The organism is Amycolatopsis sp. NPDC051372 (genome assembly GCF_040682095.1).
GTDB lineage: Bacteria > Actinomycetota > Actinomycetes > Mycobacteriales > Pseudonocardiaceae > Amycolatopsis.
In genome coordinates this window covers 1-112,375 of sequence record NZ_JBFBAF010000030.1, presented here as the reverse complement: position 1 = coordinate 112,375, position 112,375 = coordinate 1, and the positions used below count along the sequence as shown (strand labels likewise).

Below are 112,375 nucleotides of genomic sequence, written 5' to 3'. Positions count from 1 at the left end.
GTTGCGCCGAGCCGGTAACGCCGCGCTGAACGGGTTGACCAATGCCCTGTACCACACGAGCTTCACCGATCTCTGTTACGGCTACAACGCGTTCTGGCGAGACATCGTGCCTCAGCTCAAGTTGCCGCCGACCACCGTGCCCGCCCTCGCCTCGGGAGGCTTCTGGGGTGACGGGTTCGAGATCGAGACCGTGCTGAACTGCCGAGTGGTCGCAGCGGGGCTGAAGGTCGCCGAGGTACCCAGCTTCGAACGGACCCGGATCTTCGGCGAGACCAACTTGCGTACGTTTGCCGACGGCATCCGGATCCTTCGCACCATCTTCGCGGAACACCGGCGATACCGAGCTCGGAAGAAATCGGGCCTGTCCGGTACCGGCGACATCACGGCGCAGGAGATCGCGTGATGGCCGTTTCGGGGGAAACCCGCGAGCGCGCACTGGCGACTTCGGTCGTTGTCTGTGCTTACACGACTGCGCGGTGGCACACGATCCGCGCCGCGCTTGCCTCAGCCGCCGGGCAAACCCCGGCTCCGCTGGAAGTGCTGCTGGTGGTCGACCACAACCCGGACCTCGCGCACCGCGCCCGCGCCGAACTGTCGGGAATCAGAGTTCTCGACAACGAAGGCGCGCGCGGCCTGTCCGGTGCCCGGAACACCGGGATCGACCACAGCGTCGGAGACGTCATCGCCTTCCTCGACGACGACGCCGCAGCGCTGCCCGGCTGGCTGGCACACCTGCTGGCGCCCTACGCGGATCCCGACGTTGTCGCTGTGGGTGGCGCGGCTCGTCCACAGTGGGCGGCCGGGTCCGGCCGTCCCGCCTGGCTTCCGGCCACTGGAGTGCTGGACTGGGTGGTGGGCTGCACCTACACCGGCTTGCCCACCACGCTCGCCGAGGTGCGCAACGTCATGGGCTGCACCATGTCCTTTCGCCGCACCGTGCTCGACACGATCGGCGGCTTCTCCACCCGGGTGGGCCGGGTGGGCGCGCTTCCCCTCGGATGCGAGGAAACAGAGTTGTGCATCCGCGCCCGCCGGCGGTTGCCCCGGGCGCGCATCCTCTTCGAACCGCGCGCGACCGTGACCCACCAAGTCAGCGTGGACCGGCTGACCTGGTCCTATTTGCGCCGCCGCAGCTGGTCCGAAGGGGTATCCAAAGCCGCGGTGAGCCGGCTGGCCGGTACCGGACCCGCGCTCGCCGACGAGCGCCGATATGTCGCGCGCGTGCTGCCGGCCGCCGTGGGACACGAGCTGGTCCAGGCCGCACTGGGACGACCGGCGAACGCGGGCAAGGCGATCATCGCGATCGCCACCGCACTCCTGGCCACGGCCGGCGGTTACTTGCGCGAGTCGGGGCGGCGACGAACCGGTCCGGCGCCTGCCGCCGCCGAAGCCGCCGGCACCGCGCCCGCGACGGCGGTCACCGAACTCGACATACGCCGCGGGCCGGCGGCACTGCCGGTTCCCGCAAACCCTGGGATCGTCTATCGCGACGCGCAGGTGCTCGTGCGTGACGGGCGCTGGACGGTGGACCTGCTCCGGTTGCCCGTCACCGGTAGGCGCGTGAACCCCGGGGACCTTCGCCTCGCCGCTCCACCGGCGCGGCCCGAACCGAGCTCGTGGACCCCGAAAGTGAGCGTCGTGGTACCGACGGCCGACCGCGCCGACACGGTTCGCCGGTGCGTGAAATCGTTGCTGGCGACCGACTACCCGGACCTGGAAGTCCTGCTGGTCGACAATAGGCCGCACGCGGCCGAAGCCGCCGCGCTGGTCGAACTCGCCTCGGGCGACCCGCGGACCCGCTACCTCGCCGAAGCCGAGCCCGGTGTCAGCCGAGCCCGCAACACCGGTCTGGCCGAGGCGAGCGGGCCGCTGGTCGCCTTCGTCGACGACGACATCGAGGTCGACCGGTGGTGGCTCGTCAACCTGGTGGCCGAACTCGCCGACGAGGCCGTCGACTGCGCGACCAGCCTGGTTCTGCCGACCTCACTGGACACTCCGGCCCAGCGGAAGTTCGAGCAGCTGAAGGGTTTCGGCCGAGGCGTGCGCCGCCAGGTGTTCGGTCCGGACCTCTCCGGCGGCGGCTCGCAGAACCCGTTCACCCCCGGGCAGTTCGGTCCCGGCGGTTGCGCGCTCTGGCGCCGCTCCACCCTGGCCGGCCTCGGCGGGTTCGACCCACTGCTCGGCCCGGGTACTCCCACCCGCGCCGGCGAAGACCTCGAACTGTTCCTGCGGCTCGCGCGCGCCGGTGGCTCCATCGTCTACACGCCGCACGCGGTGGCGTGGCACGAGCACGCCGCGGAATGGGCGGAGCTGCGCGATCGCTTGCACGCCTACAGCATCGGGTTGTCGGCGATGTTCGTCCGCCACCTGCTGCAGCGGCCTGGGGACGCCGGGGCGGTCGCTGCGGTGGTGCCGAGCCGTGCCCGCCGGATCCTGCTCGCGCGATCCTCGCCACGGGAGGGCGGCTCGGCCCGACCGGGTGCGCGGCTGCTGCTGGAGCAGCTTACCGGCCTGGCGTGGGGGCCGGCAGCGCTCGCGCGCAGCGCCTGGCGCGCGCCGTCCAGGTGGTCACGATGCCCCTGAACGAGCGGCGAGCGGTGGCCGCGGTCCTGCTCGGCCTGACCGCGACCGTGCTGCTGCTGGCTGCCTTTCGCGTGACCAGCGAAGTGCGGCTCTACTTGGACGTCGCGTTCGTGCTCCTGGCACCGGGGTGGGCGGTGGCCGTCCACGTGCGCCTCGCCACCCACGCCCTGGAGTGGATCACCGCGATCGCGATCGGCGTGTCGGGGACGTTGCTCCTCGCGCAGGTCATGGTCTCGACCCACTGGTGGCACCCGACGGTGGGGTTCGTCGTGATCGCGGCGGCCACGTTTTTGGCGCTGCTGTGGCAGCTCATCGCGCCCCGCGCCGCGGGGGCGGCGCGGTGACGAGACTTGCCCTGGCATTTCCTGGGTTCCGGCGGTCCAGAGCCGACCTCGAAACGCCGACGCAGGTTTCCGTCCCAGGCAGTCCCGGCTGGCAGTGGCGCGACGCACTGAGTCCCCTGCTGGCCCTCCTCGCCGCACTGCTGTGGCTGCTGGGGCTGCGTCCGGTGCTGCCGACGCAGCTCGGCAGCACCGGTTTGATCACCGTGCTGTCGCCGGTGCTGCTGGCGTCCTACCCCGTACTCGTCGCCGCGGTGGTGCTCGAACTGGTCCGGCGGCGTCCGCGGCCGCGGGTGCTGGCGTGCGTCACCACGCTGGGCGTGGTGCTCGTCTACGGCCTGCAGCCGGCGACCGAACAGACGGCCCGGCTGACGGTTTCCTGGCTGCACACAGGTTTCGCGCGCTACATCGCCGAGAACGGGCACGCGCTGGACGGCTACGACGCGCGGTTCTCGTGGCCAGGGTTCTTCTCCTTGACCGCGTTCCTGACCGAGGCGAGCGGCCAACCGGACGCGTCCCCGCTCCTGCAGTGGGCGCCGACGTTCTTCGCCGGTGCCGCCGTGCTGGGGATGCGAGCACTCGCCGCCGCAGTCTTCGGCAACGGGCGCGCCGGGTGGCTTGCGACCTGGATCTTCCTGCTGGCCGAGTGGACCGAGCAGGACTACCTGTCGCCCCAGGCCGCCGGCTACCTGATCATGCTCGCCGCGCTGGCGCTGACCGTCCGGTACCTGGTGCGCCCCGGCCTTGCCCATCCGGTGCGGTCGCGGCCGGGCCGCCGCCTGCCGCCGACGAACCTGCCACGCGAACGCTTGGCCGCACACGGGCTGATCCTGATCTTCGCCCTGGCGCTCGCACCCACTCACCAGCTGACTCCTTTCGTGCTGGCGGGGCTGCTCCTCGTCATGGCGCTGACCCGGCGGCTCTGGCCAGGCTGGCTACCGTGGCTGGTCCTGGTACCCGCGCTGGTGTGGTTCTCCCTGGGCGCCAAGGATTTCTGGCAGGGCCAGCTGCACATGGTGATCGGCGACATCGGGCAAGTGACTTCCTCGGTCGACCAGGGCATCACCGGCCGGTTCACCGGCGACGCGGGACGGACGGCCATCCTGATTGTGCGCGTGGCTCTGACCGGGGCCGTCAGCGCGTTGGCGCTCGGCGGGTGGTGGGTGCGGCACCGCCGGGGTCTGCACTCTCTGCCCCTGGTGGTGCTCGCGGCCGCTCCACTGGCGATGGCAGTGTTCCAGTCCTACGGCGGCGAGGTCTTCGTCCGCTGCTACCTGTTCGCACTACCGTTCGCCGCCCTGCTCGCCGCGGGGGGACTCAACGCGGCGCTCGGCGCGCGAGCTGCCCCGGGAGCGCTGGCCACGACGACGCGGGTGACTCACCGGTTCCCCCAGGCCGGGCCCGTTGTCGTCGGGCTCGTGCTGACGTCGCTGGGCCTGGCGACGATCACCGCCCGAGGTGGCGGCGACGCCTACCTCAGCTACACCCGCAGCGACGTCGCCGCGGTGGCGGACGCCTACCGACTGGCCAAGCCCGGACAGACGATCAGTGGCCTCAGCGCCGACGCCACACCGCTGGGCTTCGACAAGATCGGGGTGGTGTCGCAGACCTCGATCGAAGACACCTGCCCGCGCTACGTCCAGGTGACCGACTGCGTACAGGAAACGGCGCCGGACTACCTCGTGGTCATTCCCTCGCAGGACAACTACGGGCAGATCTACTACGGGCTCCGCGCCGGCTGGACCGACAGACTCGTCGCGGATCTCGTCCGCTCCGGGAAGTACCGCGTGGTATTCGACGAAGGTGGGAGCCGGCTGCTGGCCCACACGGGAGGAGAAGGGCGATGAACGACGCGTTGCTGGCCCTGCTCACCGTTGCGCTGGCAGCCGCATTTGGTGCGATCGTGTTCGCGCGCACGGTGCTGACGGAACGGGCCGTAGGAAGGCACGGCAGGCCACACGCCCGAACACCGCTCGTGCGCCGGCTCGACCGGGCCGGCGTGGTCGTCACCGCGCTCGTCATCGCCGCGGTCGTGTTCCGCGTCGTCAACACGGTGCTGTGAACGAGTGGGCTATACTTGCGGTCAACCCAGGCTCTCTGGAGGGTCGCCATTAGTATCCCCGCAGAGCGCGACCAGTGCCGTTGCGGTCACCATCGCGATGCGCACACTCATCTGCGCGGCGGAACCGAATGTGCACTCTGTCCGCCTGGCGGGTGCCGCCGCTTCCGCACGCCGGGCCTCCTGGCGAAAATTCTTCACCGCCTCCGCCCCCGCGGCTGACGTCTCCGGACGCCTGAGCCGCAACTAGATCGACCCACGGCCACTCACGAGCGCCCGTGATGGACGCAATCGAGCCGTACCGCCACACCGGCAGAGTCGTGGCGCCGAGCTGCGAGTCCTGCAGGTGACAACCGGCCGTGCAGCAAGTCACCGAGCCTCGCTCGTCTGGCCAGCATCGGTGCAAATGGGGGTCGATGAATTGCAGAATTTTTGTATTCGAAATAACTAGCCGATGGCCCAGGCCGTCGACGACCTACCGCTCCTGCCGTTCGACTGTTCCTGGAGCCGATACAGCCTCGTGGATGTGCCACGACTGGCAGCGGTTGCACCAGGCGAAGCCGGGGGCGGCACTAGGATCGGCTGCCAGGTCGTCGAGGGTGTTCTTATCTGCGTCGGTGATCGGACTGCGGTGACCGCATTGCAGCATGCAGTTCGCCACGTTCCTTCTTCGCCGCGTCCATGACGGCCGGTCCTATGACCCCGTTCGTGATCGCTGACAAGATGGTCGACGTGCTCAAGCCACAGGACCGGCCGATGACATCGGACGCACTACCAAGATCCACTCGCCAGCGACGGTCACGGGCGACCGCTATCGGTGGTCCTCACAGCGGTGACATCAACGACTGCACGATGTTCACCCAGGTCCCTAACCGGAATCGAGCTCTGTCGGCGGGTCGCGGCCGCCGACCCGGCCGGGCAGGGTGCGGGCGGACAAGGGCTATTCCAGCCGCGCGATCCGTCCCTACCTGCACCGACGGCACATCCCGGTGACAATCCCCGAACGCCGTGACCGGTAGGCCAACCGCCTGCGCCGAGGCCAGGCCGGTGGCCGCCCACCGGTCTTCGACCGCGTCGCCTGCAAACGCCGAAACATCGTCGAACGCGGCTTCGACCGCCTCAAGCAATCACGCGCCATCGCCACCCGGTTCGACAACAAGACCGCCATCTCCTACCAAGGGCTCGACCTGGCCACCCTGCTCATCTGGCTTTTGAGGACACGCCCTGGCTACTAAGCCGAAGATTCCTCAAGGCCGTACAGATACAGGTCGGAGCGAACCAGAGACCGCTGCTCTAAGGGATGTCTCGTAACCCGGTGTGGGTCTGGTTGCCTAGATAGTTGATCATGGTGTGGTGCAGGTGATCTCGGCGTTGCGGTCGGAGTGGATTGCCCCGTTCACGGGGTTGGAACCGGGTCAGTTCCGCAAGTTGGTACGGATCGTGGCGAAACGTGGCGGTGACGAGATCGCCGATGGCCGACCTGGTCGTCAGTGGCGCCTTGACCTGGCCGATCGTGTGCTGCTGGTCGCGACGTACTGGCGGACGAACCTGACGATGCGCCAGATCGGGCCGCTGTTCGGAGTGTCGCATTCGGCGGCGCATCGAGTGATCGACACGATCGGGCCGCTGCTGGCGCTGGGCCCGGTCCGCACACGGCGGGTCGACGCGATCGCGATCGTGGACGGCACCCTGGTGCCGACGCGGGATCACCGGCTGGCAGCACCGTCGAAGAACTACCGGTACTCGGGCGAACGTGCAGGTCGCGATCGATGCCGACACCCGGTTGGTGATCGCCACCGGCGACGCGCATCCGGGCAACGCAGGCGACTGCACCGTCTAGGGCGCCTGCGGCATCGAGCAGAAGTTGGCGGGGCGTTCGGTGATGGCCGACGGTGGCTACCAAGGCAACCCGGCCGTGATCATGCCCTATCGCAAACCTCGTGACCGCAGCGATCTGGCGGACTGGCAGGAAGACCTCAACGCCGACCATCGCAAGATCCGGGCCCGTGTCGAGCACGCGCTGGCGCGGATGAAGTGCTGGAAGATCCTGCGCGACTACCGCCGCGCCGCCAGCACGCTGAACGACACGGTCTCCGGCATCGCGCATCTGCACAACATCCTCCTCGCAGACTGATCCGCAACACCAGTCCCACCAACCACAAGATCAGTTACGAGACATCCCTTAGCGGAGGTCACCCAGCGGGTCATGAGGCGATCGGCGTCACGAGCGCGCTCGGCCCCTGACGATTTTGCGAGGAATCTGCTGAGGTGGTGTGGCTACTGGTGCTGGTCGCGCGGGCGCACCGGGAGCGGCAGGGCTCGCGACCGGCACGGGCCTACCGCGTGGCGACGTCCCGGCATCCGGCTCTTCCGCTCTGACCCGCTGTCAGGGCCGGTAGCCGAGCTCGCTGCCGGGCCGGGCGGTTTGGCCGGTGCCACCCGGGGAAACCGGCGGGTGCCGACGAGCGAGGTGAACCACATGAACGCACCACGCCAGGTGGCCGTCGGGGTACTGGCCGACGAAGGGCTACCGGAGCAGGTGATCGCCGCGATCGCCGACGATCTGCCCGGGATCTTCGCCGCCCGGGTGAGCGGGAAGACGCGGTGGCGGGTGGAGCACCAGGTGGCGCAGCTGCCGCTGGACGGAGACGGTGACATCCCGATGCGCACGTTGTCGCAGCAGCACCGGCAGAACCAGGGCTGGGACCTGCTGGTCCTGATCACCGATCTGCCCCGGCGCGCAGGGACGAAACCCGTCGTCGCAGGAATCGACGTCGAGCACGCAGTCGCGATGATCTCGCTGCCCGCGCTCGGCGCCGTCCTGGTGCGTCACCGGGCACGGGCGTTGCTCATCCGCGTGGTGCGGCAGCTGGTGTCGCGGCTCGGAATCGACGCGGATCACGGCCGACGGGGAGCGGTGGCACGGTTGCGTGAGGCGCTGGCCCCGACGCAGCGGATGTCCGGCGGACACCAGTCCGCCGCGACCCACCTTGCTCTGGTCGGGCTGCGTGGCCAGCTACGACTGATGGCGGGGATGGTGCGGGACAACCGTCCGTGGCAGCTCGTCCCGCACCTGGCGGGCGCCACCGCTGCGGCGGCCGGGACTGCCGCCTACGGAGTCATCACCAGTTCGTTCTGGAAGCTCGCGGCCGCGCTGTCCCCACTGCGGCTGGCGGGGATCACGGTGGTCACCGTCCTGGTCATGGCGGTGTGGTTGATGGTGTACAACCACCTGTGGGACCGGCCTTCCGAGGCCATCGAGCGACGCAAAGCCCTGATATACAACGTTTCCACGGCGACCACGCTGGCGGTCGGGGTGGGGTGCATGTACGCGATCCTGTTCGTGCTCGCGCTGCTCGCGGCCGTCGTCCTGATCGACAGCGGCTATCTCGCGCAAACGCTGGGGCACCCCGTCGGCGTGGGTTCGTACTTGAACCTGGTGTGGCTGTGCAGTTCGGTCGGGATCGTCGCCGGTGCGCTCGGGTCGAGCCTGGAGGACGAGGAGACCGTCCGCAAGGCGACCTACAGCCGCCGCGAGCGGGAACGCCAAGAGCGAAACCGGCGCCGACGGGAAGACCGGACGTCCCCTGGCAGGGAATGTCCCACGCAGACCGCGCGAAGCGACGAGTGACCGACGGCGTTGCAAGCAGATCACCCCCCCGGTGGCCGGCCGCAAGGTCGAGAGCGACGTCGGTGATCATGTCTTCTTGGCCGCCGACCATGCCGCGGCGGCCGACTTCCACGAGGATCGCTCGGGTGCCGAGGCCGTACCACGTCGCGGCCACCTCCGCGTGGCGCACAGGAAACTCGAGTAGACACCGGCGTAGCCGAGGCTGAGTGTTTCCCGGTCCACGCGGCCCCCTCGATCCTGCAACGGACGGACGAGGTCGTCGGCAGCGTCCATCAGCGGAAAGAGGTTGCAGCCGTGCTCGTGGCCCATCAACTCGGCGACCGCGATGAAGGCTCGAGGGGTCAGTTCCCGGCGCCCGCGCCCTGCCCGGCCGGGGACGCGTCCACCCGGGTCGCGCCGTTCTCCACCGCGACGACGCTGTTGGCGACATCGAGAACGAGGTTCTGGTGGGCGTGGATCCCCAGTTCCGTGGAGGGACGTCACGCTAGGCGCGGAAGCGGTCGCACACGCCGTCCATGGTCAGCCGCCCGCCGGAATCGGTGACATGCACAATACTAGTTGGCCAGACGCCAATAGGCCTTCAAGATCAACTTGAGTTTTCCCCAGGTCAACCGCATGATCGGGAGATGCAAAGTGGGCCGGGTCGGGCTCGAACCGACGGCCAAGGGATTATGAGTCCCCTGCTCTAACCAACTGAGCTACCGGCCCCTCGCTGACGCCCAGTTTGCATTAGCACATGAGCCCCAGTTCGCTCCAAAATATCACAGGGCCGCGGGCGCGCCGGTGGAGTAGGTCGAACAGGTTGTCGTTGTGCCGTGGAGTGGGACTCGTCGTTAGGTTGCAGGGACGTCGCCGCCACGACCTCGGCCTGGAGGGTTGAGCAGTGGGTGCCGCACGACGTCCGCCGGGGTCGTGGATGGTTCGGCTGGCGCTGGTGGACGCGTCGGCCGCGCTGAGTGCACAGCCGAGCTGAAGCAGCCAGGTCAGCTGCCACCGCCCGCACTGGTCGGGTGACTGTGCGTACCACGTGACCGTCCGTGACGCACTGGGCTTCGGCGGCCCGCCCGAGCAGGGCCGGCGATGCGCCCGCCGCGATTCTTCTGCCTGCCCCGGCGAACTCCCTTCGTGAGGAGCAGAACCGGTACGTCGCCGCTCCGCCACAGAATGTCAGTCGGGGCCCGCGAAGCTCACCCGTGCGCCGCCTCGGGTGAAAAAGCCGTGCCGCCGGGAAAATCACGGGACTTGGTGCATGGAAACCACGTCGAGGCCGAGGACGCGGAACAGGCTCAGCAAGCGGTGCAAACGTTCCTCGTCGGTGACGTGGCAGTAGATGATCGTTTCCGGTGGGGCCGCGGCGACTTCCAGCTCGCCGAAGTCCACGACGGCATGGGCGGCGCGGTCGGACAGGCGGCCGGAGACGCGGAACACATAGCTGGACTGCGACACTTGAGCCTCCCGTCTGGCCCTTCGAGCGCCCCTCGCCGCCACCGTCGCGCGTGCGCGGGTGGGCGTCCTCGCCCGTGCCGGATGAGCTCGTGTTCGGGCGGTGGGCGTGCGACAGTGGGTGACGGCGGGTCGGAGGGAGAAGAGGGTGTCCCACAACGAAAAGCCGCGCGTGCCGCGGCGCAAGAGGAGTGTGCCCGAACTTCCGGAGGGGTTCGTGTCCCGGCCGCGGCTGTTGAAGGCGCTCGATCGCGCGGCGCCGGAAGCCGCAACGATGGTGTGTGCGCCCGCGGGGTCGGGCAAGACGTTGGTTCTCGCGGAATGGCTGCGCGGCGGCGGACTCGGTTCCGCGGCCTGGCTTTCGCTCGACGCCGCCGACAACGACGGGCACCGGTTCCGCTCCGGTCTCCTCGACGCGCTCACCCCGGCGGCGCCCGGCCTGCACGACTTCGACGCGGGCAGCCCGAGTTTCCTGGCCGACCTCGTCGACGCCCTCGACACCCTGCCCGCGCCGCTGCGCCTCGTCCTCGACGACGTGCACGAGCTCGTGGCGACGGAACCGTTGCACGACGTGGAACAGCTGCTTCGCCTGCGCCCACGCGGGTTGCGACTTGTGCTGTCGACGCGCTGGGACCCACCGCTGCCCCTCGCACGCCTGCGGTTGTCCGGCCGGCTCGCCGACCTGCGCTCCGATCACCTGCAATTCCGCCCGGACGAAGCCGCGGCACTACTGGCGTCCGAAGGCGTCACCATCAGTCCGGAACAAGTCGACCGGCTCGTCACGCGCACGGAAGGCTGGGCCAGCGGGCTGCGCCTGGCAGCCGAATCCCTCAAGGGCGGCGCGGAGTTCACCGGCACCGACCCGACGGTGAGCGCCTACCTCGTCGACGAGGTCCTCGCGCCACTGTCCGAAGAGGAGCGTCAGTTCCTGCGCGAGATCAGCGTCTGCGAAAGAGTTTCCGCCTCGCTCGCCACCGCGCTCTCCGGTCGCGCCGACGCCGGCGAGCTGCTGGCCCGGCTGGAACACCGCACGGCGATGCTGTTCCGCGCCGGCGCCGGGCGCCGGATCTACCGCCTGCACACGCTGTTGCGCGCCCACCTGCTCGCCGACCTCATGCTGCGCACCCCCCGCCGGGTGCCCGCGCTGCACCGCCGCGCCGCCGAGTGGCTGCGTGAGCGCCACCAGGCCGGTGACGCCGTGTCGCACGCGCTGGAGGCCGGCGACGCCGCGCTCGTCGCGGACCTCCTGCGCCGCCACGCCCTCGACCTGCTGCTCGCCGGCGAACACGACGTACTGCGCCGGGCTCGCGCCGCGCTCAGCGACGATGTGGTCGGCGACGACCCGTGGCTCGCCCTCACCGGCGCCCTCGAGCATCTCGACGCCGCCCGCCCCGGCGCCGCGCGCGCCCAGGTCACGCTCGCCGAACGCGCGTGGCCCCGCGAGCCCTCGCCCGAACTTCACGCGCTGCGCGGGCTCGTCGACTCCCGCTTCGCCCACGCCACGGGCTCCCTCGAAGGCGACATCGACGCCCTCGCCCAGCAGGGTTCCGCGCTGAGCGCCATGACGCTGCTGGAGTCCGGCCAGGCGCTGCTCACCGCGGGCCGCGCCGTCGAGGCCCGCCGGCCCGTGGAGTCGGCGCTGGCCTTCGCTCGCGCACACGGTCACGGGCACCTGGAACAGCAGTGCCTCACCGTGCTGGCCGGCGTCGCCGCGGCCACGGGTGACTTCCGCGCCATGACCGCCCTCGCCCGCGACGCCGACGAGCTTGCCGAAACCCACGGCTGGCGCGAGACCGTGGCCGGCGCGAAAACCTCGCTGCTCCTGGCCTGCGGAGCGCTGCTTCGTGCCGATGCCTCCGCCTGCCTGGGCCAGGTCGACCGCGTCGCGGGCGTGCTCGCCACCACCGAAAGCCTCGGCCACGGCGGCCTCACGCTGCTGACGGCGACGCTCGAAGGAACCGCGCGCTTCGACGGCGGTCAGCGCTCGGCCGGGCTGCGCCGCATGAACGACGCCCGCGTCGCCGAGGGCCCCGCTCCCCTGCCCGACGGCATCGTCGCCCTCGCCGCCGTGTGCGAGCACGACGCCGCCAGGCGCCTCGGCCGCGGCGAAACCGCCCGTGACGTGCTGGCCTGGGCGCGCGAACGGATCCCCTCGGCCGCCGAGATCCTCCTGGTCCGCGCGAGCACGCAGGTCGTGCTCGGCCGCGACGGCCACGCCCGCAACCTGCTGCGTCCGCTGCTCGACGGCGCGGTCGACCCGGTGCTGCCGTGGACGCCGGTCACGGCCTGGCTGCTCGAAGCGGAGATCGCCCTGCGCTGCGGCGAGGACGCCCGCGCGCGGCGCGCCGTCGCGAAGGCGCTCGGCCCGGCCGAACGGCTCGGCGTGCTCCGCCCGCTCGTCACCGCCGCTCCGGAGGTGCTCGACCTGGCGCTGCTCGACGTGCCGGGCGGCCGCCGCTTCACCACCGACCTGCGCCAGGCCCGCGCCGTCCGCGGGAGGCAGCCCGACGCCGTCGCGCTCACCGAGCGTGAGCGGACCGTACTGCGCCTCCTGCCGACGGTCCGCTCGCTCGACGAGATCGCCGGAGACCTCATGGTGTCGCCCAACACCGTCAAAACACACGTTCGGGCTCTGTACCGGAAGCTCGGCGTCGGCTCGCGACGGGAGGCCGTGCGCTCGGCCGTCCGGCGCGGTCTCGTGGACAGTTAGTTGGGACGTTCGGCCCTTACCTGGGCACAGCGACGTCCTACGGTCGAAGGCGTGGGTGGAGTCGGCCGGTCGGGGACCAACCGGTGGCGGGTACCGGGCGCGAAGGTGACAATGCCCTTGCTGCCACCGGATTTCGTGACGCGCCCACGACTGCTCGACGCCCTCGACGCGGCCGCCGGCAGCCCCGTCACGGCCGTCTGCGCGCCCGCCGGCTTCGGCAAGACCGCGCTGCTGGCCGAGTGGGCCACGACCCGCCCCGTCGCGTGGGTCTCGCTCGACACGGAGGACAACGACCCGCGCCGCTTCTGGTCCGCGATCCTCTGCGCGCTCGACAAAACCGTGCCCGCCGACAGCCGGGTGCACAGCGTCGCGGCGCCGGAAGGCGACAGCCGCGCCGATTTCCTCGCCGAGCTCGTCGACGCCCTCGACGCGTTGCCCGCCCCGGCACGCCTGGTGCTCGACGACTTCCAGGAAATCGTGGCCGCCGGCCCGCTGCACGACATGACCACGCTCATCCGCACTCCGCCCGCCGGGCTGCGCCTCGCGCTCTCGGCGCGCGCCGATCCCCGGCTGCAGCTCGCGCGCCTGCAGGTGCAGGGCGACCTCGTCCGCATCGGCGCGGACGACCTCCGCTTCACCACCGCGGAGACCGCCCAGCTGCTGCGGGTCACGGGCGTGCGCTGCGGCGAGGACGACGTCCGCCGGCTGGTCGAACGCACGGCGGGCTGGACCGCCGCCGTGCACTGGGCCGCAGTGTCGCTGCGGACCGTGGCCGACGTCGACGCCTTTCTCACCCAGCTCGACGGCGACGACCGCTCCGTGGCCGGGTTCCTGGCCGACGAGGTGCTCGCCCGCCTGCCGGAAGGCGCGCCCGAGCTGCTGCGCCGCATCAGCGTGTGCGACTCCGTGCCGGCCGCGCTGGCCCGCGAGCTGGCCGCGCGCGAAGACGCGGGCGCGGTGCTCGCCGAGCTGGAGCGGCGCACGTTCCTGGTCGCGCGCATCGACGACCCCAGCGCCTCCTACCGCGTGCAGCCGCTGCTGCGCTCCTACCTGCGCGCCGACCTCGATCTGCGCTACCCCGGCCTCGCGAGCGAGCTGCACGCCACGGCCGCGCGCTGGTTCGCGAACGAGGACCACATCGGTGAAGCCCTCGAACACGCCGTCGCCGGCCTCGACCGCGACGGCATCGTCGACCTCCTCCACGCCCACGCCGTCCCGTGCCTGCTGGCCGGCGACGACGATGCCGTCCGCGAAACCCTGGCGCACCTGGGTGACGACGTCGATCCCGGCCTGCGCGCGGCCCGCACGCTCGCCGCCATCCAGAGCGGCGACCCGGTCGAAACGCCCGACGATCCCCTGCTCGCCCGCCACCACGCGCTGGCAGAGGGCCGCCGTCCGGACGGGCCCGGACCGACCGAGCCGGGCACCTGGGCGGACCTCGACCGCGCCTGGTCCTCGCTCTACCGCGGCGCCTGGCACGACGCCGCCACGCGCGTCCGCGACGCCCTCGACACCGCGCGCGGCGACGGCCAGGACTACCTCGTGCTCCACGGCCTGGCTGCGCTCGCCGTGGCCGGCGCCTTCGGCGGCAACCAGGACGCCGCCCGCGCGGCCTGCCAGGAAGCCGTCGAACTCGCCGCCCGGCACGGCTGGCCGCGGTCGCCGTGGCTGGCCGTCGGCCGGCTCGTGCTCGCGTGCGACCACCTGCTGCGGCTCGACCCGGCGGCCGCCGCCCGCGACGCGCGCGACGCGGCCACGCCGCTGGGCGCGTTCCTCGAGGGCGCGGCGCAGTTCGACGGCGAGGACCGCCGCAACGGCCTCGAGACCATGCGCCGCGCCCGCCACGACCTCGGCGAGCTCGCCGCCGGCCCGGCCGCGCTCGTCGCCGTGCTGGAGCACCACGCGGCCGTGTTTCTCGGAGAACCCTTGCACGCCAACGAAGTGCTGCTGTGGGCCCGCGACCACCTCCCCCACACGCGCGAGCTGGACCTCATGCAGGCGTGGACCCACCTTGCCGCCGGCCGGCTCGACGAGGCCGCGGCCGCGGCGCGCACCCGCCGCGCGGCACTGCTGCCGACCACTCCGGTCCACGTCGAGCTCATCGAAGCCGCGCTCGCCCTGCGCGCCGGGCGCCGCACCGAGGCGCTGCGGACGCTGGAACACGCGCTGGACCTGGCAGCAGGCGGTGATTTCGCGCGGCCGTTCGCGCTGACCGAGCCGGCCGTGCAGCACCTGCTCGTGGACCACTCGGGCGGCTTCGGCCGGCTCGACGGCTTCGCCGCTTCGGTCCGCGACCGGTTGCGCCGCTTCGACCCCGCCCCCGTGGACGACCGCCTCACCGAGCGCGAGCAGGTCGTGCTGCAGCGGCTGCCGTCGCAACGCTCACTCGACGAGATCGCGGCGGACCTGACCGTGTCCGTGAACACCGTCAAGACCCATGTGCGGGCGATCTACGTGAAGCTCGGCGTGACCAACCGCCGCGACGCCGTGCTCATCGCCCGCGAGCACGGTCTCGCGTGAGGCTTCATCCGCGACAGATGAGGCCGGACCCGCGCCGGCGTCCGACGCTTTCCGCAAGCCCGGCACGGGCACGGATCCCGCGGACACGAGAGGACTCTCACCATGACCGACACGGGAGCACGAGCGCCGCACACCGAGGCCGGCGGAACCACCGGCCGCCACCCTGACTCTCAGCCGGTAATGAGCGGCTGGACCGGCTGGGTCGCCTTCGCCGCGACCATGATGATGCTGCTGGGCGCGTTCCAGGTGATCGAAGGGCTCGTCGCACTGCTCAACACCCGCTACTACGTGGTCGACGAGACCGGTCTCGTCGTCTCGGTCAACTACACCACGTGGGGCTGGGTGCACCTCGCGCTCGGCGCGCTGCTCATCCTCGTCGGCGTCGGCGTGTACATGGGCAACCGCGCGGCGCAGATCACCGGCATCGTCCTCGCGGGCCTGAGCGCGATCGTCAACCTCGCGTTCCTGCCGGCGTACCCGCTGTGGTCGATCATCATCATCGCCGTCGACGTGCTCGTGATCTACGCGCTCGCGGTGCACGGCAAGGAGATGAAGAGGATCTGACGGGGCGGTCAGGCCGGTGCGGGCCCCGGTTCCGCGGGGTCCGCGCCGGTGTCCGCGCGGGTTTTCCCCGGTGCTTCGGTCTCCTCGGCCGCCTCTTCTCCAGGCGCCGGACCGTCGGGGCCCCTGGCGACCATGCGGATGAGCGCGTCGGCCGAGCCCGCCGTCGGGTCGATGTCCACGAACAGCGCCTTGATCAGCAGTGTCGCCGGCACGGCGAGGATCGCGCCCAGCGGGCCGAGCAGCCACGTCCAGAACACCAGGGAGAGCACGGTCACCAGCGTCGACAGCCCGACCGAACCGCCCACGAAGCGTGGCTGGATGAGCGACTGCACCACGAAGTTCAGCGCGCAGTAGACCGCGACGACGACGACCATCTTCTCCCAGCCGCCGTCGAGCAGGCCCAGCAGCGCCGGCGGGATTACGCCGAGCACGAACCCCACGTTGGGGACGTAGTTGGTGACGAACGCCAGCAACGCCCACAGGATCGGCACGGGGATGCCGATGATCGCCAGCGCCGCCCCGTCGAGCACCGCCACGATGAAGCCGAACACGGTGGTCACGAGGATGTAGCTGCGGGTACCCGCGGCGAAGCGGTGGAACGCGGCGGTGAGCCACGGCCGGTCGGTGTCGATGGCGTCCAGCCGCTTGTCCGCCCAGGTGGCCTCGGTGCTGAGGAACAGCAGCAGCGCCAGCAGGAACACGAGGTTGGTGAGCACGCCGCCGATGCCGGAGAGCAGAGAGCCGACGACGTTCGCGAGTTTGCCGAGATCCAGTGAAGACACCATGTCCCGCAGCTGCTGCGGTCCCACGCCGAACTGGGCGAGTTTGTCGGTGGCGGACTGCAGCAGCTCGCTGGCCTTCGACGCGTAGGTCGGCAGCAACGTCGCGAGCTGCGCCAGCGACACGATCACCACGAACACCAGGCTCACGATCACCAGGTAGACCACCGTGACGAGCACGACCGTCGTGAGCCAGCGCGGCCAGCCCTTGCGCCGCAGCCAGGACTGCACGGGGCTCGCGGTGACCACGATGACCATCGCCAGGAACACGGGCCCGACGATGAACGCGATCGCCCGGAGGCCGGCCAGCGTGATGACCACCGAAGCGGCACCGACCATGATCACGAGCACCCGCGGCAGCATGCTCCCGGGCGGGAAAGTCGGCGCGACGGGCACAGGGCCGGATCGCTTGCGCTTCGTGGCACCGGTTCGTCCGCGCAGCTTCACGAGACCACCTCACCCTCGTCCGGGTTGGGGTGCTGCGGCGGTGCCCCGCGTCGACGGGCGACGCCCCCATGTCACTCCGGTGTGGCCGGACCTGCGCGGCGGCTCCGGCCGGTGGGTCCCGGGGATACGGTCACCGTGCGCACACGGCTCGCGCCTCACCCGTGCCGGATGAGACCTGGGCCGGCGCGTCGGGAGGGCCGGCGACGGGCTTGTGCGGGCGAGTTCGCGGGGCCGCGACGCGCGGGGCGCGGTGGCCGCGATGTCACTCGCGGCGGGTCAGTCCACAGGGGACCGTTGCGGCCTCAGCCGGCCAGCTCGCCGGATCCGCCGACGCAGGTGCGCTGGTCACCCGTCCGCCCGGGCCGGGGACACCGGCCGAGGCAAGGGATCTGCGCCCACACCGTCTTGCGCCCGAACCCGGTCTCGGGCAGCACACCCCACGTCACCGACAGGCGGTCGACGAGCAGCAGCCCGCGGCCGCGCGGGCCGGGCAGGCGGGACAAGCCCATGGTCGGCTGCACGAGGTTGCGGTCGGCCACCTCGACCCGCACGGTGCACGGGCGCAGGCTGTGCCACAACTGCAGGTGGCGCGGCCCGTCGCCGTGGTCGTGGGCGTTGGCCAGCAGTTCGGTGGCGACGAGGAGCACGTCGTCGCGGTGCTCGTCACCCAGCGTGCTCAGGTGCTGTGACACCCATCTGCGCATCGTCCGCACCGTCGCAGCCGTGGTGCCGTGCAGCGGCAGCACCCACGTGCCCGGACGGCCTGCACTTCGGGCCCCGGTCAACGGCACCACCTCCCCGATTCGCGGTAAGCGCACTTCCGACTTACCCGATCGGGTCACGAATGAATCACCGGAAGTGGCCCGGTCACGGACCGGCCCTGGTCCACAGTGGATCCGAAACTCAGCTCGCCGGCACGTTTTCCCTGGCCAGGAGCTCGTCGACCGCCTCCGCGGTACCCGTTCCAGGGCGGGGAACGAACGTGAAAGGTTCTGTCGGCCGGCGCCTCGCGAGGCCAGGTACTCAACGTAGAAGTTCAGCTCGCCCGCGCCCGGGTGGAACATCCGCTTCGTCGAACGCGGGGTCGCCTCCACGCGGTGGTCGGCCCACACGCGGCGGAACAGCGGGCTGGTCGCCGACAGTTCGGCCACCAGACGCCGGGCCCGCAGGTCCTCGGGGTCGCGGCCGACCGCGAGGCGCAGCATGCCGATCATCTCCTCGACGATGCCCTCCCAGCCGTCGTGGAGGGCACGGGCGGACTCGTCGCACAGCAGCCACCGTACGACCACGCGGTCACGCGCGGGCATGCCGGGGAAGTCCGCGAACACCAGCCGCGCGACCCGGTTCGCGGCGAGCACCTCGGTGGAGCGGCCGAGCAGGATCGCGGGCACGCGGCGCAGCTCGTCGAGCAGGCTGCGCATGCCGGGCCCGACGCCGCGCGCGACCTCGTCCGGCGGACCGCTGCGGCGCGCGGACAGGCGGCGCAGGTGGGCGCGCTCGGCCTCGTCGAGGCTGAACACCCGCGCCAGGGCATCGAGGACCTCGTGCGACGCCGTGAGCTGGCGGCCCTGCTCCAGGCGCGCCTAGTAGCCGGCGCTGAGCCCGGCCAGGGCCGCGACCTCTTCGCGGCGCAGCCCGGGCCCGCGGCGGCGGGCCGTCGGCGGCAGGCCGACCTGGGCGACGTCGACGCGGGCGCGCCTCGTCCTCAGGAACTCGCCGAGCTCGGAGCCCCTCATCGCCACCCGTCCTTTCGCCTGGTCACAGCCTGCGTCGGCCGGGGACCGGGCCCGTCCGTCGTGGACCGCCCGTACCCGCGGAGCTGCCCCGGCCGGTCGCTCGTGTGACGCCGATCCTGGGAACGGCAAGTCCTGGCTGAGCCCTCTTTCACCCGCCGGGGTCTGGCTTCATGGGCCGTGGGCACCCCGGGATGTCCGTCGAGGAGGGACACCCAAGAGATGAAGTACGACTACGTGGTCGTGGGCGGGGACGGCCGGTTCGGTCCTCGCCGCGCGGCGGAGCGAAGACGCGGCGGCGACCGTCCTGCTGCTGGAGGCCGGTCGCGCGACCGGGCCGGACGTGATGGGGGTGCCGCCCGCGTGGCCGGCGCTGCTGGGCAGCTCGGTCGACCGGAACTTCCACACCACCCCGCAGCCGGGCCTGCACGGCGTGGAGCTGCCGTACCCGCGCGGGCGCACGCTCGGCGGTCGAGCTCGATCAACGCCATGGCACACCTTCGCGGCCACCGCGCCGGCTACGACGCCTGGGGCGTCGACGGCCGGCGCTACGACGACCTGCTGCCCTACTTCCGCCGCAGCGAGACCGCGCGGCCCGGCAGCGACCCGAAGTACCGCGGCACCGACGGCCCCATGCGGGTCGGGCCGCCGCCCGTCCGGCACCCGCCGGCCCACGCCGCGCTGGCCGCCGTGCGGGAGCGCGGGTTCCCCGAATCGCCCGACCTCAACGGCGCCGAGCCGGAGGGCGCGACCTGGCTGGAGATGAACATCGTCGACGGCGCGCGCCAGTCGCCCGCCGCCGCCTACCTGCGCCCGGTGCTGAACCGGCCGAACCTGACCGTGGTGACCGGCGCGCCCGTGACCCGGCTCGTGCTCGCGGGCAGCCACCGCACCGGCGTCGAGTACCGCTTCGGCGATTCGTCGGCCTCCGCCGAGGCCGAACGGTCCGTGGTGCTGTCCGCCGGCGCGATCGGCTCGCCGCACCTGCTGATGCTCTCCGGCATCGGCGACCCGGCCGCGCTGGAGCAGGCCGGAGTCACGCCGCGGGTCGCACTGCCGGGCGTCGGGGCGAACCTGCAGGACCACCCGCTGACCGGCGTCGTGTACTCGAACGCCCGCCCCCTGCCCGACGGCGCCAACAACCACAGCGACCTCGTCGCCGACGTGCGCAGCAGCGCCGATCTCGAAGCGCCCGACGTGCAGCTGCTGTTCCTGGACATCCCGTACTTCCGGCCGCCCCTGCCCGGCCCGGCGACCGGGTTCACCATCGGCTTCAACTACCTGTACCCGCATTCCCGCGGCTCGGTCACGCTGGCATCGGCCGACCCGGCCGTCGCGCCCATCGTGGACCCCGCGTTGCTCCGCGACCCGCGCGACCTCGCCGGCATGCTGGCCGGCCTGCGCCTCGCCCGGCACGTCGGCACCGCCCCGGCGCTGAATCCGTGGCGCGACAAGGAAGTCCTGCCCGGCCCGGCTTCGATGAACCCTGCCGCGGAAGAGGACTTCCTGCGCCAGAGCACGGGCAGCTACTTCCACGCCTGTGGTACCTGCGCCCTCGGCACCGTGGTGGACCCCGCGCTGAACGTCCACGGCGTCACCGGCCTCCGCATCGCCGAGGCGTCCGTCCTCCCCACCCTGATCGGCGCGAACACCAACGCGACGGTGCTGGCGGTGACCCGAACGGGCGGCGGATGTGCTGCTGGGTCGGGAAGCCGCTCGGTAACGGCCTGCCCCTGGTGCAACGGCGGCTCCTGGAGCGAGTCCGAAATGCGAAATGGCCCGGCACCGAGAGGTACCAGGCCATTCCCCGGGCCGCCGTTACCGGTTCCGGGCCGCCACCAGCTCCCTGAGCCGGTAGTGCTGGATCTTCCCGCTCGGGGTCTTCGGCAGCTCCGTCACGAAGTCGATCGCGCGCGGGTACTTGTACGGCGCGATCGCCTGTTTGACGAAAGCCTGCAGAGCGGCGGCGTCCTCGGCGGCGCCGGGTCGCAAGTGGACGAAGGCGTGCACGATGGTGCCGCGGGCAGGATCCGGGGCGGCGACCACGGCGGCCTCCAGCACGTCCGGGTGGGACAGCAGGGCCTGCTCCACCTCGGGGCCTGCGATGTTGTAGCCGGAGGAGACGATCATGTCGTCGTTGCGGGCCTGGTACCAGAAGTAGCCGTCGGCGTCGCGGAGGTACGTGTCGCCGGTGAGGTTCCAGCCGTTGTCGACATAGTTCTTCTGGCGGCTGTCGGCGACGTAGCGGCAGCCGGTGGGCCCCTTCACGGCGAGGCGGCCGGGCGTGCCGTCGGGGACGGGCCGGCCGGCGTCGTCGAGGACGGTGGCTTCGAAGCCGGGGACGGCGCGGCCCGTGGAGCCCGGGCGGATGTCGTCGTCGGCCGCGGACACGAAGATGTGGAGCATCTCCGTGCCGCCGATGCCGTTGATGATCTTGATTCCGGTGGCGGCGTGAAAATCCTCCCACGTGGACACGGGCAGGTGTTCGCCCGCGGACACGCAGCGTCGGAGTTTCGACAGCGTCGCCGCGTTGCCCGAGGACAGCAGGGCCTTGTACGCGGTGGGAGCGGTGAAGAGCACCGTGACGTGGTGGCGTTCGACCGCGTCGGCGAGTTCTTCCGGGGACGCCTTTTCCAGCAACAGCGTCGAAGAGCCGAAGCGGAGGGGGAACAGGACCAGGCCGCCGAGGCCGAAGGTGAAGCCGATCGGCGGGGTGCCCGTGAAGACGTCGTCCGGCACGGGCTTGAGGACGTGCCGGGCGAAGGTGTCGGTGGCGGCCAGGACGTCGCGGTGGAAGTGCATGGTGGCTTTGGGCTTGCCCGTGGTCCCCGACGTCGGGGCAAGCAGGGCGACGTCGTCGGCAGCGGTGTCCACGGCGGCGAAACCCTCCCGGACGCCGCGAGCCCGAGCCACCAAGTCGTCGGGACCGTCGGCGCCGTAAGTGAGCACCGGCAACGAGACCTCGGACAAATCAGCGGCGAACCGATGGTCGGTGACGATCAGGCGAGGCCGCGTGAGCTCCACGAGGTCGTCGACCTCACGGGCCCGCAGCAGCGGCATCGTCGTGACGGGCACCGCACCCGCCTTCAGCACCGCGAACCACGCCGCCACCAGCCACGGGTTGTTCGGCCCTCGCAGCAGCACGCGATTGCCGGGTACCACCCCGAAGTCCCGCGCGAGCACGTGGGCGGCCTGGTCGCTGCGCCGGTCGAGGTCGGCGTAGCTCCAGGTCTCCGTGTCCGTGCGGAGGCACGGCCGGTCCGGGCCGAAGCGGTCGATGCTCCCGCGCAGCAGCTCGACGGCGCAGTTCAGCCGCGGCGGGTAGGCGAGCTCCGGCAGTGTGAACCGGAACTCGGGCTGGTCCGCCGGTGCGGGGAGGTTGTCGCGGCAGAACGAGTCGACGTGGGCCGATGGGGTGAGCTCCATCTGCGGCCTTCCTGGGAGTCCGTCAGCCGACGGCGGGCGGGACGGGATAAGGGGATTCGGCGTAGCGGCCGGACAGCAGAGCGCCGGCGCCGGGCGCGACGGCGGGCAGGCCGAGCGCGCGCATCATCTGGTGAGCGGTGGCGATCGACGCCGAGAGCACGGGTTTGCCGAGCTCGTTCTCGACGATGTCGATCGACGCGAGTGAGGGCATCTGCACGCACGCGGACAGCACCACGGCATCGGCGCCTTCGTGCTCGAGGTCGCGCGCCAGCGGCACGAGCCTGCGCGGGTCGTGGGCGGCGACCTCGAGGTTGTCGGGGATCTCCAGCGCCATGTAGTCAGTCACCTCGACGCCCTCGTAGCGGATGTAGTCCACGACGGTCTCGGTCAACGGCTTGAGGTACGGGCAGATCACGGCGATCGACTTCGCGCCCAGCACGTCGAGCGCGTTCACCAGAGCTCCCGCGCTCGTGACGACCGGGGCCGGCGCGTCGTTCTCCTCGGTGATCCGCGCGAGCGTCGACTCCGACGTGCGGTGGTAACCGTGGCCCAGGCTCATGATGGCGACGAGACACGCATACCCGAGCACGTCGACGTGCGCGTCCGAAAGCTCGGCTGCGCACCGGCCGGAGTCGGCGTCCATCGCCGCGAGCTCTTCCTTGCGCACGTGTTTCATCCGCATGCGGCTGGAGTGGAACGTGAACCGCTCTGGCGCGACGGTTTCGCGCGCGCGGAAGATCGCCGGGATCTCGGTCTCCATCGTGACGTTGGAGCTCGGCACGATCTGGCCGATGCGGTAGGTCCGCGCGGTCATCGGGCGTCCACCACGGGGTTGCGCAGCGTGCCGATGTCCTGAATGGACGCTTCCACGACGTCGCCGGGGTTGAGAAACTGTTGCGGGGTGAAGCTCGCGCCCACGCCCGCCGGCGAACCGGTCGCGATCACGTCGCCCGGCTCCAGTGTCATGCCGGAACTGATGTCGGCGATCAGCTCGGCGATGCGGAACAGCATGTACTTCGTGCTCGACTTCTGCTTCACGTCCCCGTTCACGCGCAGCGACAGCTCCAGCGCATACGGGTCGGCCACGTCGTCCGCGGTCCGGATCGCCGGGCCGAACGGCGCGTAGGAGTCCTGGCCCTTGGAGAAGAACCACTGCCCCGAACGCCGCTGGTCGCGCGCGCTGATGTCGTTGACGATGCTGTAGCCGAAGACGTGGTCCATCGCATCTTCTTTCGACACGCCCTTCGCCGTTTTCCCGATCACCACGGCGAGCTCGCACTCCCAGTCCAGCTGCGCGGTGAGGTCGCCGTTGTGCCGGATGGGCTCCCCCGGACCGACGACGGCGGTGGCCGGCTTGCTGAACAGCACCGGGCGCTGTGGCAGCTCTTTGTCGGTGTCGAGCGTCCGCGCGGACTCCGCGACGTGCTCGGTGTAGTTGAGCCCGACACCCACGATCTTGCCCGGCCGCAGGGGCGCGCGCAGGGTCACCGTCTCCAGTGGACTGCGCACGGGGGAATCCACGAGGGACTCCAGCGCCGCCGTGCCGGCGTGGATCACCTCGAGCATCGACGCGGGGGCGGTGGTTCCGCAGTCGGTCGCCGCGGCCCGGACGTCGACGACGTCGGTGCCGTCCTGGATCCCGAGCCGGTCCTGGCCGTCGGGACCGGCGAACGTGACGAGCAGCATGGAAGAACTCCGTTCGAAGTGGACAGTGAGCTCAGGCGAGCGGCTGGTGACCGTCGTTGTCCGAATAGGCCTCTTCGCGGAAGAAGCCGAGCGAACGCATCACCGGGAAGTCGTTGAACGAGAACAGGCACGCGTCGTCGGAGCGGCTTGCGTTGGCGTGCTCGTGCCACGCCCACGACGGGACGCAGAAGATGTCGCCTTCGGACCAGTCGATCCGCTTGCCCGCGACGATCGAGGTGCCGCTGCCCTTGGCCGCGGTGTAGATCTTCGACCCGACCTGGCGGTGGGCGAGCGTGGACTCACCGGCGCGCAGCAGCTGCATGTGCGCGCTCATGGTCGGCATCACCGAACCGCCGGTGAGCGGGTTGCTGTACTCCATGATGATGCCGTCGTACGGCGAACCGTCGCTCGCCTTCGCCGCGTTGAGCAGCGCTTCATACGTCGGTTCCCACGGGTAGGCCAGCAGCGGTGAGTGGTTCTTGTGCCACGTGTCACCGAAGGGACGCAGCTGCCCGGCACCGTAGGTCAGCAGCGAGGAGTTCACGACCCCGTCCTGTTTCTGATAGACGTCCGGGTGCACCTCGTAGAACGGCGCGTCGAGCGCGTTGACCAGCGGGATGTCGAGCCCGTCCTGCCAGATGACCGGGCCGTCGACGCCTTCGAGGCCCTCGTTGCCGTGCTCGTGCCAGGTCCAGTTCGGGGTGATGGCGAAGTCGCGCGGGCCGACCTTGAGCTTCTGCCCGTCGACGATCGTCCACGCGCCGGTGCCCTCCAGCACGAACCGCAGCGCGGCGGCCTGGTGCCGGTGCGCCGTCATCGACTCCCCGGGACCCATCACCTGCAGGCCGGTGTACAGGAGCCCCACCGTGGCCGCGATGTCGCGCCGCAGCGGGTTGTACAGCGCCACCACGCGGCGGCCGGCGTCGTCACCGCTGACCAGGTTGAGCGCTTCGAGCACCAGTGGGCGCAGCTGCTCGTAGCTCCACTTGATCGGTACGGACTGCGGTTGCGGGTACCACGGCTCGATCTTGTTCGCGATCGTCCACAGTGCACCGGCGTCGAGCTGTTCCAGTTTCTCGTAGTACGCCCGCAGATCTTCGTTGTCCGTCACCCGTGCGCGGCCCAGCTGGTCATCGCTGTGTGTGGTCATCGCGCCTTCCCGTCCGTATGTCGTTTTCTTGACGACAGTCATAGTTCAGCTATACCGTTCGTGATGTCAAGGGCGCCAGGAGGAAAACTCATGCCGACATCCCCTTCCGCGGGTTCTCCCCCGCTCGCCGGTCTCGAGACCACGATCGAGCGACGGGTCGAATGGCACGACACCGATGCGTCGGGCCACCAGCACAACTCCGTGGTCCTGCGCTGGGCCGAAGAGGCCGAAGCAGACCTGTTGCGGGGCAAGGACCTCGCGTGGCTGTTCGGCCGCACCCCCCGGGTACGCCACGAGGTGAACTACCGGGGCCGGCTGTGGTTCGGCGACTCCGTGCGCATCATGTTCCGCGTTGCGCAACTCGGGCGTACGTCACTCACGTTCGCCTTCGAGGTCCACGGCCCGAACGGGATCGCCGCCGACGGTTCCGTCGTCGTGGTCCACGCCGAACCCGACAAGCCGGCCGCCACGCCGTGGCCCGAAGCGGTGCGGACCGCGCTCACGAAGGAGGTGCCGGCGTGATGAGGATCGCCATCGTGGGCGGCGGGCCCGGCGGGCTCTACTTCGCCGCGCTCGCCAAGCAGCTCGACCCCAGCCGCGAGGTCACCGTCTGGGAACGCAACGCCGCCGACGACACGTTCGGCTTCGGCGTCGTCTTCTCCGACGAGACGCTCGAAGGCATCACCAACGCCGACCCGAGTGTGTTCTCCTCGATGGAGCGGGAGTTCGCCCGGTGGAGTGACATCGACGTGCACTACCGCGGCACCACGCAGACTTCGAGCGGCCACGGCTTCGCCGCCATCGCGCGCAAACGCTTGCTGGAGATCCTGCAACGGCGCTGTCACGACCTCGGCGTCGACGTCCGCTTCCGCACCGAGGCACCCGACGTCGAGCGGCTCGCCGCCGACTACGACCTCGTGATCGCGGCCGACGGGGTGAACTCCGCCATCCGCAAACGCTTCGAACAGGTCTTCCGCCCCTCGCTCGACGTGCGCCAGTGCCACTACATGTGGCTGGCCACCGACCGCGTGCTGGAGGCGTTCACGTTCCTGGTCGAGGAGACCGAGTTCGGCCCGGTGCAGGTGCACGCCTACCCCTTCAGCGCCGACCGCAGCACGTTCATCGTCGAGCTGAACGACCACACCTGGCGCGCCGCCGGGTTCACCGACGGCACCTTCGGTCCCGGCGTCAGCGACACAGCGAGCGTCGAACGCTGCCGCGAGCTGCTGCACGGTTTCCTCGGCGACGCGGAACTGCTCACCAACAACTCGAAGTGGCTGCGCTTCACCACCGTGCGCAACAAGACGTGGCGCCACGGCAACGTCGTGCTGCTCGGCGATGCCGCCCACACCGCGCACTTCTCCATCGGCTCGGGCACCAAGCTGGCCATGGAGGACGCGCTGGCGCTCGCCGCCGCGCTGGAGGCCACGCCCGGCGACCTCGCCGCGGCGCTGGAACACTACGAGACCGAACGCCGGCCCGTCGTCGAGTCCACTCAGCGCGCGGCGCAGGCAAGCCTCGAGTGGTTCGAGACGATCGACCACGTCGTGGGCCAGGAGCCGCCGCAGTTCGCGTTCAACCTCCTCACGCGCAGCCGTCGCGTCACCTACGACAACCTGCGCCTGCGCGACCCGGCCTACATCCGCACCGTCGACCGCTGGTTCAGCACCCACAGCCCCGGCGGCCGCGACGACGGCACTCCCCCGCTGTTCCAGCCGCTCGTCCTGGCGGGCCGGCATCTGCGCAACCGCATCGTCGCCGCGCCGATCTCGACGTACAGCGCGGTCGACGGGATTCCCGGCGAAGCGGAGCTGCTGCACCTTTCGGGCAAGGCCCTCGGCGGCGCCGGGCTGGTGCTCACCGGGATGACCGCCGTGACCGCGCACGGTCGCGTCACCCCCGCGTGCCCCGGCCTGTACACCGACGAGCAGGCCACGGCATGGCGCCGCATCACGAACGCCGTGCACGCGCACACCGGAGCCCTGATCGGCGTGCAGCTCAGCCACTCCGGACGCAAGGGCTCCACGTCCGTGCCGGACGCGGCATCGCTGGGCCCGGCGCTGGCCGCCAACGGCTGGCGGACCGTCGCCCCCTCGGCGCTGGCGTACGGCGACCTGCCTGTGCCGCACGAGCTCGCGGAAACCGAGCTGCAGGCGTTGATCGAGGACTTCGCCGCGGCCGCTCGCCGGGCCGACGAGGCGGGCTTCGACGTCCTCGAACTGCAGGCCGGACACGGGTTCCTGCTCTCGACGTTCCTGTCGCCGCTCACGCACCACCGCACCGACGGCTACGGCGGGAGCCTGCAGAACCGCCTGCGTTTCCCGCTCGCCGTCGTGGCCGCGGTGCGCGCCGTCTGGCCGCACTACAAACCGCTGCTCGTGCGGCTCTCGGCCGTCGACTGGGCCGAGGGCGGCACGACGATCGAGGACAGCGTGCGGATCGCCGCCGCGCTGGCCGAACTCGGGGTGGACGCGATCGACGTGTCCAGCGGCGAGGTCGTCGCGCACGAACGACCGGCGTTCGGCCGCAGCTACCAGACGCCGTTCGCCGAACGGATCCGCGCCGACGTCGGCGTCCCGACGATCGCCGTCGGCGGCATCTCCACCTGCGACGACGCGAACTCGATCGTGCTCGCCGGCCGCGCGGACCTTGTCGGCATCGGCCGAGCGCAGCTGCACGACCCGTCGTGGGCGCTGCACGCGGCGGCCGAGCTCGGCTACTCCGGGCCCGGCGCGTACTGGCCGCCCATCCAGGCCGGCGGCGAAGCCAAACCCCCCAGCGGCGGCCGCGCCCGGCCGTTGCTCACCCTGCGCGCGGACGAACCCTCGCCGGCCCGTTCGCGCTGGACCCCCGTACCCGCCGGAACCCCGAACAGGAGCGTCTGAGCCGTGGAAGACTTCCCCCGCTTCACCGCCGCCGCCGTGCAGGCCGCGCCCGTGTACCTCGACACCGCCGCGACGGTCGCCAAGGCCGTCTCGCTCATCACCGAAGCCGCTTCGCACGGCGCCTCCCTCATCGCGTTCCCCGAGGTCTTCGTGCCCGGCTACCCGTACTGGAACTGGACGATGAACCCGGTGCAGGGCTCGCCGTGGTACGAGCGCCTCTACCGCACCGCCATCGACATCCCCGGCCCGCACCTCGACGCCCTGCGCGCGGCCGCCGCGGCAACGAAGACCACGGTGGTCATCGGCGTCAACGAACGCAGCCGGCACAGCCTCGGGCTGATCTACAACAGCGTCGTCACGATCGGCCCCGACGGTTCGGTCCTCAACGTCCACCGCAAGCTCGTGCCGACGTGGGCCGAGAAACTCACCTGGGGCGGCGGCGACGGCAGCACCGTGCGCGTGCTCGACTCCGCCGTCGGGCCGCTCGGCGCGCTCGCGTGCGGCGAGAACACGAACACGCTCGCGCGGTTCTCCCTGCTGGCACAAGGGGAACTGGTCCACGTCGCCAGCTACATCTCGCTGCCCGTCGCGCCCGCCGACTACGACATGGCCCAGGCGATCGCCGTCCGCAGCGCCGCGCACGCCTTCGAGGGCAAGCTGTTCTCCGTGGTCGCCTGCTCCACCATCACCGACGAGATGATCGAGATCGCCGCCGGCGACGACGCGGGCATCGCCGAGCTCATGCGCCGCCCGAACAGCGCACTGTCGGGCATCTTCGGTCCCGACGGCAACCCCGTCGTCGAACCACTCATCGACGAAGAGGGCATCGTCTACGCGGAGATCGACCTGGCTCGCTGCATCCAGCCCAAGCAGATGCACGACATCGTCGGTGCCTACAACCGCTTCGACGTCTTCCAGCTCCACCACGACACCACGCCGCGCCCGCCGGTCGTGTTCGGTGACCGGCCGGCGGGCGAGGCGTTCACCTCAGCGGGACCCGTCCTCGGCCCCTGGGACCCGGACGAGAGCGCGGCGCGCAGCGCGTGAGCCGGCCGGCCGGTCCGGCGCGAACCAAACCGCGACGAAGGAGATCCCGCAGACGGCGATCGCGTACAGCGCGATGGAGCCCGACCAGTTCGTGCCGGCCAGCAGGGCGGTCGCGATGATCGGGGCGAACGCGCCGCCGAGCACGGAGCCGATCTGGTAGCCGAGTGAGATGCCGGTGTAGCGGACGCGTTCGCCGAACAGCTCGGCGAACAGGGCGGGCGCCGGGCCGTAGGTCATCGCGAAGAACACCTGGCCGACCACGAGCCCGAGCCCGACGAGCACGGGTGAGCCCGTCTCGACGAGCCGGATGAGGGGGAACGCCCACAGCGCGAAGAGAACCGCGCCCGCCAGGAAGATCCGGCGCCGGCCGACCACGTCGGACCACGCCGCGAACGCGGGCATCGCGACCACGCACACGGCGGCCGAGACCAGCACTCCGATGAGGACGGTGCCGCGCGGCTGGTGCAGGTGGTCGGTGGCGTAGGAAACGAGGTACACCGCCAGCAGGTAGTAGCTGGTGCCACCGACCATCGTCGCGCCGGCCGCGAGCACGATCTGGCGCGGGTAGCGGCGCAGGATCTCGAGCAGTGGAGCGCGGCCGCCGCCGCGGGGTGCGGCGGGCGCGTGCTCCGCGACCCGGCTCTGCGCGTACAACGCGACGACGACGAGGAGAACGCTGAGCAGGAACGGAATCCGCCAGCCCCAGGTGAGGAAGGCGTCCTCGGGCAACGCCGTTGAGGCCACGAGGAACACGACGTTCGCGAGGATCAACGCGATCGGCACGCCCAGCTGCGCGAAACTGCCGTAGAACCCACGCCGGGCCGGCGGCGCGTTCTCGGTCACGAGCAGCACGGCGCCACCCCACTGACCGCCGAGCGCGAGGCCCTGCACCAGCCGGAGGACCACGAGAAGAACCGGTGCGGCGGCGCCGATCGACGCGTACGGCGGCACGAGCCCGACCGCGGTGGTGGCGAGCCCCATGGTGAGCATCGCCGTGACGAGAGCAGGTTTGCGGCCGACGCGGTCGCCGAAGTGGCCGAACAGCGCGGCGCCCACGGGCCGGACGACGAAGCCGACCGCGAAGGTGCTGAACGCGAGGAGGGTGCCGGCGAGCGGATCACTCGCAGGGAAGAAGATCTTGCCGAACACGAGTGCGGTCGCCGAGGCGTAAACGAAGAAGTCGTACCACTCGATGGCGGAGCCGGCGAGGCTGACGAGGACGGATCTGCGCAGCGTGGAAGCCGCGGCGGTGCGGGACATGGACACTCCGGTGGGTCGCATGGGCGCGAAGGGGACGGGGAAACGAGGGGGCACCCGGCCGAGGCCGAGTGCCCCCGGGTGCGAATCAGCTTTCGAGCTCCTTGACCGGGTCGGTGCCGGCGACGTAGGGCGGGTCGTAGATCACGACGAACTCGAGGTCCACGTCGCCGGTGTTGGAGAACCCGTGCGGCAGCCCGGCGGGGATCTTCACGACACTGCCCGGCTCCACGTCCCAGCTGTCCTTGCCGATGCGGACCGAACCGGTGCCGGCGGTGACGTAGAAGGCGTGGTTGTACGGGTCGCGGTGCAGCTTCGACTTCCCGCCCGGCCCGATCTTCGAGAGCTGGACACTGTAGACGGACGTGTAGTCGTCGTCGACCACGCTTTCGCTGAACTGGAAACCGATGCCGGGGAACCCGGGCTTCTCGAGGCGGTGCCAGGCGATGTCGCTCGGGTTGAGGACGTAGTTCACGGCGGCTCCTTTCACTGGGTCTTCGCGGACAGGTGCTGCAGTTCTTCACAGAGCTCGGCGAACGGCTTCGCGGCCGCCAGCGCGCGCCGGCAGCCGACGAGTGCTTTCGGCCAGTTGACGACCACGGCGCCCGCCGGCCGGCCGCCGGTGCCGAAGACCATCGCGAACGCGTCGCCGGAGCGTTCGAACAGCCGGGTTTCGGTGCCGGCCCGGGCATCGCCGACGAGCTGCACCTTCCAGTCGTACTGGTCGGTCCAGACGTATTCGGCGGGTTCGTGCGGGCGGGGATCACCCGGGTGCACGAGGGTGTGCGCGACACACGCGGCCTGTTCGACCGCGTTGGTCCAGTGCTCGAACCGCACCGCGCGGCCGTGGCGGGCGGTCTGCCAGCGGGAGACGTCGCCGACCGCGAACACGTGCGGCGCGGCACGGCCGAGCGGATCGCAGACGACGCCGTCGTCGACCTTCAGCCCGGAGCCGGTCACCCACGTGTCGTTCGGCACGGCCCCGATGCCGACGACCACGGTGGCGGCGTCCACTTCGGACCCGTCGTCGAGCCGGATCCGCAGCCGGCCGCCGATCCGCTCCACGGTCGCGACGCGGGCGCCGAGCCGCACCCGCACTCCGTGCCGCCGGTGCAGGTCCGCGAGCCGGTCGCCGAACACTTCCGGCGCCGCGCGGGACAGCAACGCCGGCGTGGCGTCGAGCACGGTCACGTCGGACAGGCCGAGCCGGGTCGCGGTGGCCGCCACCTCCGAGCCGATGAAGCCGCCGCCGATCACGGCCACCGGGCCGCCGCGGTCCAGGTCCTCCCGCAGCGCCCGGGCGTCGGCGGCCGTGCGCAGCGAGTGGACGCCTTCGAGGTGCTCCCAGCCGGCGGGCCGCGCGCTCGCGCCGGTGGCGATCACCAGGTCGTCGAAGTCGAGGGCCGACCCGTCGGCCAGGTGCACGCGGGAACCGGGCAGGTCGAGCCGGGTCGCGGCCTGACCGAGCTCGAGCTCGATCTCCGCGTCGGCCGCTTCGCGTTCGGTGAGCAGCCGGACGTCGTCGAGCACGGCCGAGCCGGCGAGCACTCCCTTGGACAGCGGCGGTTTGTCGTACGGGAGCTCGTCCTCCCGGCCGACCAGCACGACGCGGCCCTCGTAGCCGTGCGACCGCAGTGCCTGGGCCACACGCACCCCGGCGACGGACGCACCGACGACGACCGTGCGCGGCCTCATGCCCCGTCCACCGCCAGCGCCGCCTCGGGGCACCGGCGCGCGACCTCGCCGACGCGCCCGACCTCGTCCGGTCCGATGGCCTCGCGCAGCAGCGTGACGACGCCGTCGTCGTCGATGTCGAACACGTCGTCGGCACCGGCCACGCAATTGGCCCAGCCCCGGCACTTCCCCCGATCCGCGTGAACGATGGCCATTCCGTCCTCCTCTTCTATGTCGCCTCCGTGACGACCGCAATAGAAAGAATAGTATTCTGCACAGCAGAATGACAACACCCTTCGCCGGCTCTCCCTCGGTCAGGTGAGGCCGGCCGGCCGCGTCCAAGGTGCGAAAAACGGCGGTGACCTGGGCATTTGACCCAGGTCACCGCCGTTCGGAAAAGACGGGGCTCAGCTGTGCAGCAGCGGCGTCGCCTCCCGCACGATCGCCTGGAGCGCCTTCGCGACGACGAGCTGCTGCGACTCGGGCATGCGGCTCGCGGGCACGGCGACGTTGAACGAGATGCGGCCGGCCCCCACCGTCACCGGGAAGGCGACCGCCACCGACGACACCCCGGCCTCGCTCTCCTCGGCACTGGTGGCGTAGCCGCGCTCGCGGACCCGCCCGAGCTCGGCTTCGAGGTCACCGCGGGTGCGGATGCTGCGGTCGGTGAGCCCGCTGATCCGTTCGTCCGGGTAGAGCACCCGCAGCTGGTCGGTGCTGAGGCCGGCCAGCATCGCCTTCCCCGACGAGGTCGAGCTCGCCGGCAGTGAGCTGCCCAGCCGCGACCCGACCCGGACCGCTTGCGGGCTCTCGATCGCATCGACGAACCGCACGCTCGTGCCGTCGAGCACGCCGAGGTGCACGGTCTCGCGCAGCTCGGCGTTGAGACGTTCGAGGTAGGGCCGCAGCACCTGGCGGAAGTCGAACCGCTCGAGGATCGAGAACGCCACGCCGGTCAGCGCCGTACCCGGCTCGTACGCCTTCGTCGCCGGGTTCTGCCGCACGAACCCGCGGTAGAGCAGCATCGCCATCAGCCGGTGCGCCGTGGACGAGGCGACGCCCAGGTACTCGCTCACCTCCGCCAGCCGCACCTCCGACCGCTCGCCGAACAGCAGCAGCAGCTTGAGCGCGTTGTCGACGGATTCGATCGGGTATTGAGGCGGGTTGACGCCCGCCACGCCCTCACTTCTGCTCATGTGGAGGACTGTATTCCGCTCGGCGCGGGCGCCGCGAATCTCCCGGTTGCCCGGGTGTCGAAGGACTCTCCGGACGTCAGCTCGCCGGCAGGTGCCGGGTCGACGGCGGTTCCAGCGAGAGCTCCGCGGCCGCGCGGTAGAGACCGGCGTCCTGGCCGGTGATGCGTTCGTGGTGCTGGCGCGGGCGTTCCGCCCAGGTCGCGACCTCGACGTGACGGTCCGGCGCGCTGAGGTCGCGGTAGGCCTCACCGGCGCGCGCCCGTGCGCTGCCGCGAGACCCCGGCGCGCGCCCGTGCGCTGCCAGGAACTCGGCCGAGCGTTCGGCCGGGACATCGTAGGAGACCTCGATCCGCACCGGTCCCGCCGCGGCGGCGAGGGCTTCCTGGTCGCCGGTGACCACGGCGTTCTCGGGTTCTGGCCACGGCCTGACGATCGTGCGGTCCAGCTCGCCCGTGCGCGCGTGGATCGGGAGCACGAGCAGCGACGCCGCGCCCAGCACGAGCAGCACACCGGAGATGGCCGGCGTCGTCGCCGCGCCCGCCGCGGCGGCGGCGACCAGCCCCCAGATGAGGGCGCCGACGCCCTGGCCGCCCAGGAAGATCATCAGGTACACCGCCAGTGCCCGCGCGCGGACCCGGCCGGGCAATGCGAGCTGCAGCGTGGTGTTCAAAGTGGACAGTCCCGCCAGCCAGCCGGCGCCGCCGAGCACGAGCAGGACCGCGACCACCACCGCGCTCGGCAGCCGACAACAACTCCGGCACCCGCATCGGCGCACCCGACGCGAACCGAGCCCGCGCCGCGCGCATCTTGGGGTCCGGCGTCAGCTCGGCGGCCCGCTCGAAAAAACGCCGCCGCCCCCACCGGCCGGCCCCGGGCCACCGCCCGGCAGGCGGACTGCTCCAGCTCGGCCGCGACCGTCTCGTCCGGCCCGGCGGTCGCGGGTGCGCGGTGCCACGCCAGCCGGTCGGGATGCCGCTCGGGGTCGATGGCGCGACCAGCGCCCGTTGCAGCCCCGAGAAGGACAGCTCCGACTCCGACTGCACCCCAACCGTCCACACGACCCGGCACGGCGGCGCCTACCCCGCGAGGTGATCGAGCAGCGCCGTCTTCCTGACGCCCGCCTCGCCGCGCACGACGAGCACCCGGCTGTGTCCCGCGCGCACGTCACGCAGCAGCTCCTCGAGCGCACCGCATTCCCGCTCGCGTCCCCGAAGAACCCCGTCCACGGCCACCTCCCCCGGCGGACGCTGCACGCGTGATCTCAGGCCGGCGAAACGCGGAACACCGGCCAGCCGATCTCCGTGCGCCACGACCGCGGATCCGGGTCGTCACGCGGGCCGCGCAAATAAGTCTCGTGCACCGGCCCGGCCACGGCGAGCGCGTGCTCCACCACCCAGTTGCCCAGCCGGCCATAGATGACGTCGATGTCGTCGTGCTCGCCGGCGTGCACCGTCACGGCGAGGTCCGTGGCCGGAAGTGTGTGCGGCACAACGCGACCGACAGCCGGCGCGTCGGACACCGGCCGGTAGACCAGGGCCGTGCCGCGGCCGGCGGTGAACAGCTCGTTGTCGTACAAGCCACCCGGCGGTGTGAAGCCTTCGTGGCCGGCCACGGCGGCGTCCAGTTCGGACATCGCCGCGTCGTACCACTCCAGCACGTCGTCGAGGTCCACTGTGGCCTCGATCGCCGCGACGGTCCGCGCGGGCACCGAGCGCAGCTCGACCGACAGCTCCTCGACGTCCGGCTTCAGCAGCTGCCGCAACGACGTGACCGCGGCGCGCGTGCGGTCCAGCCGGTCCTCCAGCCGTCGCAGGTGGCCGGCGACGAGGTCGGCGCGCGTTCGCGGATCACTCGTGGCCAGGATGTGCTTCACCTCGGCGAGCGGTACGTCGAGCTCGCGCAGCCGGTGGATCACCTGGGCGTTCGGGATCTGCTCGCGCGCGTAGTAGCGGTAGCCGGTGGCGTCGTCGACCGACGCGGGCGCCAGCAGCCCCGCCTCGTGGTAGCGGCGCAGCGTGCGCACGCTCAAGCGCGTGAGCTGGGCGAACTCGCCGATCGTCAGACCTGACCGCATGAGGCCACTGTGCACCCTCTCCCAGGGAGAGAGTCAACTCGGGTTTGACTCTCTCCCTGGGAGAGGGCCGACGGTGGGGTCGTCGTCCCGAGTCGAATCCAGGAGAGCCCCGCATGACCACCGCGCTGCCCCAGACCGTCACCGGCTACCTCGCCGCGCACGAAACCCGCGACGCCGACCGCGCGCTGCCGCACTTCACGCCCGAGGCCACCGTCGCCGACGACGGCCACACCTACCACGGCCCCGCCGAAATCCGCGCCTGGCTCGAGGGCGCCGCGACCGAATACACCTACACCAGTACGCTCATCGCCACCGAGCACGTCGACGACGAACACTACGTCGCCACGCACCACCTGGAAGGCGACTTCCCCGGTGGTCAGGTCGATCTGCACTTCCGCTTCACCCTCGACAACGGGCTGATCTCGCGGCTGGTCATCGAACCCTGAACCCGCTGCGGAAAAACCCCGCGACACCACCGGATCCGCGAGGCTAGAGTAAGCGTCAAGGTTCGAGTGTGCCCGGTGCGCAGGCAACGGTTACTTCAACTGGTGCCCACAGGTTCGATTCCTGGACACCGTCGCCGATCTTTCTCGGGCGCACCCGAACCGGACCGAAAGCTTCTTCAGGAGCAGCAGTTTCAGGTGTGCCCGGTGCGCAGGTGACGGTTACTTCCGCTGTCAACGGGCAGGTTGCGGGTTCGAATCCCGTCACCCCGACTCATCGGGGTGTAGCTCAATCCGGCAGAGCAGCTAAATGTACCGTGGCCGACTTTTTCTCGGGCACACCTGAAACTGCTGCTCCCTCCCACGACCGGACAGACAAAACATGAGGGGGTCGACCCATGGCCAAGTTCAACATCCTCGGCGCACTGCGGGCGGCCCGCTCGCCGATCTCCAGTGAGGCCGTCGCGAGCGGGCGCACGTACGAAGGCGGGGCCGGCTACGCGCGCGATGCCAAGAGCGAGCTGTTCCTTCTCGCCGTGACCAACCTGGTCGGCGAGCACACGTTCTACGAGAGCGCCGAGCAGCGCGACACCCGCTATGCCGAACTCGTGCGTGCGGCGACGCTGGCCGATCCCGAGTGGACGGTGCGCTTCCTCGCGTGGCTGCGCGGGGAGGCGAACCTGCGCACCGCGGCGCTCGTCGGCGCGGCCGAATTCGCCGCGGCGCGGCGGGAAGCCGGCCTCGAAGGCCTCTCACGCCAGGTGGTCAACAGCGTGCTGCAGCGGGCGGACGAGCCGGGTGAGCTGCTGGCCTACTGGACGAGCGTCCACGGCCGCACCCTGCCCAAGCCGGTGAAGCGCGGTGTGGCCGACGCCGCCCAGCGCCTCTACACCGAGGGCTCCTACCTCAAGTGGGACTCCGACGCGCGCGGGTTCCGGTTCGCCGACGTCCTCGGGCTGGCGCACCCCGGCCCGCGTGTCGACTGGCAGGACGCTCTGTTCGAGCACGTCCTCGACGTCCGCTTCCACGCCGACCGCGAGATCCCCGCTTCACTGCGGACTCTCGGCGCGCACCGGGAGCTGATGGCCTGGCCGATCGAACGCCGGCGCGAGCTGGTCGAGTCCGCCACGGCGCCCGAGGCGCTGCGCCGGGCCGGGATGACGTGGGAGTCGCTCGCCGGGTGGCTCCAGGGGCCGCTGACCGCGGCCGCGTGGGAGTCGATGATCCCGTCGATGGGTTACATGGCGCTGCTGCGCAACCTGCGCAACTTCGACCAGGCCGGGGTTTCCGACGAGGTGGCGCAAGCCGTCGCCACGCGGCTCGCCGACCCGGAGCAGGTCGCGCGGTCGCGGCAGCTGCCGATGCGGTTCCTCTCGGCCTACCGGGCGGCACCGTCGCTGCGGTGGGCGTGGGCGCTGGAACAGGCGATCACGCACTCGCTCGCCAACGTCGGAGTGCTGCCGGGCCGCACCCTGATCCTGGTGGACACCTCGTGGTCGATGACCTCGCGGTTCTCGAAGGACGGCACGCTGAAGCGGTGGGACGCGGCCGCGGTGTTCGGCCTCGCGCTCGGGCAGCGGTGCGAGCAGGCCGACGTCGTGTCGTTCTCCGACGACACCCGCGAGTTCCCGCTGCGGCAGCGGGAATCGCTGCTGAAGTCGGTGGACCGCTGGACCGCCGACGGCTACTTCCTCGGCAACGGCACCGACACGCACCTCGCCGTCGGAAAGCACGAGCGCGGCCACGACCGCGTCGTGATCATCACCGACGAGCAGGCCGCGCAGGGCGATGTCGGGAAGTCCGTGCCCGCGGCCACGCCGCTGTACACGTGGAACCTCGCCGGGTACGAGCGGGGCCACGCGCCCAGCGGCGGCCGCAACCGGCACACGTTCGGCGGCCTGACCGACCAGGCCTTCCGGATGATCCCGCTGCTGGAGGCCGGGCGCAACGCCGACTGGCCGTTCTGACCGTCGCGATCGGACGGTGGTCCCGGGTGACCACCGTCCGATCGCGACAGTGGGCCCGCCGGGAACCTTTTGCCAACCAACCGGTACAGGAAATCGGCCCTCGATTGGACCGGTCACACGCGCGGAAGCGGACCTAGCCTGGCCCTATGATCCTTTCACCCGGCTCACGCAGCACCTACGACAACCTGCTCACGCGCACGCCGCCGTTCGTCCCCGAGGGCGCGCACTTCATGGTCGGCACCGTTTCGATCCCGCCGGGCGACCCGGGCAGCGGCCCGCACCGCCACTCCGGTCCCGTGTTCGGCTACGTGCTCGAGGGCGAGATCCTCTTCGAGCTCGAAGGCGAGGAGCCCTACCCGATCAAGGCCGGGGAGGCGTTGTGGGAGCCCGGCGGCGAGGTTGTCCACTACCAGGCCGGCAACCTGCGCGAGGACATCGCGAGCAAGTTCGTGGTCTGCATGGTCTGCGCGCCCGACGTGCCGATGCTCACGTTCCTCGACGAGGACGAGATCCGCGAGCGCGACCACCTGCGTCATCCGAAGGCCCGTCGCTCGGCCTGAACTTCCGTCCGGCCTGCTGTCTCCGACCTGGAGGCGGCAGGCCATTTTTTTGGGCGGTGCTGCCGTCAGGCGCGGCCGTACGCCTTGCGGGCCAGCCGGGCGGCCGAAGGAGCGTGACTGTCGGCTTCGGCCCGGATGTCGGCGATCGTCTTGGCCGCCAGGGCTTTGCGCCACTGCAGCTCGGCGTGCTGCATGGCCGAGTCGACCGCGCACTTGCGGCGGAACGCGCTCTGCGGCGCCTCCTGACCCATCCCGTGCTGCCGGATCTCGGTGCATTGGAACGCGAGCTCCCGGCCCTCGATGGCGGCGACCACGTCCATCAGCGTGATGTCCTCGGGCCGGCGCGCGAGCACGAACCCGCCGCGCGCGCCCGGGAGCGAACGCAGCAGCCCCGCGCGCACGAGCGCCTGCAGCTGCTTGTTCAGGTACGCCACGGGAAGCTCGTAGCTGGCCGCGAGGGACGCGGTGGACACCGGTTCGTCGTCGTCGAGCCACGCGAGCGACAGCAGGACGTGAACGGACCACTCGACACCCTGGTTCATCCGCACGGCCGCCACCCTAGACAATCTGGACCCTGGAAGTCAAGGTTCCGGTTGCGGGCACGGGAGCGCACCTGCCACCATCGGAATCCCCTGCAGCGCACGAGGAGCGGCGAAGTGACCGAAGTGGCCGGTGGCGGAGTGACCGACGCGGTGGCGGCGTTCGAAGCCATGCGCCCGCGCCTGTTCGGCATCGCCTACCGGCTGCTGGGCACTGCGGCCGACGCCGAAGACGTGGTGCAGGACACCTGGATCCGCTGGCAGGGCACGGATCGCGGCGCGGTGCGCAACACCGAGGCCTTCCTCGTCACCGCCGCGAGCCGCCTGGCGCTGACCGCCGCGACCTCGGCCCGGGCGCGCCGCGAGCTCTACGTCGGCCCGTGGCTGCCCGAGCCGATCCCGACCGCCGACGGCGCCGACGTCACGGTGGAGCGCGGCGAGGCACTCGAGCTCGCCGTGCTGATGCTGCTCGAACGGCTGACGCCGCAGGAGCGCGCGGTGTACGTGCTGAAGGAGGCCTTCGACTACCCGTACCGCGACATCGCCGGGTTCCTCGACATCAGCGAGCAGCACGCGCGCCAGCTGGGGCACCGGGCGCGGGGCCACGTGACCCGCGAACGCGGCGCGCGCGTGAGCCCGGCCGAGCGCGACCGGTTGCTGCAAGCGTTTCTGGGAGCCGCGCAGCGGGGTGACCTCGAAGGCCTGCAGAGCCTCCTGGCCGAGCACGCCGTGGCCTACTCGGACGGTGGCGGCGTCGTCACGGCAGCGCGCAAACCGGTCTCCGGCCGCGATCGCGTGGCGCAGTACCTGCTGCGAACGGTCGGGATTCATGGGCAGCAGGTCGACACTTCCGTCGTGGCGGCGAACGGGCAGCACGTGGTCCTCGTCTCCCGCGCCGGCGAACCGCTGGCGGCGTGTTGGGTGGACGCGTCGCCGCTGGGCATCGACCAGGTCTGCTTCGTCGTGAACCCGGCGAAGCTCGCCCGGCTGGCCGCGGCGGTCGCGGGGTGAGCTCGCTCGGGATCGACCTGCACCTCGAGGCCGGCGGCGAGCCGCGGGCGCGCTCGATCGAAGCCGCGCTGCGCGAGGCCGTGACGTCCGGGCGGCTGCCGGCCGGCACGCGCCTGCCCGGCACCCGCAGCCTGGCCGACGACCTGGGGATCGCCCGCGGCACTGTCGTGGAGGCCTACGCGCAGCTCGTGGCCGAGGGCTGGCTGGTGAGCACGACCGGGTCGGGCACCCGCGTCGCCGAAACCCGGCTCCCCGTGACGAAAGCGATGTCGGAGGTCGAGCCGCGCCTGCTCGACCTGCGGCCGGGGCGGCCGGATCTGAGCCTGTTCCCGCACACGTTGTGGTCGGCCAGCGTGAAACGCACACTGTCGGCGGCGGGACCGTCCAGTTTGGACTACGGCGACCCGGCCGGCTCGCGTCTGCTGCGCGAAGCGGTGGCCACCTATGTGTCGCGGACCCGCGGTGTGCGCGCCGAGGCCGAGGCGGTCGTGATCACGAGCGGCTTCACCCACGGCCTCGCCTTGCTGGCGCGGGCGCTGCGGGAGTCGGGGATGTCCGTGATCGGCACGGAGGACCCCGGCCTCGTCCACCACCGGCGCCTCATCCACGGCGCGGGTCTCGCGACCGCACCGCTGCCCGTGGGTCCGGAGGGCGCGGATCCCGCCGCACTGGACCCGGACGTCCGCGCGGTCCTGCTCACGCCCGCGCACCAGCACCCGCGCGGCGTCGTGCTGAGCCCCGACCTGCGCACGGCGTTCCTCGACTGGGCCCGCGCCCGCGACGGCTTCGTCATCGAGGACGACTACGACGGCGAGTTCCGCTACGACAAACAGCCCGTGGGCGCGCTGCAGGCGCTGGACCCGTCGCGCGTGGTCTTCGCGGGCAGCACCAGCAAGTCCCTGGCGCCCGGCCTGCGCCTCGGCTGGCTCGTGCTGCCGCCGCGACTGCGCATCCCCGTGCTCGACGCGCTCGCCGTCACCGGCGCGTCCGTCGGCGTCCCCGACCAGCTCGCCCTCGCCGACCTGCTCCAGCGCGGCGACTACGACCGCCACGTGCGCCGCGCCCGCCAGACCTACCAGAGGCGGCGCACCGAGCTGGCCACCCGCCTCGCCACCCTCACCGACGTCCCCCTCGACGGCGTCCCTGCCGGCCTCCACGCCCTGCTCCCCCTGGCGTCGCGCCACGAGGAAAAGCGCCTCGTCGACGCCGGCCTCCACGCGGGCGTCCGCCTGCTGGGCCTGCACACCGCAGGCTACTGGCACGGCAGCGACGACCGCGCCGGCCTGGTCCTCGGCTACGCCACCCCACCGCAACACTCGTGGCGCCCGGCACTGGACACGCTGGCGCAGCTGCTGGAGGGCGCGGAGATCGCCACTTGGTGACCCGGCATTCGGCCGGCTTGGCCATTCGGCCGGCTTGGCCATTCGGCCGGCCAATTCACGCCGAGCCGCGGCCGCTGCCGCCGAGCACCGGACCACACCGGTGTGTCGCCGCGGCCGTCGGCCCAGCCCGGAGCCTTCGGGCCGCGGTCCCGCACAGCCCTTTTCACCGGGCCGCCAGGCCGCGCCGGCGGAGCCTTCTCCCAGCCGAAGCCGAGAGCGAACCAGGCCACGCCCTGCGCTGCCCGGCCCCGGCCCAGGTGCAGCCCTTTGGGCACGCCGACCCGGGACCACCAGAACGCCAGTGCGCGCCCTGCTCCACGCGATAACCGAGCAAAACAGGTCGCGCCTGCGCGTTGCGCCGGTGACAACCTCAGGCTGAAGCCCACCCCATCATGCACAGCCACAGCTACAGCCGCCGAGACGCCAGTGCGCCGTGCTCCACACCAGAGCCGAGGCAACCGTGTCGCACCCGCACGTTGCACCGGCGACCAACTCACGCTGAAGCCCACCCCATCACGCACAGCCACAGCCACAGCCACCGAGACGCCAGGCCACACCCTGCGCTGCCCCCACCCCGCCCGAGGGTGCAGCCCTCCGGGCGCGCCGACCTACGGCCACCGGAACGCCAGGCCACGCCAAGTGCGCCCTCCTCCACGCCAGAGCCGAGCCAACCGGGCCGCCCAGTGCGCTGAGGCCGCGGTCAGCCCAGCTCGAACCCCTCCCGCCACGAAGGCCGGCTCGGCAGCCAGCCCAGGTCCTTCCGAGCGCGTGTGTTGTCCGCTCCCCGAGCCCACGGCGTGCGCTCACCCTCGGTCCGAGCAGGAGGCGGCGCCCCGACGGAAGCGCAGAACGCCGGCACCCAGTCGTAGCCCGCCGCGGGCTCGTCGTCGCAGACGTTGACCGGGCCGGTGGGCCAGGTGAGGGCGGCGAGCGCGGCCGAGGCGGCGTCGTCGATGTGGAGGAAGCTGGTTACGTCCGCGGTGGCCGGGAGGTTGCCGGCCGCCGCGAGCTGGGCCATGAGGGCGCCGGCGGTGTACCAGGTGTCCGGGCCGTAGAGGGTGCCGTAGCGCAGGACCACCCATTCGGGCAATTCCGACACCGCCGTCTCCAGGCTGGCGACGCCCGACACCGAGCCGAGCCGGTCGGGGGCGCCGCCCAGGTCGAGTGGCGTGTCTTCCGTCGCGGGCGCGGCGCCGGGCTCGTACGCCCACGAGATGCTCTGCGCGACGATCCGCCGCACCCCGGCGGCCTTCGCCGCGTCGACGAGGTTGCGCGTGCCGACCGTGCGCACCTGGGCGTTCGCGGTGCGGTCGCCCGAGCCGAGGTCCGTCAGCTGGTGCATCACCACATCCGGCGCGGCGGCCCGGACGATCTCGGCCAGTGCGGGCGCGTCGTACACGTCGCCGAGCACGGCCGTCGCGCCGAGCGCGGTGATCCGGTCGGCCGAGGCCCCGCCGCGCGCCAGCCCGACCACCTCGTGGCCCGCCCCGAGCAGCGCCGGCACCACCTTGCGCCCGACAACGCCGGACGCGCCGGCGAGGAAGATCCGCATCTTTCCCTCTCAAACGATCTCGTGTGGACAACCCAGGTGAGTTCCAGTCAACCGGCGCCCACGCCGGACCGGTAGTCCACTTCACCCCCGCCCCACTGGACCGGTTCACGGCACCCGGAGGTGTGGATCACACACCGGCCTGTCACGTTCGCCGGACCTGCGCGGTCTGGGCAGTGATCCACACCCGAGACGAAATGAGGCAAGACCGATGCGAGTGGCTGTCGCCGGCGGGACCGGGCTGATCGGCGCGCTGGTGGTGCGGAAGCTGACCGCGGCCGGGCACGAGCCGGCGGTGCTGGCGCGTTCGAGTGGCGTCGACCTGACGACCGGCGCCGGGCTCGGCGGGAAGCTCGACGGCTGCGAAGAAGTCGTCGACGTCACCAACGTCATGGCCGTGCGCAGGAAGCCGGCGGTCGGGTTCTTCGCCGCCGCCACGCGCAACCTCCTGGACGCCGCCGCGACGGCCGGGGCGCGGCACGTGATCACGCTCTCGATCGTCGGCGTGGACGACGTCGACCTCGGCTACTACTTCGGCAAGCGCAAGCAGGAGGAGCTGGTGCGCAACGGCCCGGTGCCGTGGACGATCCTGCGGGCCACTCAGTTCCACGAGTTCCCGGAGCCCCTTGTGGACGGTGCCCGCGGGGCGTTCGTGGTGGTGCCCCAGGAGCTGTCCCAGCCGGTCTCGGCGGACGAGGTCGCGAGCGCGCTGGCCGCGCAGGTCGGGCAGAAGCCGGGCGGCTACGTGCGGCCGCTCGCCGGACCCGAGCAGCTCCAGATGGCCGACATGGCCCGCCGGCTGGTCAAGGCCCGCGGATCCCGCAAGATCGTGCTGCCGGTGCGCCTGCCGGGCGCGGTCGGCAAGGCCATGACCGGCGGCGCGCTGCTGCCGCGCGAAGACTACGCCCAGGGCGAGCGGACGTTCGCCGAGTACCTGCGCCGCGTCGCGAACCGACTGTCCTGAAAGGACTCCCATGCACACCCTCGCCATCCGGGCCGCCCTGGTGATCCCATTCCTCGACGAAGTGGTCGTCGGCGGCTGGAACCAGCTGTTCCCCGAAGGCTTCTACACCACGTTTCCCACGGTGGACCTGAACCCGCCGTTCAGCGAGCACTTCGCCCGCGACTTCGGCGGCGCGACGCTGGCCATCGCGCTGGTGCTCGGCATCGCACTGGTCAAACCGAAGACGCACTACGTCGTGCCCGCCGCGGCGGCGTTCTCGCTCTTCGCCGTGCCGCACTTCTTCTTCCACCTGTTCGACACGCACCCGCCGGTCATGTGGCAGGCCGTCGTGCTCACCACCGCCAATGCCCTGGTGGCACTCCTCGGCCTGGCTGCGATCCTCCTGGCCGTGCTGCGCGACCGGCGCGAGGCTACTGCGGATTAGCCCGGTACGGGTCGAGCGCGCCGGTCGGCCCGTTGCCGACGAAGTCGCCGGTCGCCCGCTACATCTCGCGTTCGTCCGCCGGCCGAGCGGGCAGCGTCAGCCCCATCGCGGTGCCAGCGGCGGGCGGCCGAGGTCGGCCATCGCGCAGACGGCGCCGGCCCACTCGCCCGTGGCGACCACGGCCACCCGATACCAGACGACGGCAGGCGCCCCCGCCGTCACCCACGACCGGTCCGCCCGCCCCGGCGACGAGGTCGACGGCGGCGGCCACCGCGACGAGCCCGTGGCCGTAGAGCAGGCTGACCAAGAAGTCGACTTACGTGCGCCGAACCGCGTGGCCACTACCTGCCGAAGCCTGGACCCGGCGGCTGGACACCCTGTTGACCACCGCCGGCCCACGTTGCGGAATCCTTCGACCCGAGGAGTTCGACATCGAAGCGAATCCCACCGACGGAAGGTGACCGGGCGTCGCCTCCGCGGAATCCCCGACGGTGGCGTCGGCGCGTCAGGATCACTAAATCGCGGCGAGTCCTCGTCGGGAGCGCCGGGATCCGTAGGTCCGTCGTTGTGCGACGTCGTCATCCGCCGCCCCTGTCGTTCACGCGAGCCGGTCACCATAGTGGGAAACGCCCGCGCAACCGAGGGTCGGCGCGAAATCAAGCCGGCCCCAGATCCGAGGAAAGCCAGTGTTCCGGCCGCATCGAAATCACGATGTGCTCTCCGATGTGGGTGCGCTCGAAGTCCAGGAAGGGCGCGACTTTCTCCGGCGGGAGGTACCGCGACACCATTTCCCACGTTTGCTCGTCGGCACTGGGGCCGGTACCGGTAACCGGTCCTTCCACCGAGACGTAGCGGACGGTGGGCGAGATCCGTTGCACCATCAGGGTGAAGCGCCCCGCCGCCTCGATCGCGCGGGCTTTGCGCGCGCCCGGGGGCGTGCGGATCCACAGATCACCACCCGGGGTGTACTGGTACCAGATGGGCACGACGAGCGGAGCACGGTCGGGGCGTTCGACCACCGACAACGCGCCGACGTGCGGCTCGGCCAGGAACTGTTCGCGTATTTCCGCTGTCAACACCATGACCGCGCAGGCTACGCCGTGGGTCCGACAAGAACCGTCACACTCGGCCGTAAAGTCCACTGTGGACGAATGATTCGGTACGATCGAGGCAACTCCTGTAACGCTCATGAAATCCTTTTCGATTGAACTGGGGTAACCCTTTCGCGAGACCGAGAGGAACGGGGAAATGACAGTCGCCAAAACAGATGACCGCGATCTGACGCCCGCACCGTGACCGCGTCCGGGCAGGACACCGTGCTGGTCGTGGGGGCCGGGCCGGTGGGCTTGACGGCCGCCGCCGAGCTGGTGCGCCAGGGCGCGCGCGTGCGGGTGGTGGAGCAGCTGGCCGAGCCCACCACGCAGTCCCGCGCGGTCGTCGTGCACCCGCGCACGCAGGAGCACCTGGCCGCCATGGGCGTGCTCGCGCGGCTGGAGCGCGAAGCGTCCGCCATGACCGCGCTGGAGATCTACGCCGGCCACGACCCGAAGCAGCCCACCGTGCGGCTGGACACCGAGCACCTCACCACCCGCTACCGCCGCATCCTCGACCTCCCCCAGCCACGGACCGAGGCGCTGCTCGCCGAACACGCGGCCGGCCTGGGCGTGCGGGTCGAACGCGGCGTGACACTGGAGAGCCTCGAACAGGATTCGACGGGCGTCACGGCCACCTTCACCTCGGCGGCCGGGCGCGACCGGTCCCGCTACGGCTGGGTGGTCGGCGCCGACGGCGGGCACAGCACCACGCGCACGGCCGTCGGCACGCGGATCGAGGGCGTGTTCGAAGGTCAACATTTTTTGTTCGCCGACGTCGCCGCCGAGTCCGAACGCTCACCCGACACCGTGCGAATGTTCGCGCACCCCGATGGCATCGGCGGCGTGTTCCCGATGCCCGAGGGCCGCACGCGGCTGTTGTTCGAAGTCGAACCCCCGGCGGCCGGTGCGGTCCCGACGATCGCCGAGACACAGCAGCTCGTCGACCAGCGCGCGGGCGGCGCCTGGCACGTGACGGACGCACACTGGCTCACGTACTTCGAGATCCACCACGGCCAGGTGCCCCGCTACCGGCACGGCCGGGTGCTGCTGGCCGGCGACGCCGCGCACATCCACAGCCCCGCCGGCGGTCAGGGCATGAACACCGGCATCCAGGACGCGGTGAACCTCGCGTGGAAGCTCGCCTTGGTCGCCACCGGCCGCGCCGATCCCGCGCTGCTCGATTCCTACCACGCCGAACGCCACCGGGTCGGCGCGTCCGTGGTCAAGGAGACCACGCGCATGACCGACGTCATGACCGTCAACGGCGCCGAACGCGGGCTGCGCAACCTCGCGCTGTTCCTGGTCGGACACCTCCCGCCGGTGCGCGAGGAGCTGATCTCCGGCATCGCCGAGGTCGACATCCACTACCGCGCCAGCCCCATCGTCACCGGCCGCGCGACCTCACGGCGGCACCCGCACCCGGGCGACCACGCGCCCGACCTGCCCGGCCTGCGCGCCGCCGACGGCACGCCGACCTCACTCGACGAGCTGCTCCGTCGGCCCGGCCACCTGCTCCTCACGAGCGTCCGGGACACGGCGGTCCTTGACGAGTTCCGCGCGGCCCTGGCCGGGCTCGGCACGGTCCTACCCCTCGGCCCCGGCGGACTCCAGGACCCGGACGGCTCGTTCACCGACCGCTACGGCACCGGCGACCACGGCCTCGCCCTCATCCGCCCCGACGGTTACCTCGGCCTCATCACCCGGGAGGGAACTCCCGAAAAACTGTCCGAATACGCACAACTCCTGATGCACGCCGCTCAGGCTTCGTTGCCCGGTGGTAAGTCCCGCACATTCTGAAACCCGAGCTGCGGGCCGCCACTCGTCGCGGCGGCGAACGGGCTCAGCAGGTACCCGATGTGGTCGCCCGTGTCGTGACGCGACAGGACTTCGCCGGCGAACCAGTCGGGGCACCCGTCGAGCAACGGGAGACCGCGCGGCCCGGAATGCCAGGCGCACAAGGAGAACTTGTCGACGTCGAACCCACTGCGGGAGCCGAACAGCCGGGCGAGCTCCGCCGCGTCCCGCGTCAGCCGGTGCACGGCGAGCTCCCCGACGCCCGCCGCGACCTCCGTCGTGTGGTTCTCCTTCGACAGCCACACCATGAACCGCGGCGGCGAGATGCTGCACTGCGCCGCGAAGCCCACGAGGCACCCGGCTCGTCGCTCGCCGTCGCGGCACGTCACGACGTACATCGGGTAGTCCAGCTGTCCTGCCCAGCTGTCGAACTGGTCGTCGGCCACGGCCCTCCTCACCGAACGGACCGTCAGCGCAGGGGCGCGGCGAGCCCGGCACATGTCGCGGCCAGCAGCCGGGTCAGTGTCGGGGCGAAGTCACCGGGGCCGACGATCGACAGCGACGCGTCGGCCCGGTACGCCGCGGCGAGCTCGGCCCCGGGATGGGTGACCTGCCACAGCGTGGCCGCGAGGGCGTTGGCCGCGGTGACGACGTCGATCGCCGCGGCGGCAAGGGAAGGCGTCGCAGCTCTGATGGCCGCGGTCAGGACGTCGATCGCCTGGCGGCTGCCGCGCTTGAACTCCACGACGTGCTCGACGTCGACGTCGTGTTCCAGGTGTAGCGGGACGTTGGCGAACAGGTCGCACAGCAACGGATCGGCGGCCAGGCACGCGACGAGCACCTCCGCCAGCTCCGCCGGTGAGACCGTGCGGCCGCGAAGCTCTTCGTCGACCGCATTCGCCCAGCTCGCCCAGCCGTCCGCCGCGAGCCGCAACAGCACGTGCTTGTGCGAGGGGAAGTAGCGGCGCATCGCGGAATGGTGCACGCCCACCTGGTCGGCGATCGCCGTGAGCGTGACCGACGCGACGCCCCGCCCGCGCGCGAGCGTGCGCGCCGCGTCCACCAGGGCTTCAGCACGCTGACGCTTGCTTTCGGGCGAACGCGCGCGCTGGAAAGAAGTCACCTCCGCAGCATAACGCACGATGTGTGCGTTGACAGGACGAGCGCGGCGAGGCTAGCGTCTCATTAACGCACAAGGTGTGCGCAATCAACAGGAGGCTCCCATGGCCAGCAAGGTTCTCCTCGTCACCGGCACCACGTCCGGGATGGGCCGCACGATCGCGCTCGACGCCGCCGCGGCCGGGTACACGGTCGTGGCCACCGGGCGCGACGAGCAGCGGATGGCCGAACTCGCCAAGGAGGCGAAGGCCCGCCAGGTCGAGCTCGACATCCGGTTCCTCGAGATCACCGACCACCCCGCCGTCTACGCCCTGATCGGCGCCGTGGCCCGGATCCACGGGCACCTCGACGCCGTGGTCTCGCAAGCCGGCGGCATCTTCGCCCTCGGCACGGCGGAGCAGATCACGATGGACGGCTTCCGTTTCGTCCTCGAGACGAACTTCTTCGGCAACCTCGCCGTCATCAAGGCCGCGCTGCCGCACCTGCGCGCGAGCAAGGGCAGGCTGATCGTGACGACCAGCGCCAACGGGCTGGTCGGTGCGCCGTACAACGACGCGTACGCGGCTTCGAAGTTCGCGCTCGAAGGAGCTGTCGAGTCGCTCGCTCCGGTCGTCGCGCGCTACGGCGTGCGGACCACCATCGTGGAACCCGGGCCGGTGGCCACCGAGGTGATGGCCCCGCGGCGCTTCGAGAAGCTGCTGCTCCACGACGCGGTGGAGAACAGCCCGTACCCCGAGCCGTGGGACTTCCTGTCCCGGGTCATCGGGAACACCGGCGGCGTGCAGGCGGTCGAGGAGGTCGGCCCGCAGATCCTCGACCTGCTCGCCCGCGACAACCCGCCGCTGCGGTTCCAGACCGCGCAGTGGGCCCGGGACTTCGTCGCGCCGAAGTTGTCCGCGGACTTGGACGGCAAGAAGGTCTACGAGGCTTCGGAGGCATACATCGGCCTCGCCGGCTAGTACCTACGGCAGCAGCAGCGGGATGAGCGCCCGGCGGTGGCGCGTGACGAACTGCCACACGAGAAAACCCAATGCCAGCAACAGGTAGCTGTTGCCGATCACGTGGTCCAGCGGCCCCCAGGACAGCTCGCGGAAGTCGTTGTTGGGCAACAGCGAATGCGGCGCGACTATGAAGATCGCGATCACGGCCGCCAGCCCGGCGACCGCGCGGCCGGTCGTGGCGCGGGCGGCCGCCACGATCGTCGCGGGGACGATCCAGACCCAGTGGTGCGACCACGAGATGGGTGAGCACACGAGGACCGCGGCGGCGTTGAGCAGGAAGGCGACCGGTTCGTCGGCCCGGCGCATGGCCGCCGCCGCGAGGATCAAGGCGGCCAGGGTCGCCGCGGCGACCAGGACGAGCGTGGGTGTCGCGGGGAGGCCGAAGCGGTGGACGGCGCCCTGGATGGTCTGGTTGGTGGCGAAGATCGAACCGCTCATGCCCGACGCGCCGGTCAGCCCGCCGCCGAGCCAATAGGCCGCGGAAGCCTGAGGGGCCAACACAAAACCGACCACGCCGGCGGCGACGAACGTGACGAGGGCGGTGGCGAGCGCACGGAAGTCCTTCCTCAGCAGGAAGAACAGCAGAAACCCGGCGGGCGTGATCTTCACGGCCGCGGCCAGGCCGACGAGCACCCCGCGCGGCAGTCGGGTTTTCGGCCCGAGGCAGTCGATCACGACCAGAGCCATGAGCACGAGGTTGACCTGTCCGAACCACAGCGTCTCGCGCACCGGCTCGAATGCCAGCGACGCCGCCCCGACCACGACCGCGGCCAGCACCGCGGTGCGCGTTTCGGCGCGCGGCCGCACGACGACGTAGACCGTGGCACCCAGTGCGGTCAGCGAAATCGCCAGCATCAGGACGGCGGCCACCGGCGTGGGCACCGCGGCCGGCACGAGGAACAGGACGGCGGCGAACGGCGGATAGATGAACGGCAACGTCATGCCCGACCGCGTCGGCGGCAGCGGGCCGTAGAGGTCGCGGCCGTGCGCCAGCGCCTGCGCGCCGAGCCGGTAGACCTCCAGGTCCACCGGCCACAGCGTGCACACGACCGCGAGCACGCCCGCCGCGAAGACGACCGCCGCCACCACCAACGCCACCACGACCCCCCGGCGAGCGGCCGCCTCGTCAAACAGGTGTTTCAGCACTCCGGCCGGTGTCGCGCGCCCCCCAGGGCCTCGGAACGTGATCACCCCGTGATCATCCACGGCGCGTGATCGTTTCACCGAGTCGGGGGCTGTTCGTCACGCGCTGAAGCCGCTGCGGCGGGCCCGCCGTGCCTGCGCCCAAGTAGTGACGGGCACCAGACCGGGGGTCGATCGGCGCCGGGGTCGCCCGGGCAAATCGGCTATTCGGTCCAGACCACGCACGAGTCGACAGTCGCCCGCACCCAACGCTCCGGCGGATACCAGCCCGGCTCGGCGCGGCAGTCACCCCTGCCGCACCAGGAGAATCGCTGCGGCCAGGACCTCCGCGTCAGCCCAACGCCGTCCGACCGGCCCGCCCAGGCCGGACCATCACCGGAGTCGACGGTTGCGCACCTGCGCCCAACGCACTCCGGCCGGATTCGCGATGCACACCCCCTCGTGTACCAGGCCGCTCCGTGCGCACATCTGCCGCGTCGAGTGAGTCGCCGCCTGACCAGACCTCCGCACAAGCGCGACGCCGACCGCTCGCCCCCGCCACACCGGACCACCCCACGAGCCCACGGTTGCGCACCTGCGCCCAACGCACTCCGGCCGCGTTCGCGATGCACACTCCCCCGTGGACCAGGCCCACTCCGCGCGCACACCTGCCGCGTCGAGTGAGTCGCCGCCTGACCAGACCTCCGCACAAGCCCCACGCCACCCGACCGGCCCCGCCACACCGGACCACCCCACAAGCCCACGGCTGCGCACCTGCACCCAACGCACCCCGGCCGCGTTCGCGAAGCACACTCCCCCGTGGACCAGGCCCACTGCGCGCCACCTGCCGCGACGAGTGAGTCGCCGCCAGACCAGACCCCCGCCCAAGCCCGACGCCGACCGCTCGCCCCCTCCACACCGGACCACCCCACGAACCCACGTCGCGCCCAACAGGTCCCGCCGCGTCGGCGATGCACACGCCCGCCGGCATCAGCCTCACTCGGCGCCGGCAATCGCCCCGTGGCCGCACGAGCCCGGCGCTGCTCGCGGGCTCCAGGTCCGGACCACTCCGGATCAGCGGCCCCGGCGTGCCGCAGCCGCCGACACCATCCCCAGCGCCAGATCCGCGTAGTACTCCCCCAGTTCCTCAGGCGAATCCGCCCCGTCCAGCCGGTACCACCGGACCAGGTCGACGCCCAGCGAGAGGATCGCGCGCACGACCCGGTGGGCGTCGGCGTCGGGGAAGGCACCGGTGGTGGTGCCGTGGGTGAGGGCGTCGTGGAAGACCGAGGTGGACCGGCGGCGCAGGTCGACGATCACGTCGTAGTGCGCGGGCGTCAGGGCGCCCAGTTCGTACTGGCTGACGCGCGCGGCGACGTGGTGGCGGGCGTGCCACGAGACGAAGGCGGCGACGAGGGCGCGCAGGTGCGCGGCGGGGTCGGCGTCGGGCGGGACGCGGTTCAGCACGTCGAGTGAACTTTTGTGCCCGGCGCGGGTGATCTCGAACAGCACTTCCTCCTTGGAGCTGAAGTGCACGTACAGCGCGGCGGGCGAGAGGCCGGCCGCGGCGGTGATGTCCCTGGTCGTGGTGGCGTGGAAACCCTGGGCGGCGAAGCAGCGCACGCCACCGGTGAGCAGGCCGCGCGCGGCTTTGCCGAAGCCGGCGTCCCAGAGGTCGGGCGAGTCGTCCGCCAGGTCGGGGAGCGCGGATCGCTGGGCGCTCATCGGGGTCCTTTCCGCCGGAAGGGGGCCCTTGCTCCGCCCCACGGGTGTGTGTATCGTCGCACACCACCAGCGATTATGACTATGCGCTTAGTCATTGTCCCAGGTAGATGTGTCCCAGCTAGATGTTCTTCCGCGATCCGCCGTCGATCGGGAGGAGGACACCGTGGACGTGTCCTGCGCGTTCCCCACCGCTCTGGACTCTCCGGAAAAAATCGCACTGGCCGAGCGACTCGGCTACCACCGGGCGTGGGTGTACGACACACCCCAGCAAAGCCCCGACGTCTGGATGACCCTTGCCCTCGCCGCCGACCGCACCGAGCGCATCGGCCTCGGCCCGGGCGTGCTCGTGCCCAGCCTGCGCCACCCCATGGTCAACGCCGCGGCCACGGCCACCCTCGCCGCGCTCGCCCCCGGCCGCGTGGCGGTCGCGTTCGGCACCGGCTTTTCCGGCCGCCGCGCGATGGGGTACGGCGCCGTGCGCTGGGCGTTCATGGAGTCCTACCTCCGCGCGTACCGCGGGCTGCTGCGCGGCGAAACCGTGGAGTGGGAAGGCGCGCGAATGCGGATGCTGCACCCCGACGGCCACGCTCCGGCGCGGCCCCTCGACGTGCCGATCCTCGTCGGCGCGCTCGGCCCCAAGGGCAACAAGGTCGCGAGCGAGCTCGGCGACGGCCTGTTCGCCACGCTGCAGACGCCCGAGTTCATGAAGGACCACCCCTGGGTCGCGTTCCTCGAATGGGGCACGGTGCTCGACGAGGGTGAACCCACCGACTCCGCCCACGCACGCTCGGCCGCCGGCCCGGGCTGGGCACTGTCCTTCCACGGCGCCTACGAGTTCGGCGGCCCCGACGCGGTGCGTACGTTGCCCGGCGGGGTGGAATGGCTCGAGGTGGTGGAAAAAACACACGAGGAACACCGCCACCTCACCATCCACTCAGGACACTGCGTCGACCTCAACGAAGCCGACAGCGCCGCCTGGCAAGCCGGCGGCGACTCCACGCTGCGCGAGGTGACGCTGAGCGGAACCCGCGACGAGGTCCGCCGCAAGATCGACGACTACGCCTCGCGCGGCGTCACCGAGATCGTCTTCCAGCCGTGCGGGCCCGACATCCAGGGCGAGCTCGAGCGCTTCCTCGATGCCGCCGCCGGCTGACCCGAACCCACACCGTCCACAGGGGAATCATGAGCCGCGAAACGAGCACCGTCCTAGAAGGACTGTCCTACCTGGAGTGCCCACGCTGGCACGACAACCGCATCTGGTTCGCCGATTTCTACACCTACCGAGTGTGTTCGGCCGCCGAAGACGGCACAGACCCGCGCACGGAAGCCGAGGTTCCGCAGCAGCCGTCGGGCCTCGGCTGGCTGCCCGACGGCCGGCTCCTGGTCGTGTCGATGCGCGACCGCCTGCTGCTGCGCCGCGAGCCGGACAGCACGCTCGTGCCCCACGCGGACCTCTCCGGCCACGTCAAGGGCCACCCCAACGACATGGTCGTCGATGCCCGCGGCCGCGCCTTCGTCGGCGAGTTCGGCTTCGACCTCATGGGCGGCGCCCCGCTCGAATCCGCGTCGCTGCTGCGCGCCGACCCGGACGGCACCGTCACCACCGTCGCGCGGGACCTGTGGTTCCCCAACGGAAGCGTGCTCACCGACGACGGGGTGCTCCTGGTCAACGAGACCTTCGGCAACCGTGTCACGGCGTTCGACGTCGCCGACGACGGGTCCCTGGCCAACCGCCGGATCTGGGCGCAGTTCGGTGACCTACCGACCGGCGCGGATCTCCCGGCCGCGATCGCGCAGCTGGTCGTCGGCCCCGACGGCTGCTGCCTCGACGCCGAGGGCGCGCTCTGGATCGCCGACGCCGTGGGGGCCCGCGTGATCCGCGTGCGTGAGGGCGGCGAGATCACCGACGAGATCCCCACGGGCACCGGCGTGTTCGCCTGCATGCTCGGCGGCGCCGACGGCCGCACCCTCTACCTGTGCACCGCGCCCGACTTCGACGAGAACGCCCGGAAGAACGCCTGCGAAGGCCGTCTCGCCGCGGCCCGGGTGGACGTGCCCCACGCCGGGCTTCCCTGACCCGTCAGGGTTCCAGCCGCACCGGCAGCCGCGCCTTGCCGGAGAACACGATGGTGGGCAACGGTTCCAGCGTCTCCCCCGGCTCGGCGAGCTCGAGGCGGGAGAAGCGGTCGAAGAGCGCGGTCACGGCGACCGTCGCCTCGGTGAGGCCGAGTGCCCCGGCGATGCAGAGGTGCGCGCCGTGGCCGAAGGCGAGGTGGTCTTTGTCCGGGCGGTTCACGTCGAAGGCCCCGGGCGTTTCGCCGTGGCGGCGAGGATCGCGCCCGGCCGCGCCGAAGCCCAGGAGGATGGCCTCGCCGCGGCGGATGAGAACGCCTTCGCCGAGATCGATGTCCTCGACGGCGTAGCGCAACGGCATGTGCTGCACGGGAGCGTCGGCGCGCAACGTCTCGTCGAGGACATCCGGCCACGGCGTCTGTCCGCCGAGGACGGACGCTCGCTGGTCCGGGTGAGTGGCGAGATCGAAGACCGCGTTGGTGATCAGGCCGGTCGTCGACGGGATGCCGCCGGCGATGGTCACGGCGAGGGCGAGAACACGTTCCTCTTCGGTGAGATGTCGAGTCCCAAGGCACGTCCGTTGCCGCGCGGATTCGCACACGGCGGCTGGAACGCTGCCGGCACGACCTCACCGCGCCCCAGCACCGGCACGTGCCGATCGCCGCCATCGGGCGGCGCTGGGGGTTCTCGGATGCCGCGCAATTCTCCCGCCTGTTCCGCAGTACTTATGGCCGTTCTCCGCGCGAATACCGCCACGACAGCGTGCTCGCCGAGTAACAATGCTCTGCGATGACGTACAACCACAGCGTCATCCGACGGGCGCGGTGAGCGGGTGCCGGAATCTAACTTGATCTTGTGAACGATCCCCACAACCGACGTCCGTTTCCGAACACAACGCGTGCGATCACGATCATGCTCACCACTCTTGCGGTGGGTGTTGTGACTGCGTGTTCAACGCCCACCACCCCGACCGCCGCCGCCCCCAGCCCACCGCCCCAGCCGCCGCCCGCCGCGGCCGCGACCAGCTGGTCACCGGCACCCGTGGTGCCGCTCGCCTCGCAGCCGCCGCCGGCGCTGCTCGTGGACAGTCCCCTGCCCGACCAGCTCGCCATGGGGCTGGTGGTGATCCGCTACCGCGCGGAGAACCTGCGGATCGTGCCCGTGTACGGACCCGCCGCGCTCGACGTGTCGCCGCGGATCGGCCACATCCACGTGACCGTGGACGACGCGCCGTGGCACTGGGCCGACGCGAGCGGCGAGCCGCTGATCCTCCAGAGCCTGCCGCCGGGGCCGCACAAGGTGTGGATCGGGCTGGCGGACCCGACGCACAAGATCCTCGACAGCAAGACGGTCGCCTTCACCGTCCCACCCCACGCCGGCGGCCATTAGCCGACGGCCTGCACGCCGGGCTCTAGCCGACGCCCGCACGACGAGCCCAACCGACGGCCCGCACGCTGGGCTCTAGCCGACGGCCCGCACGCTGGGCTCTAGCCGACGGCCCGCACGCCGACCTCAGCCGACAGCCCGCACACCAGGCTCAGCCGGCGAACTCCACGATCAGCCGCGCCAGCTCGTCCGGCTGGTCCTCCGGCACGAAGGCGCCCGAATCGGCGACCGTGACCAGCCGGGCGTCGGGCAGGACAGCCGCGAGGCGGGCGAAGAGCGAGGCAGGGAAGATGCGGTCGTCCGCCGCGCGGACCAGCAGCACGGGCTTGCCGAAACCGGGCAGTGCCCCGGCGGCGGCCAGCGTGTACCGGGGGTGCACGCCGAGAAGGAACCGGCGCAGGTCCCGGCGGATCTCGCCGCTGTCGTAGGCCGGGCGCAGGTAGGAATCCAGCACCTCGGCGGGGATCCCGTGCTTGGCCAACGCGCCGAACGCCGACGGCTGCCGCCGCACGATCGGCAGCCGCAGCAGCCGGCTGCCGGCCCAGGCCGCGCCGGGCAGCCGCATCAGCCGCGGCAGCGCGTCGAACGGCGCGGGGAAGAACTCCTCGAACGCGTCGCACGGCGTGAGCACAACCCGGCCGATCCGGCCCGGGTTTTCCGTCATGAGGATCTGGGTGAGTGCCCCGCCGGTGTCGTTGGCGACCACCGTCACGTCAGTGAGGTCGAGCGCGTCGAGGAACTGCCCGATCAGCCGGGCGACGCCGGACGGCGTCAGGTCCGCGTCCGCCGCCAGGGGCACGCGGTGCGCGCCGAGCGGCCAATCCGGGGCGAGACATCGAAACCCCGCGTCGGCGACGGCCGGCACGACCTTGCGCCACAGGTTCGCGTTGACGAGCAGCCCGTGTACGAACACCACCGCCGGCCCGGACCCACGCTCGGAGTACGCGACCCGGCCCCCGGGCAGGGTCACGCTCTTGCCGGTGCCGAGCATGCCGGCCTCCTCGGTGCTCGACGGTGCCGACAGTCCTTTGTGGAATACGCCGGTGCCGCCATCGTCACAGAACGCCGCGCGACCTTCAACACGCCTACCCCCATTCCAGGGTGGGCCTCAGGCCGGCTCGGGGATTTCTAAGTCGTCGAACCCGGGGATGAACATCACGACGTGGGTGATGAGCTCGCCCTCGAACGTCAGCACGTCCCACCCGGTGATGGGCTCGGTTCGCCCGGGCGTGCAGCTCGGTGATCCGCTCGTTCAGCGCCTCCCGGCCCCGCAGCACCCGATCCGGCTCGACCACCGTCACGTCCTCGGTGTACACGCGCTCGAGCGCCGCCGCCCGCTCTGGGGTGTCAGCGATCATCCAGGCAGCCAGGTGCCCCTTGACCAGTCGGTAAACAATCATGACGACCGGGCCTTCCGGGCCGACGTGCGCCGGATCACGGATCATCCCGATTGTCGCCTGATGGAAGGCTTTTCTCCGCGGGCGGCGTCGGTCTAGGATGGACGATTCTCCTGGGGGAGGAGGGTGGGCGAGGGATGTTCCAGATTCCGGTGACCGCGGACATGCGGCGGTGGACGGTCCGGCTGTGCGAGGACGTCGCGGTGTTCGCGTGCACACCGCTGGTCGAGGACCACACGGCGGCGCGCGCGCTGCCTCGGAGCTGGGACGGGCGCGGGCTCGGCCTGCCGGAGCACGACGTCGCGGGGTTCGCGGCGGCGCTGGGCGAGATCATGAAGACTCCGCTGTTCTGGCGGGCCTACCGCGGCGCCGCTCGCGGCCCGGAGCAGCTGTGGGCCGAGCCGCACCGGGACGACGAGGACGGGTTCGTGTACCTGAGCGGGCCGTGCGGCGAGACGTCCGAGGTCGTCGGCTACCGCCCCGTCTACAGCTTCACCCTCGCGCTGGCCGACCTGCGCGGGCTGCGGATCCGGCTGGCCGCGTACCTGCGCGACAGCCTCGTGCGCGCCTGATCGTCACCCCGGTTCGCCCGGGGCGGGTGGGAGGGTGAGCGACATGGACGACCAGTGGCGATCCGTGGACGACCTGGACGCCGACCCCGCGTGGTCGGTCACGCGCAGCCCGACGCACGGGCAGTGGGTCACGGCGGAATGGGCGTCGGGGCCGTGGCTGGTCGGCCTGACCCCCGTCGACTCCGGCGTGGTGGCGGCCATCCTCTGGTCCGGCGACGACGTGGTCGGCCACGCGCGTGGCAGCGAAGCGGCGATGTGTGCGACCTGCCGGACCTGGATCCACGGGCTGCGCACGCAGGACGCCGCACCGGCACCCGTCCGGCGCGACGCCGAGCTCAACGTCTGACGGTCGTCAGCGTGACACCCCGCCGGAGGGGCCGGTCACGTCAGCCGGTAGACGCGTTCGGCGTTGCCGCCGAGCACCGCGTCGAGCACGCTCGGCTCGAGCCCGAGGCCGGCCACGGCCTTGCGGTTGACGCCGATGCCGGGGGACGCGGGCCAGTCCGTGCCGAAGATCCACCTCGCCGCGATGCGGTCGAGGTCGAACCGGTCGTAGTACTGCGGCAGCTTGCGCGGCGGCAGGCCGGCGATGTCGAGCCAGACGTTCGGCCGGGCCAGCGCCATGAAGCCGGCGACCTCGTAGCTCCAGCCGCGGCCGCCGTGCGCGAGCACGACAGTGAGGTCCGGGAAGTCGCGCAGCACGTCGTCCATCAGCACCGGGTCGCCGCGGCGGCCGCTCGCGCCGGGGAACGAGCTGGGGCCGGTGTGCGTGATCACCGGGATCCCGCGTTGCTCGCACTCGGCGTACGCGGGGTAGAGCTCCCGGTCGTTCGGCGCGAAGTTCCCGTGGACCGGGTGGATCTTCAGGGCGACCGCGCCCAGGTCCAGCTGCCGGCGCAGCTCGGTCGCGACCGGGTAGTGCAGGTGCGGGTTGACGTTGGCGACCAGGCGGAACCGCGTCGGGTTGTACTCGAGGACCGGGAGCAGGTCCTCGGCCGGCTGGATGCCCGTGACCCGCGGGCTGTGCTCGGTGAACAGCAGCGCGCGATCCACCCCGCCTGCGGCGAACAGCGCGTCGATCCGCTTCGGGACGATCGCGCCGTCGGGCCCGTACATGGACTCCACTTCCGCCCGGTCGGAGGCCGGGCTGAGCCAGGTGTCCCAGCCGAGCTTCAACGTCGGGAGCCGCGCCAGGTGCACGTGAGCGTCGACGATCATCCGCGCGATCCTGCCAGTCGGGTTCCGGTGAACGGTCAGCTGGTTCTACCACGAGAAGGTTCCCGGGACGTCAGCGCCAGGTGGGCATCTGCGTGTCGATGTAGCGGGTGCCCGGGACCGCGACGACGTCGTCACCGCGGCCGGGCAAGGAGCACCGTCCTCGATGATCAAGCCGCGAGCTGCCGGACCAGCAGCGTCGTGCCGATCGCGATCATGGCTCCGCCGGAGAAGCGGGACACACCACGGGCCCAGCCGGGCCGTGTCGACAGCACCACCCGAGCGCCCAGCCCGACTCCGGCGTAGACGAGCCCGCAACTGACGGTGTGCACCAGGCCGAGCACGAGGATCTGCCCGGCCACCGGCCACGCCGCCGACGGGTCGGTGAACTGCGGCAGCAGCGCGAGGAAAAGCAGCAGCGCCTTGGGGTTCAGCCCGCTGATGCCCGCGCCTTTCGCGACCTGCCGCACCCACGAACCGGCCTCGTTGTCCGTGGCCGACCCGGGCGTTGCCGGACGGAGCAGCGCCGACACGCCCAGCCAGATCAGGTACACCGCGCCCACGGCGGTGAGCACCGTCAGCACGACCGGCGAGCCGGCCACCAGCGCGGCGACGCCCGCCGCGACCACCGCGGTCAGGGCCAGGTAGCCGACGAGCAGCCCGCCCACCGCGAGCGGGACCGAGCGTTTTCGCAGGCCCGCGTTGATCAGGTAGGCCCAGTCCGCGCCGGGTGTGAGCACCAGCAGGAACGACACGCCCCAGAACGCGAAGATGCCGCCGATCGCCATCGATGTTCCTTTCGCCAGGCCCCCACCTGGGGAAAGGCTATGGCGAAACGTCCGGCAGATGTTTCCAAAGTTCCCCGGATCCGTGGCTCATGAGGGAGAATTACGGCCATGGACGCCCTCGACCGGAAGATTCTTGCCGAGCTGCAGCGCGACGGCCGGCAGACCATCACCGAGCTGGCCGAGCGGCTACAGCTCAGCCTCTCCCCCTGCCACCGCCGGGTCCGCGCCCTCGAGAAATCCGGCACCATCGCCGGCTACCGCGCGCACGTGAACGCCCAGGCCCTGGGGCTCGGCTTCGACTGCCTGGTGTTCGTGACGATGCGCGAGTCCGACGGCGCCACCGTGGCCGCGTTCGAAGAGGCCGTCGCCGAGGTCGAGAACGTCGTTCAGGCGCAACGGCTTTTCGGTGACCCGGACTACCTGCTGCGCGTGGTCGCCCACGACCTGCCCGCGTTCCAGCAGCTCTACGACAAGCGGCTCGCGACGCTGCCCGGCGTTCAGCGCATCAGCTCGACGCTGGTGATGAAGAACGTCGTGGAGGACCGGCCGCTGCCGATGTGAACGGGCCACGACGGCGGACGAACGGGCACAATGGACACCCGCGCCCCGTCGGCTCCGGTATTCTCGCACTGTGCACAGTGGACAAATCAGCAGCTTGGGTCTGCTTCTCTCGGGCATCGCGAGCGTCGTCGCTCCGGGCAACGTCGCCGACACCCTTCGGATCACCGCCGCGGACCCGCGCGGCACCACGGATTTCCGCGCCGGGCTCGGCGGCACCTACGCGGCCCTCGGCGGCTGGGCGCTCGCCAGCCAGCAGCCGGCCGCGGACCTCGCCGTCGGCGCCACCTGGCTGGGCGCCGCCGCCGTCCGGCTCGGCTCGCTCGCCCTCGACCGGCCGAAGACCGACGCGAGTTACTGGGCGTTCCTCGGTCTGGAGGTCGGGCTCGGTTCCCTCGCACTGCTGTCCGCTCGCTCGCGCCGGCGGGCCCGGCGCCCGAACCCGGGTCAGCCGAGCCGGGCGTAGTCGATGATCGCGTCGAAGTCGCACCCGCGCAGGGTTCCGTAGCCCGGTCCCCAGCCGGAACCCAGGCGCGAGGCGACGAACGCGGCGGCGACGACCGTCGGCGCGTGCCGCACCAGTAGCGCGGCCTGCACGGCGAGCGCGAGGCGTGTGACGAGTGCTCACCTGGCCCTCGACGACGATCTGGGACCTCGTCCCCGCGATGCTCGTCATCGGCGTCGGCAACGGCCTGTCCCGACGACGCAGCAGACGTCGATGGCCCTGGGTGTCGCCGTGTTCGGCGGCGTGTTCTCCGCGCTGAGCACCGGGCCGCTCGGTTTCGGCAGCGCGTTCGCGGTGGTGTTCGGAATCTTGGCGGTGTTGCGCCTGTCCGTCGCCGTGGTTGCGCGGACGCTGCCTGACCCCCGCTGAAAGGCGCCGACCAGAACTACGCCGTGACCCCCACCAGCCGGAGCGCGAATCGGCTGTACTGCCACACCAGCGCGTCCTCGGATTGTTCGCCGTCGGCGCGGTACCAGACGGCGACGCCCATGCCCAGGTCGAGGACCGCGTACGAGGCCAGCCGAACGGAGTCCACCTGGAACACACCCGCGTCCACACCGGACTGGACGACCGCGCGGAAGCAGGCCTCGTACTCGGCGCGCAGGGCGAGCACGCGGGTGAGGTGCGGCTCGGCAAGACTGCGGATCTCGCGGGTGCCGACGAAGGCCTCCAGCCGGTGCCGGGCGTGGTAGCGGACGTGGGCCTCGGTGGCGCGACGAAGGCGCTCGACGGGGTCGGCGACACCGCCCACTGCGGCGCGGTGCGCGGTGAGCAGGTCCTCCATGGTCGTGACCATGATCGCCACCAGCAGGTCCTGCTTGGCGGCGACGTGTTTGTACAGGCTGGGGCCGCGGATCCCCACGGCCGCCCCGATGTCACCCATGGTGGTGCTCTCGAACCCCTTGCGGGTGAACAGCTCGAGCGCGGCCTCACGGATGTGGCCGGATCGGTCCACGCGACCTCCCTTCGGCTAACACAGGATAGCCGACGCGCCGCCACCAGGGTGACTGGCGCCACCGGGCTGTGACACAGCATAAGAACCCGCCTATAGTCAGCGGCTAATAGTCATTAGCCGATGGGAGAGCGCCGTGGCCGTCGACCTCGCGCCCGGGCCCGAGGTCGCCGACCTCGCCGAGCGCACCGCGAAGTTCATCCGCGACGTGGTGATCCCCGTCGAAGAAGAACACAAGGGCGTAGTGCATTCCGACGACATCCGCCGGCAGCTTCAGCAGGCCGCCAAGGATGCGGGCGTCTTCGCCCCGCACGTGAGCGACGAGTACGGCGGTCACGGTCTCGACATGCGCGGCCGTGCCGCCGTGTTCGAGGAGGCCGGTTACTCGCTGCTCGGCCCGCTCGCGCTGAACATCGCCGCGCCCGACGAGGGCAACATGCACATGCTCGAGGCGATCGCGAGCGACGAACAGAAAGAGCGCTACCTGCGGCCGCTCGCGACCGGCGAGATCCGCTCCTGCTTCGCGATGACGGAGCCCGCGCCGGGCGCCGGGTCCGACCCGGGCGCCCTGGCGACGCTGGCGGAACGCGTCGAGGACGGCTGGCGCATCACCGGCCGCAAGTGGTTCATCACCGGGGCCGAGGGCGCCGGGTTCACGATCTGCATGGCCCGCACGTCCGGCGAACCCGGCCACACCGGCGGCGCGACGATGTTCCTCGTCGACGCGGACACCCCGGGCATGAAGGTGGTCCGGCACATCGACACCCTCGACGAGAGCCTCTTCGGCGGCCACATCGAGCTCGACTTCGACGGCTGCGTCGTGCCCGAAGACGCGGTGCTCGGCGAGGTCGACGAAGGCTTCCGCTACGCGCAGGTCCGCCTCGGCCCGGCGCGGATGACCCACTGCATGCGCTGGCTCGGCATCGCCCGCCGCGCGCAGGACATCGCCGTCGCCCGCGCGGCCGAGCGCGAGCTGTTCGGCTCCCGGCTCGGCGACCTGGGCATGGTGCAGCAGATGATCGCCGACAACGAGATCGACATCGCGGCCTCGCGCGGCCTCATCCTGCAAGCGTGCTGGGAGCTCGATCGCGGCGGGCACGCGTCGCAGGAGACGGCGATCGCGAAGACGTTCTGCGCCGAGGCGATCTGGCGCGTGGTCGACCGCGCGGTGCAGATCTGCGGCTCGCTCGGCATCTCCGGCGACGTGCTGCTCGGCCGGTTCCTGCGGGAGGTCCGCCCGTTCCGCATCTACGACGGCCCGTCGGAAACCCACCGTTGGGCGATCGCACGCCGCGTGCTGCGCCGCCAGTCGAAGGCCGCGCGATGACGTCCACAGTAGACGGTCTGGACCTGAAGGCGCTCGAGGCGTTCTTCGCCGCCGAGGTCCCCGGCTTCGGCGGGCACCTCAGTGCGGAAATGCTGCAGGGCGGCCGATCCAATCTCACCTACGTGCTCACCGACGGCCGCGGCCGCTGGGTGCTGCGCCGGCCGCCGCTGGGCGGGCTCACGCCCTCGGCCCACGACATGGGCCGCGAATACCGTGTCGTGGCGGCGCTGCGCGACAGCGACGTGCCCGTCGCCCGCGCGGTGGTGCTGGGCGGCGAAGACGTGCTCGGCGTGCCGTTCTCGGTGGTGGAGCACGTCGACGGCGTCGTCATCCGGACCACGGAACAGCTGAACGCGCTGGCCGACGACGACATCCGGCGCTGTGCGGAAGGCCTCGTCGATGTGCTGGCCCGCCTGCACGCCGTCGACCCGCACGCCGTCGGGCTCGGCGACTTCGGCCGGCCCGAGGGCTACCTGGGTCGCCAGGTCCGCCGCTGGCACGACCAGTGGGCACGAGTCCGGACCCGCCCGTTGCCCGACATCGAGGCGCTGCACGCGCGCCTTGAAGAGACCTGCCCGGCCAAGAGCGGCGCGTCGATCGTGCACGGCGACTACCGCATCGACAACATCATCCTCGCCCCGGACGACCCGGCAATGGCCCGCGCGGTCGTGGACTGGGAGATGGCGACGCTGGGCGATCCGCTCGCGGACCTCGGCCTGCACCTGGTCTACTCGGACCCCGCGTTCGCGCCCGTGCTCGCCGGCGCCGCCGCGTCGACGAGCGATCGGCTGCCCGCGGTCGGTGACCTCGCGCAGCGCTACGCCGAGATCAGCGGCCGCGACCTGGGCCGGCTCGACTTCTACCTCGCGCTGGGCTACTTCAAGATCGCCGTGATCGCCGAAGGCATCCACGCGCGCTACCGGCAGGGGCTCACGCGCGGCTCGGGCTTCGAGTCCGTCGGCGGCGCCGTCGCCCCGCTTGCCGCCGCCGGGCTGCGCGCCGCCGCGCGGATCGGGCAGGTGTGACCGTGACCGGAGTGCTCGACCTGTTCCGCCTCGACGGCAAGGTCGCCGTCGTCACCGGCGCCAGCTCGGGGCTGGGCGCGGGGTTCACCCGCGCGCTGGCCGAAGCCGGCGCCGACGTCGTCCTCGCCGCCCGCCGGACCGACCGCCTGGCCGAGGTCGCCGAAAGCGTCCGCGACCTGGGCCGCCGCGCCGCCGTCGTGGCCGCCGACGTCGCCGACCCCGCTGCCTGCGACGCCCTGGTGCAGGCCGCGCTCGCCGAGTTCGGGCGCATCGACGTGCTCGTGAACAACGCCGGCGTCGGCACCGCCGTCCCGGCTCTGCGCGAGACGCCCGAGGAGTTCCGCCGGGTCGTCGACGTGAACCTCAACGGCGTCTACTGGGCCGCGCAGGCGTGCGGGCGCGTGATGGCGGCCGGGTCGAGCATCGTGAACATCAGCAGCGTGCTCGCGCTCATCAAGTCCTACGCGCCGCAGGCGGCCTACTCGGCGAGCAAGGCCGGCGTCCTCGGGCTGACCCGCGACCTCGCACAGCAGTGGTCGGGCCGCCGCGGCATCCGCGTCAACGCCATCGCGCCGGGCTACTTCGCCAGCGAGATGACCGAGGACATCCCCGAAGACGTGCTCCTGCCGTTCGTGAAGCAGCACAGCCCGCTCGGGCGGCTGGGCAAGCAGCACGAGCTGGACGCCGCCGTCGTGTTCCTGGCCGGCGACGCGTCGTCCTACATCACCGGCACGACCCTCGCGGTGGACGGGGGCATGTCCGGCCACTGAGCTCAGTTCGCGGCCCGCCGCCGGGCGAGGACGTCACGGGTGGCGGCGACGAAGGCGTGGCAGACGGGATCGGTTTCGTCGGCGTGCCAGGCCAGGGCGAGGCGGCTGGGCGGCAACCCGGTCAGGGGCACGTAGGCGACGCCCGCGCGCGGAAAGTAAGTCTCGGCCACCGCCGCGGTCAACGTGATCGCGCGACCGGCGGCGACCGCTTGCAGCTCTTCGTCGACGTCGCCGACCTCGACCAGCCGTGGCTTGAGCGCGGCCGGCCGGAAGCTTCCTCCGGACCAGAACTCGGCCCACACCGGGTCGGCCGTGCGCCGGACCGCGACGGGGTCGCCGAGCAGCTCGGTCACGTCCACTCTGTCGCGCCCGGCGAGCCGGTGCCGCGACGGCAGCCCGGCGACGCGGGGCTCGGTTCCCAGGACCAGCAGGCGCAGCCCGTGGGAACGGAACGGCGGGCGGACGAACGCGAGCGACGTCGTGCGGTCGCGCAGCCCGGCCGAGGGGTCTTCCCAGCCGTGGCGCTTGAGCTCGACCTCGACGCCGGGGCTGCGCTCCCGGAAGCGGTCGATGATCTCGGCGGTCAGGTCGCCGGCCGCGACGCCGTAGAAGCCGACCGGCAGCACCCGCCCGTACGCCGACTGCCGGGCCTCGCGTTCCGCTTCGCCCAGGAGCCCCGGGATCTCGCGGGCGTGTTCGACGAACCGCGCCCCGGCGTCCGTGCACGCGACCGAGCGGGTGGTCCGGCGGAACAACGCGACGCCGAGGTGCCGCTCGATGGCCTTGACCCGCGCGGACAACGCCGGTTGCGACACGTGCAGGTGCTCCGCGGCGCGGGAGAAGTTGAGCGTGTCCGCCACCGCGACCACGTAGCGCAGGTGCCGGGCTTCAAGATCCATAACTCGAAAGTACTCAATCCGCCGCGGCCGGTCTTTCCCCTCACGGCGTTCGGGGACCTAACCTCGAGGGTGTTCGCGATGGGAGGACGGACCCGGACGGTCGGCCCTCGCCGGAGGAGGAGGCCTGATGTCGGTGTCGGACGAGGTGGAGACCACCGCCGTGCCGTTGCGCGCGTGGCCGGTCGCGACCGTGTTCGCGCGCCTGGCGCTGGCCGCCGGCTTCCTCTCCGCGGTGGCCGACCGCTTCGGTCTCTGGGGCTCGCTGCACACCGGCAACGTGGCGTGGGGTGGCTTCGCGGCCTTCACGGCGTACACACACAGGCTCGTGCCCTATCTGCCCGACGGCCTGGCCGGTGTCGCCGCGTGGGCGGCGACCGTCGCGGAGCTCACTTTGGGTCTCACGCTGCTCGCCGGGGTCGCCGTGCGGTGGTCGGCCTGGGCGGCGACAGCCCTGCAGCTCGTGTTCGCGTTGTCCATGATGGTGTTCCTCGGCTGGGAAGCGCCGCTGAGCGCCTCGGTCTTCAGCGCTTGCGCCGCGGCTTTGCTCCTGGCCCTCGCGCCCGTCCGCACGTTCGCGTTCAGCTTCGACCGGCTCTTCGCGACCGCATCCGAAAAGAGGTAACCCGTGACTCTCCTCGACGACGACATGCGCCGCGTGGTGGCCGACGCGAAGCTGTCCTTTGTGGCCACCGTCCGACCCGACGGCGCGCCGAACCTCTCGCCCAAGGGTTCCGTGAGTGTGTACGACGACGAGCACCTGGCGTTCATGGACATGGCCTCTCCGGGCACCGTCGAGAACCTGCGGAACGATCCGCGAGTCGAGGTGAATTCGATCGACTTCTTCCGCCGCCGCGGCTACCGCTTCCGGGGCACCGCCGAGATCCTCCCGCCGGGCGACCCCGTGCACACGTGGCTCGCCGACTGGCTGCTGGCGGCCAACGGCCCGGGCTACCCGTTCCACCACGCCGTGCTCATCCACGTCGACGAGGTCCACCCGGTCCTCTCTCCCGCCTACACCTTCGGCGGTGCGACCGAGGAGGCGCTCGTCCCGGAGTGGAAAGCCCGCTACAACGCCGAGTACCCCGAATGATGCGGGCAGCCGGGATCGACCGCTTCGGCGGCGACGTCCGCCCCCTCGACCTCGACGCGCCGGCGAGCCCGGGGCCGGACGAGGTCGTGGTCTGCCGTCGCAGGTGTCGCGCTCGGTGGTGGCGGTGATGCCGTCGAGGTAGGCGGCCACGAGCAGGTCCTTGCCTGGGAATAGCTGGTAGAGCGTCCGCTTGGACACGCCGGCACGGTCGACCACCTCGGCGATGCCGGTGGTGTTGATGCCCTGGCGGTAGAACAGGTCGGTCGCCGCCGCCAGGATCCGCGATCGCGGACTCGTCGCCTCCGGTGTGCATGTCACCGCCTCTCGCCCAGGTACCGATCGGTACCTCCACCGGCACGCCGGTCCTTTTGCTGCAGCACTTCCGCGGCGGTCTCGACAACTGGGACCCGCTGCTGATCGACGGCCTGGCCACCGACCGCCCCGTGATCCTGCTGGACAGCGTCGGCGTCTCCGGCTCGGCCGGCGAAGTCCCGGTGACCTTCGAGGCCATGGCCGACTTCGCCGCCGACGTCGTGCGCGTCCTCGGCCTGGCGCTGGTCGACGTGGTCGGCTTCTCCATCGGCGGCGCCGTGGCCCAGGCCTTGACGTTCCGGCACCCCGAACTCGTGCGCCGCCTGGTGCTGCTCGGCACCATCCCGCCGGCCGGCGACATGAGCGAGGCCGAGGCGAAGGTGCTCGATGTCGTCATGCACCCCGACCTGACCCTGGACGACTACCTCTACCTTTTCTTCGGCCTCAGCGCCGCAGCCAAGCAGGCCGGCCGCGAGTTCTGGCAGCGTCGCCACCAGCGCACGACCGACTACGACCCCGAGGCCACCCCCGCCGTGGGCGAGCGCCAGCAGCAGGCCGTGGTGAGCTGGGCCCAGTGGCCCGAAGCCGACCGTGACGCCGCCCTGCAGGCCGTCACCCAGCCCACCCTGGTCGTCAACGGCGACCACGACATCATGCTGCCGACGGTCAACTCGCACCTCCTGGCGAAGCACATCCCGAACTCCCAGCTGATCATCTACCCGTACTCGGGCCACGCGTCGCAGTTCCAGTACCCGAAGGCGTTCCTGGCTCACCTGCGCCAGTTCCTCGACGCGGAGGTCGTGTTCAGCTGACCCACTGTCCGGACCGGACGGACCGTCACCGTCGGGCCGGACGGCCCGGCCGGTCAGGATCCGCGACCGTCCCCGGCGCGCCGTGGCGGTCGCGCTCCGCTGGGCTGTGACGGCGGGCACCGGAATACCGTGAACGGGCGGCCGCCCAGCCCCTACACTGTGCGCGTGTCTGCGCAGGTGATCGCCGGGCGTTATCGGCTGGAGGAGCGCCTCGGCGCCGGCGGGATGGGTGTCGTCTGGCGGGCGACGGATCTCGAATTGCGGCGGACGGTCGCGCTCAAGCGGTCGCTCGACGGCGACGGCGGGCAGATCCGGCGTGAGGCACGATTGGGCGCCTCGCTGCACCACCAGCACGTCGTGGCGGTGTTCGACTCTGTTGTCGACGGCGACGACCGGTGGCTCGTGATGGAGTACCTGCCGGCCCGAAGCCTGGAAGAGGTCGTCCGCAGCGACGGCGTCCTGAAACCGGAGCGGGCCGCGGCCGTCGGGGCGCAGATCGCGTCCGCGCTCGTCGCGATGCACGCGCGCGACATGGTGCACCGCGACATCACGCCCGGCAACGTCCTGGTCACCGACGACGGCACGGCCAAGCTCGCCGACCTCGGCATCTCCCGCTGGGACGAGGTCACGCTCACCGGCAGCGCCAGCGTCGGCGGCACCGCGGGTTACCTCGCGCCGGAGGTGGCGAACGGGTACGCCGCCGGCCCCGCCGCGGACGTTTTCTCGCTCGGCGCGACGCTGTTCGCCGCCGTCGAGGGCGTTTCCCCGTGGGGCAGCGGGGAAAACGGGCCGTTCGGGCAGCTGCGGCGCGCGGCGGAAGGCAAGGTGCAGTCCGCGCGCAACGCCGGCTCGCTCGCCCTCACGCTGGCGGTGATGCTCGACCGGCAGCCCGCGAACCGGCCCACCGCCGCAGAGGTCGAGGCCCTCCTCAGCGGCGCCCCGACCGCACAGCTGCCCCGCCGACGCCGCCCGCGACGGCTGAAGCTCGTCGCCGTCGGCGTGCTCGGCGCCGTCGTCCTTCTGGTGGCCGGTTTCCTCGTCTTCACGCGCAGCGAGGCGCCGCCCGCGAACGCGACGTCCGACCTCGTCGGCGACCCCCGCACCGCCGACCCGTGCTCGCTGCTGACGGTGAACTCGCTGGCCCCGTACGGCAAGGTGTTCCTCGAACCCAACCTCGGCACGTTCGCCCGCTGCGACCTCGACACCACCCTGGCCGACGGCAGCACGATCGTCACCAGCCTGGAGCTGACCGCGCCGGAGGAGTACCCGCAGGTGCCGCCGGTCCGCGGCCGCCTCGGCGACATCCAGCGCCCGAACGCCGACCCCGGCCGGTGCCGCCGCTACTTCGTCCTGCCCGACCTGCGGCTCGTCACCGTCAGCACCGTCCGCGCCGACGGCGGCGACTCCCCTCAGCTGTGCGCCATGTCCGACGCCGTGGTCGGCGACGCCTACGCACGCGTGGTCCGCGGCCCCATCGCCCGCCGCGCCCAGCCGTTCCCGCCGGCATCCCTGGCGCGCGTCGACGCCTGCACCCTCGTCGACGACGCGACTCTCCGCCGCGTCGCCGGCCCCGATTACCCGACCGACCGGTACTTCGCGAACTGGGCGTGTTCCTGGGGCGAGGACGCGGAGTCCGTGGACCTGTACTACGACCGTCAATGGCCCCTGGCCACCGACCCGCCCGACGGCCAGACTCCTACCACCGTCGGCGGACGCCGCGCGTACGTCGATCCGCACGACGACGACGGCGACGTTTGCGACGTCACCGTCGTCTACCGCACCTACACGCCGGCCCTGCCGACGGTGAAGGGCACGCCGGCCCAACGCGACGAGGTCGTCCTCGTGGAGCTCACGGACGAGGCCGACAAGGGGAAGCTCGACGTCATCTGCGCCACCGCGAAGTCGATCGCCGCGGTGGTCGCCGCGCGGCTGCCGTCAGCGTGAGGCCGCGCGCTCAAGAAATGCGTCGCGAGGTGCTGCGGGAGCCGCGGATACTCCGGCGGTGACCGATTCCGCGCTGCTACGACCCCGCGCCCTGAGGCCCGGAGATCTCGTCGTCATCGCCGCGCTGTCCGGGCCGCTGCAAGCCGGCTACGAGCCCGACCTCGACCAGGCGGTGGTCGTGCTCGAGCGGATGGGATTCCGCGTGCGCAGGGCACCGTTGCTCGAAGCGGGACGGCACCGGTGGTGGAGCGCGGCCGCGCCGGCGGAGATCGCCGCGGAGTTCAACGCTCTCCTGCGTGATCCCGAGGTGCGCGCGATCATCGCACACGACGGCGGCCAGACGGTGCTCGGTTACCTCGACCTGATCGACTTCGCCGCGATCACCGCTGACCCCAAGCCCATCCTCGGCTACAGCGACATCTCGCTGCTGCATCTCGTGCTCTACGCACGCACGGGCCTGGTCGGGTTCCACGCCGACCTGGCCACCCCCGGGCTCGGCGGGCACTGGCAAGCCGCCCCCGAACAGCGGAGGGCCGAGCTGGAGAAGCTCCATTCGAAGGTGCTGACCAGCACGGAAGCGATCGGTCCGCTGCCCGCCACCCCGTCCTGGGAGTGCTGGCGCGCCGGACGGGCCGAAGGCCGGCTGATCGGCGGGGTGATCAACCGCATCGTGCTGGCGCAGGCGACGCCTTTCGCGCTTCCGCTGGGCCGGTTCGACGGCGCGGTGCTGTTCTGGGAAGAGATGGGCGGCCTGGCGTCGTACGTGTGGAGTTATCTCCAGGTCCTGCGACACAGCGGCATCCTGGACCGGATCTCGGGCATGGTCGTGGGGGTCCCGCACGCGATCGACGGCCTCGCCGCGCCCCCGGAATCCCCGACGCTGCCCGAGATCGTCCTCGCCGACCGCGACATCCCGGTCCTGGGCAACGTCGAGTTCGGGCACGCCGGCCCGAACCTGCCGATGCCGGTCGGCCTTCGCGTCGGCCTCGACGCGCGGCAGCGGGCGTTGTCCTTGCTCGAACCGGCGGTATGCGCGTAGCTCAGGAGCCCAGCCGTGTGGTCAACTCCGCCACACCGTCACCACTGAGATCGGGCAGGAACACCGCACGGCCCGCCATCACCATCACCAGCGACAGCAGCGGCCGGCAGCCTCGGGCCCCGCGCCTTCGGCGAAGTCGGCGTCCGTCGCCCGCAGAGTCAGCCCCGCGGCCACAGTCTTGCTGTTCACCGCGAAGTTCTTCGTGGCGAAGAACCGGGCGACCGCGAGCAGTCCCTCGGCGTCCGGCTCGTGCTTCAGCCCCAGCGGCCGGCGAATGTCCTCGGCGTGAACGATCACCTCACCCAACCCCGCCGGAGACGGGCTTCACCGGCGTGGCGATGGGACCGACCCGGCGAAACCGCTCAAGCGTCTCCTCCGGCGTACTCCCCCGGAACTCCTCGAGCCGCCGCCGGTTGTGCACATCCCCGTCGAGCCGGGCCCCGATCATGTTGCGAAACCAGGCCCACCGCGACAGCGTCGCGGCCGCCCCGAGGTGGGCGACGACCTCCTCGACATCCCACTCGGCGCACAACGTCTCCGCCCGCCACTGTTGCGGCTCGAGCGCGCGCAGGTCTTCGACGAGCACGGCCAGCTCACGCGCCTGGAACTCCGGCAGGTCGTCCACGCCAGTGACAATAGCCGCCTCACCCGCACCGTGAGGGCTGTCCGGCGATCATCGGTGCGAGCGTCCGGATGTCGATGGGTACGCTGGATCCACGTGCCGAAGGAGGTTGCGGTCTGCATGGGTGATGGGCATGCGCCCGGACGGTCCGAGCAGGAGGACAGGCTCGGCGCCGAGTGGGAGACGCACCGGCCCGCGGTCTTCGGCGTAGCCTACCGGCTGCTGGGGAGCGTGGCCGATGCCGAGGACGTGGCCCAGGACGTGTGGCTTCGTGCGGCCGGATCCGACCTGCACGAGGTCGACGACCTTCGGGCCTGGTTGGTCACGGTCGCCGCACGACGGTCGTACGACATCCTCAAGAGCGCTCGCTCCCGCCGGGAATCCTATGTCGGGCCGTGGCTGCCGGAACCACTGCTGACCGGGCCGGACGCCTCGGAACGGGTGCTCGTCGACGAGTCGGTGAGCACGGCGATGCTGCTGATCATGGAGGAGCTGAGCCCACCGGAGCGGGTCGCCTTCGTCCTGCACGACATCTTCGGTTTCGAATTCGCCCGGATCGCGGAAGTGCTCGACGTGTCCGTACCGGCGGCCCGGCAGCTCGCCTCGCGGGCACGGCGCCGGGTGACCAAGGCGAAGCAGTCCCCTTCCCCGGCGCCGAAAGCGGAGCGCGAACGGCTGCTGGCGACCTTCCGCGCCGCCTACGAATCCGGCGACCTGGCCGGCCTGGTGCGGCTCCTGCACCCGGACGCCGTCTACGTCACCGACGGCGGCGGCAAGATCTCCGCGGCACGCAAGCTCATCCACGGTGGTGAGCGGGTGGCCGAGGTGATGGTGCGAGTGGGTCGCCAGTGGCGTCCGGACCACATCGACTTCGTCGAGGTCGGCGGCGAACCCGCCCTCGTGTTCCGCCGGCAGGGCCGCGTTTTCTCCGTCGACACGGTGCAGATCACCGACGGTCTGATCACCGCGTACCGCAGGGTCATGAACCCGGACAAACTTTCTCAGGTCTGAGCTGTCACACCCGCCGAGGCTGCCTCGTCTCCCTGCCGAGAACGCACGACGCGCCCGGACGGCGCGGCTCGGACCACACGAAGGAATCGAAGGAACTGTGACGAACACGCAGCGCGTCCGCATCGACAAGCAGCACCCGGCCGCCTACAAGGCCCTCATCGCCCTGTCGGCGGAGGCGGACAACGGCGCCGTCGCGGCCGGGCTCGACCCGCTCCTGGTCGAGCTGGTGCGGATCCGCACCTCCCAGATCAACGGCTGCGCGTTTTGTCTGCGCATGCACACCGGTGACGCCCTCAAGAAGGGCGAAAACCCCGACCGGATCGCGGTGCTGCCCGCGTGGGAGGAGACCGGCTACTTCTCGGCGACGGACCGCGCAGCCCTCCGGCTGACCGAGGCGATCACCCGCGTGCCGGACGGACACGTCAGCGACGAGGACTACAGCGCCGCCGCGGCCGAACTCACCGAAGACCAGATCTCGGCCGTCTCCTGGCTGGTCACGGTGATGAACGCTTTCAACCGCGTCGCCATCACCAGCCGCTACCAAGTCGCCGGCTGACCTCGCCCCGCCAGTCTGCCGGGCGCCGGCGGGCCGGCGGCCTCGGAGGAGGCCGCGGCCCTGGCGGCGGTGGCAGCGGGTTCGGTTCTGCTGCCGGGTGACGCGGGATACGACGACGGACGCCCTGTGTTCAACCTGAATCACGAACTGGTGCCCGTGGTGATCGTGCCGGCCCAGACCGCGGCCGATGCCCAGGCCTCGATCGCTTTCGCGGCGGAGGAGCACCGGCCGGTTCTGGTTGAGCGAATGGCCGACGCGCTGCGGGCGTGGGCCGATTGGCACCCGGGCACCCCGGAAACCATGATTTCGCCGTTCGCCGTTCGCCGTGCTGCGGCTGCCACCGCTGCCCGAACCGCTACGCGGCGCATTCATGATGTCCTTGCGGTTGGCCTACAACGGCACGGCCGAGGACGGCGAGCGCATGGTGGCTCCACTGCGGACAGTGGGCCCCGGCAATCCTCGACACCGTAAGGGACATGCCGTACAGCTCAAGAGGTCGGTCGCCGAGCTACTCGACGGCATGCGGCCCTGGCAAAGCGACCGGCGGCTGGTGAACAACCTCGCGCCGGTAGAGGCGCCCGACGCCGCCGCGATCTACGGACCGGAACGCTACACGCGCTTGGCGGCCGCCAAGTTGACCCACGACCCGGCCACCATGTTCCGGATCAACCACAACGTCGTGCCGGCCACCTGAACACGCAGATCCGCGCACTCATCCGGCCGGGTCCACAATGGACGTCACGGCGGGCGGCCACCGGAGCCGGAACGTCCCCGAACGAAAGTCAGCAGAACATGCCTCGACAGCTCGATCTGGCCCGGCGGCACGTCCACCTCGCGTGACGTGACAGCCACCTTTCGCGGAGAGTGGGAGGCCCAGCACCCCCGCGGGACGGTGATCTACCGCGATCTGACAGCCGACCCGCTCCCCCACCTCACCGACGACGTGTTCATCGCCGGGAACGAGGACCCCCTGCGTGCCACACTGGCCCGCGAGCTCGAACAGGCCGACGTCGCCTGATCGCCGCCCCGGTGTACAACCTCACGGTCCCCAGCACGCTCAAGGCCTGGATCGACTTCATCCCCGAGCTCACCTCCGCCGTGAAGCGGGCATGGGGGCCGGAAGCCGTTCGCCTGTGCGAGGCGTCTCGGGCCCGAGCACACGAGGACGCCGTCACCAAGGCCAAGGAGTTGGCGGCTCGCTTCGCCTGAGCCGCCCCGCCGACGACGTCCGAGCCGACGAGTGCTGAGCCACACCGGGCCCGCCGGGTACCGTGCGGCAGTGACCACGCTCGACGACCGCGGCGGTGCGCCGCTCAGGCGGCTGCACTGCGCGCCGCACCCGGGGCGGAAGTACCTGCCCATCGAGCTCGCCCTGCGCGACATGCGGGCCGCGCACGGGCGCGACCCCGAGACGGGTGACGGGTCCGGCACGCGGTCGTGGGTCGGGGTCTGCCTGGGCATGATCGTGCTCGACACGTTGTCGGGGACGTCCGTGCCGGCGGGGCAGCGATTCAAGCGGCTGCTGATCGAACACGACGTGGACCACGACGACGCGGTGGTGCTGTGGATCATCCGCAACTCGCTGCTGCACGGCTACGGCCTGCCACGTCCGGCCGACGTGCGGCACCGGCGCGTGGAGGTGACCGGCGAGACCGACGCGTTCGCACTCGACACCGGCGACGCACGACTGGTGCGGCTGAGCGCACCGGTGTTCTGCAGCCACCTCGTGGAACGGGTGGCGGCGTCGGTGCCGCACCGGTGGGACACGAGCCTCATCCACACGCACGACGCGCCCGCGGACGTTCGCTACGTGCCGTCCCCCGACCGCGGCGACCACATCGGGTAGGGGACTCCTGCTCGCGGATCCGCCGGCCCCGCCCGCAGCGGTTTTCAGAGCGAGCCGGTCGCCGCTTGCAGGCCGAGGCTCGTGGCCGCGACGGCGATCCACAGGACGCCGCCGAGCAGGAGCGGGCGCGGGCCGGCGCGCCGCATGTCCGCCAAACGCAGGGAAAGCCCGATGCCCGCCAGTGCGGTGGTGATGAGGAACGTGCCCACTGTGGACAGTGCGGGGTGCCAGGAGGCGGGCACGACGCCGAGGGTGTCGAGCGCCGCGGCGGCGATGAAGCCCACCAGGAACAGCGGGACGATGCGCCGCCACGGCATGGTGCGGATGCTGAACCCGGCCCCGCCCGCGTTCTGACGGGCTTCGCGGCGGGCGGTGAGGAACGCGAGCACGATCACGATGGGGATGAGCGTGAGCGTGCGGGTCAGCTTGACGACGATGCCGTACGAGCCGGCGTCGCCGCCGTAGGCGAAGGAGGCGGCGACGACCGAGGAGGTGTCGTTGATGGCCGTGCCCGCCCACAGGCCGAAGCTGTGCGAGCTCATGCCGAGCAGGTGGCCCAGCGGCGGGAACAGCAGCACGGCGGCGATGTTGAAGGTGAAGATCGTGCCGATGGCGTAGGCGACGTCCGTCTGCTTCGGCTTGATGACGGCGGTGGTGGCGGCGATCGCGGACGCGCCGCAGATGCCCGTGCCCACGCCGATCAGCGTGCGTGTGTCGCGATCGATGCCGAGCCGGCGGCCCAGCAGCCAGGCCCCGCCGAGGGCCACGGTGAGCGTGCCGAGCATGACGGGCAGCGACTGCACCCCGACGCGGACCACTTCCTGCAGCGACAGCCCGGTCCCGAGCACGACGATCGACAGCTGGAGCACCGGTTTCGAGGCCACGCCGTAGCCCGGCGCCCACCGCTGCTCGCGCAGCCCCGGCACGACCGCCGCGGCCAGCGCGCCGAGCAGGATGCCGAACACGGGTCCGCCGACGATCGGGACCAGCGAGCCCAGCGCGGTCGCGACCCCGGCGACGAGAAGCGCCACCAGCAGTCCCGGAACGGCTTCGGCGACGCGGTCCCGCGCCGGGTGCCGGTCGGCGACCCGGTCCTGGGTGGCGGTCACCGGGCGCCCGCTCGTTCGCGTGTCCCCATCGACATTCCCCTCCCGAGTCCGCCCGTGCCCAAATGTACGTACATTGAACGTAGATTATGTCCGCACATTTGGCTACCGGTAGTGTCGGGCGAGACAGCCCGGAGGAGGCCATGGCCCCACGAACGCTGAGCCGCTCCGGCTCCGAACCGCTCTGGCGCCAGCTCCAGCGCGAGCTGCTGACCAGGCTCGATGCCGGCGAGTTCACCGAACAGTTCCCGGGCGAGCTCGCGCTGGCCGAGGAGTACGGTGTCAGCCGCCACACGGTGCGCCAGGCCCTGCGCCAGCTCCGCGCCGACGGGGTGGTCGTCGCCGAGCGCGGTCGTCAGCCGCGGGTCGCCCCGCCGGCCGAGATCGCGCAGCCGCTGGGCGCGCTCTACAGCCTGTTCACGTCCGTCGAGGCGGCCGGCCTCGCGCAGCACAGCATCGTCCGCACGTTCGACGTCCGCGCCGACGCACTCGTCGCCGAGCGCCTCGACCTCGAAGCCTCGACGCCGCTGGTCTATCTGGAGCGCCTCCGCCTGGCGGGCGACGAGCCGCTGGCGATGGACCGCGTGTGGCTGCCCGCCGACGTCGCGAAACCGTTGCTGCAGGCCGACTTCACGCACACCAGCCTCTACGGCGAGCTCGCCCGCCGCACCGGCATCCGCCTCGACCAAGGCCGCGAAGAGGTGCACGCCGTCATCCCCACCGCCGCCGAACGCACCCAGCTCGCCTGCGCCCACGACGTCGCGGCCTTCGCCATCAACCGCCTGAGCCACTCCCAGGGCCGCCCGATGGAGTGGCGCCACACCCTCGTCCGCGGCGACCGCTACGCGTTGACGGCCGAGTTCTCCGCCGCCGGGTACCGGCTGGTCAGCCAGTCCTGACGCGCCACGCGGCCGCGAACCGCACCAAGTCGGAGATCACTCGCGCGTCACTCACGGGTCATCGAGTTCTTCCGGAACCGCGCGGGCGAGGTGCCCACCGCGGCGCGGAACGCCTCCACGAACGCCGATTCGGACCGGTAGCCGACCTCCCCCGCGATGCGCACCACGAATCGGTCGGAGTTCGCCAGCAGGTCGGCGGCGATCATCATGCGGACGGTGGTGAGCAGCGTCGACACGGTGCCCCCGGTGCGCGCCGTGAACCGCCGCACGAACGTGGCACGCGACATCGAGGCCGCCGCGGCCATGCGCTCGATGGTCCACGGTTCGCGGGGCCGTTCGACGACGCCGGCGATCACCTCACCCAGCACGTCGTCACCCATCGCGGTCCCCAGCGCGGGCATCCTGAGGCGTTGCTCGGGGCGGCTGCGCAGCGCCATCGCGAGCAGCGCGTCGCACACCGAGGACACGATGGCGCTCGTTCCCGGGCCGTCGAAGGCGGCTTCCGCGCGCAGGACCTCGGCCAGGGCGAGCGCCGAAGCGTTGAGCGTGACGTGCAGCAGGGACGGCAGCAGGCGGAACAGCAGCATTCCGGCGGCTGTGTCGAAGTGGAAGTGGCCGCAGAACAGGTCGTGGTCGGGCTCGGCGCCGACGGTGCGGCGAGTGGTGAACGCGGCGCCCTGTTCGTCTTCGAACGGCAGCTCCCGGCCTGAGGTCACTCTGACGTGGTGGGCGTCGCCGTGCGGGAGGACGAGCAGATGCCCGGGGGCGAGGTCGACGACGGCCGCCGCCGTGGTCACGGTGCACCTGCCTTCGAGCGCGACGTAGAACGGCATTTGCCAGGGTGCCGCCGCTTCGTGGTCCACGGAGAACCTGCCGGCCATCAGGCACCGCACGTCGATGCTGCTCTCCGGGTGCACGAGCCGGATGAGCCGGCTCAGCGCGTCCATGAGCCGATTCCGGTGAAACGTGAGCCGTTCACGCGTGGTCCCCTCCTTCGGTGCGGGCAATCATCCAAGGGCCTCGAACGTGAACGCCACCGGATCAGAGGTGGCGCAAGCGTAGTCTGCGAAGCGCAGGTTCGACGCGCTTCGCTCAGTGTCCACGCAACAGATTCACGAGGTATTCGGGAACGTCGCGAGAAACGGAGACAAAGCCATGCCGACGATCACCACCGACGACGGTGTCGAGATCTTCTTCAAGGACTGGGGCACCGGCCAGCCGATCGTGTTCAGCCACGGTTGGCCGCTGTCGGCGGACGACTGGGACAACCAGATGTTGTTCTTCCTGCAGCAGGGCTATCGCGTCATCGCCCACGACCGGCGCGGTCACGGCCGCTCGTCGCAGGTCGCCGACGGACACGACCTCGACCACTACGCCGACGACCTCGCCGCGGTCACCGCGCACCTCGACCTGCACGACGCGATCCACGTCGGGCACTCCACCGGCGGCGGCGAGGTCGTGCGCTACCTGGCCCGCCACGGCGAGGCCCGCGTCGCCAAGGCCGCGATCCTGTCCGCCATCCCGCCGCTGATGCTGCAGACCGACTCGAACCCGGGCGGCCTGCCCAAGAGCGCCTTCGACGACCTGCAGGCGCAGCTGTTGGCCAACCGTTCGGTGTTCTACCGTGCGGTGGCCTCGGGCCCGTTCTACGGCTACAACCGGTCCGGCGCCGAACCCGACGAGGCGATCATCCAGAACTGGTGGCGCCAGGGCATGATGGGTAGCGCGCTGGCCCACTACGACGGCATCGTCGCGTTCTCCCAGACCGACCAGACCGAGGACCTGAAGAAGATCACCGTCCCCGTCTTCGTCGGCCACGGTGACGACGACCAGGTCGTCCCCTACGCCGACGCCGCCCTGCTGTCGTCGAAGCTCCTGCAGAACGCCACGTTGAAAATCTACCCGGGCTTCCCGCACGGCATGCCGACCACCAAGGCCGAGACGATCAACGCGGACCTGCTGGAGTTCTTCCGCTCCTGACCGGCGCGCCCTGCTCTACCTCGCCCCCGCAGCGGGCGAGGTAGAGCGACTCGTCCGGACTGCCGTTTCCTGTGTGGACAGTCCGTCGGCAGCTCGCCGGGTCACCGCACGGTGAGCCGCGTGAGGCTTGCCGTCGGGTTCCCGGTGACGTGGACGGCGACGTAGCGCGCCGTGCCGGTGAGGGCGACCGTCGTGGTGCGGCGCGCGGTGGGCGTTCGCGCTGCGGTGTAGGTGCGGCCGTCGATGCTCGTCTCGACCGTGAAGGCGGGTAGGCGGCCGCCGGTCCAGGTCAGTTCGGCCGTGGTGACGTCGTGGGCCGCTCCTAGGTCGACGACGAGGCGGCCGTTCGGGCCCGGGCGCCACGAGGTGCGCGGATCGTCGTCGACGGCGGCGGCAGGGGTGGTCATGCCCGGTGGGAGGGGTTCGGCGGGGAAGGTGACCGCGCCCAAAGCCAGGTCCGGCAAGGGGTACGGGCGGGTCCGGTGGGCGGTGACCGTCACCGGGTGCCGGGCGGGGAGGACCACGGGCCGCCATGGTTCGCCCGTCGGCTGCACCGAAAGAACCACGGTGCGGTCGGCGGTCAGCCGGAGAGTGGCGGCGTCGACGACGGTCGCGCGCACGCCGGCGGGCAGGGCGTGGCCCACGCCGCGCACGGTGAAGCGCGCCGGTTCGACGCGGGCTTCGGCGGGCGACGCCGACACCGACCACGAAGTGCCGGTCGCGGTGACGACCTGCGAGCCCTGGTACAGCGCCGCAGCTCCGCCCGAGGCGGGCAGGGTCAGGGTTCCCGACGTCGCTGCGCCGGAGAGATTGAACAGCACGAGGTGCCCGTCGAGCACGGAAACCCGCAATGCCGCGTCACTCGCCGTCGGACGGGGCGCGCGCACCGCGGCGTCCAGCTCGCGCGGGTCCGGGTGGCATTCGACGTGCAGGGGCGCGGAATCGCCGTCGGACAGCACGATCCGGTCGCCGGTGACGGTGGCCGGGTGCGGTGAGCCGGACACGACGAACCCGGCTCGGCCGTCGACGTCGAGCCAACCGCCGGTCGTGCTGACGGCGGGCAGCGGGTAGGTGCCGGCCGCGGTCCACGTGGTGCCGTCGGCCGAGGTTTCCACGCGATAGCGACGGCCGGCGGCGGCCTCCCAGGCCACGCAAACGCGGTCGAACCGTTGTGGCGCACCGAAATCGAGCGCGAGCCAGCTGTCGGCGCGCGGGCGGTCGGCGACGGAGACAGCCCAGCGCGTGGTCGCGTCGCCGTCGTTCGCGTACTTCGCCTCCTTGCCCGGCGAAGCCGAAGAGGCCGAAGCCGCGGCCGCGCGGGCGAGGTCGGGGCCCGGCGCCCCGTCGCGGACTTCGAACGACCACACCGAATATCCGTACGCCGGGTCCGGCTGCACGCCGAGGATCCGCACGTACCGGGCCGTCACCGCGGAGAAAGTCACGTCGTCGGTGCGCCCGCCGCCGGACGGCGGCGCCGGCGCGACGGGGACGGTCACCACGCCTTCGGCGGTGCGGTAGGTCCGCTCGCCGGTCAGCCCCGGCACGCCGGGCATGGCGAGGTTGTACACCGACACCACACCCTCGCCGGCGCCCAGACCGGTGCTGGAGTACACCGCCGCGCCCGTCGGCAGGGTCGCGAAACCGGCGTAGCCGTGGTCGAACTTCCACACCGCGGCGCTCGCGTCGAAGCCGTCGCGAACCTTCGCCCACGTCGTCGCGTGCCGGTCCCGCACGGCCAGCGCGGTGGACGGCAGCAACATGGGCGTGGCCCCGCTGACGGCGAACAGCCAGTCGTCGTGGTGCGGCTGCCACGCGAACTTCGTGAACCCCGGTTTGCTCACCGCCGCTGCCCACGCGGCGGGGCTGCGGTGCGCGAGCAGGCCGGGCCCGTCGCCGAAATCCGCGACGCCGACGGCGTGCGCGTCGAATTCCGCCTGGCTCACCGGACGCACCGGGCCACCGTGGTCCGCGCGCCATTCGTGCAGCAGGTAGCTGATCGCGATCTCCGCGCGTGCCTCCGGCTCGTACTTGGGCTCGCCCGAGAACTTCGTGACGCGATCAGCGGGCGCGTAGGCCTGGTACGGCTCCAGCCGTTCGGCCAGCTGCGCCTCGGCGCGCGCGGCGTAGCGGTCGCCGAGCACCTGCGCGCGGAACGCCAGCGGGATGACGTCGCGGCCGTACAGGTGCTCGCGGTCGGCGACCATCGGCATCAGGGGTTCGCCGGCGTCGCTGGCCATCAGCAGCATCGTGCGCCACAGCAGCTCGCCGTTGGGCTGCGCGGTGAGCACCTCCGGCAGCGGCTGCCCGGCCAGCAGGAAGTGCATCGCGTTGCGGCCGGAGGTCCGCCAGAGCTCTTCCTGGTAGTGCGGGCCGAAGGAACCGTGGTTCTCCACCAGGAACGTGTCGTAGAGGTTCTCCGCCGTGTTGGCGGAGATGGGCACACCGTCCACCACGCGCGGGTTGGCCAGGTCCGCGGCGGGCAGCGCGGTCTCGTTGCGGCTCCACCGCCCGAACCACTCGCGCCACTGCACGGCGCGGGGATCCGTTGCGGCCCAGGCCATCCCCGGGGCGAGGGCCTGGGCGTACACGCCCATCTCCTCCAGCTTGGTGTCGCCGACGTGCCCGCCGGCCAGCCCGTTCGGCGTCCAGTCGCCGGACAGCGGGTCGTTGCCGGTACCGAGCCCGGCGGTGTACGCGGCCTGCCCGGTCGCGATCTCGTCCAGGTTCGCGCGCGTGGCAGCGTCGAGGTCGTGCCACGGCAACCGGCCGGCCAGCTGGAAATAGGACTGGAACGTGGTGTCGAAGAACAGCCGGCGGCCCCACTCGGTGCCGCCGGTGATGAGGTTGCTCGCCGCGAAGTGCCGGATGGTGTCGACGGTGTGCCGGTGCAGTACCTCGCGCTCGACGCCCGTGACCGCAGCGTCGTACCCGTCTCGCGTGAGCAGGACCGCGTTGCCCAGGACCACGGCGAACGTGAAGTCCTTCGCCGGGTAGACGCCGGCCGCCGGGTCGAACTGCTGCTCGGCCCAGCGGGTGTGGCGCAGCAGCACGCGCAGGTAGGTCGCGGCGACGTCGTCGGGCGCTTCCCCACCGCGGGCCGGGGCGTCGGCCCGCGCCGCCGGGGTCACCAGGCCCGCGCTCACCAGCGCGAGCCCGCCCGCGCCGAGTCCCTGAAGCACCGCGCGCCGCCTCAGCGCCATGTCCGCCCCCTCGTTGACAACCTTGTCACCACGTCGGCGCCGATTCTGCTTGCCGAGGCGACCGGCAGGCAACGCCGGACGGGAAACCCGTCCGATTCAGGACAACTCAGCCGGCGTCGGACCCGTTCGCGGTGCGCCCCAGCCGCAGAGCGGAAACGAGGAAGAAGATGCCGCCCAGGGTGGCGTAGCCGGCGAGGGTGGTGAGGGACGCACTGTCCTTTGTGGCCTGCAGGGCGAACGAAGCGCCGGCCAAGACGGAGATGCCGCCGCTGAAGATCACGGGCCACTGGCCGCCCAGGGTGCGGCGCAGGAGGCCGACCGCGAGCTGCACGAGGCCGGCCACGATCGCCCAGGCGCCCCAGACGCCGAGGACGGCGGGGATGCCCGACGAGGCCGCCACGGCCAGGCCCACGGCGGCGAGCAGGCTGATCACCACGTTCACATACAGGCCGGTGACCGGCTTGCTCCCCTTCGCCGAACGGGCGTCGACGACGGCCGCGGCCACGTCGAACAGCGGGTAGAGCACGAGCAGTGTGGTGCTGACCGGACCGAGGCTCGCCCCGGTCACGAACAGCAGCGCGGCCCAGACCACAGCGAACGCGAAACGGATGAAGTACAGCCGCCGCAAGGGTTTCGCGATGCCCACGGGGGCCGGAGCGGTACTGGTGCTCATGGAGTTCTCCTTCGTCGCGGGACTGTGCCCGGCCAGGTAGACAGATCGTTCTATCTTGTGGTGAGGACTATGGCAGCCGCGAAGCCGAGTCGTCAAGACCGACCGTTCTATCTGCTACCGTGGAACCATCGACGAGAGGTGGGCGGCGAAGTGTCCGAAGCACGAGCCCGGCTGCTCGCTTCGGCGACGCGGCTGTTCTATTCGGAGGGTCTCCACTCGGTCGGCATCGACCGGGTCATCGCCGACGCGGGCGTCACGCGCGCCACGCTCTACCGGCACTTCCCGAGCAAGGACGACCTGCTGGTCGCGTACCTGACGGCGGCCGACCAGGCGATCCGCGCCGACATCGAGACCGCTCGCGCCGGCAGGGCCTCCGGGGCCGACGCCGTCCGCGCGGTCGCCGAGTCGATCGCCGACGGCATCCGCACGCCCGGATTCCGCGGCTGCGCGTTCCTCAACGCCGTCGCGGAGTACCCCGATCCCGCGCACCCCGTCCACCAGGCCGTTCTCACTCACCGGCAGTGGTTCCTGGAGGTCGTCACCGAGCTGCTCGCGCAGGCCGGCGAGACGGCGCCCGAGCCGGCCGCGAGGCACTTCGTCATGCTGCGCGACGGCGCCATGGCCGCCGGCTGCCTCACCGATCCGGCACCGGTCTGCGAAACCTTCCGCCTCGGCGTCGAGGGAATCCTGAAGTACCGGGACACTCCGGTCGTGACCCCGAAGAAGACCGGCCGGGCGTCGTAGGTTCGATCCATTTCGCCTGGTCGCGCGCCGCCACCCTCGACCTCCGGCGCGCGCGGCGGTGAGCGCCGCCACTATTGAATGAACATTCATTGACCTTCGGGCGCTCCCGTGTCACCGTCTTATTAAATGAACATTCATTAGCGGAGGCAGTCATGACCAGCACCCTCGCCCCCGCCCACTGGACCCCCGACCGCATCGGCGACCTGCGCGACCGCGTCGCGCTCGTGACCGGCGGCAACAGCGGCATCGGCCGCGAGACCGCCCGCGTGCTGACCCACCACGGCGCTCGCGTCCTCCTGGCCGGCCGCAGCCAGGAGAAGCTCGACGAAGCCGTCGCCACCCTGCGCAACGACCAGCCCACCGCGCGGCTGGACACCGTCGTGCTGGACCTGGGCTCCCTGGCCTCGATCGCCGAGACGGCCGGGCGGCTGGCGGCCACCGAGACGATCGACCTGCTCTTCAACAACGCCGGCGTCATGAACGTGCCGGAGCGCCGCACGACCTCGGACGGGTTCGAGCTGACCGTCGGCACCAACCACCTCGGGCACTTCGCCCTCACCGCCGGATTGCTGCCCGCGCTGCGCCGCGCCGAGGCCGCACGAGTGGTCAACGTCAGCGCGATCGCCGCGACCTGGCGCTCCGGCCGGCTCGACGACCTGATGAGCCTGCGGCGCTACGGCGGGATGAGCGCGTACGCGAAGTCCAAGCGCGCAACGGTCGTCTTCACCCAGGAGCTGTCCCGGCGGCTGGCCGGTACCGCCCTGCGCGCGGTGTCCGTGCACCCCGGCTCGGCCGTGACCAACCTGCAGCGCCACTCCGAAGGCGTGGTCTCTCGGGCGATGATCGCGTTGCTCCGCAACGTGGCCATGGGCTCCCCGGAGGGCGCGGCCTGGCCGTCGCTGTACGTCGCGACCAGCCCCGAAGTGATCAGCGGCGCCTTCTACGGCCCCGCCGGCCGCGACCAGACCTCCGGCACTCCGAAGCCGGTCAAGCTCCCCCGCGGCGCGGACGAGCCGGCCGAAGGCGCCCGCCTCTGGGCCGAAAGCGAACGCCTCACCGGCGTCACCTTCGCCCTCTGAGCTCCCGAAAGGACCTGCTCCCATGACCGACCCGACCTTCGACCTCCGCCGGCAGGACGTCGACCCCGCGCTCCTCGAGGCCCAGCGCGAGGTGAACGCCGTGCTCGCGAAGATGCCCCACCCGGACGTCCGAACGCCCGAGGGGCTCGCCGCCCTGCGCGCCGGCACCGCCCACAACCCCGGCGTGCCGGACCTGAGCCCCACCGAACGCCACGTCGAGGGCCCCGCCGGCCCCCTCCGGCTGCGCGTGTTCACACCGCCCGAGCCACGCGCGCTCCTCTACCGCATCCACGGCGGCGGCTGGGCCGCCGGAGCACCGGAGGACGACGACCTCGTCAACGACCGCCTCGCCCGTGCGACCGGCGCGATCGTGGTCAGCCCGGAATACCGGCTGGCGCCCGAGGCCACCGTCCCCGAGCAGATCGAGGAGACCGTCGCCGTCGCCCGCCGGCTCGCCCGGCACGCGGCCGCGGAGTTCGGCACCGGCCGGCTGCTGATCGGCGGCATCTCCGCCGGCGCGCACCTCGCCGCAGCGACGCTGCTGGCCCTGCGCGACGCCGGTGACCCCGCGTTCGGCGCGTTCGGGGGCGCTAACCTCGACTGCGGCATCTACGACCTGGGCCTGTCCCCCAGCGCCGCCGCGGCCACCGAAGACAGCCTCGTGCTCACCCGGTCCTGGATCGACGGCCTGCCCGACCTCGCCCTCCCGCGCCACACGCCGGAGCAACGGCGCGCCCCGCAGCTGTCCCCGGCTCTGGCCGACCTCGCCGGTTTCCCGCCCACCCTGCTGACCGTCGGCGATCTCGACCCACTTCGCGACGACGCGATCCTGCTCGCCTCCCGGCTGCGTCTCGCCGGCCGCGACGCGCGGCTGGAGATCTGGCCCAAAGCCCCGCACGCATTCACCAACATGGCCACCCCGCTGGGAGACCTCGCCCTCGACAGCGCCATCGCGTGGATCAACGACCTCCTCGAGCCACCGCGCACGGCGCCCGACCCCGCGGCGGTCGTGCACCGGTTCGTCACCGAGGTCGTCAACGGCGGCGACCTCGACGTCGTCGACGAACTCTGGCACGACGACCTCGCGTGGCACGCCGGCAGCGCCGGCGACCTCCACGGCCTCGAGGCCTACAAGGCGTCCCTGCGCGCCGCGATCGGCGATGCCTTCACCGGCATGCACCTGACCGTGCACGACACCCTCGTCGACGGCGACACAGTCGTGCTCCGGTTCACCAACAGCGGCACCCACACCGGGCCGTTCCTCGGTGTCGCCGCCACCGGCCGTCACGCGAGCTGGTTCGGCATCGGCATCTACACCGTGCGGGCGGGCAAGATCGCCGAGGCGTGGTTCGGCGAGGACATGCTCGGCCTGCTGCGGCAGCTCCGCGCGAATGAACATTCATTAGGATGACGGCATGGCCCGGACCCGAGACCCCGAGAGCAAGCAGCGGCAGCTGCTGGACGGCGCGCTCGCCGAGTTCGCCGAGCACGGCATCGGCGGCGCCCGCGTGGAGCGCATCGCCACCCGCGCCGGGGTCAGCGCCGGGCTCGTGTATTCCTTCTACGACGGCAAAGAAGGGCTGTACGAGGCGGTCTACGACGCCATCGTGGAGCAGGTCGTCTCCGGGATCCCCCTCGACGCGGACGACCTGCCCGAATACGCGGGCCAGCTCTACGACGCGGGACTGCGGTACCCGGACGTGATGCGCTTCATCACCTGGTACCAGCTCGAACGCGGCGGCGTCCGGCCCGTCGTCGCCAAGTCCATGACCGACAAAACCGCCGCGATCGAGGACGCGCAGCGCCGCGGCGCCGTGACCGCTCAGCGAACGCCCGGCGAGCTGCTCGCCCTCGTGCTGACTATCGCGAACATGTGGCAGAACCAGGGCGAAGACGTCGGCGGCCTCGTCCCCGAACCCGAACGCCGCCGCCTCGTCACCGACACCGTCCGGCAGCTGGTGGACCCGGCTCACTGACGGCGGTCCGTCCGCTGTCCATCCACTGTGGAGCGGATTCCGCGCCTCGCACCGCCGCGACGGCACGCGCGCACCGCTTCACCCGAATCGGAGGAGCCCGCGGCCCCCGGACGTGTTTCGGTGACGGCAATCGCCCCGGGGGGCGGGCGCGAGACCTGCGGAGGGCTCATGACCGGAGACACGCGGCCCCGGGTCGTCGCGGGCAGGCTGTGGGCCGGCGGCGGCGCGACGGCAGTGGTCGCGGCACTGGCCGCCATCGTGGTGGTGCTCGTCGCGCGCGGCCTGTTCGACGTGCCCGTGCTGGCCCCTGAAGGCGAGGGCGCTTGGGGCGGTGTCGGCACGGTGGCCTACGCGGTCGGCGCCGCCGTCGTCGCCCTCGCGGCGACGGGACTGCTCCACCTGCTTTTGATCAGCACGCCACGCGCGAAGTCGTTCTTCGTTTCGATCATGCTGCTCGTCACCGCGATCGCCGTCGTCATCCCGCTGGGCCTCGACGCGGACCGCGGCGCCCGGTTCGCGACGGCCGCGGGGAACCTCCTCATCGGTCTCGTGATCACGAGCACGCTGTCCGGCGTCGCCGGCGCGGCGGTCCGGGCGGGCCGGGCGGTGCGGTGAGCTCAGCCCGGCGGCACCGGGGAACCGATCCCGGCGCCGGAATTCACCTCCGCCGGGTGATGCCGCGAGGGGCGGTCGCTGGGAACGCTTCCGGTGACCGTTTACGGCAGCTCTCGCGGGCGGAGCCCGCGGCCGGGGCAGGCCGGGGGACACGGCCGGGAGCCGCTCGACCCTGTTTGGCGGTCCGTTGTGGACGGACCTCCCGGTCGTGCGGGTGTCGAGCATCGGAGGCGTGATGGCACTGGCTCAATCGGACTACCCGTTCCTGGACGTGATCTGGACCATGCTGGTGTTCTTCGGCTGGGTGGTCTGGTTCTGGATGCTCATCGTGATCTTCGGCGACCTCTTCCACCGCTCGGACGTCTCGGGCTGGGGCAAGGCCGGCTGGACCGTGTTCGTCCTGGTGCTGCCGTTCATCGGCGTGCTGATCTATCTCATCGCGCAGGGCAAGCACATGGGCGAACGCCGCCGGGCCGAGGCGTCGTCCAACCAGAAGCAGTTCGACGACTACGTTCGCTCGGTGGCCGGCAACGGCGACAAGGGCGCCGCCGGCCAGATCGCCGAAGCGAAGAAGCTTCTCGACACCGGCGCCATCAACGCGCAGGAGTACGAATCCCTGAAGGCCAAGGCACTCGCTCGGTGAGCGCGGGCCGGCCAGGCCCCGCCGGCAGGCCGAGGCCGGCGGGGCCGCTCCTGCTCTCCGCCGCGACCGGGTGACCGGCCAGGCCGGTTTCCGGTAAGGAGCAGGCGGAGGTGGGCATGGCCGAGCAGGGGGGCGACCGAAACGCCGGGCGGCGACGCGCGGCGGGCATCTACGGGGTGATCGTCACCGCGGCCATCCTGACCGCCGTGGGCGGGCAGCTCTCCACCCTGTCGCTGGCCGTCGCGGTCGTGGTCACGCTGCTCGTCTACTGGACGGCCGAGGAATACGCGGAGCTGCTGGGCGAGGAAGTCGAGGACGGCAAACTGCCGAGCCGGGCACGGATCGCCGCGGAGCTGCGGGCCACGTGGCCCATGGTGACGGCCTCTTTCGGCCCGATCGCCGCGCTGCTGCTGGCCCGGCTCGCCGGCGCCTCACCCGTGGCCGCGGCCAACACCGGGCTGGCGGTGGCCGTGGTGGTCCTGACCTACCACGCGTGGTCCGCGGCGCGGGTGGCCCGGCTGCGCGGCGCGGCGCTGATCGTGACGACCTGCGCGGCCGGGCTGCTCGGCGTCGTCATGATCCTGTTGAAGAACCTGATTCTCGTCCACCTGCATTGAACGGCACCCAGTCGGCGCCCGTCTCCTCGCGGAACGCCGCCACAGCGGCGCCGACAGTGGGGTAGAAACGAGTGGGGTCCAAGGTACGGGTCAGCTCGTACCGGTCGATCTTGCGCCGCACCGGGTCCTTGACTTCGGCCATGACCAGGTTGATGTCGCGGGCGTTGAGCTCGTCGTCGAGGTCACGAAGCATGTCGGCCGCGGTCGTGTCCAGGTCGGTCACCGGCTCGGCGGCCACGAGAATCCAGCTGGGGGCGGGACTTTCCGAGGCCAGCCGGCGGATCTCGCCGCGGAAGGTCCTGGCGTTGGCGAACATCAGCGGCGCGTCGAACCGGAAGATCACCAGGCCCGGAAGCCGCAGTGCGTGCGGGTAGGACCGGACGTCGTGGAACCCGCGCAGACCCCCGACCTGCCCGAGGATCGTGTGGTAAGGCAGCCACGCGTGCCGGAACACGTTCAGGATCGACAGTCCCACGGCGATCGCGATGCCGGGCAGCACGCCGAGCAGGGCAACGCCGGCCAGCGCGGCGACCGAAAGCAGGAACTCGGTCTTGCGCTGCCGCCACAGCCGCACCGTCCCGGGCACGTCGGACAGCGACAGCGCGGCGGCGATGACGATCGCGGCCAGTACCGGCTGTGGCAGGTTCCGGAACAGGCCGGGCGCCGCCACGATCATCACCGTGATCAGCACAGCGCCGACGACGCCCGTCAGCTGGGTGCGCGCCCCCGCCTGCTGCGCGACCGCGGTCCGCGAGCCGCTGGTGCTGACCGGAAACCCTTGGAAGAGCCCTGCCGCCAGGTTCGCCACCCCGATGCCCGTCATCTCCTGGCCGGCCGGGCGTCGGTCACGAGCGCGGCGGGTCGCGACGGGAACCGGGGGTTGCGGCCGGCCGGCCCAGCAGGCCCAGCCGGCGTCGACGGCCCGGCCCCGTAGCTCTCGGTCGCCTCGCGAGGCGACCCGTCGAGCCGGCGGTGCTGCCCGGACAGCCGGGGCTGCTCGTCGGCGCGCTCACGTGGACAGCTCACGTTCGGCCGGGGTGCGGAACTTCGGCACCACGCGTGTCTCCCCCAGCCACGTCGTCAGGCGGGCGGCTTCGGCTTCCAGGGTGGCCGCCCGGTCGGCGCCGACGTCCTCCAGGAGGCGCAGCACGACCTCGCCGGTCGGGCGCTGGGCCCAGGCGCCGACGACGCGGCCGTCGCACCAGGCGGTGGGGCCGATGTTGCCGCTGCGGTCGAAGAGGGCGGGGCGGTGGGGGCCGAGGTACCAGTCGCGGGCGGACCAGCCCATGGGCGTCGGATCGAGGGCGGGGAGCAGAGCGACCCAGGGTGCCGGTTCCGGGACGGGCTCGAGGTCGTCGGACAGGACGAGGCCGGGTTCGCCGTCGAGGTCGACCTCCGTGGGAGCGACGGCGGCGAGGGCCTGTTTGGTCTGGCCGGCCGTCCAGCCGGTCCACCAGCGCAGGTCGGCGACGGGTGCCGGGCCGAAGGCGCGCAGCCAGCGCCGCGCTAGTTCGGCGCGGGCGTCGGCGGTCGGGACCGGGGGCAGGCCGCCGGGGAGCCAGCCGTCGAGCGGGGCCCAGTGGTACTGCGTGCTGAGCCAGCTGCCGCGCGGGCGTCCGCGCACGATGCGGCCGTCGACGGCGAGCTGGAAGAGCACGCGGCTGGTGACGTTGCCGATCGCCGCGTACGGCTTACCCTTGGCCATGTGGAGCTGCTGGCGCAGGCGCGGTTCGTCGTCGACCAGGTCCTGCGCGGTGGCGGATCCCCTGGCGCGCAAGGCTTTCTCGACGCTCGCGGCAACGTCGGCGAGCCAGCTCGGTGGATCGTCCACATTGGTGGGATGGCCGACCGTGCCGAGGTGCTGTTCGAGCAGTTTCCGTTGCTTCGCAGCGATATCGCTCGCGCAGCCGGCCTGCACGAGCGCGGCCGTGGCCACCTCGGCGACGAACATCGTGCGGCGCATGCCGAGGAGCCGCAACAACGTGCGGTCTTCGTACAGCGCGCGCTCGACATCGGCGACGCCCACTTCCGGCACCCGCGCCCACGCGGCGAGGAACACCGACGCCGGGTCGGTCGCGTGCAGGGCGACGACCCCGGCGGCGGCCTCCTCGACGGTGGCCGCGGGAACCGCGAGGTGGTGGCGCACGCCGAGCCGGGCACGGCGTTGCGCGAGGGAGATCTTCACGCTGTCGTTGTACCAGCGGGATCCGACAAAAACGTCTCGTGCCGACGCGGCCGCGCGTTCTACGCTCGGGAGATGGTCACGCCTGCGCACTTCGCGGCCTTCGCCGCGCTGACGTTCCTCATGGTCGTCGTCCCCGGGCCCAGCGTGCTGTTCACCATCAGCCGCGCGCTCACCGTGGGCCGCCGCGACGCGCTGCTCACCGTGCTGGGCAACGCCACCGGCGTCTACACGCAGGTGGTGGCCATCGCGTTCGGGCTGGGCGCGGTCGTCGCGACGTCCGCCACCGTCTTCACCGCGATCAAGCTCGCGGGCGCGCTCTACCTCGTCTACCTGGGCGTGCAGGCGATCCGCAAGCGCCGCAAACTCGCCGACGCCATGGCCGCGGCCGTGCGCACCACCCCGGGCCGCACGCTGACCGTGCTGCGCGACGGCTTCATCGTCGGCTTCGCGAACCCCAAGTCCATCGTCTTCCTGGCCGCGCTGCTGCCCCAGTTCGTCGACCCGGCCGCCGGCTCGGTGCCCGCGCAGATGCTGCTGCTCGGCCTCTGCCTCCCGGTGATCGCGCTCGCGTCGGACACCGCGTGGGCCCTGGTCGCCGGCACGGCCCGCACGTGGTTCGCCCGCTCGCCCCGCCGCCTCGAACTCGTCGGCGGCACCGGCGGCCTGGTGATGATCGGCCTCGGCGCGACGCTCGCGTTCACCGGCCGCAAGGACTGATTCCGCTTCGGCGCGGAACTGACGACGATCCGGTCGGCCGTTTCGAGGTTCGCCTGATGGCCCGGGAAACGCAAAGTCGCACCTGCCGCATCGGACAAGGAGAGTCGCCGCGGCGCAGGAGCCACCGGCCGAGATCGTGCGGCGCGACGGAGCCGGGCAAGGACACTGACGAACGCGACGATGTCCGGAGACTGTGCGTCCACCGGCCGCAAGGACTAACCGAGCGCGGCCACCAGGTCGCCGTGCCACGATTCGGGCAGGCCGTCCAGCGACACCACCACCTGGTCGGCACCCGCGGCCCGATACTCGCGCAGCCGGGTCACCACCGTGTCGAACGAGCCGTGGACGGTGACCCCGTCGACGAGGCGGTCGGACAGGTCGGCGAGGTCGGCGGGAGTGAAGCCCATGCGGCGGAAGTTGGCGGCGTAACCCGGGACGCCGGCGAGGAAACGCAGCGAGCCGCCGCGCACGAGGTCGCGGGCGCGGGCCGGGTCGGGCTCCGCGACGACGGTGACCAGCACCGCCAGGCGCGTGCCGGCGCCGAGCAGCTCGCGCGCGGAGGCGACGTAGTCGGGCGTCACGAGGAACGGGTACGCGGCCGAAGCGCGGTCGCGGGCCAGTTCGAGCATGCGGGGGCCCAGAGCGGACAGCACGCGCGCTGAAGCGGGGACCGCGGTGTCCAGCTCGTCGAGGTACGCCGTGAGCGTCGCGAGGGGACGGGGGCCGTGGGCGCCGCCGAGGCCGGGCAGCCAGCGGCCGGGGTGCGTGGCCGCCAGCGCCCGGTACACCGTCGCCACCTCGGCGGCCGGGACCCGGTCCACGGAGAGAATCCCGTTGGCCACGGTGATCCGCCGCGTCGCGCGGACGAGGTCCGGGACGAGCGCCAGGTTGTCACCTTGGCCGCCCGGCATCCACAAGGTGGCGTAGCCGAGTTCCTCCAGCCGCACGGCCGCGGCGACCGCGGCTGCCGAGTCCGTGGTGTCGAACGCGGGTGTCGCCGCGCCCAGTGGGCCCAGTTCGCTCATGCCGGGGGCAACTCCCCCCGCCTCGGCGCTGTTCCGCGTCACGCGGGTTGTTCGTCCACAGCGGAATCCTCGGCCGGCTCGGGGACCGGCTCACTCACCTTCGCGAACATCCGCGTCGCCGAGAGCCGGGCCACCCCGTCCGGCTCGCCCAGGTCCTCCAGGGAGTTGCGGACGGTCGAGTCCACCGACAGGTACTTGCGCCCGGCGCGCAGGTCGGCGTCGTTGCGCAGGCGGACGATCAGCGGGAACTCCGCGAGCGCGCCGGCGTCGAACAGGCCTGTCGTGTAGATCAGCTGCACGCCCAGCGCCTCCGCGACGGCACGCTGCAGCTCCAGCAGGTAGCCCGCCGACGCGCGGCCGATCGGGTTGTCCAGGAACAGCACGCCGGAGTGGCGGTTGCGGGCCTTGCCGCGGTTGTTGGCGCGCAGCGACGCGAGCGTGCAGTACAGGATGATCGCCGCGGTGAGCTGCTGGCCGCCGGAGAACACGTCGCGGATCTCCGACACGCGCTGGCGTTCGGTGCGCAGCACGGAGTCCGGCTTGAGCATGTCGACGCGGAACCCCTTGGGCGCGGCCACCTGCACGCCGCGCAGCACGAGCGAAAGGCCGTCGCGCTTCACGTCGCGGCCGTCGGCCGTCTTGCCCACCGCGGCTTCGTCCACGACCTCGCCGAGCTTCTCGGCCAGCACGTTGTCCTCGAGCTCCGTGAAGCGGATGCGCAGGAACTCCTGGCCCGACCAGTCGCCGAGGCCGTCGGGCAGCCGCGACACGCGCTGGGCCGAGCGCAGGGTGCGCAGCGCGCCGTCGACCATGCCCTGCAGGCGGGTGATGATGCCGCCGCGGTGCCGATCGATCTGGGCGAGGTCGTCGGTGAGCGTGCGCAGCCGCGGCCGCAGCGCCTCGGCCCACTCGGCCGCGTGGCCGGGCAACTGGTCGCGCTTCACCGCGATCACCTGCTGGCGCACGGGCGTGCTGAGCTTCTCGAAGCGCTTCTCCGTGGCGTACTGCGCCAGCTGGTCCGCGGCCGCGCGCACCCGGCGGTCGCCCGCGTCGGCGGCTTCCTGCGCTGTCGTCAGCACCGTGTTCAGCTGAGAATGCTTGGTGCGGGCCGATTCGACGTCACCGTCGTACGCCTCGGCCGGGTCCTCCGGCAGCAGGTGCGCGAGCGATTCGCCGAGCAGCCCGAAGCCGGACGCCGACGCCTTCGCCGCGTCCAGCGTCGCCTCCGCCGCCGCACGCCGCTCCTGCAGCTCTTCCCACGTGCGCGCCGCCGCCGAAACCTCCAGCGAAGCGGCGTCGATCAGCTCCAGGCCGTGCTCGATGTCGCGGGGCCGCTCGGCTAGCGAGGCCGCGCCCGTCTGCAGCGGCAGCACGTCCAGCTCCGCCCGCCGCGTGGACACCTGCCCGATCGCCTCGGTGCGGTCCTCCTCGACGGAGTCGACGACGCGGCGCGCGCGGGCCAACGCGGCAGCGCGAGCCGAAGCGTCCGAGCCGTCCGGTGTCTCCAGCAGCTCCGCCGCCCGTGTGCGCACGGCTTCGTCCAGCGCTTCGAGCGCCGAGCCCGCCGCGGCTTCCGCGGACTCGGCCTGCTCCAGTTCCGCGCGCAGGTCGCTCCCGACCTCCACCTTCGCGTAGGCCTCCGAGGCCGACGCGAACGTTCGCCGCAGCGCGTCCACGGGCTCGACCGGCGCCTCGGCGTCCTCGGTCACCTCGGCCGCCCCCGGGACCTCGGCCAGCTCCGACCGCGCGGTGGTCGCCGTGCGGCGGTGCCCGTCCGCGGTCCGCTGCTCCTCCCCCGCCTGCTCGCGCAGCCGCGCCGCGCGAGCCGCCGCGTCGGCCGCCGTGGCCTCGGCGCGCTCCGCGATCTCCGTGGCCCGCGCGACTTCCTCGGTCCACTCGGCAACGCGCGTGGCCCGGGTCGTGAGCTCACCCAGCCGGCGCGCCTTCTCCTCGCCGTCGGCCACAGCCAGCCGCAACGCCGGCACGCGTTCGCGCAGCGCCGCCGCCTTTTCACTCAGCCGCGCGAACTCCGTCTCCGCCTGACCGAGCGCGATCTGCGCGGTTTCCCGTGCCACGCGGGCACTTTCGGCCTGCTCCGCGAGCGTGGCGATCGCCCCGGCCGGGTAGTCCTCGCGCCAGGTCGTGAGCTTCCACGTGAGCGCGCCGTCGGTGGCGAGCGCACCGGCGAGCTGCTCCAGCCGCCGCTGGCGTTCGGCGTGCCGCAGCGCGACGGCCTCGCGTTCGGTGTCGGCCGCTTCCTCGTCGTACATCGCCGGATTCGGCGGCACGAGGAACTCCACACCGGCCGCGGCCTCGCCGTCGTCGCTCTGGAACGCCTCCGTGGTGCCGACCGCGATCACCGCGCTGGGCAGCAGCCGCCCGGCGGCCAGCACCTCACGCGCCCGCGGCACCTGCGCGGCGTCGTTCAGCAGCACGCCCGCGACGAGCTGCGGCAGGCGATCCAGCACGTCGGCGCGGCGGCCGGCGTCCAGTTTGGACAGGTAGCGCCAGCCGGACCACGCCGTGATGCCGGCTTCTTCCAGGGCGTCCAGCGCGGCCTGCACGTCGTGCGGCGGCGGGAGCAGCCCGCCGGAGCCGAGCGCGGCCAGCGCACGCTCGTCGGCCGACTCCTCCATTCGGAGCGCCGTCTGCTCCTTCTCGACGGCCGCGCTCGCTTCCCGAAGCCGTTGCAGCAGGACGGGAAGGTCACTTTCGAGGCGCACGTCGTCGGCGCCGAGCAGCTCGACGAGCCGGGGTTCGACGGCGAGCGCGTCCGTCCGCCGGTGCGCTCGGTCGAGGTCTTCCGCCGCGCGCACCAGACGGTCCTGAGTGGACCCGGCGAGCTGATTGGCCTCGTTCACGGCCCGCTGCGCCGCCTGCAGATCCTCCGCCGCGCGGTCGAGCTCCTGTTCACGCCGGCCCAGCTCGGCCGCCGACTCGTCGGCTTGGACGCGGGCCGCGCGCGAGGCTTCCGCGACGTCCGTGCCGGCCGTCAACAGTCCACTTCGGACCGACGTCGAGATTTCCTCGCGCAGCTCGGCGATCCGCGAAGACAGCCCACGCGCCTCAGCTCGCCGAGACGCCGCCAGGTTCGCGGCCTCGTCCCGATCGGTCTGCGCCTTCTCCGCCTCCGCACGCAAAGCGCCGGCGTGGGCCTCGGCCTTGTCCGCCTGGCGCTGCGCGTCGCGGGCCAGCGCCGTGAGGCCACGCGCCAGCGCCGACGCCGCGGAGTTGCGCGCCGCCAGCGCGGGCTTCGCCTTCTCCTCGCGGTTGCCGACGAGCTCGCGCAGGTCCTTCGCCTTGCGGGAGGCGTTCAGCTGGTTCAGCACGGTCGCGGTCTCGCGCCACGCCTCGACCGCCGTCTTCGCGTCGGCGAGCTCCGCGTCCACGCGCCGGCGGGCTTCCTGCGCCTCCTCCAGCCGCAGCACGGCGACGAGCCGCCGCAGCTCGGTGACACCCGCGGCCAGCCGGCGGTGGTCGCCCTCGGCCAGCTTCTCCGCCGACTTCACCTCGTCGACGTGTTCTTCGAGCCCGGACAGCCGCGCGTTCTCCAGCTCGTTGCGCGCGTGGATCCGGCCGGCGAGCTCGCGCAGGTCGGCGCGCGCCGACTCGGCGATCCGGCGCGACGCGGCCGCCACGCCCTCCTCCTCGGCGAGCGGGCCGAGCAGCTCGAGCGCGCCCTCCACGAAGTCCTTCTCCGCCAGCAGATCGCCGCGCTGCGCAAGGTTGTGCGCATACGTCGACACGACCTCGGCGAGGTCCTTCGGCTCGTCCTCCGACAGCACGGCACGCAGCAGGAACTCCACGAACGCCTCGTCGGTGGAGAACTGGAACGCGTCGGCCGCCTCACCCTCGCCTGCGTTCATCGCGCGCTGGTAGCGGAACAGCTCCGTGTCGAGGCCGAGCGAGTCGAGCCGGCCGGTCCACTCGTGGTGACGCCGCGTCCACGACAGCTCCAGCTCCGGCTCGGCCATGGCGGCCGCGGCGATCCGGTCGTGGAAGCCCGACATGGTGAGCAGCCGGCCGTCCTCGGTCAGCGGCAGCGAGTCGAGACCCAGCTCCTGCGTCGGGCGGAAGGCGTACCAGGAGTCCACGAGGTTCTCCGAGTCCGCCGACGTCACGTGCCCGCGCCACTCCGAGACCTTGCCGGTGATCACGCGGTGCCCGGTCTCCACGTGCAGCCACTCCAGCGCCACGTGCGAGACGTCCTTGGCCGCCACGAACTTCTCCAGCACCTTCGTGCTCGTGGTCCCGACCACCTGGCGGCGGCCGGGCAGCATCACGGAGAAGATCAGCTTGATCAGCACCGACTTGCCGCCGCCGTTCTCCAGGAACAGCACGCTCGCGGGCGAGGGCCGGCGCACCGGTCCCCCGGCGTGGATGCCGGCGCTGAACAGCGCGTCCTGCTTCGGCGCGGTGATGGTTGCGCCGACGCCGCTGAAGTCCAGCACCACGTCCTGGTAGCGGGCGCCCGCGGGGCCCACCGAGTGCAGGCGGACCCGCGAAAGCTCGTACATCGAATCCCCTCTACTGCAACGTGTCCGAAGAGGCCGCGCGCAGCGTTCCCCCCGCGCTCGCGACCGCGACGACGTCGAGCGCGAGCAGATCGTCGAACGCCGCGTCGGCGGCCAGCTCGCGCACCTGGATCTGGTACCGCGGCGTGGTGCGGTAGGTGCCGCCCTGCTCGTCGCTCACCGGCACCAGGAAGCCCTGGTCGGCCAGGAACCGCAGGGCGCGCGCGACCATGCCCCGGGTGGTGTCGGCGGCCATGCGGCCGTCCTTCGTGGCCGCCGCGGCCGGGCGCCGGGCGTAGGCGCGCCACGCCTGCTCCAGCTCCGGCGCGTCGGCCAGCGGGTCGTTGTTGGCCTTGGCCTGCTGCGCGCGCTCGTCGAGCATGCGCGCGGCCTCGCGGACCATCGCGTCGACCTGCTCCACGCTCACGCGGCCGATGTAGGTGTCGTTGGCGAGGTCGTCGGGCCGCGGGTAGGCCAGCGCCGCGGCGGCGAGGTGGATGAGGCCGTGGATGACCTTCTCCGTCTCGCGGCGTTCGCGGATCTTGGCCTGGCGCGCGTAGGTGTCCATCTTGATCTCGAAGATCGACTCGTCGACGGCGGCCAGCACGGCGCCCGCCCGCTGGTTGACCTCCAGCACCATCAGCCCCAGACCCGACGCGACGGCGTGCGTGAGTGCCTTGAACGCGTTGTCCTCGGCGTAGCGGCGCACCAGCTCGCCGTAGACGACGTCGCGGGCGGGCAACTGCTTCGGGCGCATGCCGAACGCGACCAGGCGCGCGGCGGCCTCGGCGTCGACGCTCGTGTGGGTCACGGGCATCAGGCGACCTCCTCGCTGTCTTCGGTGCTCTCTTCGGCGCGCTCGACCTCGGCGGTGGACAGCAGCAGGTCGGCGCCACCGAACTCGGGGTCGACGAGCAGCGTGCCGTCGTCGACGGCCAGCAGCACGTGGCGTTCCCCCTGGCGGCGCGCGGCGCCGACCTCGGGACTGTAGGCGTGCAGGGCGCGCAGCGCGACCAGGGTCGCCAGACCGGGTTGCTTCGTGCGGCGCGCGTCCTCCAGCAGGCCCGACAGGCGGCGCGGCACGTCGGGCAGGTCCAGCAGGTCGTCGGCGAGGCGCCACACGTCGTCGCCGAAGCGGTCGGTGTCCTCGGCCGGCATCAGCTCGGGCTCGGGGATCTCGCCGACGAGCTGGTCGCGCTCAGGCGCGGGGCGCAGCAGCAGCGAGACGAGCGAGGACAGCGCGGGCACCACGGGCGGCGTGATGCCCGCGACCGCGTGGAAGAAGTGCTCGGCGGGCGCGACGGCGTCGGCCAGCGGCAGGCCGAGCGTCGGGACGAGCAGCTGGCCGAACAGGTCGATCGTCGCGCGCTGCGGCGGACCGGAGAACTGTTGGCGGTCCTGCTCGGCGCGGAACACGGCGCCGGCGGCGGCCAGGCGCGACTGCAGGCGCGTGTGGCGGCGGATGCAGTCGGCGACGATGTCGACGAGCTCGGCCGCGCGCCTCTTGTGGTCGAGCTCCTCCGACTCGTCGCGCGCGGTGGTGATGTTCTTGATGATCGCGTTCTCCGCGCGGAAGCGGGACTCGATGTGCCCGAGCGCGGAGTCGATCAGATCCGGCACCTCGAGCTCCCAGTCGACGGCGCGCACATCGCGGCGCGTGGCGTCGAGCTTGGCGCGCAGGGTCTCGCCGTACTGCACAGTGCGGTAGCGCGCCTGCTCGGCCGCGAGCTTCGCGTCGGCGAGCCGGCCGCGGTTGATCAGGTTCTCGAGCTTCACCTCGGCCGCGATCTGGGCCGACTCGACATCGGTGTCCAGCGCGCCGACGAGCACGTTGATCGCCTCGTCGGTCGCGCGCAGGTACACCTCGCCGTCGGGCGCGGCCAGCTCGACGAGCAGCTTGAAGTCGAACTGGCGGCGCTGGTACCCGCCCGGCCCCATCGAGCCGTAGACGCGCCGGAAGCCGCGGTCGGTGGTGCCGACGTTGATGAGGTTGTCCAGCACCCACTTCGCCACGCGCACGTGCTCGAACGGAGTGCGCGAGGGCGCCTGCTGCGAGATGAACGGAAGCAGCCGGTCGATGACCTGGTCGTGGCCGGCGCCGGTGTCGAAGTCCATGGCGATGGTGACCTGGTCGATCGTGTGCAGCGCGATCTCGGCCATCTGGTAGATCGTCGCGTCGGCCCAGTCGAGCTTGGCCTTGCGCGCGTCGAGGTCGTGCAGCGGCGCGGTGCACGCGAGCGCCTTCAGCCGGCGGGTCAGCCCCTCGTCGGCCAAGCCCGCGAACCCCATCTCGTCGTCTCGCACAGCAGGCCAGGCTAGTCGGACTGCTCAGGCGCCCGCACACGCGGACGGCTAGCGTGACCCACATGCGTGAGATGAGCAGGGCCGAGTGGTGGGCGTTCGCGACCGAAGGCACGCGGACGGGGATGCTGGGGATCGTTCGCGCCAACGGCGCCCCGATCGTCACGCCGATCTGGTTTCTGCTGAACGAGGGCCCCGACGGTGACGAAATCGTGTTCACCACGGGCACGGACACGCTGAAGGGCAAGGCGCTGCGCCGCGAGCCACGGCTGTCGCTGGCCGTCGACGACCAGAAGCCGCCGTATTCCTACGTGCAGTTCACGGCCGAGGCGACGCTGCACCACGACCTCGACGAGATGCTCGAATGGGCGACCCGGCTCGCCGGCCGCTACATGGGCGCGGACCAGGCCGAGGCGTACGGCAAGCGCAACGCCGTGCCGGAGGAATCGCTCGTCCGGGCAAAGATCACGAAGGTGATCGCGCGCTCGGACATCGCGGGCTGAAGTTCTCGTCTCGCTTCCTCGCGGGTCATGCCGGCGAAGAAGCGCAAACCGGTTGACCGGGCGGAGAAACTGGTCGGCGTGAGCGGTCGTTGGACGCTGGTCCTGCCCGAAAACCTCGACGACTTCGCCTGGGTGGAGGCGACGGACCGAGGCGTGCTGCTGCACGTCGCCCTCGACCACGCCGGGCGCCGGTTCCCGGCGATCGTCTACGACCCGTACCGGATCGTCCAGGACGCCGACCTCGTGAACGAGTCGGCGCCCTTCTACGAGCCGAACGTCGTCCTGGTGCCGGAAGTGACCAGGGAGCAGGTTGCGCGCGCCGGTGATCGCCTCGGGCGCAGCGGTGAGCGGGACTGGTTGCTGCGACTCGGCCCCGGGCCTGAGTCGGCCTGGTCGCTGGACGTCCCGGACGGCGCCGACTGGACGCGGATCGGCGAACTCGGCACCCTGTCCGCCTCGCTGCGGTGCGGCGAACGGCGGTTCCCGGTCACCTTCCACGACCTGCGGCGGCTCGCCGAGGCGGTCGGGTGGGACGACCTCGACGACCACGTCCACCGCCGCAAAGAGCCCCGCGCCGTCGAGTTCTTCGTGAAGAACTTCATCGTGATCCCCGCGTTGACGAAGGACGCCGCCGAGCAGGCGGTGGCGGAACTCGGCCGCCGCCGAGAGTTCGCCTGGCTGCTCGACTGATCCCCGTTGCGCGCAGGTCGATACTGGCGAGCGGTCGGTTGACGGACAGTGATCGAGCGGTCCGGTATTGACACCACCCCGTCCGGGATGGTGTCATTTCCTCCAATAGATAGGAAAGTTTCCTAACTATCAGTCTCGATCAGACCTCGACCACACCCGGCACCTCCCCGCTCCGCCCTCCCGGCCGCACCGCCGCCGCCGGACCCCCTGCCCCACAGGGGTTCCCTCGGCGCGACGCCCCTCGGCGGCGCGCACTCGTGCCGGAACCCAGGACTGCGCCAGGGTTGACCGGAGCGGCGCCGGTCAACCCTGGCGCACACCAGCGCCATCGCCTTCGCGGCGGGGCGCACCCCGGACCGCGGCCGGGACGACCGGAGCGGCGCCGGTCGTCCCGGCCGCGCCGGTGTCCGCGGGTGTCCACAGCGGACTGGTCACCAGCCGAAGAGCGCGGCCATCACGCGGGCGCAGCGGTCGGTCATCACCGCGGCGGTCTCGGCGGGCCGGTCGATCCACCAGCTGATCAGCGAGTCCACGACACCGGTCCAGACGTGGGCGAGAGCCTCGACGTCCAGCGCGTCCGACGACCCGCGCGAACCCAGCAGCTGACCGGCGCCGACGAGGGCGAACGCGTCGAGGCGTTCGCGGTAGTCACCCGCCGCGGCGGCGATGTCGCCCGTCGCGGGCACCGTCGGGTCGCGCAGGAGCTTCCACGCGTAGCGGTCGTGGTCGAACGTCGCGAAGATCGCTGCCAGCACCGCGAGCGGCATGCGCTCCGGGTCGCCGCCGGCCGCCATGGTCTCGGCCACGCCTTCCGTCAGCCGGTCCCCCGCGCGGTGCAGGCACGCGAGGTACAGCCCTTCCTTCGACCCGAAGTACTGGTACAGCAGGGGTTTCGTGACGCCCACGCGGCGGGCGATCTCCACCATCGACGCGCCCGCGTACCCCGCCCGGCCGAACTCCTCGGTGCCCGCCACGAGGATCTGCGACTCGCGCTCGCCACGAGGCACACCCTTCGTCCCGACGGCCCTTGACCTTGTCACGCGGTTGAGCCTACCGTAAGTGACCCTGGGGTAAGTTACCTAAGAGTTAGTTCCGTTCGGGAGGAGACGACGTGGCCGACTTCCTGGCGCACCTGCGCGACCCGGTGCTGTACGCGATCCCGGTGTTCCTGCTGTTCGTGGCCGTCGAGATCGTCGCGGTGCACGTGCTCGGCCACGACGACGACGTGGTCGGTTACAGCGCCGCCGACACTCGCACCAGCATGTTCATGGGCACGGTCGCGCTCGGCGTGAACGCGCTGTTCCGGCTCGTGATGCTGGTGGTCTTCGCCGCGCTCTTCGAGCTGGCGCCGGTGAAGTTCGACCCGCGCGACTGGTGGACGTGGGCGCTCATGCTGCTGGGCCAGGAGCTCGTGTTCTACGCCTACCACCGCGCGAGCCACCGCGTGCGGCTGCTGTGGGCCGGGCACCAGGTGCACCACTCCAGCGAGCACTACAACTTCTCGACGGCGCTGCGGCAGAAGTGGACCCCGTACTTCCAGCTGCCGTTCTGGTCCGTGCTGGCGATGTGCGGGATCCCGCCGTGGATGATCCTCACCGGCCTGTCGATCGACCTCGTGTACCAGTTCTTCGTGCACACGGAGAAGGTGCGGAAGCTGCCGCGCTGGTTCGAGTACGTTTTCAACACCCCGTCGCACCACCGCGTCCACCACGGCAGCGACGCCGAGTACCTCGACGCGAACTACGGCGGGATCCTGATCGTCTGGGACCGGTTGTTCCGCAGCTTCGTCCCCGAGGGAAAGCGGCCGACGTACGGGCTGACCACGAACATCGGCACGCACAACCTGCTGAAAGTCGGGTTCCACGAGTACGGTCAATCCTCCGCGACCTTCGTGGTGCGCAAGGTTGGCGGGACCGGGCGGGGTACGTGGTCGGCCCGCCGGGCTGGTCACCCCGCCACGAGCTTGCCGACGAGCCGGGCAAGCCCGGCCGCCGCGGCCGCGTCGTCCGCGCGGCGGCTGATCACGAACAGCGGACCGGTCCGGTCGAGGGTCACGCCGTCGCTCGTCAGTAGGTGGTACGCGGCGAGCATCGCCGCTCGGCCATTGCCGTCGGGAAACGGGTGGAAGAAGCAGACATCGAGGTACGCCCGCGCCACGCGCGCCGGCAACGGAGCCGTGCCGTGGGCGTCGGTGAGGTGCGCGTCGAACTCCGCGATGGTGGTGGGGCCGTAGCGTTCCCGGCCGTCCTTGGCGAACGCGGTGGTGGTGCGGAACGCGGCCGGTTCGCCGAGCGCGAGCTCCTGCCATCCGGCGAGGAGTTCGAACGTGAGGGGGCGGCCGGCGTCGGCCCGCACCTGAGCGAGCCCGGCCAGCAGCCGCTCGGCCCGCTGCTCGTCGCGACGGCGAACGATCGTGTCGACGAACTCGGCCACGCCATCACGGGTCCCGGTCCACGGCGTGACGTCGGGGACCTCGTCCCACGCGACGGCGGAGCGGACCGTGAGCCAGGTCCGCAGATCGTCACGCACGCGGGTCGGCGGCAGCGAACCGCCGCGCGAGGTCGGCGACGTCGGAGTCCTCGGGTGCAGTCCAGGACTGGAACCGGCCGCCGACGGCTTCTTCGACGAGCCTAACGCCGGCGATCCCGTGGTAGGCCAGGAACCACTGCAGCACCTGCGCACAGTGCCGGTACCACGCGTCACCCGCGCCGGTCCGGTCCACGACTTCTTCCACGAGCACCGGTACGGCCCGCTCCCACGCGGCCGGCCGCGCTTCGGGGGAACCGGCCGGGAGTGCGTGCGTGGCGAACAGCTCGGCGAGCCGCTCCAGCCAGCCGCGCCATTCACGCAGCGCGGCGAGGGCCCGCGCCGACGTTTCGGCCGGCGTGGTCACGGAATGCGCGCCACAACACCACGAAGCGACCGGACCGCCGCCGAAATCGCCTTCGTCGCGGGCCCACGCCCAGCCACGCGTCCACGGGCCGAGCTGCCGGTCGAGGGCAGCCAGCACGGCTTCGGTCCAGTCGTCGCCCGCCGCCCACGGAACCGACGCGATGATCCCGGCCGCCGTTACGGCGTCGAACGGGTGCTCGGCGGGGTCGACCTCGGCCCAGGTCAACCCGGCCGGATAGTAGTCGTACAGCGACACACGCGTGAGGATCCCGCAGTCCACTGTCGACTCGCAACCGGTTTTCGCGGGCGAATTCGGTTGCGCCGCATGATGTTCTGGAGGGGTGACCGAACCGAACCGCCCGCATCGCTGGGATCTCGTGCGCCCGGACCAGCTCGGGAGCCTGCCCGCCGGGGCGCCCGTGTTGTGGTTCCTGGACGAGCTCACGGCGTGTGCGGCGAAGGTGCTGGCGCGCAGCGAGGACGGGGATCTGTACTTCGTCGGGCGGTCCGGGGACAGCGTGTACGACCTGTTGAGTGGCGCGCTCACCGACCGGAGCCGGCTGCACCTGCTGCCGTTGTCGTTGGGGATGGTCGACAATCCCTTGCTCGGACCGATGCGGCGCGGTGAAACGGCCCAGCTGCGCGCCAACCTCGCCGAAGCCGGGCTCTCCCCCGCGGCGCTCGCGGGTGGCGGGCCGCCGGTGGTGCTCACGGACCTGGTCTCGTCCGGTGGCACGTTCGGGTCCCTGACCGGCATCCTCCGGCAATGGGCGGAAGACGAGGGAGCCGCGTGGCCGGAAGTCCGGCGGCGCCTGCGGTTCCTCGGCATCACGTTGTGCCGCGCGACGAGCCCCAAGAGCTGGCGCTGGCACCAGCACGCGGGCTGGACGGCCGGGGTGCCCGCCGGCGCCATCCGCAACGTCTCCCTCGACGCGAACACCTGGAGCTACTTCGGCAACTGGCAACCGAAACTCACGCGCTCGTTCACGCGCGAGCGCTGGGGCGCCGAGGCTGCCCGCGCGCCGCAGCACGACGACAAAGCGCGCGAAGCCCTGGCCGAAGCGCTGGCGGTCGTCGCGGCGGGACGGACGGCCGAGGTGCGGGACCGGATGGTGCGCGAGATCGTGAAGGAACCGGCGATCGCGCAGCCGTGGCTGCGCGCGCTGGTGACCGAACTCAAGCTGCCCCGGCCCCGACTCCGAACCCCGACGCCGCCGGGAACCGCCTAGGCTTCCTCGTCCTCCAGCATCTCCGGCGTCACCGCGGACTCCGTGTCCGGGATGTTCAGGTCCTTCGCCCGCTTGTCCGCCATCGCGAGCAAGCGCCGGATACGGCCGGCCACCGCGTCCTTCGTCATCTGCGGGTCGGACAGCTGGCCGAGCTCCTCCAGCGACGCCTGCCGGTTGGACAATCGCAGCTTGCCGGCCGCCAGGAGGTGGTCGGGGGCGGTGTCGCCGAGGATGTCGAGGGCGCGTTCGACACGGGCGGCCGCCGCGACGGCCGCGCGGGCCGAGCGGCGGAGGTTGGCGTCGTCGAAGTTGGCGAGGCGGTTGGCGGTGGCGCGAACCTCGCGGCGCATCCGCCGTTCCTCCCACTGCAGCACGCTCGCGTGGGCGCCGAGGCGCGTCAGCAGCGCACCGATGGCGTCCCCGTCGCGCACCACGACCCGGTCGGCCCCGCGGACCTCGCGCGACTTCGCCTGGATGCCCATGCGCCGGGCCGCGCCGACCAGAGCCAGCGCCGCTTCCGGGCCCGGGCACGTGACTTCCAGCGACGACGAGCGACCCGGTTCCGTGAGCGAACCGTGGGCGAGGAACGCGCCGCGCCACGCGGCTTCCGCGTCGGCGACCCCGCCGGACACCACGGCCGCGGGCAGTCCGCGCACCGGCCGCCCGCGCTGGTCGATCAGCCCGGTCTGGCGGGCGAGACCTTCGCCGTCCTTCACGACGCGCACGACGTACCGCGTGCCCTTGCGCAGGCCACCGCTGGCGGTGATCACGTGCACGTCGGACTGGTGGCCGTAGAGCTCGTGGATCTCCTTGCGCAGCCGCCGGGCCACCGAACCCGTGTCGAGTTCGGCCTCCACCACCACGCGGCCGGCCACGATGTGCAGCCCGCCGGCGAAGCGAAGCAGCGACGCGACCTCCGCCCGGCGTGGCCCGATCTTCGTGATCTCGAGCCTGCTCAGTTCGTCCTTCACCGCGGCGGTCATCGCCATGTACTGCCCCTCCTGCCTTCCGCTGCGCGCCCGCCGTCAGCCACGGTGCCCGCTGTGTCCCCCATCGAGGCCGAGAGCCTCTCGCATGCACCGGGCGAGCGCATCAGGATCATGCCGTCCCTCCACGACCGGGTCGGCCACCGCCCCCAAATGGGCGCGACCACCCAGCCGCTGCGCCGCCCGGCGCAGACTTGCCGGGTCCGGCACGGAATCGCGGTCCGCGATCACGGCGTCGACCCGCAGCGCGGGGGCGTGTTCGAAGAGTACGTCGAGATGCCGCTCCGGTGAGAACCCGGCAGTTTCCCCCGGCTGGGGGACAAGGTTGAGGACCACCACCTTGGTAGCCCGCGTGCGCACGAGCGCGTCGTACAGATCCGGCACGAGCACGTGCGGCAAGACGCTGGTGAACCACGAGCCCGGCCCGAGGAACACCACGTCGGCGCCGAGCACGGCCTCGATCGCCTGCGGGCAGCCCTGCGGCGGCCGCGCCTGACGCCCGACCGGGTGCAGGCTGATGCGGTGGACCTGCCCGGGTGTGCTCGCCACCGCGACCTGCCCGCGGATCCGGCGGACGGCCCCCGGATCCTCGCTGTCGAGGCCGCTCACCTCGGCCTCGATCTCCAGCGGCTCCGGCGACATCGGCAGCACGCGTCCGGAAATCCCCGTGAGGCGGCTCGCTTCGTCGAGCGCCGCCACGGGATCGCCGAGCACCTCGAACAGGCCGGCCAGCAGCAGGTTGCCCACCGCGTGGCCGGCCAGCGCGCCGTCGCCGCCGAAGCGGTGCTGGAACACCTCGGCCCACAGCGTGCCGCCGTCTTCGGCCGCGAACGCCGCGAAGGCCTGCCGCAGGTCGCCAGGCGGCAGGAGGCCCAGCTCACGCCGCAGGCGCCCGGACGAGCCCCCGTCGTCGGCGACGGTGACCACCGCCGTGACTTCCCGGGTGACCCGCCGCAACGCGGTGAGCGTCGCGTGCAGGCCGTGTCCGCCGCCGAGCGCGACCGCGCGTACGTCACTCACGGCCAAGGTCGCGGTGCACCACCTTCACGGCCATTCCGTCCTCCTTGGACAGTCGGTGCGCGAGCTCTTCCGAGATCGCGACGCTGCGATGCTTCCCGCCCGTGCAGCCGACGGCGAGCGTGAGGTACCGCTTGCCCTCGCGCTTGTAGCCTGCGCCGATCAGGCGCAGCAGCTGGTGGTAGCGGTCGAGGAACTCCTCCGCGCCTTCCTGCGACAGCACGTAGTTGCGGACCTCGCCGTCGAGCCCGGTGTGGTCGCGCAGCTCCGGGATCCAGAACGGGTTCGGCAGGAACCGCACGTCCATCACCAGGTCGGAATCCATCGGCAGGCCGTACTTGTAGCCGAACGACAGCACGGTCACGCGCGTCTGCGTGCTCGCCTCCGAGCCGAAGGCGTCCTCTATTTTCGCCCGCAGGTCGTGCACCGACAGCGCGGAGGTGTCGAGCACCAGGTCGGCTTCCTCGCGCAGCGGCGCGAGCAGCCTGCGCTCGGCGGTGATGCCGTCGGCGAGCCGGCCATCGCCCTGCATCGGGTGGCCGCGGCGGACGGCCTCGAAGCGGCGCACCAGCACCGCGTCGGTGGCCTCCAAGAACAGCACGCGCGGCTTGTACCCGCGCGCGTCCAGGTCCTTGATCACCGAGGCCAGGTCGTCAGTGAACGCGCGCGAACGCACGTCCATCACCACAGCCACCTTGGTGATCGCGCCGCGCGCCTGCGCGCCGAGCTCGACCATGGTGGCGATCAGCTCCGGCGGCAGGTTGTCCACGACGAACCAGCCCAGGTCCTCCAGGCACTTCGCCGCGGTGGAGCGGCCCGCTCCCGAGAGGCCGCTGACGACGGCGACCTCCATCCCGGTTCCCCGGTTGTCCTCTTGCGCACTCACGATGGTTCCTTCTCCGATCACGACCCCTTGTCCCCTCCCGAGCCGGCACCGGTCTCCCCGGCCAATGCCGCCACCACGGCCTCCGCGGTGCGCCTGCCGAAGCCGGGCACCGCCTCGATCTCCTCGACCCTGGCTTGCTTGAGCTTCTTCACCGAGCCGAAGTGCTTGATCAGCGCGGTGCGCCGAGCCTGCCCCAGCCCGGGCACACTGTCCAATTCGGACGCCGACAGCCGCTTGGACCGCTTCTCCCGGTGGTAGCGGATGGCGAACCGGTGGGCCTCGTCACGCAGGCGCTGCAACAGGTACAGCGCTTCGGACGTGCGCGGCAGGATCACCGGGTCGGGGTCCGCGGGCAGCCAGACCTCCTCCAGCCGCTTCGCGAGCCCCACCACCGCGATGTCGGTGATCCCCAGCTCTGCCAGCACATCGGCTGCCGCCGTGGCCTGTGGGCCCGCGCCGTCGACCACGAGCAGGTTGGGCGGGTAGGCGAATTTGCGCGGGCGGCCCGTGTCCGGGTCGATGCCCGGGCGGGCGGGTTCGATCGCCTCGCCGTCAGCAGCGCTGTCGCCGTTCGTTTCGGCGCTGCTTTCGCCACTGATTTCGCCGGTCTCGGCCGGGCTGTCCTCGGCGGTTTCCTTGAGGTAGCGGTGGAACCGGCGGCGCACGACCTCCGCGATCGACGCGACATCGCCCTCTTCCGCGGCCTCGCGCAACGCGAACCGGCGGTACTCGGACTTGCGCGCGAGACCGTCTTCGAAGACCACGAGCGACGCGACCACGTCGCTGCCCTGGATGTGGCTGATGTCGATGCACTCGATGCGCAGCGGCGCGCTGTCGAGCGCGAGGAAGTCCTGCAGCTCATGCAACGCCGCCGAGCGCGCGGTGAGGTCGCCGGCGCGGCGCAGCTTGTGCTGGGTGAAGGCCTCCCCCGCGTTGCGCTCCACGGTTTCGGCCAGCGCCTTCTTGTCCCCGCGCTGCGCCACCCGCACGCGCACGCGCGAGCCGCGGATCGCCGAGAGCCACTCGCCGAGCGCCTCGGCGTCGGCCGGCAGCTCGGGCACGATCACCTCACGCGGCACGACCGGGCCCGCGTCGAGGCCGTCGCGCGCCGCGCGGTCGGACTCCTCGCCGTAGAACTGCGTGATGAATTGGTCGACCAGATCCGGCACGGCCATTTCCTCGGCCTTGTCGATGATCCAGCCGCGCTGCCCGCGCACGCGCCCGCCACGGACGTGGAACACCTGCACGGCCGCTTCCAGTTCGTCGTGGGCGAAGGCGACCACGTCGGCGTCGGTGCCGTCGCCGAACACCACGGCCTGCTTCTCCATCGCGCGCCGCAGGGCACCGAGGTCGTCGCGCAGCCGCGCGGCGCGTTCGAACTCGAGCTCGTCCGACGCGGCGGCCATCTCCCGTTCCAGGCGGCGGATCATCGCGTCGGTGCGGCCGGCAAGAAAATCACAGAAGTCGCTGACAATTTGGCGGTGCTCGTCGGCGCTGACCCGCCCGACGCAGGGCGCCGAGCACTTGTCGATGTAGCCGAGCAGGCAGGGCCGGCCGATCTGGCCGTGGCGCCGGAACACCCCCGCCGAGCAGGTGCGCGCCGGGAACACGCGCAGCAGCAGGTCGAGCGTCTCGCGGATGGCCCAGGCGTGGGAGTACGGGCCGAAGTAACGCACGGCCTTCTTGCGCGCGCCGCGGTACACGTGCAGGCGGGGGAACTCCTCGTTCAACGTGACCGCGAGCATCGGGTAGCTCTTGTCGTCGCGGTAGCGGACGTTGAACCGCGGGTCGAACTCCTTGATCCAGTTGTACTCGAGCTGCAGCGCCTCGACCTCGGTGGTGACCACGGTCCACTCGACGCTCGCGGCCGTGGTGACCATCTGGCGCGTGCGCGGGTGCAGGCCCATGAGGTCGGCGAAGTAGGAGTTGAGCCTGCTGCGCAGGCTCTTGGCCTTGCCGACGTAGATGACCCGCTTCGAGGCGTCGCGGAACTTGTACACGCCAGGGGCGTCCGGGATGCTCCCCGGCGAGGGACGGTAGGTGGTCGGGTCAGCCACCCACCCAGCCTATGGCGCGGCCCTGACAACTTTGCGAGCCCCCGGTGCACAGCGGCCGTCCGGTGACCGGCTAGCGGCCCGACCGCACCCTCGACCCGACGGAAGTCGGGTGATTCGGACACGCGCGACCTTCGTCGGTTCCCGGCCGGGTGACGCGCTGATTACCGTCCGTTCCAGCCGAGACCCGGCTCTTCCGGTCCCCACCGAAAGGACTCCGCCTTGAGAAGCATCCGTTTCGCCGGCGCCGCCACGGCCGCAGTGGCCGCGCTGACCCTGGCCGGCGGCACCACCGCCACCGCGCAGACGAACATCGTGGGCGGCGGCACCGCGCCCGCCGTGAGCTGGGGCGCGCAGGTCTACGTCAACACCCCGGGCCGCGACTTCCAGGGCTTCAACTGCTCGGGCACGGTCGTCGCGTCGCGGTGGGTGATGACGGCCGTGCACTGCCTCGATGAAGACGGCAGCGGCATGTACGTGCGCGTGGGCACCAACACACTCTTCGGCGGCACCAAGATCGCCGTCGACCGCAAGGAGGAGTCGCCCAACGGCGACATCGCCCTCCTGCACCTCGCGCAGGCCACCTCCGCCACGCCGATCGCCCTCGGCAGCGCCGACCCGGCCACCGGCAGCACCAACCAGCTCTACGGCTGGGGCCGCACGACCCCGACCGGCCCGCCGGCTTCGGCGCTGAAGGTCACCAACGTGCAGGTCACCGGCCGCTCCACCGACGCGTACGGCGGCCGCGCGATCCAGAGCGTCGGAATCAACGGTGCCGCGTGGAAGGGCGACTCGGGCGGGCCCGAGGTGTCGAACGGCGTGCAGGTCGGCGTCGCGTCGACCGTGCAGAACCAGAGCGGCACGAACACCCGCGGCACCAACAACTACGCGAGCGTCGCCACCAGTCGCTCGTGGATCCGCAGCACCGCGGGCGTTTGAGCCAGGCCGATTCGACACAACCCGAGCGGGGGTGCGTGGCCGGGTGCCCCGGGCCACGCACCCCTATCCTGGCGGTTGTGAGGATCGCGACCTGGAACGTCAACTCGATCGTGCCGCGGCTGCCGCGCGTGCTCGACTGGCTCGAGCACTCGGGCCCTGACGTGCTGTGCCTGCAGGAGCTGAAGAACACCACCGAGGCCTTCCCGCTGGAGCCGGTTCGGGCGCTGGGCTACGAGGTCGCCGCCTACGGGCTCGGCCGCTGGAACGGCGTCGCGATCGTCTCGCGCGTCGGCATCACCGACGTCGTGCGCGGCCTCACGGGTGAGCCGCAGTTCGACGGCGCGTCGGAGGCCCGCGCCGTCGGCGCCACCTGCGGCGGCGTGCGCGTGTGGTCGGTGTACGTGCCCAACGGACGTGAGCCCGAGAACCCGCACTACGCGTACAAGCTGGAGTGGCTCGAAGCCCTGCGGACGACAGTCGCGACGGAGCTGTCGACGCTGTCCGACACGCCGTTCGCCGTGCTCGGCGACTTCAACGTCGCGCCCACCGACGCGGACGTGTGGGACCGGGCCGTGTTCGAAGGCTCCACCCACGTCACCGAGCCCGAGCGCGCGGCGCTGGCCCGGCTGCGCGACCTCGGCCTTGTCGACGTCTTCCCGCGGCCGCTGAAGTACGACCACCCGTTCACTTACTGGGACTACCGCGCCGGGAACTTCCCCAACAACAAGGGGATGCGCATCGACCTCGTCTACGGCAGCAAGCCGTTCACGTCGGCCGTGCGGGATTCCTATGTGGACCGTGAGGCGCGCAAGGGCAAGGGCCCCTCGGACCACGCGCCGATCGTGGTCGACCTGGATCTCTGACGCACCAACGAAAAAAGCCGCCCGGACCACGAACGTCCGGGCGGCTCTCTCGTCTGAAGAGTCAGGAACCCGTGGCCGCCTTGTGCAGCTTGCGCAGCGCGCGCACGGCGGCGACCGCGCGATCACGGTCGACAGCCTGCACGGCCATCACGGAGAAGTACTCGTCGTCGGGCAGCTCCAGCCGGGCCCACGAAGCGCCGTCGGGGAAGCTGACCGACAGCACGTCGCTCCACAGGAACCGGCGGGTCGTGATCACGTTGCGGACCTCGATGCCGGTCGTGTCCGCGCGCACGCGGGCGTTGGCGAACAGCATCGTGCCCAGCGCCAGCAGCACGCCGATGCCGATCATCGCGACCTGGTCCGACTTCTCGAACACGACGCCGGTGTGGGAGTTGCGCAGCAGGATCGCCACGACGATGAACACGGCGAGCAGCAGCACGGCCAGCACGCTGCACATCACCAGCGCCCGCCGAGGGCGGATCACCAGCGTGGTCTCCTGCTGCTCACTCACGGCGGGGCTCACACGAATCCCCGCTCGGTCCACGGCTGGCGCAGACCGCGCAGCACGTGGGCGGAGTCGAGCGCCGCGACCGTGGCCTCGTAGCCCTTGTCTTCCTTCGAACCCGGCAGGCCGGAGCGGTCGAGCGCCTGCTGCTCGTCGTTGACCGTCAGCACGCCGTTGCCGACGGGCGTGCTCTCGTCGAGCGCCACGCGCGTGAGACCGGCGGTGACCGAGTCGCACACGTAGTCGAAGTGCGGGGTCTCGCCGCGGATCACCACGCCGAGCGCCACGACCGCGTCGTGGTGGCGGGCCAGCGCCTGCGCGACCACCGGCAGCTCGACGGCGCCGGCGACGTGCACGACGGTCGGCTCCTCCTCGAGCTCGGCCGCCTTCGCGGCCGCCAGCGCCCGCTCCAGGAGCTTTTCGGTGATGTTCGCGTTCCACCGCGTGGCCACGATGCCGAGCTTCAGCGCCTTGCAGTCGCTCAGGTCGAGCTCGAACTCGGGCCGTCCCTCACCGCTCATCGGGTGCTGTCCCCTTCTCCGCCTGGTCGGCGGCACCCACCTGTTCGTAGTGCTCCAGCTGCGCGAGGTCGTGCCCCATGCGGTCGCGCTTGGTGCGCAGGTACCGCAGGTTCTCGGGGTTGGGCGAGATGGGCAGCGGCACGCGGCCGGTGACCCGCAGGCCGTACCCCTCGAGACCGACGCGCTTGGCCGGGTTGTTCGTGAGCAGCCGCATCGACCGCACGCCGAGGTCGCACAAGATCTGCGCGCCGGTGCCGTAGTCGCGGGCGTCGGCCGGGACGCCGAGCGCGAGGTTCGCGTCGACGGTGTCCGCGCCGGCATCCTGCAGCTGGTAGGCCTGCAGCTTGTGCAGCAGCCCGATGCCGCGGCCCTCGTGGCCGCGGATGTAGAGCACGACGCCGCGGCCCTCGTCGGCCAC

110 protein-coding genes, 1 tRNA gene and 9 pseudogenes (1 of these 120 cut by a window edge) are annotated in these 112,375 nt (G+C 71.6%); 63 read left to right on the top strand and 57 right to left on the bottom strand.

Going from position 1 to position 112,375, the window contains the following annotated elements; translation table 11 throughout:
• The 7 genes and pseudogenes from AB0M56_RS37070 to AB0M56_RS37040 all read left to right on the top strand — a co-directional run.
• Nucleotides 1–403: the 3' portion of a glycosyltransferase family 2 protein gene (locus AB0M56_RS37070; protein ID WP_364185056.1), read on the top strand. The gene continues 380 nt to the left of window position 1, outside the view; only the last 403 of its 783 coding nucleotides appear in the window; its start codon lies beyond the left edge, outside the window; its stop codon occupies nt 401–403.
• Complete coding sequence (locus AB0M56_RS37065) at nt 403–2,583, top strand: glycosyltransferase family 2 protein (RefSeq protein ID WP_364185054.1); 2,181 nt, start codon at nt 403–405, stop codon at nt 2,581–2,583. The genes AB0M56_RS37070 and AB0M56_RS37065 overlap by 1 nt, the downstream gene beginning before the upstream one ends.
• On the top strand, nt 2,574–2,927 hold the full coding sequence (locus AB0M56_RS37060; RefSeq protein WP_364185052.1) for a hypothetical protein: 354 nt from the start codon (nt 2,574–2,576) through the stop codon (nt 2,925–2,927). Before AB0M56_RS37065 ends, AB0M56_RS37060 begins: the two co-directional genes overlap by 10 nt.
• Nucleotides 2,924–4,771: a hypothetical protein gene (locus tag AB0M56_RS37055; RefSeq protein ID WP_364185050.1), complete on the top strand. Its 1,848-nt coding sequence runs from the start codon at nt 2,924–2,926 to the stop codon at nt 4,769–4,771. Before AB0M56_RS37060 ends, AB0M56_RS37055 begins: the two co-directional genes overlap by 4 nt.
• Entirely contained in the window at nt 4,768–4,986 is a 219-nt protein-coding gene (locus tag AB0M56_RS37050) for a hypothetical protein (protein WP_364185048.1), read from the top strand. The genes AB0M56_RS37055 and AB0M56_RS37050 overlap by 4 nt, the downstream gene beginning before the upstream one ends.
• A 1,350-nt stretch (nt 4,987–6,336) precedes the next feature.
• A pseudogene (locus AB0M56_RS37045) lies at nt 6,337–7,117 on the top strand (transposase family protein).
• A gap of 345 nt (nt 7,118–7,462) precedes the next feature.
• Nucleotides 7,463–8,614 (top strand): hypothetical protein, encoded by a 1,152-nt coding sequence (locus AB0M56_RS37040; RefSeq protein WP_364185046.1) that lies wholly within the window; start codon nt 7,463–7,465, stop codon nt 8,612–8,614.
• Nucleotides 8,615–8,666: 52 nt separating this feature from the next.
• Here AB0M56_RS37040 and AB0M56_RS37035 read toward each other — a convergent pair.
• The 5 genes and pseudogenes from AB0M56_RS37035 to AB0M56_RS37015 form a co-directional block, all read right to left on the bottom strand.
• Nucleotides 8,667–8,768 (bottom strand): annotated as a pseudogene (locus AB0M56_RS37035) (hypothetical protein); the annotation flags it as partial.
• A 38-nt stretch (nt 8,769–8,806) separates the two neighbouring features.
• Nucleotides 8,807–8,887: pseudogene (locus tag AB0M56_RS37030) on the bottom strand (hypothetical protein); the annotation flags it as partial.
• A gap of 68 nt (nt 8,888–8,955) precedes the next feature.
• Complete coding sequence (locus AB0M56_RS37025; RefSeq protein ID WP_364185114.1) at nt 8,956–9,072, bottom strand: hypothetical protein; 117 nt, start codon at nt 9,070–9,072, stop codon at nt 8,956–8,958.
• A 176-nt stretch (nt 9,073–9,248) separates the two neighbouring features.
• Nucleotides 9,249–9,322 (bottom strand) — tRNA-Ile (locus AB0M56_RS37020).
• Nucleotides 9,323–9,847: 525 nt separating this feature from the next.
• Nucleotides 9,848–10,060 (bottom strand): hypothetical protein, encoded by a 213-nt coding sequence (locus AB0M56_RS37015; protein ID WP_220242519.1) that lies wholly within the window; start codon nt 10,058–10,060, stop codon nt 9,848–9,850.
• A 145-nt stretch (nt 10,061–10,205) separates the two neighbouring features.
• On the opposite strand from AB0M56_RS37015, the gene AB0M56_RS37010 reads away from it, so the two are divergent.
• From AB0M56_RS37010 to AB0M56_RS37000, 3 genes are all read left to right on the top strand, one after another.
• Complete coding sequence (locus AB0M56_RS37010) at nt 10,206–12,767, top strand: LuxR C-terminal-related transcriptional regulator (protein ID WP_364185044.1); 2,562 nt, start codon at nt 10,206–10,208, stop codon at nt 12,765–12,767.
• A gap of 111 nt (nt 12,768–12,878) precedes the next feature.
• Complete coding sequence (locus tag AB0M56_RS37005; RefSeq protein ID WP_364185042.1) at nt 12,879–15,287, top strand: LuxR C-terminal-related transcriptional regulator; 2,409 nt, start codon at nt 12,879–12,881, stop codon at nt 15,285–15,287.
• Nucleotides 15,288–15,389: 102 nt separating this feature from the next.
• Entirely contained in the window at nt 15,390–15,851 is a 462-nt protein-coding gene (locus tag AB0M56_RS37000) for a hypothetical protein (protein WP_364185040.1), read from the top strand.
• 8 nt (nt 15,852–15,859) lie between these two features.
• On the opposite strand, the gene AB0M56_RS36995 is transcribed toward AB0M56_RS37000, so the two are convergent.
• The 3 genes from AB0M56_RS36995 to AB0M56_RS36985 form a co-directional block, all read right to left on the bottom strand.
• Nucleotides 15,860–17,077: an AI-2E family transporter gene (locus tag AB0M56_RS36995; protein WP_364185038.1), complete on the bottom strand. Its 1,218-nt coding sequence runs from the start codon at nt 17,075–17,077 to the stop codon at nt 15,860–15,862.
• 302 nt (nt 17,078–17,379) lie between these two features.
• Nucleotides 17,380–18,597: an ATP-binding protein gene (locus AB0M56_RS36990; protein WP_364185036.1), complete on the bottom strand. Its 1,218-nt coding sequence runs from the start codon at nt 18,595–18,597 to the stop codon at nt 17,380–17,382.
• 63 nt (nt 18,598–18,660) lie between these two features.
• The gene (locus tag AB0M56_RS36985; protein WP_364185034.1) at nt 18,661–18,813 is read right to left on the bottom strand and encodes a hypothetical protein; all 153 of its coding nucleotides are present in this window, start codon (nt 18,811–18,813) and stop codon (nt 18,661–18,663) included.
• A 219-nt stretch (nt 18,814–19,032) separates the two neighbouring features.
• On the opposite strand from AB0M56_RS36985, the pseudogene AB0M56_RS36980 reads away from it, so the two are divergent.
• Nucleotides 19,033–20,475, top strand: a pseudogene (locus AB0M56_RS36980) (GMC family oxidoreductase N-terminal domain-containing protein); the annotation flags it as partial.
• Between the two features lie 153 nt (nt 20,476–20,628).
• Here the strand turns inward: AB0M56_RS36980 and AB0M56_RS36975 are convergent.
• From AB0M56_RS36975 to AB0M56_RS36960, 4 genes are read right to left on the bottom strand one after another with little or no spacing between them, the layout of a single operon-like run.
• On the bottom strand, nt 20,629–22,236 hold the full coding sequence (locus AB0M56_RS36975) for an AMP-binding protein (protein ID WP_364185032.1): 1,608 nt from the start codon (nt 22,234–22,236) through the stop codon (nt 20,629–20,631).
• A 22-nt stretch (nt 22,237–22,258) separates the two neighbouring features.
• The gene (locus tag AB0M56_RS36970; protein WP_364185030.1) at nt 22,259–23,050 is read right to left on the bottom strand and encodes an Asp/Glu racemase; all 792 of its coding nucleotides are present in this window, start codon (nt 23,048–23,050) and stop codon (nt 22,259–22,261) included.
• A complete protein-coding gene (locus tag AB0M56_RS36965) occupies nt 23,047–23,922 on the bottom strand; it encodes a fumarylacetoacetate hydrolase family protein (protein WP_364185028.1) in 876 nt (291 codons plus the stop codon). The genes AB0M56_RS36970 and AB0M56_RS36965 overlap by 4 nt, the downstream gene beginning before the upstream one ends.
• Before the next feature lie 31 nt (nt 23,923–23,953).
• Nucleotides 23,954–25,072 carry a cupin domain-containing protein gene (locus AB0M56_RS36960; protein WP_364185026.1) on the bottom strand — a complete coding sequence of 373 codons (1,119 nt, stop codon included), beginning with the start codon at nt 25,070–25,072 and terminating at the stop codon, nt 23,954–23,956.
• 90 nt (nt 25,073–25,162) lie between these two features.
• Between AB0M56_RS36960 and AB0M56_RS36955 the strand changes: the two genes are divergently transcribed.
• The 3 genes from AB0M56_RS36955 to AB0M56_RS36945 are packed head-to-tail and all read left to right on the top strand — an operon-like array spanning nt 25,163 to nt 29,004.
• The gene (locus tag AB0M56_RS36955) at nt 25,163–25,594 is read left to right on the top strand and encodes a thioesterase family protein (RefSeq protein WP_364185024.1); all 432 of its coding nucleotides are present in this window, start codon (nt 25,163–25,165) and stop codon (nt 25,592–25,594) included.
• A complete protein-coding gene (locus AB0M56_RS36950; protein WP_364185022.1) occupies nt 25,594–27,957 on the top strand; it encodes an FAD-dependent monooxygenase in 2,364 nt (787 codons plus the stop codon). The genes AB0M56_RS36955 and AB0M56_RS36950 overlap by 1 nt, the downstream gene beginning before the upstream one ends.
• 3 nt (nt 27,958–27,960) lie before the next feature.
• Complete coding sequence (locus AB0M56_RS36945; RefSeq protein WP_364185020.1) at nt 27,961–29,004, top strand: carbon-nitrogen hydrolase family protein; 1,044 nt, start codon at nt 27,961–27,963, stop codon at nt 29,002–29,004.
• On the opposite strand, the gene AB0M56_RS36940 is transcribed toward AB0M56_RS36945, so the two are convergent.
• From AB0M56_RS36940 to AB0M56_RS36905, 8 genes are all read right to left on the bottom strand, one after another.
• The gene (locus AB0M56_RS36940) at nt 28,945–30,264 is read right to left on the bottom strand and encodes an MFS transporter (RefSeq protein WP_364185018.1); all 1,320 of its coding nucleotides are present in this window, start codon (nt 30,262–30,264) and stop codon (nt 28,945–28,947) included. The genes AB0M56_RS36945 and AB0M56_RS36940 overlap by 60 nt on opposite strands.
• A gap of 85 nt (nt 30,265–30,349) precedes the next feature.
• A complete protein-coding gene (locus AB0M56_RS36935) occupies nt 30,350–30,736 on the bottom strand; it encodes a cupin domain-containing protein (RefSeq protein WP_220242532.1) in 387 nt (128 codons plus the stop codon).
• Nucleotides 30,737–30,747: 11 nt separating this feature from the next.
• A complete protein-coding gene (locus tag AB0M56_RS36930; protein ID WP_364185016.1) occupies nt 30,748–31,956 on the bottom strand; it encodes an FAD-dependent oxidoreductase in 1,209 nt (402 codons plus the stop codon).
• Entirely contained in the window at nt 31,953–32,150 is a 198-nt protein-coding gene (locus tag AB0M56_RS36925) for a ferredoxin (protein ID WP_220242534.1), read from the bottom strand. The genes AB0M56_RS36930 and AB0M56_RS36925 overlap by 4 nt, the downstream gene beginning before the upstream one ends.
• 192 nt (nt 32,151–32,342) lie before the next feature.
• The gene (locus tag AB0M56_RS36920) at nt 32,343–33,131 is read right to left on the bottom strand and encodes an IclR family transcriptional regulator (RefSeq protein WP_364185014.1); all 789 of its coding nucleotides are present in this window, start codon (nt 33,129–33,131) and stop codon (nt 32,343–32,345) included.
• A 76-nt stretch (nt 33,132–33,207) separates the two neighbouring features.
• Nucleotides 33,208–33,861, bottom strand: a complete 654-nt coding sequence (locus tag AB0M56_RS36915; protein ID WP_364185012.1) for an MFS transporter — start codon at nt 33,859–33,861, stop codon at nt 33,208–33,210.
• Between the two features lie 346 nt (nt 33,862–34,207).
• A complete protein-coding gene (locus tag AB0M56_RS36910) occupies nt 34,208–34,357 on the bottom strand; it encodes an AAA family ATPase (protein ID WP_364185010.1) in 150 nt (49 codons plus the stop codon).
• A gap of 35 nt (nt 34,358–34,392) precedes the next feature.
• Nucleotides 34,393–35,205 carry a MerR family transcriptional regulator gene (locus AB0M56_RS36905; protein ID WP_364185008.1) on the bottom strand — a complete coding sequence of 271 codons (813 nt, stop codon included), beginning with the start codon at nt 35,203–35,205 and terminating at the stop codon, nt 34,393–34,395.
• A 113-nt stretch (nt 35,206–35,318) separates the two neighbouring features.
• Here AB0M56_RS36905 and AB0M56_RS36900 point away from each other — a divergent pair, with 113 nt between their 5' ends.
• The 3 genes from AB0M56_RS36900 to AB0M56_RS36890 all read left to right on the top strand — a co-directional run bounded on the left by AB0M56_RS36900 (nt 35,319) and on the right by AB0M56_RS36890 (nt 38,175).
• Nucleotides 35,319–35,651, top strand: a complete 333-nt coding sequence (locus tag AB0M56_RS36900; RefSeq protein ID WP_364185006.1) for a nuclear transport factor 2 family protein — start codon at nt 35,319–35,321, stop codon at nt 35,649–35,651.
• Between the two features lie 395 nt (nt 35,652–36,046).
• Nucleotides 36,047–37,615: a TROVE domain-containing protein gene (locus AB0M56_RS36895; protein ID WP_364185004.1), complete on the top strand. Its 1,569-nt coding sequence runs from the start codon at nt 36,047–36,049 to the stop codon at nt 37,613–37,615.
• A gap of 146 nt (nt 37,616–37,761) precedes the next feature.
• Entirely contained in the window at nt 37,762–38,175 is a 414-nt protein-coding gene (locus tag AB0M56_RS36890; protein WP_364185002.1) for a cupin domain-containing protein, read from the top strand.
• 65 nt (nt 38,176–38,240) lie between these two features.
• Here AB0M56_RS36890 and AB0M56_RS36885 read toward each other — a convergent pair whose 3' ends face one another.
• The gene (locus AB0M56_RS36885; RefSeq protein WP_364185112.1) at nt 38,241–38,717 is read right to left on the bottom strand and encodes an Rrf2 family transcriptional regulator; all 477 of its coding nucleotides are present in this window, start codon (nt 38,715–38,717) and stop codon (nt 38,241–38,243) included.
• 114 nt (nt 38,718–38,831) lie between these two features.
• Between AB0M56_RS36885 and AB0M56_RS36880 the strand changes: the two genes are divergently transcribed.
• Together AB0M56_RS36880 and AB0M56_RS36875 are read left to right on the top strand one after the other, a co-directional pair.
• A complete protein-coding gene (locus AB0M56_RS36880; RefSeq protein ID WP_364185000.1) occupies nt 38,832–39,725 on the top strand; it encodes a sigma factor-like helix-turn-helix DNA-binding protein in 894 nt (297 codons plus the stop codon).
• Entirely contained in the window at nt 39,722–41,107 is a 1,386-nt protein-coding gene (locus tag AB0M56_RS36875; protein ID WP_364184998.1) for a PLP-dependent aminotransferase family protein, read from the top strand. Before AB0M56_RS36880 ends, AB0M56_RS36875 begins: the two co-directional genes overlap by 4 nt.
• A gap of 700 nt (nt 41,108–41,807) precedes the next feature.
• Here AB0M56_RS36875 and AB0M56_RS36870 read toward each other — a convergent pair.
• Nucleotides 41,808–42,659 (bottom strand): NAD(P)-dependent oxidoreductase, encoded by an 852-nt coding sequence (locus tag AB0M56_RS36870; protein WP_364184996.1) that lies wholly within the window; start codon nt 42,657–42,659, stop codon nt 41,808–41,810.
• A 208-nt stretch (nt 42,660–42,867) separates the two neighbouring features.
• Between AB0M56_RS36870 and AB0M56_RS36865 the strand changes: the two genes are divergently transcribed.
• The gene (locus tag AB0M56_RS36865; protein ID WP_364184994.1) at nt 42,868–43,620 is read left to right on the top strand and encodes an NAD(P)H-binding protein; all 753 of its coding nucleotides are present in this window, start codon (nt 42,868–42,870) and stop codon (nt 43,618–43,620) included.
• A 10-nt stretch (nt 43,621–43,630) separates the two neighbouring features.
• Nucleotides 43,631–44,044 carry a hypothetical protein gene (locus AB0M56_RS36860; protein ID WP_364184992.1) on the top strand — a complete coding sequence of 138 codons (414 nt, stop codon included), beginning with the start codon at nt 43,631–43,633 and terminating at the stop codon, nt 44,042–44,044.
• Nucleotides 44,045–44,700: 656 nt separating this feature from the next.
• Here the strand turns inward: AB0M56_RS36860 and AB0M56_RS36855 are convergent.
• On the bottom strand, nt 44,701–45,126 hold the full coding sequence (locus AB0M56_RS36855; RefSeq protein WP_364184990.1) for a pyridoxamine 5'-phosphate oxidase family protein: 426 nt from the start codon (nt 45,124–45,126) through the stop codon (nt 44,701–44,703).
• Between the two features lie 210 nt (nt 45,127–45,336).
• Between AB0M56_RS36855 and AB0M56_RS36850 the strand changes: the two genes are divergently transcribed.
• Nucleotides 45,337–46,935: an FAD-dependent monooxygenase gene (locus AB0M56_RS36850; RefSeq protein WP_364184988.1), complete on the top strand. Its 1,599-nt coding sequence runs from the start codon at nt 45,337–45,339 to the stop codon at nt 46,933–46,935.
• Here AB0M56_RS36850 and AB0M56_RS36845 read toward each other — a convergent pair.
• Complete coding sequence (locus AB0M56_RS36845; protein WP_364184986.1) at nt 46,896–47,378, bottom strand: flavin reductase family protein; 483 nt, start codon at nt 47,376–47,378, stop codon at nt 46,896–46,898. The genes AB0M56_RS36850 and AB0M56_RS36845 overlap by 40 nt on opposite strands.
• A 23-nt stretch (nt 47,379–47,401) precedes the next feature.
• Nucleotides 47,402–48,055: a TetR family transcriptional regulator gene (locus AB0M56_RS36840; RefSeq protein WP_364184984.1), complete on the bottom strand. Its 654-nt coding sequence runs from the start codon at nt 48,053–48,055 to the stop codon at nt 47,402–47,404.
• Nucleotides 48,056–48,155: 100 nt separating this feature from the next.
• On the opposite strand from AB0M56_RS36840, the gene AB0M56_RS36835 reads away from it, so the two are divergent.
• Nucleotides 48,156–49,010 (top strand): SDR family NAD(P)-dependent oxidoreductase, encoded by an 855-nt coding sequence (locus AB0M56_RS36835; protein WP_364184982.1) that lies wholly within the window; start codon nt 48,156–48,158, stop codon nt 49,008–49,010.
• A 3-nt stretch (nt 49,011–49,013) separates the two neighbouring features.
• On the opposite strand, the gene AB0M56_RS36830 is transcribed toward AB0M56_RS36835, so the two are convergent.
• Both AB0M56_RS36830 and AB0M56_RS36825 read right to left on the bottom strand, forming a co-directional pair.
• Complete coding sequence (locus AB0M56_RS36830) at nt 49,014–50,198, bottom strand: glycosyltransferase 87 family protein (protein WP_364184980.1); 1,185 nt, start codon at nt 50,196–50,198, stop codon at nt 49,014–49,016.
• 1,050 nt (nt 50,199–51,248) lie between these two features.
• Nucleotides 51,249–51,899, bottom strand: coding sequence for a TetR/AcrR family transcriptional regulator (locus AB0M56_RS36825; RefSeq protein WP_364184978.1), 651 nt, complete (start codon nt 51,897–51,899; stop codon nt 51,249–51,251).
• A 163-nt stretch (nt 51,900–52,062) separates the two neighbouring features.
• On the opposite strand from AB0M56_RS36825, the gene AB0M56_RS36820 reads away from it, so the two are divergent.
• Both AB0M56_RS36820 and AB0M56_RS36815 read left to right on the top strand, forming a co-directional pair.
• Complete coding sequence (locus AB0M56_RS36820; RefSeq protein ID WP_364184976.1) at nt 52,063–53,052, top strand: LLM class flavin-dependent oxidoreductase; 990 nt, start codon at nt 52,063–52,065, stop codon at nt 53,050–53,052.
• Between the two features lie 29 nt (nt 53,053–53,081).
• Entirely contained in the window at nt 53,082–53,975 is an 894-nt protein-coding gene (locus AB0M56_RS36815; protein ID WP_364184974.1) for an SMP-30/gluconolactonase/LRE family protein, read from the top strand.
• A gap of 4 nt (nt 53,976–53,979) precedes the next feature.
• On the opposite strand, the gene AB0M56_RS36810 is transcribed toward AB0M56_RS36815, so the two are convergent.
• Nucleotides 53,980–54,495, bottom strand: a complete 516-nt coding sequence (locus AB0M56_RS36810; RefSeq protein ID WP_364184972.1) for a cytochrome P450 — start codon at nt 54,493–54,495, stop codon at nt 53,980–53,982.
• Between the two features lie 56 nt (nt 54,496–54,551).
• Here AB0M56_RS36810 and AB0M56_RS36805 point away from each other — a divergent pair.
• Nucleotides 54,552–54,749 (top strand): annotated as a pseudogene (locus AB0M56_RS36805) (helix-turn-helix domain-containing protein); the annotation flags it as partial.
• Nucleotides 54,750–54,911: 162 nt separating this feature from the next.
• On the top strand, nt 54,912–55,361 hold the full coding sequence (locus AB0M56_RS36800; protein ID WP_364184970.1) for a DUF6130 family protein: 450 nt from the start codon (nt 54,912–54,914) through the stop codon (nt 55,359–55,361).
• 148 nt (nt 55,362–55,509) lie between these two features.
• Here the strand turns inward: AB0M56_RS36800 and AB0M56_RS36795 are convergent, their stop codons facing one another.
• Nucleotides 55,510–56,349 (bottom strand): alpha/beta hydrolase, encoded by an 840-nt coding sequence (locus tag AB0M56_RS36795; RefSeq protein WP_364184968.1) that lies wholly within the window; start codon nt 56,347–56,349, stop codon nt 55,510–55,512.
• Nucleotides 56,350–56,506: 157 nt separating this feature from the next.
• Here AB0M56_RS36795 and AB0M56_RS36790 point away from each other — a divergent pair, with 157 nt between their 5' ends.
• From AB0M56_RS36790 to AB0M56_RS36780, 3 genes are read left to right on the top strand one after another with little or no spacing between them, the layout of a single operon-like run.
• Nucleotides 56,507–56,854: a hypothetical protein gene (locus AB0M56_RS36790; protein WP_364184966.1), complete on the top strand. Its 348-nt coding sequence runs from the start codon at nt 56,507–56,509 to the stop codon at nt 56,852–56,854.
• Between the two features lie 38 nt (nt 56,855–56,892).
• Nucleotides 56,893–57,327 (top strand): hypothetical protein, encoded by a 435-nt coding sequence (locus tag AB0M56_RS36785; RefSeq protein ID WP_364184964.1) that lies wholly within the window; start codon nt 56,893–56,895, stop codon nt 57,325–57,327.
• 43 nt (nt 57,328–57,370) lie between these two features.
• Nucleotides 57,371–57,673 (top strand): hypothetical protein, encoded by a 303-nt coding sequence (locus AB0M56_RS36780; protein WP_364184962.1) that lies wholly within the window; start codon nt 57,371–57,373, stop codon nt 57,671–57,673.
• 35 nt (nt 57,674–57,708) lie between these two features.
• On the opposite strand, the gene AB0M56_RS36775 is transcribed toward AB0M56_RS36780, so the two are convergent.
• Nucleotides 57,709–58,545: an amidohydrolase family protein gene (locus AB0M56_RS36775; protein ID WP_364184960.1), complete on the bottom strand. Its 837-nt coding sequence runs from the start codon at nt 58,543–58,545 to the stop codon at nt 57,709–57,711.
• 167 nt (nt 58,546–58,712) lie between these two features.
• Nucleotides 58,713–59,330, bottom strand: coding sequence for a LysE family translocator (locus AB0M56_RS36770; protein WP_364184958.1), 618 nt, complete (start codon nt 59,328–59,330; stop codon nt 58,713–58,715).
• A gap of 108 nt (nt 59,331–59,438) precedes the next feature.
• Here AB0M56_RS36770 and AB0M56_RS36765 point away from each other — a divergent pair, with 108 nt between their 5' ends.
• The gene (locus AB0M56_RS36765; RefSeq protein ID WP_364184956.1) at nt 59,439–59,891 is read left to right on the top strand and encodes an Lrp/AsnC family transcriptional regulator; all 453 of its coding nucleotides are present in this window, start codon (nt 59,439–59,441) and stop codon (nt 59,889–59,891) included.
• A 70-nt stretch (nt 59,892–59,961) separates the two neighbouring features.
• Nucleotides 59,962–60,354: a hypothetical protein gene (locus tag AB0M56_RS36760; protein WP_364184954.1), complete on the top strand. Its 393-nt coding sequence runs from the start codon at nt 59,962–59,964 to the stop codon at nt 60,352–60,354.
• Here AB0M56_RS36760 and AB0M56_RS36755 read toward each other — a convergent pair.
• A complete protein-coding gene (locus tag AB0M56_RS36755) occupies nt 60,336–60,485 on the bottom strand; it encodes a hypothetical protein (RefSeq protein ID WP_364184952.1) in 150 nt (49 codons plus the stop codon). The genes AB0M56_RS36760 and AB0M56_RS36755 overlap by 19 nt on opposite strands.
• Nucleotides 60,486–60,606: 121 nt before the next feature.
• On the opposite strand from AB0M56_RS36755, the gene AB0M56_RS36750 reads away from it, so the two are divergent.
• Complete coding sequence (locus tag AB0M56_RS36750; RefSeq protein WP_364184950.1) at nt 60,607–60,762, top strand: hypothetical protein; 156 nt, start codon at nt 60,607–60,609, stop codon at nt 60,760–60,762.
• Between the two features lie 16 nt (nt 60,763–60,778).
• Here AB0M56_RS36750 and AB0M56_RS36745 read toward each other — a convergent pair whose 3' ends face one another.
• Entirely contained in the window at nt 60,779–61,348 is a 570-nt protein-coding gene (locus AB0M56_RS36745) for a TetR/AcrR family transcriptional regulator (protein ID WP_364184948.1), read from the bottom strand.
• Nucleotides 61,349–61,481: 133 nt separating this feature from the next.
• Between AB0M56_RS36745 and AB0M56_RS36740 the strand changes: the two genes are divergently transcribed.
• From AB0M56_RS36740 to AB0M56_RS36730, 3 genes are read left to right on the top strand one after another with little or no spacing between them, the layout of a single operon-like run.
• On the top strand, nt 61,482–62,672 hold the full coding sequence (locus AB0M56_RS36740; RefSeq protein ID WP_364184946.1) for an acyl-CoA dehydrogenase family protein: 1,191 nt from the start codon (nt 61,482–61,484) through the stop codon (nt 62,670–62,672).
• Nucleotides 62,669–63,697 (top strand): phosphotransferase family protein, encoded by a 1,029-nt coding sequence (locus AB0M56_RS36735; RefSeq protein ID WP_364184944.1) that lies wholly within the window; start codon nt 62,669–62,671, stop codon nt 63,695–63,697. The genes AB0M56_RS36740 and AB0M56_RS36735 overlap by 4 nt, the downstream gene beginning before the upstream one ends.
• A gap of 2 nt (nt 63,698–63,699) precedes the next feature.
• The gene (locus AB0M56_RS36730) at nt 63,700–64,467 is read left to right on the top strand and encodes a glucose 1-dehydrogenase (protein WP_364184942.1); all 768 of its coding nucleotides are present in this window, start codon (nt 63,700–63,702) and stop codon (nt 64,465–64,467) included.
• Nucleotides 64,468–64,469: 2 nt separating this feature from the next.
• Here AB0M56_RS36730 and AB0M56_RS36725 read toward each other — a convergent pair whose 3' ends face one another.
• On the bottom strand, nt 64,470–65,366 hold the full coding sequence (locus tag AB0M56_RS36725) for a LysR substrate-binding domain-containing protein (protein WP_364184940.1): 897 nt from the start codon (nt 65,364–65,366) through the stop codon (nt 64,470–64,472).
• A 127-nt stretch (nt 65,367–65,493) separates the two neighbouring features.
• Between AB0M56_RS36725 and AB0M56_RS36720 the strand changes: the two genes are divergently transcribed.
• Nucleotides 65,494–65,988, top strand: a complete 495-nt coding sequence (locus tag AB0M56_RS36720) for a hypothetical protein (RefSeq protein ID WP_364184938.1) — start codon at nt 65,494–65,496, stop codon at nt 65,986–65,988.
• Nucleotides 65,989–65,991: 3 nt separating this feature from the next.
• Nucleotides 65,992–66,456, top strand: coding sequence for a pyridoxamine 5'-phosphate oxidase family protein (locus AB0M56_RS36715; RefSeq protein ID WP_364184936.1), 465 nt, complete (start codon nt 65,992–65,994; stop codon nt 66,454–66,456).
• 153 nt (nt 66,457–66,609) lie between these two features.
• Here AB0M56_RS36715 and AB0M56_RS36710 read toward each other — a convergent pair.
• Nucleotides 66,610–66,774 (bottom strand): annotated as a pseudogene (locus AB0M56_RS36710) (helix-turn-helix domain-containing protein); the annotation flags it as partial.
• Between AB0M56_RS36710 and AB0M56_RS36705 the strand changes: the two are divergent.
• The 3 genes from AB0M56_RS36705 (at nt 66,768) to AB0M56_RS36695 (ending at nt 70,563) form a co-directional block, all read left to right on the top strand.
• On the top strand, nt 66,768–67,580 hold the full coding sequence (locus tag AB0M56_RS36705) for an alpha/beta hydrolase (protein WP_364184934.1): 813 nt from the start codon (nt 66,768–66,770) through the stop codon (nt 67,578–67,580). The pseudogene AB0M56_RS36710 and the gene AB0M56_RS36705 sit on opposite strands and share 7 nt — an antisense overlap.
• Nucleotides 67,581–67,745: 165 nt before the next feature.
• Nucleotides 67,746–69,524 carry a serine/threonine-protein kinase gene (locus tag AB0M56_RS36700; RefSeq protein WP_364184932.1) on the top strand — a complete coding sequence of 593 codons (1,779 nt, stop codon included), beginning with the start codon at nt 67,746–67,748 and terminating at the stop codon, nt 69,522–69,524.
• A gap of 58 nt (nt 69,525–69,582) precedes the next feature.
• Nucleotides 69,583–70,563, top strand: a complete 981-nt coding sequence (locus AB0M56_RS36695) for an LD-carboxypeptidase (RefSeq protein WP_364184930.1) — start codon at nt 69,583–69,585, stop codon at nt 70,561–70,563.
• Nucleotides 70,564–70,647: 84 nt separating this feature from the next.
• Here AB0M56_RS36695 and AB0M56_RS36690 read toward each other — a convergent pair whose 3' ends face one another.
• Nucleotides 70,648–70,860: a hypothetical protein gene (locus AB0M56_RS36690; RefSeq protein ID WP_364184929.1), complete on the bottom strand. Its 213-nt coding sequence runs from the start codon at nt 70,858–70,860 to the stop codon at nt 70,648–70,650.
• 1 nt (nt 70,861) lies between these two features.
• Nucleotides 70,862–71,188 (bottom strand): maleylpyruvate isomerase family mycothiol-dependent enzyme, encoded by a 327-nt coding sequence (locus tag AB0M56_RS36685; protein ID WP_364184928.1) that lies wholly within the window; start codon nt 71,186–71,188, stop codon nt 70,862–70,864.
• 117 nt (nt 71,189–71,305) lie between these two features.
• Between AB0M56_RS36685 and sigJ the strand changes: the two genes are divergently transcribed.
• The 6 genes from sigJ to AB0M56_RS36655 all read left to right on the top strand — a co-directional run bounded on the left by sigJ (nt 71,306) and on the right by AB0M56_RS36655 (nt 74,598).
• Nucleotides 71,306–72,196, top strand: a complete 891-nt coding sequence (gene sigJ / locus AB0M56_RS36680; protein ID WP_364184927.1) for an RNA polymerase sigma factor SigJ — start codon at nt 71,306–71,308, stop codon at nt 72,194–72,196.
• A 97-nt stretch (nt 72,197–72,293) separates the two neighbouring features.
• Nucleotides 72,294–72,752, top strand: coding sequence for a carboxymuconolactone decarboxylase family protein (locus AB0M56_RS36675; RefSeq protein ID WP_364184926.1), 459 nt, complete (start codon nt 72,294–72,296; stop codon nt 72,750–72,752).
• Nucleotides 72,753–73,077: 325 nt separating this feature from the next.
• A complete protein-coding gene (locus AB0M56_RS36670) occupies nt 73,078–73,446 on the top strand; it encodes a hypothetical protein (protein ID WP_364184925.1) in 369 nt (122 codons plus the stop codon).
• 147 nt (nt 73,447–73,593) lie between these two features.
• On the top strand, nt 73,594–73,770 hold the full coding sequence (locus AB0M56_RS36665; RefSeq protein WP_364184924.1) for a hypothetical protein: 177 nt from the start codon (nt 73,594–73,596) through the stop codon (nt 73,768–73,770).
• 11 nt (nt 73,771–73,781) lie between these two features.
• The gene (locus tag AB0M56_RS36660) at nt 73,782–73,961 is read left to right on the top strand and encodes a hypothetical protein (protein ID WP_364184923.1); all 180 of its coding nucleotides are present in this window, start codon (nt 73,782–73,784) and stop codon (nt 73,959–73,961) included.
• Nucleotides 73,962–74,031: 70 nt separating this feature from the next.
• The gene (locus tag AB0M56_RS36655; protein WP_364184921.1) at nt 74,032–74,598 is read left to right on the top strand and encodes a hypothetical protein; all 567 of its coding nucleotides are present in this window, start codon (nt 74,032–74,034) and stop codon (nt 74,596–74,598) included.
• A 44-nt stretch (nt 74,599–74,642) separates the two neighbouring features.
• Here the strand turns inward: AB0M56_RS36655 and AB0M56_RS36650 are convergent, their stop codons facing one another.
• Nucleotides 74,643–75,707 (bottom strand): putative sulfate exporter family transporter, encoded by a 1,065-nt coding sequence (locus AB0M56_RS36650; protein ID WP_364184920.1) that lies wholly within the window; start codon nt 75,705–75,707, stop codon nt 74,643–74,645.
• Nucleotides 75,708–75,847: 140 nt separating this feature from the next.
• Between AB0M56_RS36650 and AB0M56_RS36645 the strand changes: the two genes are divergently transcribed.
• Nucleotides 75,848–76,603 carry a GntR family transcriptional regulator gene (locus tag AB0M56_RS36645; protein ID WP_364184918.1) on the top strand — a complete coding sequence of 252 codons (756 nt, stop codon included), beginning with the start codon at nt 75,848–75,850 and terminating at the stop codon, nt 76,601–76,603.
• A 47-nt stretch (nt 76,604–76,650) separates the two neighbouring features.
• Here the strand turns inward: AB0M56_RS36645 and AB0M56_RS36640 are convergent, their stop codons facing one another.
• Nucleotides 76,651–77,550 (bottom strand): AraC family transcriptional regulator, encoded by a 900-nt coding sequence (locus tag AB0M56_RS36640; protein WP_364184916.1) that lies wholly within the window; start codon nt 77,548–77,550, stop codon nt 76,651–76,653.
• A 208-nt stretch (nt 77,551–77,758) separates the two neighbouring features.
• Between AB0M56_RS36640 and AB0M56_RS36635 the strand changes: the two genes are divergently transcribed.
• Nucleotides 77,759–78,583: an alpha/beta hydrolase gene (locus tag AB0M56_RS36635; protein ID WP_364184914.1), complete on the top strand. Its 825-nt coding sequence runs from the start codon at nt 77,759–77,761 to the stop codon at nt 78,581–78,583.
• A 101-nt stretch (nt 78,584–78,684) separates the two neighbouring features.
• Here AB0M56_RS36635 and AB0M56_RS36630 read toward each other — a convergent pair whose 3' ends face one another.
• Complete coding sequence (locus tag AB0M56_RS36630; protein WP_364184912.1) at nt 78,685–81,783, bottom strand: discoidin domain-containing protein; 3,099 nt, start codon at nt 81,781–81,783, stop codon at nt 78,685–78,687.
• 106 nt (nt 81,784–81,889) lie between these two features.
• Nucleotides 81,890–82,456, bottom strand: coding sequence for a hypothetical protein (locus tag AB0M56_RS36625; RefSeq protein WP_364184911.1), 567 nt, complete (start codon nt 82,454–82,456; stop codon nt 81,890–81,892).
• Nucleotides 82,457–82,606: 150 nt separating this feature from the next.
• On the opposite strand from AB0M56_RS36625, the gene AB0M56_RS36620 reads away from it, so the two are divergent.
• From AB0M56_RS36620 to AB0M56_RS36590, 7 genes are all read left to right on the top strand, one after another.
• On the top strand, nt 82,607–83,200 hold the full coding sequence (locus tag AB0M56_RS36620; protein WP_364184909.1) for a TetR/AcrR family transcriptional regulator: 594 nt from the start codon (nt 82,607–82,609) through the stop codon (nt 83,198–83,200).
• A gap of 152 nt (nt 83,201–83,352) precedes the next feature.
• Nucleotides 83,353–84,279: an oxidoreductase gene (locus AB0M56_RS36615; protein ID WP_364184908.1), complete on the top strand. Its 927-nt coding sequence runs from the start codon at nt 83,353–83,355 to the stop codon at nt 84,277–84,279.
• Between the two features lie 22 nt (nt 84,280–84,301).
• Complete coding sequence (locus AB0M56_RS36610; protein ID WP_364184906.1) at nt 84,302–85,690, top strand: alpha/beta hydrolase fold domain-containing protein; 1,389 nt, start codon at nt 84,302–84,304, stop codon at nt 85,688–85,690.
• A gap of 4 nt (nt 85,691–85,694) precedes the next feature.
• Complete coding sequence (locus tag AB0M56_RS36605) at nt 85,695–86,255, top strand: TetR family transcriptional regulator (RefSeq protein WP_364184904.1); 561 nt, start codon at nt 85,695–85,697, stop codon at nt 86,253–86,255.
• A gap of 168 nt (nt 86,256–86,423) precedes the next feature.
• Complete coding sequence (locus AB0M56_RS36600; protein WP_364184902.1) at nt 86,424–86,870, top strand: DUF6069 family protein; 447 nt, start codon at nt 86,424–86,426, stop codon at nt 86,868–86,870.
• A gap of 235 nt (nt 86,871–87,105) precedes the next feature.
• Nucleotides 87,106–87,513: an SHOCT domain-containing protein gene (locus tag AB0M56_RS36595; RefSeq protein ID WP_364184900.1), complete on the top strand. Its 408-nt coding sequence runs from the start codon at nt 87,106–87,108 to the stop codon at nt 87,511–87,513.
• Between the two features lie 116 nt (nt 87,514–87,629).
• Nucleotides 87,630–88,130 carry a hypothetical protein gene (locus AB0M56_RS36590; RefSeq protein WP_364184898.1) on the top strand — a complete coding sequence of 167 codons (501 nt, stop codon included), beginning with the start codon at nt 87,630–87,632 and terminating at the stop codon, nt 88,128–88,130.
• On the opposite strand, the pseudogene AB0M56_RS36585 reads toward AB0M56_RS36590, so the two are convergent.
• Both AB0M56_RS36585 and AB0M56_RS36580 read right to left on the bottom strand, forming a co-directional pair.
• Nucleotides 88,087–88,956: pseudogene (locus AB0M56_RS36585) on the bottom strand (SulP family inorganic anion transporter); the annotation flags it as partial. The gene AB0M56_RS36590 and the pseudogene AB0M56_RS36585 sit on opposite strands and share 44 nt — an antisense overlap.
• 183 nt (nt 88,957–89,139) lie before the next feature.
• Nucleotides 89,140–90,315 carry a winged helix DNA-binding domain-containing protein gene (locus AB0M56_RS36580; RefSeq protein WP_364184896.1) on the bottom strand — a complete coding sequence of 392 codons (1,176 nt, stop codon included), beginning with the start codon at nt 90,313–90,315 and terminating at the stop codon, nt 89,140–89,142.
• Nucleotides 90,316–90,387: 72 nt separating this feature from the next.
• On the opposite strand from AB0M56_RS36580, the gene AB0M56_RS36575 reads away from it, so the two are divergent.
• Nucleotides 90,388–91,032 (top strand): LysE family translocator, encoded by a 645-nt coding sequence (locus tag AB0M56_RS36575; RefSeq protein WP_364184895.1) that lies wholly within the window; start codon nt 90,388–90,390, stop codon nt 91,030–91,032.
• Between the two features lie 215 nt (nt 91,033–91,247).
• On the opposite strand, the gene AB0M56_RS36570 is transcribed toward AB0M56_RS36575, so the two are convergent.
• From AB0M56_RS36570 to AB0M56_RS36555, 4 genes are read right to left on the bottom strand one after another with little or no spacing between them, the layout of a single operon-like run.
• Complete coding sequence (locus tag AB0M56_RS36570) at nt 91,248–92,057, bottom strand: TIGR03620 family F420-dependent LLM class oxidoreductase (protein WP_364184893.1); 810 nt, start codon at nt 92,055–92,057, stop codon at nt 91,248–91,250.
• Between the two features lie 38 nt (nt 92,058–92,095).
• Nucleotides 92,096–96,574 carry a hypothetical protein gene (locus AB0M56_RS36565; RefSeq protein ID WP_364184891.1) on the bottom strand — a complete coding sequence of 1,493 codons (4,479 nt, stop codon included), beginning with the start codon at nt 96,572–96,574 and terminating at the stop codon, nt 92,096–92,098.
• A gap of 10 nt (nt 96,575–96,584) precedes the next feature.
• Nucleotides 96,585–97,388, bottom strand: coding sequence for a hypothetical protein (locus AB0M56_RS36560; protein WP_364184889.1), 804 nt, complete (start codon nt 97,386–97,388; stop codon nt 96,585–96,587).
• Nucleotides 97,388–98,860: a hypothetical protein gene (locus AB0M56_RS36555; protein ID WP_364185110.1), complete on the bottom strand. Its 1,473-nt coding sequence runs from the start codon at nt 98,858–98,860 to the stop codon at nt 97,388–97,390. The genes AB0M56_RS36560 and AB0M56_RS36555 overlap by 1 nt, the downstream gene beginning before the upstream one ends.
• Before the next feature lie 77 nt (nt 98,861–98,937).
• Between AB0M56_RS36555 and AB0M56_RS36550 the strand changes: the two genes are divergently transcribed.
• Nucleotides 98,938–99,375 carry a PPOX class F420-dependent oxidoreductase gene (locus AB0M56_RS36550; RefSeq protein WP_364184888.1) on the top strand — a complete coding sequence of 146 codons (438 nt, stop codon included), beginning with the start codon at nt 98,938–98,940 and terminating at the stop codon, nt 99,373–99,375.
• A gap of 78 nt (nt 99,376–99,453) precedes the next feature.
• Complete coding sequence (locus AB0M56_RS36545; RefSeq protein ID WP_364184886.1) at nt 99,454–100,065, top strand: hypothetical protein; 612 nt, start codon at nt 99,454–99,456, stop codon at nt 100,063–100,065.
• A gap of 431 nt (nt 100,066–100,496) precedes the next feature.
• Here the strand turns inward: AB0M56_RS36545 and AB0M56_RS36540 are convergent, their stop codons facing one another.
• Nucleotides 100,497–101,105 carry a TetR/AcrR family transcriptional regulator gene (locus tag AB0M56_RS36540; protein WP_364184884.1) on the bottom strand — a complete coding sequence of 203 codons (609 nt, stop codon included), beginning with the start codon at nt 101,103–101,105 and terminating at the stop codon, nt 100,497–100,499.
• Nucleotides 101,106–101,176: 71 nt separating this feature from the next.
• Between AB0M56_RS36540 and AB0M56_RS36535 the strand changes: the two are divergent.
• Nucleotides 101,177–102,012 (top strand): annotated as a pseudogene (locus AB0M56_RS36535) (sterol desaturase family protein); the annotation flags it as partial.
• On the opposite strand, the gene AB0M56_RS36530 reads toward AB0M56_RS36535, so the two are convergent.
• Entirely contained in the window at nt 102,013–102,222 is a 210-nt protein-coding gene (locus AB0M56_RS36530; RefSeq protein ID WP_364185108.1) for a Fic family protein, read from the bottom strand.
• A gap of 364 nt (nt 102,223–102,586) precedes the next feature.
• Nucleotides 102,587–103,213, bottom strand: coding sequence for a hypothetical protein (locus AB0M56_RS36525; RefSeq protein ID WP_364184882.1), 627 nt, complete (start codon nt 103,211–103,213; stop codon nt 102,587–102,589).
• An 85-nt stretch (nt 103,214–103,298) separates the two neighbouring features.
• Between AB0M56_RS36525 and AB0M56_RS36520 the strand changes: the two genes are divergently transcribed.
• Nucleotides 103,299–104,186 carry a hypothetical protein gene (locus AB0M56_RS36520; protein ID WP_364184880.1) on the top strand — a complete coding sequence of 296 codons (888 nt, stop codon included), beginning with the start codon at nt 103,299–103,301 and terminating at the stop codon, nt 104,184–104,186.
• Here the strand turns inward: AB0M56_RS36520 and whiA are convergent.
• From whiA to uvrC, 4 genes are read right to left on the bottom strand one after another with little or no spacing between them, the layout of a single operon-like run.
• Nucleotides 104,183–105,175, bottom strand: a complete 993-nt coding sequence (gene whiA / locus AB0M56_RS36515; RefSeq protein ID WP_285968830.1) for a DNA-binding protein WhiA — start codon at nt 105,173–105,175, stop codon at nt 104,183–104,185. The two genes, AB0M56_RS36520 and whiA, sit on opposite strands and share 4 nt — an antisense overlap.
• 36 nt (nt 105,176–105,211) lie before the next feature.
• Entirely contained in the window at nt 105,212–106,198 is a 987-nt protein-coding gene (gene yvcK, locus AB0M56_RS36510) for a uridine diphosphate-N-acetylglucosamine-binding protein YvcK (protein WP_220238488.1), read from the bottom strand.
• Complete coding sequence (gene rapZ, locus AB0M56_RS36505; protein ID WP_364185106.1) at nt 106,185–107,042, bottom strand: RNase adapter RapZ; 858 nt, start codon at nt 107,040–107,042, stop codon at nt 106,185–106,187. The genes yvcK and rapZ overlap by 14 nt, the downstream gene beginning before the upstream one ends.
• Before the next feature lie 50 nt (nt 107,043–107,092).
• On the bottom strand, nt 107,093–109,132 hold the full coding sequence (gene uvrC, locus AB0M56_RS36500) for an excinuclease ABC subunit UvrC (protein WP_364184878.1): 2,040 nt from the start codon (nt 109,130–109,132) through the stop codon (nt 107,093–107,095).
• Between the two features lie 219 nt (nt 109,133–109,351).
• Here uvrC and AB0M56_RS36495 point away from each other — a divergent pair, with 219 nt between their 5' ends.
• Nucleotides 109,352–110,068 (top strand): trypsin-like serine protease, encoded by a 717-nt coding sequence (locus AB0M56_RS36495; RefSeq protein WP_364184876.1) that lies wholly within the window; start codon nt 109,352–109,354, stop codon nt 110,066–110,068.
• A gap of 77 nt (nt 110,069–110,145) precedes the next feature.
• Nucleotides 110,146–110,931, top strand: a complete 786-nt coding sequence (locus tag AB0M56_RS36490; protein WP_364184874.1) for an exodeoxyribonuclease III — start codon at nt 110,146–110,148, stop codon at nt 110,929–110,931.
• Nucleotides 110,932–110,992: 61 nt separating this feature from the next.
• On the opposite strand, the gene AB0M56_RS36485 is transcribed toward AB0M56_RS36490, so the two are convergent.
• From AB0M56_RS36485 to AB0M56_RS36475, 3 genes and pseudogenes are all read right to left on the bottom strand, one after another.
• Nucleotides 110,993–111,388, bottom strand: coding sequence for a PH domain-containing protein (locus AB0M56_RS36485; protein WP_364185104.1), 396 nt, complete (start codon nt 111,386–111,388; stop codon nt 110,993–110,995).
• A 62-nt stretch (nt 111,389–111,450) separates the two neighbouring features.
• A complete protein-coding gene (gene ribH, locus AB0M56_RS36480) occupies nt 111,451–111,957 on the bottom strand; it encodes a 6,7-dimethyl-8-ribityllumazine synthase (RefSeq protein WP_220238484.1) in 507 nt (168 codons plus the stop codon).
• Nucleotides 111,947–112,375 (bottom strand): annotated as a pseudogene (locus AB0M56_RS36475) (bifunctional 3,4-dihydroxy-2-butanone-4-phosphate synthase/GTP cyclohydrolase II); the annotation flags it as partial. The pseudogene AB0M56_RS36475 and the gene ribH, both read right to left, overlap by 11 nt.

Coding starts and splice junctions, on each gene's coding strand:
- AB0M56_RS36950 (WP_364185022.1), top strand. CDS start 25,594: ATGAGGATCGCCATCGTGGGCGGCGGGCCCGGCGGGCTCTACTTCGCC.
- AB0M56_RS36855 (WP_364184990.1), bottom strand. CDS start 45,126: ATGGTGTTGACAGCGGAAATACGCGAACAGTTCCTGGCCGAGCCGCAC.
- AB0M56_RS36590 (WP_364184898.1), top strand. CDS start 87,630: ATGGCCGAGCAGGGGGGCGACCGAAACGCCGGGCGGCGACGCGCGGCG.
- AB0M56_RS36635 (WP_364184914.1), top strand. CDS start 77,759: ATGCCGACGATCACCACCGACGACGGTGTCGAGATCTTCTTCAAGGAC.
- AB0M56_RS36920 (WP_364185014.1), bottom strand. CDS start 33,131: ATGAGCAGAAGTGAGGGCGTGGCGGGCGTCAACCCGCCTCAATACCCG.
- AB0M56_RS36645 (WP_364184918.1), top strand. CDS start 75,848: ATGGCCCCACGAACGCTGAGCCGCTCCGGCTCCGAACCGCTCTGGCGC.
- AB0M56_RS37050 (WP_364185048.1), top strand. CDS start 4,768: ATGAACGACGCGTTGCTGGCCCTGCTCACCGTTGCGCTGGCAGCCGCA.
- AB0M56_RS36865 (WP_364184994.1), top strand. CDS start 42,868: ATGCGAGTGGCTGTCGCCGGCGGGACCGGGCTGATCGGCGCGCTGGTG.
- AB0M56_RS36560 (WP_364184889.1), bottom strand. CDS start 97,388: ATGCCCGTGACCCACACGAGCGTCGACGCCGAGGCCGCCGCGCGCCTG.
- AB0M56_RS37000 (WP_364185040.1), top strand. CDS start 15,390: ATGACCGACACGGGAGCACGAGCGCCGCACACCGAGGCCGGCGGAACC.
- AB0M56_RS36870 (WP_364184996.1), bottom strand. CDS start 42,659: ATGCGGATCTTCCTCGCCGGCGCGTCCGGCGTTGTCGGGCGCAAGGTG.
- AB0M56_RS36970 (WP_364185030.1), bottom strand. CDS start 23,050: ATGACCGCGCGGACCTACCGCATCGGCCAGATCGTGCCGAGCTCCAAC.
- AB0M56_RS37040 (WP_364185046.1), top strand. CDS start 7,463: ATGAACGCACCACGCCAGGTGGCCGTCGGGGTACTGGCCGACGAAGGG.
- AB0M56_RS36975 (WP_364185032.1), bottom strand. CDS start 22,236: ATGGAGCTCACCCCATCGGCCCACGTCGACTCGTTCTGCCGCGACAAC.
- AB0M56_RS36555 (WP_364185110.1), bottom strand. CDS start 98,860: ATGGGGTTCGCGGGCTTGGCCGACGAGGGGCTGACCCGCCGGCTGAAG.
- AB0M56_RS36720 (WP_364184938.1), top strand. CDS start 65,494: ATGTCGGTGTCGGACGAGGTGGAGACCACCGCCGTGCCGTTGCGCGCG.
- AB0M56_RS36625 (WP_364184911.1), bottom strand. CDS start 82,456: ATGAGCACCAGTACCGCTCCGGCCCCCGTGGGCATCGCGAAACCCTTG.
- AB0M56_RS36605 (WP_364184904.1), top strand. CDS start 85,695: ATGGCCCGGACCCGAGACCCCGAGAGCAAGCAGCGGCAGCTGCTGGAC.
- AB0M56_RS36985 (WP_364185034.1), bottom strand. CDS start 18,813: ATGAGGGGCTCCGAGCTCGGCGAGTTCCTGAGGACGAGGCGCGCCCGC.
- AB0M56_RS36795 (WP_364184968.1), bottom strand. CDS start 56,349: ATGCTCGGCACCGGCAAGAGCGTGACCCTGCCCGGGGGCCGGGTCGCG.
- AB0M56_RS36575 (WP_364184895.1), top strand. CDS start 90,388: ATGGTCACGCCTGCGCACTTCGCGGCCTTCGCCGCGCTGACGTTCCTC.
- AB0M56_RS36960 (WP_364185026.1), bottom strand. CDS start 25,072: ATGACCACACACAGCGATGACCAGCTGGGCCGCGCACGGGTGACGGAC.
- AB0M56_RS36600 (WP_364184902.1), top strand. CDS start 86,424: ATGACCGGAGACACGCGGCCCCGGGTCGTCGCGGGCAGGCTGTGGGCC.
- AB0M56_RS36735 (WP_364184944.1), top strand. CDS start 62,669: ATGACGTCCACAGTAGACGGTCTGGACCTGAAGGCGCTCGAGGCGTTC.
- rapZ (WP_364185106.1), bottom strand. CDS start 107,042: ATGGAGGTCGCCGTCGTCAGCGGCCTCTCGGGAGCGGGCCGCTCCACC.
- AB0M56_RS36610 (WP_364184906.1), top strand. CDS start 84,302: ATGACCGACCCGACCTTCGACCTCCGCCGGCAGGACGTCGACCCCGCG.
- AB0M56_RS36930 (WP_364185016.1), bottom strand. CDS start 31,956: ATGAGGCCGCGCACGGTCGTCGTCGGTGCGTCCGTCGCCGGGGTGCGT.
- AB0M56_RS36885 (WP_364185112.1), bottom strand. CDS start 38,717: ATGAACCAGGGTGTCGAGTGGTCCGTTCACGTCCTGCTGTCGCTCGCG.
- AB0M56_RS36890 (WP_364185002.1), top strand. CDS start 37,762: ATGATCCTTTCACCCGGCTCACGCAGCACCTACGACAACCTGCTCACG.
- AB0M56_RS36615 (WP_364184908.1), top strand. CDS start 83,353: ATGACCAGCACCCTCGCCCCCGCCCACTGGACCCCCGACCGCATCGGC.
- AB0M56_RS37065 (WP_364185054.1), top strand. CDS start 403: ATGGCCGTTTCGGGGGAAACCCGCGAGCGCGCACTGGCGACTTCGGTC.
- ribH (WP_220238484.1), bottom strand. CDS start 111,957: ATGAGCGGTGAGGGACGGCCCGAGTTCGAGCTCGACCTGAGCGACTGC.
- AB0M56_RS36790 (WP_364184966.1), top strand. CDS start 56,507: ATGAACATCACGACGTGGGTGATGAGCTCGCCCTCGAACGTCAGCACG.
- AB0M56_RS36965 (WP_364185028.1), bottom strand. CDS start 23,922: ATGCTGCTCGTCACGTTCGCCGGTCCCGACGGCCAGGACCGGCTCGGG.
- AB0M56_RS36570 (WP_364184893.1), bottom strand. CDS start 92,057: ATGAGCGAACTGGGCCCACTGGGCGCGGCGACACCCGCGTTCGACACC.
- AB0M56_RS36630 (WP_364184912.1), bottom strand. CDS start 81,783: ATGGCGCTGAGGCGGCGCGCGGTGCTTCAGGGACTCGGCGCGGGCGGG.
- AB0M56_RS36815 (WP_364184974.1), top strand. CDS start 53,082: ATGAGCCGCGAAACGAGCACCGTCCTAGAAGGACTGTCCTACCTGGAG.
- sigJ (WP_364184927.1), top strand. CDS start 71,306: ATGGGTGATGGGCATGCGCCCGGACGGTCCGAGCAGGAGGACAGGCTC.
- AB0M56_RS36765 (WP_364184956.1), top strand. CDS start 59,439: ATGGACGCCCTCGACCGGAAGATTCTTGCCGAGCTGCAGCGCGACGGC.
- AB0M56_RS36550 (WP_364184888.1), top strand. CDS start 98,938: ATGCGTGAGATGAGCAGGGCCGAGTGGTGGGCGTTCGCGACCGAAGGC.
- AB0M56_RS36640 (WP_364184916.1), bottom strand. CDS start 77,550: ATGGACGCGCTGAGCCGGCTCATCCGGCTCGTGCACCCGGAGAGCAGC.
- AB0M56_RS36775 (WP_364184960.1), bottom strand. CDS start 58,545: ATGATCGTCGACGCTCACGTGCACCTGGCGCGGCTCCCGACGTTGAAG.
- AB0M56_RS36595 (WP_364184900.1), top strand. CDS start 87,106: ATGGCACTGGCTCAATCGGACTACCCGTTCCTGGACGTGATCTGGACC.
- AB0M56_RS36860 (WP_364184992.1), top strand. CDS start 43,631: ATGCACACCCTCGCCATCCGGGCCGCCCTGGTGATCCCATTCCTCGAC.
- AB0M56_RS36780 (WP_364184962.1), top strand. CDS start 57,371: ATGGACGACCAGTGGCGATCCGTGGACGACCTGGACGCCGACCCCGCG.
- AB0M56_RS36485 (WP_364185104.1), bottom strand. CDS start 111,388: ATGTGCAGCGTGCTGGCCGTGCTGCTGCTCGCCGTGTTCATCGTCGTG.
- AB0M56_RS36955 (WP_364185024.1), top strand. CDS start 25,163: ATGCCGACATCCCCTTCCGCGGGTTCTCCCCCGCTCGCCGGTCTCGAG.
- AB0M56_RS36905 (WP_364185008.1), bottom strand. CDS start 35,205: ATGCGGTCAGGTCTGACGATCGGCGAGTTCGCCCAGCTCACGCGCTTG.
- AB0M56_RS36940 (WP_364185018.1), bottom strand. CDS start 30,264: ATGTCCCGCACCGCCGCGGCTTCCACGCTGCGCAGATCCGTCCTCGTC.
- AB0M56_RS36825 (WP_364184978.1), bottom strand. CDS start 51,899: ATGAGCGCCCAGCGATCCGCGCTCCCCGACCTGGCGGACGACTCGCCC.
- whiA (WP_285968830.1), bottom strand. CDS start 105,175: ATGGCGATGACCGCCGCGGTGAAGGACGAACTGAGCAGGCTCGAGATC.
- AB0M56_RS36725 (WP_364184940.1), bottom strand. CDS start 65,366: ATGGATCTTGAAGCCCGGCACCTGCGCTACGTGGTCGCGGTGGCGGAC.
- AB0M56_RS36900 (WP_364185006.1), top strand. CDS start 35,319: ATGACCACCGCGCTGCCCCAGACCGTCACCGGCTACCTCGCCGCGCAC.
- AB0M56_RS36895 (WP_364185004.1), top strand. CDS start 36,047: ATGGCCAAGTTCAACATCCTCGGCGCACTGCGGGCGGCCCGCTCGCCG.
- AB0M56_RS36835 (WP_364184982.1), top strand. CDS start 48,156: ATGGCCAGCAAGGTTCTCCTCGTCACCGGCACCACGTCCGGGATGGGC.
- AB0M56_RS36750 (WP_364184950.1), top strand. CDS start 60,607: ATGGCCCTGGGTGTCGCCGTGTTCGGCGGCGTGTTCTCCGCGCTGAGC.
- AB0M56_RS37060 (WP_364185052.1), top strand. CDS start 2,574: ATGCCCCTGAACGAGCGGCGAGCGGTGGCCGCGGTCCTGCTCGGCCTG.
- AB0M56_RS36770 (WP_364184958.1), bottom strand. CDS start 59,330: ATGGCGATCGGCGGCATCTTCGCGTTCTGGGGCGTGTCGTTCCTGCTG.
- AB0M56_RS36705 (WP_364184934.1), top strand. CDS start 66,768: ATGTCACCGCCTCTCGCCCAGGTACCGATCGGTACCTCCACCGGCACG.
- AB0M56_RS36925 (WP_220242534.1), bottom strand. CDS start 32,150: ATGGCCATCGTTCACGCGGATCGGGGGAAGTGCCGGGGCTGGGCCAAT.
- AB0M56_RS36565 (WP_364184891.1), bottom strand. CDS start 96,574: ATGTACGAGCTTTCGCGGGTCCGCCTGCACTCGGTGGGCCCCGCGGGC.
- AB0M56_RS36785 (WP_364184964.1), top strand. CDS start 56,893: ATGTTCCAGATTCCGGTGACCGCGGACATGCGGCGGTGGACGGTCCGG.
- AB0M56_RS37005 (WP_364185042.1), top strand. CDS start 12,879: ATGCCCTTGCTGCCACCGGATTTCGTGACGCGCCCACGACTGCTCGAC.